Source organism: Streptomyces sp. NPDC048255 (assembly GCF_040652415.1).
Classification (GTDB): Bacteria; Actinomycetota; Actinomycetes; order Streptomycetales; family Streptomycetaceae; genus Streptomyces.
Genome location: NZ_JBEZMA010000028.1, coordinates 1 through 90910 on the forward strand (window position 1 = coordinate 1; position 90910 = coordinate 90910).

The 90910-nt window shown below is 72.5% G+C and carries 76 protein-coding genes and 1 pseudogene; 42 read left to right on the top strand and 35 right to left on the bottom strand.

Annotated features, from left to right (window positions below):
* Positions 1-98: 98 nt before the first annotated feature.
* Together pelF and AB0D94_RS21870 are read right to left on the bottom strand one after the other, a co-directional pair.
* Positions 99-1685, bottom strand: a complete 1587-nt coding sequence (pelF, locus tag AB0D94_RS21865; RefSeq protein WP_362054454.1) for a GT4 family glycosyltransferase PelF — start codon at positions 1683-1685, stop codon at positions 99-101.
* A 186-nt stretch (positions 1686-1871) separates the two neighbouring features.
* Positions 1872-3899, bottom strand: coding sequence for a hypothetical protein (locus tag AB0D94_RS21870; RefSeq protein WP_362054457.1), 2028 nt, complete (start codon positions 3897-3899; stop codon positions 1872-1874).
* 359 nt (positions 3900-4258) lie between these two features.
* Here AB0D94_RS21870 and AB0D94_RS21875 point away from each other — a divergent pair, with 359 nt between their 5' ends.
* The 6 genes from AB0D94_RS21875 to AB0D94_RS21900 all read left to right on the top strand — a co-directional run bounded on the left by AB0D94_RS21875 (position 4259) and on the right by AB0D94_RS21900 (position 13674).
* Entirely contained in the window at positions 4259-5794 is a 1536-nt protein-coding gene (locus tag AB0D94_RS21875) for a leucyl aminopeptidase (protein WP_362054460.1), read from the top strand.
* Positions 5795-6114: 320 nt separating this feature from the next.
* The gene (lpdA, locus tag AB0D94_RS21880) at positions 6115-7503 is read left to right on the top strand and encodes a dihydrolipoyl dehydrogenase (RefSeq protein WP_362054463.1); all 1389 of its coding nucleotides are present in this window, start codon (positions 6115-6117) and stop codon (positions 7501-7503) included.
* A gap of 53 nt (positions 7504-7556) precedes the next feature.
* Complete coding sequence (gene sucB, locus AB0D94_RS21885; RefSeq protein ID WP_362054466.1) at positions 7557-9347, top strand: 2-oxoglutarate dehydrogenase, E2 component, dihydrolipoamide succinyltransferase; 1791 nt, start codon at positions 7557-7559, stop codon at positions 9345-9347.
* A 154-nt stretch (positions 9348-9501) separates the two neighbouring features.
* Complete coding sequence (locus AB0D94_RS21890) at positions 9502-10125, top strand: GntR family transcriptional regulator (protein ID WP_362054665.1); 624 nt, start codon at positions 9502-9504, stop codon at positions 10123-10125.
* Positions 10126-10345: 220 nt separating this feature from the next.
* A complete protein-coding gene (aceE, locus tag AB0D94_RS21895; protein WP_362054469.1) occupies positions 10346-13030 on the top strand; it encodes a pyruvate dehydrogenase (acetyl-transferring), homodimeric type in 2685 nt (894 codons plus the stop codon).
* A gap of 122 nt (positions 13031-13152) precedes the next feature.
* Entirely contained in the window at positions 13153-13674 is a 522-nt protein-coding gene (locus AB0D94_RS21900; RefSeq protein WP_362054472.1) for a DUF4240 domain-containing protein, read from the top strand.
* A 9-nt stretch (positions 13675-13683) separates the two neighbouring features.
* Here AB0D94_RS21900 and AB0D94_RS21905 read toward each other — a convergent pair whose 3' ends face one another.
* Entirely contained in the window at positions 13684-14454 is a 771-nt protein-coding gene (locus AB0D94_RS21905; protein WP_362054475.1) for an SDR family oxidoreductase, read from the bottom strand.
* 87 nt (positions 14455-14541) lie between these two features.
* Between AB0D94_RS21905 and AB0D94_RS21910 the strand changes: the two genes are divergently transcribed.
* Complete coding sequence (locus AB0D94_RS21910) at positions 14542-15195, top strand: TetR family transcriptional regulator (protein WP_362054478.1); 654 nt, start codon at positions 14542-14544, stop codon at positions 15193-15195.
* A 57-nt stretch (positions 15196-15252) separates the two neighbouring features.
* Here AB0D94_RS21910 and AB0D94_RS21915 read toward each other — a convergent pair whose 3' ends face one another.
* Positions 15253-15762 carry a hypothetical protein gene (locus AB0D94_RS21915; RefSeq protein ID WP_362054481.1) on the bottom strand — a complete coding sequence of 170 codons (510 nt, stop codon included), beginning with the start codon at positions 15760-15762 and terminating at the stop codon, positions 15253-15255.
* A 163-nt stretch (positions 15763-15925) separates the two neighbouring features.
* Positions 15926-17335 carry a type I glutamate--ammonia ligase gene (glnA, locus tag AB0D94_RS21920; RefSeq protein ID WP_031148608.1) on the bottom strand — a complete coding sequence of 470 codons (1410 nt, stop codon included), beginning with the start codon at positions 17333-17335 and terminating at the stop codon, positions 15926-15928.
* A gap of 185 nt (positions 17336-17520) precedes the next feature.
* Here glnA and AB0D94_RS21925 point away from each other — a divergent pair, with 185 nt between their 5' ends.
* Complete coding sequence (locus AB0D94_RS21925) at positions 17521-17988, top strand: RDD family protein (RefSeq protein WP_362054486.1); 468 nt, start codon at positions 17521-17523, stop codon at positions 17986-17988.
* A gap of 100 nt (positions 17989-18088) precedes the next feature.
* Here the strand turns inward: AB0D94_RS21925 and AB0D94_RS21930 are convergent, their stop codons facing one another.
* The 5 genes from AB0D94_RS21930 to AB0D94_RS21950 form a co-directional block, all read right to left on the bottom strand.
* Complete coding sequence (locus AB0D94_RS21930) at positions 18089-18787, bottom strand: DUF4191 domain-containing protein (RefSeq protein ID WP_362054489.1); 699 nt, start codon at positions 18785-18787, stop codon at positions 18089-18091.
* A gap of 10 nt (positions 18788-18797) precedes the next feature.
* Positions 18798-18995: a hypothetical protein gene (locus AB0D94_RS21935; protein ID WP_266938884.1), complete on the bottom strand. Its 198-nt coding sequence runs from the start codon at positions 18993-18995 to the stop codon at positions 18798-18800.
* A 445-nt stretch (positions 18996-19440) separates the two neighbouring features.
* Positions 19441-20394, bottom strand: coding sequence for a lipoyl synthase (lipA, locus tag AB0D94_RS21940; RefSeq protein WP_362054492.1), 954 nt, complete (start codon positions 20392-20394; stop codon positions 19441-19443).
* Between the two features lie 111 nt (positions 20395-20505).
* Complete coding sequence (gene lipB, locus AB0D94_RS21945; protein WP_362054495.1) at positions 20506-21303, bottom strand: lipoyl(octanoyl) transferase LipB; 798 nt, start codon at positions 21301-21303, stop codon at positions 20506-20508.
* Between the two features lie 99 nt (positions 21304-21402).
* A complete protein-coding gene (locus AB0D94_RS21950; protein ID WP_362054498.1) occupies positions 21403-21723 on the bottom strand; it encodes a hypothetical protein in 321 nt (106 codons plus the stop codon).
* A 173-nt stretch (positions 21724-21896) separates the two neighbouring features.
* Between AB0D94_RS21950 and AB0D94_RS21955 the strand changes: the two genes are divergently transcribed.
* On the top strand, positions 21897-23336 hold the full coding sequence (locus AB0D94_RS21955; RefSeq protein ID WP_362054501.1) for a regulator: 1440 nt from the start codon (positions 21897-21899) through the stop codon (positions 23334-23336).
* Between the two features lie 98 nt (positions 23337-23434).
* Here the strand turns inward: AB0D94_RS21955 and AB0D94_RS21960 are convergent, their stop codons facing one another.
* The 3 genes from AB0D94_RS21960 to AB0D94_RS21970 form a co-directional block, all read right to left on the bottom strand.
* Entirely contained in the window at positions 23435-24706 is a 1272-nt protein-coding gene (locus tag AB0D94_RS21960) for an FAD-dependent oxidoreductase (RefSeq protein ID WP_362054504.1), read from the bottom strand.
* A 218-nt stretch (positions 24707-24924) separates the two neighbouring features.
* On the bottom strand, positions 24925-25812 hold the full coding sequence (locus AB0D94_RS21965; RefSeq protein ID WP_362054508.1) for a TIGR01777 family oxidoreductase: 888 nt from the start codon (positions 25810-25812) through the stop codon (positions 24925-24927).
* Between the two features lie 165 nt (positions 25813-25977).
* Positions 25978-26688: a VIT family protein gene (locus AB0D94_RS21970; RefSeq protein WP_362054669.1), complete on the bottom strand. Its 711-nt coding sequence runs from the start codon at positions 26686-26688 to the stop codon at positions 25978-25980.
* A gap of 135 nt (positions 26689-26823) precedes the next feature.
* On the opposite strand from AB0D94_RS21970, the gene AB0D94_RS21975 reads away from it, so the two are divergent.
* Positions 26824-27969: a PP2C family protein-serine/threonine phosphatase gene (locus AB0D94_RS21975; protein ID WP_362054511.1), complete on the top strand. Its 1146-nt coding sequence runs from the start codon at positions 26824-26826 to the stop codon at positions 27967-27969.
* Between the two features lie 12 nt (positions 27970-27981).
* Here AB0D94_RS21975 and AB0D94_RS21980 read toward each other — a convergent pair whose 3' ends face one another.
* Complete coding sequence (locus AB0D94_RS21980) at positions 27982-28233, bottom strand: hypothetical protein (protein WP_362054514.1); 252 nt, start codon at positions 28231-28233, stop codon at positions 27982-27984.
* Positions 28234-28363: 130 nt separating this feature from the next.
* Here AB0D94_RS21980 and AB0D94_RS21985 point away from each other — a divergent pair, with 130 nt between their 5' ends.
* Entirely contained in the window at positions 28364-28735 is a 372-nt protein-coding gene (locus AB0D94_RS21985) for an ArsC/Spx/MgsR family protein (RefSeq protein WP_362054517.1), read from the top strand.
* Between the two features lie 3 nt (positions 28736-28738).
* Here AB0D94_RS21985 and AB0D94_RS21990 read toward each other — a convergent pair whose 3' ends face one another.
* Positions 28739-29581, bottom strand: a complete 843-nt coding sequence (locus AB0D94_RS21990) for an alpha/beta hydrolase (protein WP_362054520.1) — start codon at positions 29579-29581, stop codon at positions 28739-28741.
* A gap of 63 nt (positions 29582-29644) precedes the next feature.
* Here AB0D94_RS21990 and AB0D94_RS21995 point away from each other — a divergent pair, with 63 nt between their 5' ends.
* Both AB0D94_RS21995 and AB0D94_RS22000 read left to right on the top strand, forming a co-directional pair.
* Complete coding sequence (locus AB0D94_RS21995) at positions 29645-30121, top strand: MarR family transcriptional regulator (RefSeq protein WP_362054523.1); 477 nt, start codon at positions 29645-29647, stop codon at positions 30119-30121.
* Positions 30122-30245: 124 nt separating this feature from the next.
* The gene (locus tag AB0D94_RS22000; protein ID WP_362054526.1) at positions 30246-30779 is read left to right on the top strand and encodes a hypothetical protein; all 534 of its coding nucleotides are present in this window, start codon (positions 30246-30248) and stop codon (positions 30777-30779) included.
* Between the two features lie 16 nt (positions 30780-30795).
* Here AB0D94_RS22000 and AB0D94_RS22005 read toward each other — a convergent pair whose 3' ends face one another.
* Positions 30796-31668: a Gfo/Idh/MocA family oxidoreductase gene (locus tag AB0D94_RS22005; protein ID WP_362054672.1), complete on the bottom strand. Its 873-nt coding sequence runs from the start codon at positions 31666-31668 to the stop codon at positions 30796-30798.
* Positions 31669-31953: 285 nt separating this feature from the next.
* Between AB0D94_RS22005 and glnII the strand changes: the two genes are divergently transcribed.
* Positions 31954-32973 (top strand): glutamine synthetase, encoded by a 1020-nt coding sequence (gene glnII, locus AB0D94_RS22010; protein WP_362054529.1) that lies wholly within the window; start codon positions 31954-31956, stop codon positions 32971-32973.
* Between the two features lie 510 nt (positions 32974-33483).
* Positions 33484-34086, top strand: coding sequence for a winged helix-turn-helix domain-containing protein (locus tag AB0D94_RS22015; protein WP_362054532.1), 603 nt, complete (start codon positions 33484-33486; stop codon positions 34084-34086).
* A gap of 69 nt (positions 34087-34155) precedes the next feature.
* Here the strand turns inward: AB0D94_RS22015 and AB0D94_RS22020 are convergent, their stop codons facing one another.
* Positions 34156-35706 carry a PepSY domain-containing protein gene (locus tag AB0D94_RS22020; RefSeq protein WP_362054535.1) on the bottom strand — a complete coding sequence of 517 codons (1551 nt, stop codon included), beginning with the start codon at positions 35704-35706 and terminating at the stop codon, positions 34156-34158.
* A gap of 60 nt (positions 35707-35766) precedes the next feature.
* Complete coding sequence (locus AB0D94_RS22025; protein WP_362054538.1) at positions 35767-36567, bottom strand: hypothetical protein; 801 nt, start codon at positions 36565-36567, stop codon at positions 35767-35769.
* 65 nt (positions 36568-36632) lie between these two features.
* On the opposite strand from AB0D94_RS22025, the gene AB0D94_RS22030 reads away from it, so the two are divergent.
* The 9 genes from AB0D94_RS22030 (at position 36633) to AB0D94_RS22070 (ending at position 44282) form a co-directional block, all read left to right on the top strand.
* Positions 36633-37232 carry a rhomboid-like protein gene (locus AB0D94_RS22030; protein ID WP_362054541.1) on the top strand — a complete coding sequence of 200 codons (600 nt, stop codon included), beginning with the start codon at positions 36633-36635 and terminating at the stop codon, positions 37230-37232.
* 34 nt (positions 37233-37266) lie between these two features.
* On the top strand, positions 37267-38061 hold the full coding sequence (locus AB0D94_RS22035; protein WP_362054544.1) for a tyrosine-protein phosphatase: 795 nt from the start codon (positions 37267-37269) through the stop codon (positions 38059-38061).
* A 77-nt stretch (positions 38062-38138) separates the two neighbouring features.
* The gene (locus AB0D94_RS22040) at positions 38139-40067 is read left to right on the top strand and encodes a hypothetical protein (RefSeq protein WP_362054675.1); all 1929 of its coding nucleotides are present in this window, start codon (positions 38139-38141) and stop codon (positions 40065-40067) included.
* A 160-nt stretch (positions 40068-40227) separates the two neighbouring features.
* Positions 40228-41124, top strand: coding sequence for a metal-dependent hydrolase (locus AB0D94_RS22045; RefSeq protein ID WP_362054547.1), 897 nt, complete (start codon positions 40228-40230; stop codon positions 41122-41124).
* A complete protein-coding gene (locus AB0D94_RS22050) occupies positions 41121-42164 on the top strand; it encodes a PDR/VanB family oxidoreductase (protein ID WP_362054550.1) in 1044 nt (347 codons plus the stop codon). The genes AB0D94_RS22045 and AB0D94_RS22050 overlap by 4 nt, the downstream gene beginning before the upstream one ends.
* A 69-nt stretch (positions 42165-42233) precedes the next feature.
* Positions 42234-42944, top strand: coding sequence for a TetR/AcrR family transcriptional regulator (locus AB0D94_RS22055; RefSeq protein WP_362054553.1), 711 nt, complete (start codon positions 42234-42236; stop codon positions 42942-42944).
* A gap of 25 nt (positions 42945-42969) precedes the next feature.
* Positions 42970-43494 (top strand): GNAT family N-acetyltransferase, encoded by a 525-nt coding sequence (locus AB0D94_RS22060; protein ID WP_362054556.1) that lies wholly within the window; start codon positions 42970-42972, stop codon positions 43492-43494.
* A gap of 174 nt (positions 43495-43668) precedes the next feature.
* Positions 43669-44001, top strand: coding sequence for a hypothetical protein (locus AB0D94_RS22065; protein ID WP_362054559.1), 333 nt, complete (start codon positions 43669-43671; stop codon positions 43999-44001).
* Positions 43998-44282 carry a hypothetical protein gene (locus tag AB0D94_RS22070; RefSeq protein WP_362054562.1) on the top strand — a complete coding sequence of 95 codons (285 nt, stop codon included), beginning with the start codon at positions 43998-44000 and terminating at the stop codon, positions 44280-44282. The genes AB0D94_RS22065 and AB0D94_RS22070 overlap by 4 nt, the downstream gene beginning before the upstream one ends.
* A 157-nt stretch (positions 44283-44439) precedes the next feature.
* Here AB0D94_RS22070 and pulA read toward each other — a convergent pair whose 3' ends face one another.
* Complete coding sequence (gene pulA / locus AB0D94_RS22075) at positions 44440-49800, bottom strand: pullulanase-type alpha-1,6-glucosidase (protein ID WP_362054565.1); 5361 nt, start codon at positions 49798-49800, stop codon at positions 44440-44442.
* Positions 49801-49894: 94 nt separating this feature from the next.
* The gene (locus tag AB0D94_RS22080; protein WP_362054568.1) at positions 49895-51634 is read right to left on the bottom strand and encodes a carbohydrate-binding module family 20 domain-containing protein; all 1740 of its coding nucleotides are present in this window, start codon (positions 51632-51634) and stop codon (positions 49895-49897) included.
* 223 nt (positions 51635-51857) lie between these two features.
* Here AB0D94_RS22080 and AB0D94_RS22085 point away from each other — a divergent pair, with 223 nt between their 5' ends.
* The gene (locus AB0D94_RS22085) at positions 51858-52154 is read left to right on the top strand and encodes a hypothetical protein (RefSeq protein ID WP_362054571.1); all 297 of its coding nucleotides are present in this window, start codon (positions 51858-51860) and stop codon (positions 52152-52154) included.
* A gap of 88 nt (positions 52155-52242) precedes the next feature.
* On the opposite strand, the gene AB0D94_RS22090 is transcribed toward AB0D94_RS22085, so the two are convergent.
* From AB0D94_RS22090 to AB0D94_RS22110, 5 genes are read right to left on the bottom strand one after another with little or no spacing between them, the layout of a single operon-like run.
* Positions 52243-53259, bottom strand: a complete 1017-nt coding sequence (locus AB0D94_RS22090; protein ID WP_362054574.1) for a LacI family DNA-binding transcriptional regulator — start codon at positions 53257-53259, stop codon at positions 52243-52245.
* A complete protein-coding gene (locus tag AB0D94_RS22095; protein ID WP_362054577.1) occupies positions 53247-54836 on the bottom strand; it encodes a glycoside hydrolase family 13 protein in 1590 nt (529 codons plus the stop codon). Before AB0D94_RS22095 ends, AB0D94_RS22090 begins: the two co-directional genes overlap by 13 nt.
* 53 nt (positions 54837-54889) lie before the next feature.
* Positions 54890-55729, bottom strand: coding sequence for a carbohydrate ABC transporter permease (locus AB0D94_RS22100; RefSeq protein WP_362054580.1), 840 nt, complete (start codon positions 55727-55729; stop codon positions 54890-54892).
* Between the two features lie 2 nt (positions 55730-55731).
* On the bottom strand, positions 55732-56760 hold the full coding sequence (locus AB0D94_RS22105) for a sugar ABC transporter permease (protein ID WP_362054583.1): 1029 nt from the start codon (positions 56758-56760) through the stop codon (positions 55732-55734).
* Between the two features lie 7 nt (positions 56761-56767).
* On the bottom strand, positions 56768-58042 hold the full coding sequence (locus tag AB0D94_RS22110) for an extracellular solute-binding protein (RefSeq protein WP_362054586.1): 1275 nt from the start codon (positions 58040-58042) through the stop codon (positions 56768-56770).
* Positions 58043-58264: 222 nt separating this feature from the next.
* Between AB0D94_RS22110 and AB0D94_RS22115 the strand changes: the two genes are divergently transcribed.
* The 3 genes from AB0D94_RS22115 (at position 58265) to AB0D94_RS22125 (ending at position 61997) form a co-directional block, all read left to right on the top strand.
* A complete protein-coding gene (locus tag AB0D94_RS22115) occupies positions 58265-59941 on the top strand; it encodes a glycoside hydrolase family 13 protein (RefSeq protein WP_362054589.1) in 1677 nt (558 codons plus the stop codon).
* Positions 59942-59967: 26 nt separating this feature from the next.
* Entirely contained in the window at positions 59968-60999 is a 1032-nt protein-coding gene (locus AB0D94_RS22120; protein ID WP_362054592.1) for a LacI family DNA-binding transcriptional regulator, read from the top strand.
* 107 nt (positions 61000-61106) lie between these two features.
* Entirely contained in the window at positions 61107-61997 is an 891-nt protein-coding gene (locus AB0D94_RS22125; RefSeq protein ID WP_362054595.1) for a phosphatase PAP2 family protein, read from the top strand.
* Between the two features lie 36 nt (positions 61998-62033).
* Here the strand turns inward: AB0D94_RS22125 and AB0D94_RS22130 are convergent, their stop codons facing one another.
* A complete protein-coding gene (locus tag AB0D94_RS22130) occupies positions 62034-63233 on the bottom strand; it encodes a hypothetical protein (RefSeq protein ID WP_362054598.1) in 1200 nt (399 codons plus the stop codon).
* An 84-nt stretch (positions 63234-63317) separates the two neighbouring features.
* On the opposite strand from AB0D94_RS22130, the gene AB0D94_RS22135 reads away from it, so the two are divergent.
* Together AB0D94_RS22135 and AB0D94_RS22140 are read left to right on the top strand one after the other, a co-directional pair.
* Complete coding sequence (locus tag AB0D94_RS22135) at positions 63318-63701, top strand: hypothetical protein (RefSeq protein ID WP_362054601.1); 384 nt, start codon at positions 63318-63320, stop codon at positions 63699-63701.
* The gene (locus tag AB0D94_RS22140; protein WP_362054604.1) at positions 63698-64201 is read left to right on the top strand and encodes a hypothetical protein; all 504 of its coding nucleotides are present in this window, start codon (positions 63698-63700) and stop codon (positions 64199-64201) included. Before AB0D94_RS22135 ends, AB0D94_RS22140 begins: the two co-directional genes overlap by 4 nt.
* A gap of 128 nt (positions 64202-64329) precedes the next feature.
* On the opposite strand, the pseudogene AB0D94_RS22145 reads toward AB0D94_RS22140, so the two are convergent.
* From AB0D94_RS22145 to AB0D94_RS22155, 3 genes and pseudogenes are all read right to left on the bottom strand, one after another.
* Positions 64330-64491: pseudogene (locus tag AB0D94_RS22145) on the bottom strand (CorA family divalent cation transporter); the annotation flags it as partial.
* Positions 64492-64559: 68 nt separating this feature from the next.
* The gene (locus tag AB0D94_RS22150) at positions 64560-66146 is read right to left on the bottom strand and encodes an amidohydrolase (protein ID WP_362054607.1); all 1587 of its coding nucleotides are present in this window, start codon (positions 66144-66146) and stop codon (positions 64560-64562) included.
* A complete protein-coding gene (locus AB0D94_RS22155) occupies positions 66068-67729 on the bottom strand; it encodes an amino acid permease (RefSeq protein WP_362054610.1) in 1662 nt (553 codons plus the stop codon). The genes AB0D94_RS22150 and AB0D94_RS22155 overlap by 79 nt, the downstream gene beginning before the upstream one ends.
* 121 nt (positions 67730-67850) lie before the next feature.
* Between AB0D94_RS22155 and AB0D94_RS22160 the strand changes: the two genes are divergently transcribed.
* Positions 67851-68474, top strand: coding sequence for a TetR/AcrR family transcriptional regulator C-terminal domain-containing protein (locus tag AB0D94_RS22160; protein WP_362054613.1), 624 nt, complete (start codon positions 67851-67853; stop codon positions 68472-68474).
* On the opposite strand, the gene AB0D94_RS22165 is transcribed toward AB0D94_RS22160, so the two are convergent.
* Positions 68462-71449: a bifunctional [glutamine synthetase] adenylyltransferase/[glutamine synthetase]-adenylyl-L-tyrosine phosphorylase gene (locus AB0D94_RS22165; protein WP_362054616.1), complete on the bottom strand. Its 2988-nt coding sequence runs from the start codon at positions 71447-71449 to the stop codon at positions 68462-68464. The genes AB0D94_RS22160 and AB0D94_RS22165 overlap by 13 nt on opposite strands.
* 322 nt (positions 71450-71771) lie before the next feature.
* On the opposite strand from AB0D94_RS22165, the gene AB0D94_RS22170 reads away from it, so the two are divergent.
* Both AB0D94_RS22170 and AB0D94_RS22175 read left to right on the top strand, forming a co-directional pair.
* Positions 71772-73829, top strand: coding sequence for a PIG-L family deacetylase (locus AB0D94_RS22170; protein ID WP_362054619.1), 2058 nt, complete (start codon positions 71772-71774; stop codon positions 73827-73829).
* A 354-nt stretch (positions 73830-74183) separates the two neighbouring features.
* On the top strand, positions 74184-74528 hold the full coding sequence (locus tag AB0D94_RS22175) for a hypothetical protein (RefSeq protein WP_362054622.1): 345 nt from the start codon (positions 74184-74186) through the stop codon (positions 74526-74528).
* A gap of 309 nt (positions 74529-74837) precedes the next feature.
* On the opposite strand, the gene AB0D94_RS22180 is transcribed toward AB0D94_RS22175, so the two are convergent.
* Positions 74838-76199 (bottom strand): glutamine synthetase family protein, encoded by a 1362-nt coding sequence (locus AB0D94_RS22180; protein ID WP_030717411.1) that lies wholly within the window; start codon positions 76197-76199, stop codon positions 74838-74840.
* 172 nt (positions 76200-76371) lie between these two features.
* On the opposite strand from AB0D94_RS22180, the gene AB0D94_RS22185 reads away from it, so the two are divergent.
* The 3 genes from AB0D94_RS22185 (at position 76372) to AB0D94_RS22195 (ending at position 78165) form a co-directional block, all read left to right on the top strand.
* Positions 76372-76764 (top strand): hypothetical protein, encoded by a 393-nt coding sequence (locus AB0D94_RS22185; RefSeq protein ID WP_362054626.1) that lies wholly within the window; start codon positions 76372-76374, stop codon positions 76762-76764.
* 70 nt (positions 76765-76834) lie between these two features.
* Positions 76835-77515, top strand: a complete 681-nt coding sequence (locus AB0D94_RS22190) for a DUF3105 domain-containing protein (RefSeq protein WP_362054629.1) — start codon at positions 76835-76837, stop codon at positions 77513-77515.
* On the top strand, positions 77512-78165 hold the full coding sequence (locus AB0D94_RS22195) for a DUF305 domain-containing protein (protein WP_362054632.1): 654 nt from the start codon (positions 77512-77514) through the stop codon (positions 78163-78165). The genes AB0D94_RS22190 and AB0D94_RS22195 overlap by 4 nt, the downstream gene beginning before the upstream one ends.
* A gap of 48 nt (positions 78166-78213) precedes the next feature.
* Here AB0D94_RS22195 and AB0D94_RS22200 read toward each other — a convergent pair whose 3' ends face one another.
* Both AB0D94_RS22200 and AB0D94_RS22205 read right to left on the bottom strand, forming a co-directional pair.
* Positions 78214-79131 (bottom strand): alpha/beta hydrolase, encoded by a 918-nt coding sequence (locus AB0D94_RS22200; protein ID WP_362054635.1) that lies wholly within the window; start codon positions 79129-79131, stop codon positions 78214-78216.
* Positions 79128-79829, bottom strand: coding sequence for a DUF998 domain-containing protein (locus tag AB0D94_RS22205; protein WP_362054638.1), 702 nt, complete (start codon positions 79827-79829; stop codon positions 79128-79130). Before AB0D94_RS22205 ends, AB0D94_RS22200 begins: the two co-directional genes overlap by 4 nt.
* 72 nt (positions 79830-79901) lie before the next feature.
* Here AB0D94_RS22205 and AB0D94_RS22210 point away from each other — a divergent pair, with 72 nt between their 5' ends.
* The 3 genes from AB0D94_RS22210 to AB0D94_RS22220 all read left to right on the top strand — a co-directional run bounded on the left by AB0D94_RS22210 (position 79902) and on the right by AB0D94_RS22220 (position 83682).
* Positions 79902-80096, top strand: coding sequence for a hypothetical protein (locus AB0D94_RS22210; protein ID WP_362054641.1), 195 nt, complete (start codon positions 79902-79904; stop codon positions 80094-80096).
* A 152-nt stretch (positions 80097-80248) separates the two neighbouring features.
* A complete protein-coding gene (locus AB0D94_RS22215; RefSeq protein WP_362054644.1) occupies positions 80249-81655 on the top strand; it encodes a DUF4352 domain-containing protein in 1407 nt (468 codons plus the stop codon).
* Positions 81656-81927: 272 nt separating this feature from the next.
* Positions 81928-83682 (top strand): NAD+ synthase, encoded by a 1755-nt coding sequence (locus AB0D94_RS22220; RefSeq protein ID WP_362054647.1) that lies wholly within the window; start codon positions 81928-81930, stop codon positions 83680-83682.
* Positions 83683-83759: 77 nt separating this feature from the next.
* Here the strand turns inward: AB0D94_RS22220 and AB0D94_RS22225 are convergent, their stop codons facing one another.
* Entirely contained in the window at positions 83760-84788 is a 1029-nt protein-coding gene (locus AB0D94_RS22225) for an endonuclease/exonuclease/phosphatase family protein (protein WP_362054650.1), read from the bottom strand.
* A gap of 276 nt (positions 84789-85064) precedes the next feature.
* Between AB0D94_RS22225 and panB the strand changes: the two genes are divergently transcribed.
* The 3 genes from panB to AB0D94_RS22240 all read left to right on the top strand — a co-directional run bounded on the left by panB (position 85065) and on the right by AB0D94_RS22240 (position 87936).
* The gene (gene panB, locus AB0D94_RS22230) at positions 85065-85934 is read left to right on the top strand and encodes a 3-methyl-2-oxobutanoate hydroxymethyltransferase (RefSeq protein ID WP_362054653.1); all 870 of its coding nucleotides are present in this window, start codon (positions 85065-85067) and stop codon (positions 85932-85934) included.
* A gap of 131 nt (positions 85935-86065) precedes the next feature.
* Positions 86066-87079 carry an ATP-binding cassette domain-containing protein gene (locus AB0D94_RS22235; RefSeq protein ID WP_362054656.1) on the top strand — a complete coding sequence of 338 codons (1014 nt, stop codon included), beginning with the start codon at positions 86066-86068 and terminating at the stop codon, positions 87077-87079.
* The gene (locus AB0D94_RS22240; protein ID WP_362054659.1) at positions 87076-87936 is read left to right on the top strand and encodes an ABC transporter permease; all 861 of its coding nucleotides are present in this window, start codon (positions 87076-87078) and stop codon (positions 87934-87936) included. Before AB0D94_RS22235 ends, AB0D94_RS22240 begins: the two co-directional genes overlap by 4 nt.
* 64 nt (positions 87937-88000) lie before the next feature.
* Here AB0D94_RS22240 and AB0D94_RS22245 read toward each other — a convergent pair.
* Positions 88001-90910 (bottom strand): AAA family ATPase (locus AB0D94_RS22245; RefSeq protein WP_362054662.1); only part of this gene is annotated, 2910 nt, incomplete at its 5' end.

Below are 90910 nucleotides of genomic sequence, written 5' to 3' on the forward strand. Positions count from 1 at the left end.
GCCGCCGTTCTTGGAGCCGTAGCCGAGCGGCTCAAGGGCCTGGAACGTGGCCACCCGGACGCCGTCCGGGCCGGGCGGCTCGAGCCAGAGCGATCCGCTCACCACGTGCCCCCTTCGGCGGCGTCCGCCTGGGGGCGGCCCAGGGCGGCGAGTTCGCGGTACCAGGGGTCACCGAGCCGCTGGGTCCAGGCGTCGCCCTCGTGGACGGGCAGGACGGGCTGGCCGGCGAGTTCCCGGTAGATGTGCCGGAAGCCGTCCACGGACCGGTGGAGGGTGAACTTCTCCACCACCCGCTTGCGGGACATCCGGCCCAGTTCGGCGCGGCGTTCGCCGTCGCGGAGCAGGGCGAGGGTGGCGCGGGCCATGGTCTCGGGTTCGCGGGGCGGGACGACGAGGCCGGTGTCGCCGACGGCCTCTCGCACCCCGCCGACGTCGGTGGAGACGGTGGTGCGGCCGCAGGACATGGCCTCGATGATGCTGAAGGGGAAGCCCTCGCTGATGCTGGAGAGCATCACGACGGTGCCGGCGCCGTAGGCCCGGGCGACCTGCTCGATGCGGCCCTCGTAGGTGATCCCGTCGGCGACCCCGAGTTCGGCGGCGAGCTTCTCCAGGCGGAGCTTGTACTCCTCGCAGCCGGCCGGGACGGGGCCGAAGAGGCGCAGCCGCAGGGCGGGCAGCTCCTCGCGCATGAAGGCGTAGGCGCGGATGAGGGTTTCGAGGTCCTTGATCGGGTCGATGCGGCCGCACCAGCTGAGGGTGGGCACCTCGGGTTCGGGTCCGGCCTCGGGGAAGGCGTGCGGGTCGACGCCGTTGTAGATGGTGCGGATGCGCTCGGAGTCGGCGCCGCCGCGCTCCTCCCAGCGGCGGTTGTACTGGTTGCAGGGGGTGATCAGGTCGGCCCGCCGGTAGCCCTCGGTGTTGAGTTCGCGGTAGAAGCCGAGCATGAGGGCCTTGACGGGCCAGCGCTGCGCGGCGGTGCGGTAGCCGAGGTAGCGCTCGCGCAGGTAGATGCCGTGCTCGGTGAGCAGGAAGGGGACTCCGTCGAGGTACTTGGCGGCGAGGGCCGGGAGGGTGGCGAGGCCGCTGCTGACGGCGTGCGCGACGCTGTCGGGCGGGATGCGTACGGCGAGCGGCCGCAGCGCGTGTTCCAGCAGGTCGGTGGCGGTGAGCGCGTCGTGGATGGTGGGCGCCGCGGCGGCGGTGGCGAGGCCGGGGCGGGTCCAGAGCGTCATCAGCAGGCGCAGGACGGACTCGGAGCGCAGGGCGGGGGCGAGTTTCCCGGCCCGGGCGAGGAGCGCCAGTTCGCGCAGGGCCTCGGAGAAGCCGGGGCGGGCGGGGCCCGCGGGATCGGCCGGCGCGGCGAGCAGGGCGAGCAGGAAGGCCTCGTAGACCTCGGTGAAGCGGCGCTGGGCCTTGCCCCGCAGGGCGGTGCGGCGGCCGCGTCCCAGCGGGAACCGTCCGGCGGTGGCCGGGGTCGGGCCCCAGAGCGGTACGGCGGTGTGGCGGTAGACGTTGCGCGGGAGTTCCCAGGTGACCGGCTCGCGTCCGGAGCCGGTCAGGGCTATGACGTTGAAGTCGACCTCCGGCATTCCGCGGACCAGCTGGTCGCACCAGGTGCTCACTCCCCCGTGGACGTGCGGATAGGTGCCTTCGGTGAGCATCGTGACGTGACGCCCATGGCTCATGCGGTGTGTCCCCCCAGGACTCTTTTGTTTTGGGGCTCGTTCGACTCCGGGGGCGCTCTTGCCGGCTCCAGGAGGGCGTGCGTCCTCGGAAACCGCTCGTACCCCGCGGTTTCTCCGGGCGCTCGCCCTCCTTCGCCGACGCGCCCCCTTCGGCTCGCTCACCCGTGCATGCGGTGCGGCGGCAGGTCAGCTGGGCAGGCGCAGCGTGACGGCGCTCTGGAGCAGCTCGGGCCCGGTCCAGGTGGACCGTGTGCCGGCGTAGGAGGTGCCGAAGTCGGCGGTGCCGAGCAGGAGTTGCTTCTTCGTGCCGGTGGGCGCGGTGACCGGGGCCACGACGCCGGAGGGTGCCTTGACGGTGACGGTCGTGCCGATGCGGTAGGCGGTGACCTTGTTGTCGGCGAGCGCCTTGTTCCAGGCGGCGCGGCGGCTGAGTTCGACGCCGGTGTCCTTCATGCTCTGGTTCACGATCGGCGCGCTGGGCGCGTAGAGGCCGCGGTAGGTGTCGAGGACCCGATCGAGCACCGGGTACAGGGTGCGGTCCTCGGCGAGGTTGGACTGGTGCACGTAGTGCGGCCGCGGGTCGTTGGCCAGCACGTGGCGCAGGGCCGTACGGGCCTCCTGCGGGACGATGTGGTCGAGGTAGCCGGTGGCCGGGTCCACCGGGGCGGGCAGACAGGTCGAGGTCGCCGGGTTGTCCTCGCAGACGCCGCTGCCGCCGTGCGCGCGGCTGGTGTAGATCCAGTTGTACTCGTCGGCCATCTCCGCGTTGGTGCCCGTGTTGTAGTACACGTTCATCGGGTGGCGCGGGACGGTCAGGGCCGCGCCGACGGCGCGCTGGGCAGGTTCGCGGGAGTTGTCGCTGCCCGCCCACTTCACGCCGTTGTCGGCCAGCGCGCCGGCCAGGTTGGGGTTGTCCTGGGCCTGCTGCGGGTCGGTCTTGAGGCCCGAGTGCTCACCGGTGACCAGCTCGGTGCGGTCGATGGCGATGCCCTTGGAGGCGGCCCAGTTGTTGTTGTCGCGGATCTGCGCGGAGATCTCCGCGCGGCTCATGTACTGGATCGCGCCCTGGGCGTTCTTGACGCAGCTCCACGGCACGGTGGTGGTGTCCTGGACGCAGCCGAGGAAGGGGTGCGTGTAGGTGTGGTTCATCCAGCGGAACTTGGCCCGGTCGGCCACCAGCTGGGCGGTCAGGGCGTCGACGCCGCCGTTCTCCGCCTTCCACTCCTCGCCGGCGCCGCCGTTGAAGAGCATGTCGAGCTTGAAGTTCTTGGACGTCTGCCACTGCGCCGCGTACTGGGCGTCGGCGGCGGTCATCCGGATGGTGCTCTCCTTGCCCTCCCCGCCGGGGCAGGCGTAGTCACCGGGCGTGCAGTTGAGCTCCTTGTTCCAGCGGGCGTCGGGGGCGAAGACGTCGTCGACGTGGACGGCGAAGTAGTTGCGGCTCTGGCCGAGGTGGACCCCCTGGGTGAGCCACTCGACGATGCCCCGGGCCAGCAGCCGGAACTGCTGCTGGTGCTGGTTGTAGCCGAAGGTGACGACGAGTTCGCTGCGCCCGTCGTGGGTGTACTCGCCGACGAGCGAGGCCCGTCCGGAGCCGACGGGGGCGTCGAGGTAGCTGGTGTAGCCGGGCCGCGGCCTGCCCATGAAGCCGAAGCTCTCGGGGACGAGCACGGAGTTGTCCTCGAAGGCGACCTGACCGCCGAGGTAGCCGAAGGGGCCCGCCTTGCCGGCCGCGGTGACCGCGGCCTGGGTGCCGTCGAGCTGGCCGCCGTAACCGCCGTTGTCGGTGTACTCCAGACCGACGCCCGGGTGGGCCCAGGTGTAGGCGTCGACCTGGCGGATCCCGTACGTCGTCTCGTACGCGGCCAGGGCGGCCATCTCGGGCGAGCCCTCGCCGAAGGGGTTCTCGTTCGGCAGGACGACGCCCTGGAACTTAGCGCGCGGCCGGCCGTCGACCGTGTCGCTGAGGTACGCCGCGTTGATGACCGGGCGGCTGCCGCTGCCCAGCTGGACGCGGGTGTAGGGGACGCCGGTGTCCCGGAGTTCCGCGGTGATCGCCTCGACGGAGCTGCCGCCGTCGTCGACGACCAGCACCTTCAGGTCGACGCGTGGTGCCGGGGCCGCCTGGGCGGTCGCGGCGGGCAGTGCGACGGACACCAGGGCCGCCGCGGCGCATGCGGCGGCGAGCCTGTTCATCCGGTTCTTGTTGACCATTTCGGCCTTTCCCCCCGCAGGCATCCCTCGACTCCGGCCCTTTGGCGGTCGGCCGGGGCCGGGGAGGCTCTGTGGAAATCATGCAAAGGAACCCCGCGTCCCCTTGCGAGAGTGGACCGAGTCTCTCGGACCTCGTCAGGTCTAAGGGGCAAACCTGGAACAGAGGCCACAGATGGGTGAACCTGTCGGCGTCTTGATCGAACAACTTGCCAAACCTTCGAGTGGCGTACGGGTGAGTACCTACGCGTAGGCTCATTTCCGGCGGCCGACGGGCCGGAATACGATCGCTGCGGAGCGGCCGGCGACCCTGACGCGACCGCAGCCCCCGCACACACAAACGGAAGCGAGACTTCACCACCGTGACTGCTCTGACTCTCAGCACTGCCGGCGCGGCGACGCTGCGCGCCGACGCCCTCGTGGTCGGCGTGGCGAAGGGCCCCAAGGGCCCCGTCGTCGCGCAGGGCGCCGAGGCCGTGGACAACGCGTTCGACGGCAAGCTCGCCGCTGTGCTCGACGCGCTCGGTGCCTCGGGCGCCGAAGGCGAGACCACCAAGCTGGCGGCCCCGGCCGGCCTCAAGGTTCCCGTCGTGCTGGCGGTCGGGCTGGGCTCCGTACCCGAGGCGGACGAGTCCTTCGACGAGGAGGTGCTGCGCCGCGCCGCCGGCGCCGCCGCCCGCGCCCTGCACGGCAGCAAGAAGGCCGCCTTCGCCCTGCCCCTGGACGACGCCTCCGCCGTCACCGCCGTCGCCGAGGGCGCGCTGCTCGGCGCGTACGCCTTCACCGCCTACCAGGGCGGCGAGAAGAAGCGCACGGGCGACAAGCAGGCCGGCCCGAAGCAGCCGCTGGCCGAGGTCGCCCTGCTGGGCGCCAAGCCGCGCGACAAGGAGCACAAGGCCGCGGCCGAGCGCGCCACGGTCGTGGCGACCGAGGTCAACATCGCCCGTGACCTGGTCAACACCCCGCCGAACGACCTCACCCCCGAGGCCTTCGCCGCCGTCGCCTCCGCGACTGCGAAGGAGAACGGCGTCAAGGTCCAGGTCCTGGACGAGAAGGCGCTGATCAAGGGCGGCTTCGGCGGCATCATGGGCGTCGGCAAGGGCTCCGAGAACCTGCCGCGCCTGGTGAAGCTCTCCTACACCCACCCCAAGGCGGAGAAGACCCTGGCCTTCGTCGGCAAGGGCATCACCTACGACTCGGGCGGCATCTCCCTGAAGCCGGCCGGCCACAACGAGACGATGAAGTGCGACATGGCCGGCGCCGCCGCCGTCTTCGCCGCCGTCACCGCGGTCGCCAAGCTGGGCCTCCAGGTCAACGTCACCGGCTGGCTCGCCCTCGCCGAGAACATGCCGTCCGGCTCCGCCACCCGCCCCGGTGACGTGCTGCGCATGTACAGCGGCAAGACCGTCGAGGTGCTCAACACCGACGCCGAGGGCCGTCTGGTCCTCGGTGACGCGCTGACCAGGGCCTCCGAGGACAACCCGGACGCGATCGTCGACGTCGCCACCCTGACCGGCGCCATGGTGCTGGCCCTGGGCAACCGCACCTTCGGCGTCATGGCCAACGACGACGCCTTCCGTACGGCGCTCCACGAGATCGCCGAGGAGGTCGGCGAGTCCTCCTGGCCGATGCCGCTCCCCGAGGACCTGCGCAAGGGCATGGACTCCCCCACCGCCGACATCGCCAATATGGGCGAGCGCATGGGCGGCGGTCTGGTGGCCGGCCTCTTCCTGCGCGAATTCGTCGGCGAGGGCATCACCTGGGCCCACCTCGACATCGCCGGCCCGGCCTTCCACGAGGGCGCGCCGTACGGCTACACCCCCAAGGGCGGCACCGGCTCGGCCGTGCGCACCCTGGTCCGCCTCGCCGAGCGTACGGCCACGGGTGACCTGGGCTGACGTGGCCTGACGTGGGCTGACCTGGCCCCGTACGGCTGGATGTGACATGTCTCAAGCCCTGGTCGTCCACTCGATCAGGGCTTGAGGCGTGTTCACCGACAACGAAATCCGTAGGTTTCTACGCACTGGTAACCCTCGCTTCGGGCAGAACGACCTGCCACATCGTGGGCCCGGCGTCCCGCGTTCCCCCGACAAATGCGAAGATGGGTTCTCGGCAGGACAGGGCCCCCACCACAGGGCCGAAGAACTAGCGGCCGATTACCAGCCGCCGCCCGGTCACAGAGGACCGGTGCCCGGCGCACATGCATGGAGGACGTGACGTGGCGAACGACGCCAGCACCGTTTTCGACCTAGTGATCCTCGGCGGTGGCAGTGGCGGTTACGCCGCGGCTCTGCGCGCATCCCAGCTGGGTCTGGACGTTGCCCTGATCGAGAAGAACAAGCTCGGCGGCACCTGCCTGCACAACGGCTGCATCCCCACGAAGGCTCTGCTGCACGCGGGCGAGATCGCGGACCAGGCTCGCGAGGCCGCCCAGTTCGGTGTCAAGGCCTCCTTCGAGGGCATCGACATCGCGGGTGTGCACAAGTACAAGGACGAGGTCATCTCGGGCCTGTACAAGGGCCTGCAGGGCCTCGTCGCCTCCCGCAAGGTGACGTACATCGAGGGTGAGGGCCGCCTCTCCTCGCCGACTTCCGTCGACGTGAACGGCCAGCGCATCCAGGGCCGCCACATCCTGCTGGCGACCGGCTCCGTGCCGAAGTCGCTGCCGGGCCTGAACATCGACGGCGACCGCATCATCTCCTCGGACCACGCGCTGGTCCTGGACCGCGTGCCGCAGTCCGCGATCGTGCTCGGCGGCGGCGTCATCGGCGTCGAGTTCGCCTCGGCGTGGAAGTCCTTCGGCTCCGACGTCACCGTCATCGAGGGCCTCAAGCACCTCGTGCCGGTCGAGGACGAGAACAGCTCGAAGCTGCTGGAGCGCGCGTTCCGCAAGCGCGGGATCAAGTTCAACCTCGGCACCTTCTTCGACAAGGCCGAGTACACCGAGACCGGCGTCCGCGTGACGCTGGCCGACGGCAAGACCTTCGAGGCCGAGGTGCTGCTGGTCGCCGTCGGCCGCGGCCCGGTCTCGCAGGGCCTGGGCTACGAGGAGCAGGGCGTCGCGATGGACCGCGGCTACGTCCTGGTCGACGAGTACATGCAGACCAACGTGCCGACCATCTCGGCCGTCGGTGACCTCGTCCCCACCCTCCAGCTGGCGCACGTCGGCTTCGCCGAGGGCATCCTGGTCGCGGAGCGGCTGGCCGGCCTCAAGGCCGTGCCGATCGACTACGACGGTGTCCCGCGCGTCACCTACTGCCACCCCGAGGTCGCTTCCGTCGGCATCACCGAGGCCAAGGCCAAGGAGATCTACGGCGCGGACAAGGTCGTGGCCCTCAAGTACAACCTCGCGGGCAACGGCAAGAGCAAGATCCTCAAGACCGCGGGCGAGATCAAGCTCGTCCAGGTCAAGGACGGTGCCGTGGTCGGCGTCCACATGGTCGGTGACCGGATGGGCGAGCAGGTCGGCGAGGCCCAGCTGATCTACAACTGGGAGGCTCTGCCGGCCGAGGTCGCGCAGCTCATCCACGCGCACCCGACCCAGAACGAAGCGATGGGCGAGGCCCACCTGGCCCTCGCCGGCAAGCCGCTTCACTCCCACGACTAATCGTCACGGGCGCGACGACCACTTCCGCACATTCGTTAGGAGCAACTGAAACCATGTCGGTTTCCGTAACCCTTCCGGCGCTCGGAGAGAGCGTGTCCGAGGGCACTGTCACCCGCTGGCTGAAGGCCGAGGGCGAGCGCGTCGAGGCCGACGAGCCGCTTCTCGAAGTGTCGACCGACAAGGTCGACACCGAGATCCCCTCGCCCGTCGCCGGCATCCTGGCCTCCATCAAGGTCGCCGAGGACGAGACCGTCGAGGTCGGCGCCGAGCTGGCCGTCATCGACGACGGCTCCGGCGCCCCGGCCGCGGCCGCCGCTCCGGCTGCCGAGCCGGCCGCCGCCGAGGCCCCGGCCGCTCCGGCTCCCGTCGCGGAGGCCCCCGCGGCCCCCGCCCCGGCTGCCGAGGCTCCCGCCGCCCCCGCCGCCGCGCCTGCCGCGTCCGGCACCGATGTCGTGCTCCCCGCCCTGGGCGAGTCCGTCACCGAGGGCACCGTCACCCGCTGGCTGAAGCAGGTCGGCGAGTCCGTCGAGGCCGACGAGCCGCTGCTCGAGGTCTCCACGGACAAGGTCGACACCGAGATCCCCGCGCCGGTCTCCGGCACGCTGCTGGAGATCCTGGTCGGCGAGGACGAGACCGCCGAGGTCGGCGCCCGGCTGGCCGTCATCGGCGTGGCCGGCGCTGCCCCCGCGGCCGCCCCGGCCCCCGCCGCTGCGGCTCCGGCCGCCGCTCCGGCCCCCGTGGCCGCCCCGGCTCCGGTGGCTGCTCCGGCCGCCCCGGCTCCGGTCGCAGCTCCGGCTCCGGCCGCCGCCCCGGCTCCGGTCCAGGCCGCCGCCCCGGTGGCCGCTCCGGCTCCGGTGACCCCGGCTCCGGCCGCTGCGCCGGCCGCTCCGGCCGCCGCTCCGGCGTTCGCCGGTGACGAGGCCGCGTACGTGACCCCGCTGGTGCGCAAGCTCGCCTCGGAGTCCGGCGTCGACCTGTCGCAGGTCTCGGGCACCGGTGTCGGTGGCCGCATCCGCAAGCAGGACGTCCTGGCCGCCGCCGAGGCCGCCAAGGCCGCCGCTGCCGCCCCGGCGCCGGCTGCTGCCGCTCCGGCCGCCAAGGCTCCGGCCGCCGCGGTCTCCGAGCTGCGCGGTCAGACGGTCAAGATGACCCGCATGCGCAAGGTCATCGGCGACAACATGATGAAGGCCCTGCACTCGCAGGCGCAGCTCAGCTCCGTGGTCGAGGTGGACATCACCAAGATCATGAAGCTGCGCGAGAAGGCCAAGGGCGCGTTCCTGGCCCGCGAGGGCGTCAAGCTCTCGCCGATGCCGTTCTTCGTCAAGGCCGCGGCCCAGGCGCTGAAGGCCCACGCGGTCGTCAACGCCCGGATCAACGAGGACGAGGGCACCATCACCTACTTCGACTCGGAGAACATCGGCATCGCCGTGGACTCCGAGAAGGGCCTGATGACCCCGGTCATCAAGGGTGCCGGTGACCTCAACCTGGCGGGCATCTCCAAGGCGACCGCCGACCTGGCCTCCAAGGTCCGCGGCAACAAGATCACGCCGGACGAGCTGTCGGGCGCGACCTTCACCATCAGCAACACCGGCTCGCGCGGTGCGCTGTTCGACACGGTCATCGTGCCGCCGAACCAGGTCGCCATCCTGGGCATCGGTGCCACGGTCAAGCGCCCGGTGGTCATCGAGACCGCCGAGGGCACCAACATCGGCATCCGCGACATGACGTACCTGACCCTGTCCTACGACCACCGCCTGGTGGACGGCGCGGACGCGGCCCGGTACCTCTCGGCCGTCAAGGCGATCCTCGAGGCCGGCGAGTTCGAGGTCGAGCTCGGTCTCTGAGCGATCGAGGATCGCAACTGAGCTGAACGGCTTGTAACCAGCCTCACTGTCGGCGCCCCCGTCCGGGATACTCCCGGGCGGGGGCGCCGCCGTATTGTCTACGCATCAGGCCCCGCGTGACCCTGCACACCCACCAGGAGATGAAGCCCCGATGATCACCCCACCCGTCGTGCACTCGCTGCGCGAGCAGATCCGCGAGCACATCGTGGAGGGGATCGTCAGCGGGCGCTGGAAGCCCGGCGAGCGCATCGTGGAGCGCCGGATCGCGGTGGAGCTGGAGGTCAGCCAGACGCCCGTACGGGAGGCCCTGCGCGAGCTGGAGACCCTGCGGCTGATCGAGTCGGCGCCGAACAAGGGCGTGCGCGTACGGAACCTCTCCGCGGCGGACCTGGAGGAGATCTACCCGGTCCGGGCCGGCCTGGAGCAGATCGCGGCGGAGCTGGCCGCGCCCCGGCTGGCGGCCGACTGCTCGGCCCTGGAGCCGCACGTGGCGGCCCTGTGGGAGGCCGACCGCAGCGAGGACGGCACGGCGCAGGTGCGGCACACGGTGGGCTTCCACCGGGAGATGGTGCGGGCGGCCGGGAACAGCGTGCTGCTGCACACCTGGGAGAGCCTGGGCATCGAGGTGTTCACGGCCCTGTCCATCCGCTGGCTGGGCACGGTCCAGAAGTCCTACGCCGAGGAGCACGAGGCCCTCGTCGAGGCGTTCCGCAGTCAGGATCCGGACATCGGGCTGCTCGTCAAGCGGCATGTCCTGGGATGCGCTCCGCGCGCCTGACCAAGGAGATTGTCCGGGTTTGACCGGCACTGCGTGCCTGATTTACTGGCACGCGGTGCCGACTTTTGACCTGTAGGACATTTCTTCGCCACATTTATTTGATCGATCATCGATCAGCGATTTACAGTCAACGCGGACCTCAACCAGGTCCACCGACCCTGTCCTGCCCGTCAGGGATTTTTTCACCACCTCTCCTTTGTCCGGAAGGCGGCGCACACCGATGTCCGACCCCGTAGGAAAGCTTCCGAGCGAGCTCGACCAGCTCCCGGACCGCGACACCGAGGAGACCGCCGAATGGGCGGCCTCCCTCGACGCCGTCGCACAGGCCGCCGGTACGCGCCGCGCCGAATACCTGCTCCGCCGCACGCTCCAGCACGCCGAGGCCGCCGGCCTCGCGCTGCCGAAGCTGCTGGAGACGGACTACGTCAACACCATCCCCACCGCCGCGGAGCCCGAGTTCCCCGGTGACATGGAGATGGAAGCCAAGATCACCGCATGGAACCGCTGGAACGCGGCCGCCATGGTGACCCGCGGCTCCAAGTACGGCGTCGGCGGCCACATCGCCACCTTCGCCTCGGCGGCCTGGCTGTACGAGACCGGCTTCCAGCACTTCTTCCGCGGGAAGGAGGCCGACGGATCGGGCGACCAGCTCTACATCCAGGGCCACGCCTCCCCCGGCATCTACGCCCGTGCCTTCCTCGACGGCCGCGTGTCCGAGCAGCAGCTCGACAACTTCCGCCAGGAGTCCGGCGGCAACGGCCTGCCGTCCTACCCGCACCCGCGGCGCCTGCCGTGGCTGTGGGAGTTCCCGACGGTGTCCATGGGCCTCGGCCCGCTCTCCGCGATCTACCAGGCGCGCTTCAACCGCTACCTGCAGAACCGGAGCATCAAGGACACCGCCAACTCGCACGTCTGGGCCTTCCTGGGCGACGGCGAGATGGACGAGCCCGAGTCGACCGCCGCCCTGGCCCTCGCCTCCCGCGAGCAGCTCGACAACCTGACCTTCGTCATCAACTGCAACCTGCAGCGCCTCGACGGCCCGGTCCGCGCCAACTTCCGCGTGGTCCAGGAGCTGGAGGCCCAGTTCCGCGGCGCCGGCTGGAACGTCATCAAGTCGCTGTGGGGCTCCGCCTGGGACGAGCTGTTCCAGCTCGACACCACGGGCGCCCTGGTACGCCGCCTGCGCGAGGTACCGGACGCGCAGTTCCAGACGTACGCGACCCGCGACGTGGCCTACATCCGCCAGCACTTCTTCGGCGCCAACGCCGAGCTCGTGCAGCTGGCGGGCGTGCTGTCCGACGCGAAGATCGCCGAGTGCTTCCACAGCTCCCGCGGCGGCCACGAGCCCCGCAAGGTCTACGCCGCGTACAAGGCCGCCCTGGAGCACAAGGGCGCGCCGACGGTCATCCTCGCGCAGACCGTCAAGGGCTACACGCTGGGTGCCGGGTTCGAGTCGAAGAACGCGAACCACCAGATGAAGAAGCTGACGATCGACGAGTTCAAGGACATGCGTGACCTCCTTGGCCTCCCGATCCCGGACAGCGCCTTCGCCGACGGCCAGGTCCCGTACGGCCACCCGGGCGCGAACAGCCCCGAGGTCCAGTACCTGAACGAGCGCCGCGCGGCCCTCGGCGGCCCGGCCCCGGCCCGCAAGGTCAAGCACGTGGCCCTGCCGGCTCCGGCCGACCGTTCCTTCGCCCCGCTGCTCAAGGGCTCCGGCAAGCAGGAGATGGCCACCACCATGGCCTTCGTCCGGCTCGTCAAGGACCTGATGCGGGACAAGGAGACCGGCAAGCGCTGGGTGCCGATCGTCCCCGACGAGGCCCGCACCTTCGGTATGGAGTCCCTCTTCCCGTCGGCCGGCATCTACTCGCCGCTGGGCCAGACGTACGAGCCGGTCGACCGCGACCAGCTCATGTACTACAAGGAAGCCAAGGACGGCCAGATCCTCAACGAGGGGATCACCGAGGCCGGCGCCATGGCCGACTTCATCGCCGCCTGCACGTCGTACGCGACGCACGGCGAGCCGATGATCCCGTTCTACATCTTCTACTCGATGTTCGGCTGGCAGCGCACCGCCGACCAGATGTGGCAGCTCGCCGACCAGCTCGGCAAGGGCTTCATCGTCGGTGCCACCGCCGGCCGCACCACGCTGACCGGTGAGGGCCTCCAGCACGCGGACGGCCACTCGCACCTGATCGCGTCCACGAACCCGGCGTCGCTCAACTACGACCCGGCCTTCGCGTACGAGATCGCGGTGATCGTCAAGGACGGTCTGCGCCGCATGTACGGCGAGAAGCCGGAAGACGTCTTCTACTACCTGACGGTCTACAACGAGCCGAAGGTGCAGCCGGCCATGCCCGAGGGCGTGGAGGAGGGCATCCTGCGAGGCCTCTACCGCTTCAACACGGCGGCCGACCTCGCGGAGGCGGCCCCGGCCGCCGACGCCCCGAAGATCCAGCTGATGGCCTCCGGTACGGCGATCCACTGGGCGCTGGAGGCGCAGAAGCTCCTCGCCGCCGACTGGAACGTGGCCGCCGACGTCTGGTCCGCCACCTCCTGGGGCGAGCTGCGGCGCGATGCGCTGGAGTGCGACGAGGCGCTGCTGCGCGGCGAGGTGCGCACTCCGTACGTCACCCGCGCGCTGGAGGGCGTCACCAGCCCGGTCCTCGCCGTCTCCGACTGGATGCGTCAGGTCCCGGACCAGATCAGCCAGTGGGTGGAGCAGGACTGGACCTCGCTGGGCACGGACGGCTTCGGTCTGTCCGACACCCGTGAGGGCGCCCGCCGCCACTTCGGTGTCGACGCCCAGTCGATCGTGGTGGCCGCGCTGGCCCAGCTCGCCCGCCGCGGCGAGGTACCGGCGTCCTCCATCAAGGAGGCCCGGGAGCGCTACGGCCTCTGAGCCGCGGAGCCGTACCTGACTGACGTGCCGAAGGCCGGTGTTCGCCCCCCGCGGGGGTCGGACACCGGCCTTTGGCCGTACGAGCGGTGGCGGCGCGGGGGCGGACCCGTGATGCTGGAGCGGTGATGGACGAGACGGAGTTCTGGGAGATCGTCGACCGTACCCGCGAGGCCGCCGAGGGCGACCCCGAGGAGCACGCCGAGCTGCTCGTGGAACGGCTGGCGCAGCTGGACCCGGATTCCGTCCTGGACTTCGCCCGGCACTTCGAGTCCCGGTACAACCGGGCGTACACCTGGGACCTGTGGGGCGCCGCCTGGGTGCTGCTCGACGGCGCGAGCGACGACGCGTTCGACTACTTCCGCTGCTGGCTGATCGGCCAGGGGCGGGAGGTCTTCGAAGGGGGCGTCCACGATCCCGACCAGCTCGCGGAGCTCCTGGCGGACTTCGACGAGGAGATCGACGGGGACGGCGAGGAGCTGGGGTACGCGGCCGACGAGGCCTACGAGCAGCTGACCGGCTCGGTGGCGCCGGACCTCGGCGTTCCCATGCAGCCGGCGGAGCCGGAGGGCACCCCGCTGGACTTCGAGAACGAAGCCGTGCTCGCGGAGCGCTTCCCCCGGCTCTGGGACCGGTTCAGGGACTGAGACCGCCGCTCAGTAGTGCGTACCGCCGTCGATGCGGATCTCGGTGCCGGTGATGAAGGCGCCGTCCTCGGAGCCCAGCATGGCGACGACGCCGGCCACGGTCTCGGGGCCCGCGAAGCCCTGGCCGAGGGCCGGGGCCAGCTTGGCGAACAGCGACCAGTCGGTGTCCTCGGGCAGGCCGGGGCCGTTGCCGGTGGTCATGCCGCTCTCGATGGAGCCGGGCGCGACGGAGACGAAGCGCAGGCCCTGCTTGCTGTACTCGGCGGCCAGCGCGTGGGTCATGGACTGGATGCCGCCCTTGCTGGCCGCGTAGGCGGACATGTAGGGGTGGGCGAAGGACGCCGAGGTGGAGCTGAAGTTCACCACGACCGGCTGGTCGCCCGCGAGCAGCGCCGGGAGCGACTCGCGGATCATCAGGAAGGTGCCGGTCAGGTTGACCCCGATGACCTGGTTCCAGAGGTCGAGCGTGGTCTGGTGGGTGTGCGCGGAGCGCAGGATGCCCGCGGCGTTGACGAGTACGTCGATCCCGCCGAGGGCACCGGCCGCGGCGGCCACTCCCTCCTTGACGGCGCTCTCGTCGGATATGTCGAGGAGCGCGGTGGTCAGCCGGCCGGCGTGCCCGTCGGCGGCGGCCCGGTCCCCGGTCGCCTTCAGCCCGGCCTCGCTGACGTCCACCGTGTGGACCCGGCCGCCCTCGGAGAGGATGCGGTGGACGGTGGCCCGGCCGATGCCGGACCCGCCGCCGGTGATGAGGACGCGACGTCCTTCGTAACGGTTCATGGGGCGAGGGTACCGAGTGGATGACACGTTTTGCCAGAGTGTCAATGCATGCAATCACCCTTGCTTCCGAGAGGTACTCTTCACTGCGTGAGATCCCCTCGTCCGTACTCTCCCCAGGCCGGCCCCGGAGCCCAGTCGCTGACCGAGCGCCGCAAGGCCGCCACCCAGCTCGACATCGCCCGTGCGGCCTGCGAGCTCTTCGCCGAGCACGGCCCCGACGGCACCACCGCCGAGGACATCGCGCACCGGGCGGGCGTGGCACTGCGCACGTTCTACCGGTACTTCCGCAACAAGCAGGAGGCGGTCGCCCCGCTGCTCGCGGGAGGCGGCGACGCCTGGCGCGCCCTGCTCGCCGAGGAGAACCCCGGCACGCCCCTCGCCGAGGCCCTGGAACGGGCCGTCACCCGCTCACTGAGCGGCCCCCAGGCGGTCGAGGAGGGCCTGGAGGTGACCCGCGGGCTGCTGCGCGCGGCGACGGCCGACGAGGCCCTGCGCGCGGTCTGGTACCGGGTGAACCAGGACTCCGAGGAGCGCCTGGTCCCGGTGGTGGCCCGGCTGGCCGGCCCGGACGCCGACCCGCTGGGCGTCCGGCTGCTCGCCGCGGCGGCCACGGACGCGATCCGCGTCTCGCTGGAGATCTGGTCGGCGACGGACGCCCCGGTGTCGGGCCCCGGCTCCCCCGCCGAACTCGCGGTGCGCTGCCTGCGCGACCTCACCGGCGCGATGCCCCTGCTGCGCTGAGTTCAGCGCGACAGGGGCATCGGCTCGGGCCCGCGGCCCTTCGTGTCCCGTTCGGGCTCAGTGGCCACCACCCCAGCCTCCGTTGCCACCGCCGCCCCAGTCACCGTTGCCACCGCGGCCGCCGCCCCAGTCACCGTTGCCCCAGTCGCCGTTGCCACCGCGGCCGCCGTCGTTCCAGTTCCAGTCGCCGTTGCCACCGCGACCGCCGTCGTTCCAGTTCCAGTCGCCGTTGCCACCGCGGCCGCCGTCGTTCCAGTTCCAGTCGCCGTTGCCGCCGCGACCGCCGTCGTTCCAGTTCGCGTCACGCCAGTGCGAGTCGTGCCAGTTGTTCCAGTCGTAACGCCCGTTGCCGCCGTTGCCGCCGACTCCACCGTCGTCCCAGCACCAGTTGGCCCGGTCACGCCAGTCCCGGTTGCAGCATTCGTCCCAGCGCCAGTCGTTCCGGTTGTCCGAGCACCTCCAGGTGCCGTTGCCCGTGCTGGTGGCCGAGGCGGTGCCGACCGGCAGGAGGCCGATGGCGACTCCGGCGGAGCCCGCCAGGACTGCCGCGAGGATCCTACGGCGCATCTTCATGCACCTCCGCACATATCTCGCTTATGTGGCCTTTAGGTCATTTCCACCCTCGCCCGGCCTCGCTGCCCTGTCAAAGCGAAAGGCCCCCCGCCGCTCTCCGTGGAGAGTGACGGGGGGCCTCCCATCAGGCATGACGCTCGATCCGAGCGGTCGCGGCCTAGAGGTCGAAGTACAGCTCGAACTCGTGCGGGTGCGGACGCTGCGCGATCGGGGCGATCTCGTGCGTGCGCTTGTAGTCGATCCAGGTCTCGATCAGGTCGGGGGTGAAGACACCGCCGGCCAGGAGGTACTCGTGGTCCTCCTCCAGGGCCTTGAGGACGTCCTCGAGGCTGGTCGGGACCTGCGGGACGCTGGCGTGCTCGTCGGGCGAGAGCTCGTACAGGTCCTTGTCGATCGGCTCCATCGGCTCGATCTTGTTCTTCACACCGTCGAGGCCCGCGAGCAGCAGCGCCGCGAAGGCGAGGTACGGGTTCGAGGACGGGTCCGGCGCGCGGAACTCGACGCGCTTGGCCTTCGGGTTCGAGCCCGTGATCGGGATGCGCATGGCGGCGGAGCGGTTGCGCTGCGAGTACACCATGTTGACCGGCGCCTCGAAGCCCGGCACCAGGCGGTGGTAGGAGTTCACCGTCGGGTTGGTGAACGCCAGCAGCGACGGCGCGTGCTTGAGGATGCCGCCGATGTAGTAGCGGGCGGTGTCCGACAGGCCCGCGTAGCCGGCCTCGTCGTAGAACAGCGGGTCGCCGTTGGCCCACAGCGACTGGTGCACGTGCATGCCCGAGCCGTTGTCACCGAAGATCGGCTTCGGCATGAAGGTCGCGGTCTTGCCGTTGCGCCAGGCGACGTTCTTCACGATGTACTTGAAGAGCATCAGGTCGTCGGCCGCGGCGAGCAGCGTGTTGAACTTGTAGTTGATCTCCGCCTGGCCGCCGGTGCCGACCTCGTGGTGCTGGCGCTCGACCTGGAGGCCCTGCGCGTCCAGCTCCAGGGAGATCTCGGCACGCAGGTCGGCGAAGTGGTCGACCGGGGCGACCGGGAAGTAACCGCCCTTGTAGCGGACCTTGTACCCGCGGTTGTTCTCCTCGGAGCCGGTGTTCCAGGCGCCGGCCTCGGAGTCGATGTGGTAGAAGCTCTCGTTCGCCGTGGTCGCGAAGCGCACGCTGTCGAACACGTAGAACTCGGCCTCGGGGCCGAAGTACGCGGTGTCGGCGATGCCGGTCGAGGCCAGGTACGCCTCGGCCTTCTTCGCGATGTTGCGCGGGTCACGGCTGTAGGCCTCGCCCGTGATCGGGTCGTGGATGAAGAAGTTGATGTTGAGCGTCTTGTCCTTGCGGAACGGGTCCAGACGCGCGGTGCTGATGTCGGCACGCAGCGCCATGTCGGACTCGTGGATCGCCTGGAAGCCGCGGATCGAGGAGCCGTCGAAGGCCAGCTCCTCGTTCGGGTCGAACGCGCGCCCCGGGATGGTGAAGTGCTGCATCACACCAGGCAGGTCGCAGAAGCGGACGTCGACGAACTTGACGTCGTTCTCCTCGATGTACTGCTTCACTTCGTCGGCGTTCTGGAACATCCAACTCCTCCTACTCCCGACCCCGGGGCAGGGGCGGGCTTTATAGCTCGTGGTGCGTCAGTGCGGTGCCGCACGCTGACCCGACCATAAGCAGACGGGATTTCCCAAGCATGACCCATTTGTTTCGCACAAGTTAACCAGGGTCCCGCCGGAGTCCTGTGGAGCGCCACCGGTACCGTGGTCGGGTGGACAAGAGGCAAGCAATCGGATCATGGCTCTCCGGCCCCCGCGCGGCCGCCGAGGACATGGGCATCGACTTCGGCTACCGGGGCGAACGGCTCGGCCTGCCGCAGTACGGCCCCGGCTCCGTCGCACGGTTCGGGCGCCGGCTCGGCGGTGTCGCCATCGACTGGGTCGGCTGCCAGGTGATTGCGTACGGGCTGATCACGGGCGGCGACCTGGCCGGCACGGGCAACTGGACCCTGGGCCTCTTCGTACTCCTGAGCCTCCTCACCGTGGGCACCGTCGGCTTCACGCCCGGCAAGCGGATCGTCGGGCTCCGGGTGCTCGCGGAGGACGGCGGCCGTCTGGGCTTCGGCCGGGTGGTGCTGCGCACCCTCCTGCTGGCCCTGCTCGTCCCGGCGCTGGTCTGGGACCGGGACGGCCGCGGCCTGCACGACCGGCTCTCCCGCGCCGTACAGGTCCGCATCTGACGGCCCGCGGCCGCACACGCAGCAGACGCACGCACAGAGGCGCCCCCGGGCTTCGGCCCGGGGGCGCCTCTGTGTCGTATACGAAAATCAGGTCAGCGGGTCAGCGCATCTTCCCGCCGCGCGGCATCTTCATGCCCTTGGGCATCGGGCCCTTCGGCAGCGGCATGTTGCTCATGAGGTCACCCATGGCGCGCAGCTTGTCGTTCACCTGGGTGATCTGGGGGCCGGCCAGCACGCGCGGCAGCTTGAGCAGGGTGGTGCGCACCTTCTTGAGCGGCACCTCGCCCTCGCCCGTACCCACGATGAAGTCGTGGACCGGCACGTCCGGCATGATCCGGGCCAGCTTCTTCTTCTCGTTCGCGAGCAGGAGCTTCACGCGGTTCGGGTTGCCCTCGCCGATCAGCACGACACCGGCCTTGCCGACGGCCCGGTGGACGATGTCCTGGTTCCTGTTCATCGCGACGGCCGGGGTGGTGGTCCAGCCCCGTCCCACGTTGTCCAGTACGGCCGCGGCCGCGCCCGGCTGTCCCTCCATCTGCCCGAAGGCAGCCCGCTCGGCCCGTCGTCCGAAGACGATCGCCATCGCGAGGAACGCCACCAGGAAGCCCAGGATGCCCAGGTAGACCGGGTGGTCGATCAGGAAGCCGATCGCAAGAAAGACACCGAAGGTGACGATTCCCACGCCCGCGACGATCAGACCGACCTTCGGGTCGGCCTTGCGCGTCATCTTGTACGTGAGGGCGATCTGCTTCAGTCGCCCGGGGTTCGCAGCAGTCTCTGCGTTTGACTTCCTCGCCATAGAGCGAAGTTTACGTGGCCTGCGGGGTCCGGGTCGCCGCGGCCTCAAGTACGTGTTCGGTTTCGACCCGGTCCTTGGCCCGGCGGCGGTCTTCGAGGACCGCCGTCCAGGCGTTGCGGCGGGCCCCGCTCATCAGCAGCGACTCGATGCCGCGGAAGGCGTCGGTGACGGACGGGATGGCAATGGCGCGTACGGGCGCGGCCTGCATGATGTCGGTCCCTTTCACGGTGCTCACGTCTGCATGGTGTTCGGGGTACGTGCGGTGTGTGCGGTGCGTGGACCCATCGTCACTGATTGGTGTTACCAGTGCATGACCAGCCGGTCAAACGTTTCCGAAACATTGGCGCGGCCCGCCGGGCTCTCATGAGAAGAGCCTAGGGGCCGCGCCGATGCGGTGTTACTGCTTAGTAAGTTTTTGTGCGTGAGTTCACACAGTCCGTGCTGTAGCCCGCGTCACACGCTCGCGCGCTTCTCTGTTCCGCCGGTCGAGCTCCGCCTCGCTACCGCTCCGGCCGCGTGCCGGCCCTCGTTCCTCGGACCGACCCGCAACCTACGCTCCAGCTCGGCTGCGCTTCTCTGTTCCGCCGGTCGAGCTCCGCCTCGCTACCGCTCCGGCCGCGTGCCGGCCCTCGTTCCTCGGACCGACCCGCAACCTACGCTTCAGCTCGGCTGCGCTTCTCCATCGCCTGCTGGTAGAGGCGCCCGGCCCGGTAGGACGACCGGACCAGCGGGCCCGACATCACACCGGAGAAGCCGATCTCCTCGGCCTCCTTCGCCAGCTCCACGAACTCGGCCGGCTTCACCCAGCGCTCGACGGGGTGGTGCCGCGGCGAGGGACGCAGGTACTGGGTGATGGTGATGAGCTCGCAGCCGGCCTCGTGCAGGTCCTTCAGCGCCTGCGAGACCTCCTCACGCTCCTCGCCCATGCCCAGGATCAGGTTCGACTTGGTCACCAGGCCGTACGCGCGGGCCTTGGTGATCACGTCCAGCGAGCGCTCGTAGCGGAAGCCGGGGCGGATGCGCTTGAAGATCCGCGGCACCGTCTCGACGTTGTGCGCGAAGACCTCGGGGCGGGAGGCGAAGACCTCCTCCAGCAGCTCCGGGACCGCGTTGAAGTCGGGGGCCAGCAGCTCGACCTTGGTGTGGCCGCTCTCGCGGCCCGCGGTCTGCTGGTGGATCTGGCGCACGGTCTCCGCGTACAGCCAGGCACCGCCGTCGGCCAGGTCGTCGCGGGCGACGCCGGTGATGGTGGCGTAGTTCAGGTCCATGGTGACCACGGACTCGCCGACGCGGCGCGGCTCGTCGCGGTCGAGGGCCTCGGGCTTGCCCGTGTCGATCTGGCAGAAGTCACAGCGCCGGGTGCACTGGTCGCCACCGATGAGGAAGGTGGCCTCGCGGTCCTCCCAGCATTCGTAGATGTTCGGACAGCCGGCCTCCTGGCACACCGTGTGCAGTCCTTCGCCCTTCACCAGGGCCTGCATCTTGGTGTACTCGGGACCCATCTTCGCCCGGGTCTTGATCCACTCGGGCTTGCGCTCGATGGGGGTCTGACTGTTCCGGACCTCGAGGCGCAGCATCTTGCGTCCGTCGGGTGCGACTGCGGACACGACCGGCTCCCTGTGACTTCGATTCTTCGGCGCCCACCAGGGTACGCCCGTAATTTCGTACGCTCTTACGTCCGCCAACCTGGGGCCGGCCGGACGCATTCCCCGGGGCCGCTAGCCCACGGCCGGCTCTATGTCGCGAGGCCGCAGTTCCGCCTGCTCCAGTACGTCCTTCAGGTGGCGCTCGACGACCGGCAGCACCTCGGCGATGCCGATCTCGCGGCCCAGTTCGTACGAGAGCGAGGTCACACCGGCGTCCCGGATGCCGCAGGGGATGATCCGGTCGAACCAGGTGCTGTCGGGGTTCACGTTGATCGCGAAGCCGTGCATCGTGACGCCCTTGGCGACCCGGATGCCGATGGCGGCGAGCTTGCGGTCCTCGCGGCGCTGGCCGGCGTTGGACGGGGCGTACTCGGGGCCGTTCAGCCGGGCGTCGAACTCGTCGTCGCCGATCCGCGGATCGAAGTCCAGGGAGAGGCCGCCGATCTTCGGGCGCTCCTCGACGGGGTCGCCGAGCACCCAGACCCCGGAGCGGCCCTCGACCCGGGTGGTCTCCAGGCCGAACTCGGCCGCCGTACGGATGAGGGCCTCCTCCAGGCGCCGTACGTGGGCGACCACGTCGACCGGACGGGGCAGCTTCATGATCGGGTAGCCCACCAGCTGGCCGGGGCCGTGCCAGGTGATCTTGCCGCCGCGGTCCACGTCGACGACGGGGGTGCCGTCGAGCGGGCGCTCGCTGGGGTCGGTGCGCCGGCCCGCCGTGTACACCGGCAGGTGCTCCAGCAGGAGGCAGGTGTCGCCCGTCTCGTCCGCGAACCGCGCGGCGTGGACGCGCCGCTGCTCTTCCCAGGCCGCGGTGTACTCGACGGCATCCGGCCCGAAGCCCAGATGGACAAATCCAAGCTCAGCCACCGCAGCGCCTCCTCATTGAACCTGCTGTGTGCACGTATCGCACTCAGCAAGGGTACGGCGGCCCGTACGGGACCCGTCAGGGCCCCGCCCCCGGCGCTGTCAGGGCCCCGCCCCCGGCCCGGTCCCCGGCTCGGCCGGGGCCGCTGACGGCGCTTCCGGAAACGGCCCGGGCAGCTGCTTGGGCCGCCGCCTGCCCTTGGCCGGCCGGTCCGGGTCCTCGTCGGCCCGCGGCAGCCGCCGGTGCCCCTCCGAGTGGTCGTTGACCCAGCCGCACACCCCGCACGCGTACCGCCCGTCGAGCCCCGCGATGTAGGTGCCGCACCGCCGGCACTCGGCCTCGGTCAGCTCGGGAGGAGGCAGCGGGGCGGTGGAATCGGGGCGTGCCTCGGGGAGGGGTGCCCCGCTGGGCCGGCGGGTCATGGGCCGCAGCGTACGCGGACGGAGGGGGTCGGTCCGTAAAGAGCCCTACCGATTCTGCACACGATCGGATGAATGTGGGACAGACAGGGCGGTCCAGGCGGAGTTCGCCGCTACATTCACGCCGTTCACAGGGCCGGGACTCCGGTCCGTCACGTCAGGAAACCGTGGAGCCGATGACGGAACGACCTGCCCAGCGCGTCCCCAACCGGCAGCTCGCGGCGCTGATCGCGGAAGCCGGGTTCTCCAACGCCGGGCTCGCCCGCCGCGTCGACCAGCTCGGCCTGGAACACGGTCTCGATCTGCGCTACGACAAGACCTCCGTGACGCGGTGGCTGCGCGGGCAGCAGCCGCGCGGGACCACCCCCGCGCTGATCGCGGAGGTCTTCACCCGGCGCCTCGGGCGGCGGCTCTCCGCCCAGGACCTCGGCCTGGACGCCTGCGCGCCCGTGTACGCCGGGCTGGAATTCGCGGCCACCCCCGAGGAGGCCGTGGACATCGCGAGCGGGTTGTGGCGCAAGGACTCCGGCTCCCACGCCGAGCTGCGGAAGATCGCCTTCACCCCGGCCGGGCTGGTCGTGCCCAGCCGGGACTGGCTGATCGGGCGGGCCGACGAGCGGGTGGGGCGGGGCGCCGACCCGGCGGCGGCCCGGGTCCCGGTGCAGGGACGGGCCTCGGTGCCCCGGCAGCGGCAGATCGACCGCAGCCCCGGGCAGCGCGTGACGGGCGGGGACATCGCGGCGCTGCGCTCGGTGAGCGAGCTGTTCCGCGCGCTGGACCAGGCCTACGGCGGCGGCCACGCCCGGCAGGCGCTGGTGCGGTACCTGGAGCACGAGGCGGAGCCGATGCTCCGCGGGACCTACGGGGAGACCACCGGGCGGCGGCTGTTCGCCGCCGCCGCGGACCTGACCCGGCTCGCGGGCTGGACCTCGTACGACATCGCCGCGCACGGACTCGCCCAGCGCTACTTCGTGCAGGCGCTGCGCCTCGCGCAGGCCGCCGGGGACCGGCCGTACGGCAGCTACGTGCTGGTCACCATGAGCCGGCAGGCGGTCTACCTGGGGCACGGCCGGGAGGCGGTGCAGCTGGCCCGGGTCGCCCAGCAGGGCGTGGGCTCCGGCCCGCCGCCGGTGGTGCAGGCGCTGCTGCACTCGGCGGAGGCCCGGGGGCACGCGGTGATGGGCGAGGTCCGGGCGGCGACGGCTTCGCTGGTGCGGGCCGAGCGGGCGCTGGGCGCGGCGCGGCCCGGGGACGACGTACCGCACTGGGGCCGGTTCTTCGACGAGGCGCAGCTGGCGGACGAGTTCGGGCACTGCCACCGGGACCTCCAGCAGTACCGGGCCTCGGCGCAGCACGCGGAACGGTCCCTGCAGCTGCGGGCGCCGGCCTACGCACGGTCCCGGCTGTTCTGCCGGGTGGTGCTGGCCACGGCCCGGCTGGGGCTGGGCGAGCTGGACCAGGCGTGCGCGCTGGGCGCGGAGGCGGCGCAGCAGGCCATGGAGATGCGCTCGGTGCGGGCGGTGGAGTACGTACGGGACTTCGAGCGCCGGCTGGAGCCGTTCCGGGACGCGTCTGCCGTGCGGACGTATCGGGACCGGGTGGCGGCGTTGTCGTGACCCTGCGGGTGGGCTGCCGGGGGCTCTGCCCCCGGCAGCCCACCCGCCTCGAACGCCGGCGAGGCCGGACATGCCTCGCCGGCTTCATCGGGTGGTTCTCAGGCCGCCACCGGGAGCGCCGGTTCCGGGGTGGCCGGTAGCGGGATGCCGAAGTCGCGCAGCACGGCGGTGGTGGCGCGGCGGGCCGAGCGCAGTGCCCCCTGCACGGTGTTGGTGTCGCGGTGGTCCCCGCACACGTACAGCCCGGCCAGGACGCGTACCGGTCGGCGCAGGTCGTGCGACGGGGGCATGGCGGGGACGGCCTCCCGGGTGTGGTGGACGGCGAGCAGCTCCCATTCGCGGGTCGCGGTCTCGTACAGCCGCGCCAGGCGGGAGGCGACCGTACGCAGGGGCGGCGGCGGGCCGAGCACGGTCGTGGTGACCAGGCTCCGGCCGGCCGGGGCCCGCGCCGGGTCGACCGCGCTCATCACGGCGGTGTGGGCCACGGGCCACTTGGGGTCGCCGTCCAGGAGCAGCGAGCCGTCCCAGGGCAGGGGTGTGGCGGTGGCGTGGTGCAGGACGGTGACCTCGTGGAACTCGGGCACGCGCAGGCCGGGCAGGAGTCCGGCGGCGGCGCGGGCCCCGGTGGCCAGCAGGACCGAGCGGCAGCTGAAGTCGCCGTGCTCCTCGGTGGTGACGAGGTTGGTCGCCACCGAGCGGACCCGGATGCCGGTGCGGACGGTTCCGGGCGGCAGGCCCTCGGCGAGCAGGGCGGGCAGGGCCGCTGCGCCTCCTTCGGGCACGGCGAGGCGGCCGCGGGCGAAGGTGCGCAGGGCGAGGTCGGCGACGCGGCTGGAGGTGGTGAGCTCCGGATCGCGCAGCAGGGTGGCGAGCAGCGGGCGCAGCACCGCGTTGACGGTGCGGGGCGGCAGGCCGCGCGAGCGCAGGGCGGCGGAGGTGGTGCGTTCGGGGCGGGCGAGCAGCCGCTCCTCCGGCAGGGCGGCGAGCCGGCCGAGGGCGGCGCTGAGCCGGGCCTGGTCGAGGGAGCCGCTGGCCAGGGCGCGGGCCGGGGTGAGCGCCCCGGCCCGGAGCTGTTTGCCGTCGGTGTGGACCAGGACCCCGGGCGCGAAGGGGCGCAGGGTCAGGCCCTCCAGGCCGGGGGTGCGGGTCAGTTCGGTGTACGAGGTGTTGAGCAACTGGCCGATCCGGTCCAGCCGGAACCCGTCGGCCGACTCGGTGGCCATCCGGCCGCCGGGATCGTCCGCGGCCTCCAGGACGGTGACGGTGACCCCCGCCGCGATCAGGTGGTGCGCGGCCGCGAGTCCCGAGACTCCGGCTCCTACGATGACGACGTCCGCATGGTGCGCGGCATGGTGTGCGCTGCTGAGCACGTGCCCCTCCCCGAGGTCGGCGCGGCTGTGTGGGGATCCTCCTTCCCCCAACCGGCTCCAGGGGAACCCGAGTTCGGTCGGCTATTCCGGTCAACTCCGGTCGCACAACGGTCGCATCCGGGTCACGAACGGTCGCACGCCGGTCGCACACGACCTAGTGCTGTGACCGGAAAGGTTTGCCGGGTCACACCGCCCGGCAAACCTTTCCGGCCACAGCACTAGAGCGCGGCGCGGATGGCCTCCTCGATGCCGGGGTCGCGGAAGACGAAGCCCGACTCCAGCAGCCGGGCGGGCAGGACCCGCTGACTGCCCAGAACGTCCTCGGAGAACTCGCCGGGCACGATCCGCAGGGCCAGGGCCGGTACGGGCAGCAGCGCGGGCCGCCGCAGCACCCGGCCCATGGCGGCGCTGACCTGGCGGTTGGTCAGCGGCTCGGGGCCGGTGAGGTTGACCGGGCCTTCGATGCCGGGGGTGTCGATGATGTGCCGCAGGGCGGCGATCTCGTCCCGGAGGGAGATGTACGACCAGTACTGGCGGCCGTTGCCGAGCGGGCCGCCGATGCCCGCGCGGAAGATCGGGAACAGCCGTCCCCAGGCCCCGCCCTCGCCCGCCACGACCAGGCCGGTACGGGCGAAGGCGGTACGGATCCCGGCCGCGCGGGCCGGCTCCGCGGCCGCCTCCCACTCCACGCAGACCGAGGGCAGGAAGCCCTGCCCGGCGGGGGCGTCCTCGTCCACGGGCCGGTCGCCGGTGTCTCCGTAGTAGCCGATGGCGGAGCCGCAGACGAACACGGCGGGCGGCTCGTCGAGCGCGGCCAGCGCGGTGGCGAGCGCGGCGGTGCCCAGGACCCGGCTGTCGCGGATCTCCTTCTTGTACGCGGTGGTCCAGCGGTGCTCCCCCACCCCGGCCCCGGCCAGGTGCACGACCGCCGCGCAGCCGGTCAGCCCGGCCGGGTCGACGTATCCGCCCGCGGGGTCCCACCGGGCCTCGTCCGCGGCGGCGGGCGCCCGGCGCACGAAGCGGACCACCTCGTGGCCGTCCGCCCGGAGGGACCGTACGAGGGCATTGCCGATGAGCCCGGTGGAACCGGTGACCGCTATACGCATGGGCCCATCCTGCCGGATCGCTGCGCTGGCTTCAGTGGATCCGGGCGGGCCTCATCGCCTACGGGGCCGCCCGCCGTGGCCCGGCTCCGCCGGGACCTGGGGCTCCGCCCCAGACCCCGCGCCTCAAACGCCGGCGGGGCTGGATTTGCCGGACGGGTCCGGGTGTCAGGTGGCGGTGCCCAGCCAGGTGCCCACCGCGTAGGTGACCGCCATGGCCAGGGCGCCGCCCAGGACGTTGCGCAGGACCGCGCGCGCGACCGGGGCTCCGCCCAGGCGCGCGCTGAGCACTCCGCACAGCGTGAGGGCGGCGAGCACGGACACCACGGTGACGGGGACGCGGACGGACGGGCCGGGCAGGATGATCGCCAGCAGCGGGAGCAGCGCGCCCACGGTGAAGGCGATGAGGCTGGCGAAGGCCGCGTGCCAGGGGTTGGCCAGTTCGTCGGGGTCGATGCCGAGTTCGACGCGGGCGTGGGCCCGCAGCGCGTCCCGTTCCGTCAGCTGTTCGGCCGCCTCCCGGGCCACCTCGCGGCTCAGGCCCCGCTCGGACAGCAGCTCGGTCAGTTCGTCCAGCTCGGCCTCCGGCTCCGCGGCCAGCTCGCGCCGCTCGGTCTCCAGCGCGGCCCGTTCGGAGTCCCGCTGGGAGCTGACGGAGACGTACTCCCCCGCCGCCATCGACAGCGCCCCCGCCAGCAGCCCGGCGACGCCCGCGGCCAGGATCGCGGGGCGGGAGGTGGTGGCGCCGGCCACGCCGACCACCAGTCCCGCCGTGGAGATGATCCCGTCGTTGGCGCCGAGGACACCCGCGCGCAGCCAGTTGAGCCGGGTGCTGATCCCCGCGCTGATCCCGCCGTCACCGGCGCCGTGGGCTTCGATGTGCGCCGGGCTCGGCGTCCTGCCGGAGGTTTCTTCGTCCGTCACGCCCCCACTGTCGTGGCCCCGGCGGCGCCCTGCCACCCGTGGGGCGGGTCCGGGGTCGCGCGGGCACGGCCCCGGTACGAGGGTGGAGGGGTGAGACGCGGACGCGAGGAGCCGGGCTGGCTGCGCGGGGAGCCACCACCGCGCTGGGCGCGGCTCGCGCCCGCCGTGGCGCTGCTGGTGCTGGTGCTCGCGCAGCGGGCCACCCCGGGTGACGTGGAGCTGGGCTACTTCCTGGCCGGTCTGCCGCCGGTGGCCGCCTTCGCGTACGGGGCCGCCGGTACGGCGTTCTTCGCCGGGGTGGTGCTGCTCCTGCTCGGCGTACCGGCCCTCGGCGTGGCCCACGCCCGCGGCTCCGACCTGGCCACGGTCGCCGCGGTGGGGCTGCTGAGCGTGGTGATCGCCTGGGTGCGGCGGCGCCGGGACGCCCAGCTGGTCAGCGTACGGACGGTGGCCGAGGCGGCCCAGCTGGCGGTGCTCCCGCCGGTGCCGCCGCAGGTCGGCCAGGTGCGCTGCTCCGGGCTGTACCGGGCGGCGCAGCGCGGCACGCTGGTCGGCGGCGACCTGTACGACGTACGGGCGGGGCCGTACGGGGTACGGGCGCTGGTCGCCGACGTGCAGGGGCACGGGCTGGCCGCGGTCGCCACGGTGGCGGGGCTGCTCGGGTCCTTCCGCGAGGCGGTGCTGGACGACGCGGAACTGGTGGCGGTGGCGGCCCGGCTGGACCGGCGGCTGCTGGCGGACGCGGGGCAGTCGGCGGACGGGTCCGCCGGGCAGCCGGAGCTGTTCGTGACGGCGGTGCTGCTGGAGTTCCCGCCCGGGCGGGAACTCGTACGGATCGTCTCGTGCGGGCATCCGCCGGCCCTGCTGCTGCGCGGGACCAAGGTCGAGGAAGTGGCGGTGGAACCGGGTCCGCCGCTGGGCCTGGGACTCGCGGGACCTGCCCCGCCCACCGTGGCCGAAGTACGGCTGGCATCCGGGGACCGGCTGCTGCTGTACACCGACGGGGTGACGGAGGCCCGGGACGCGGCGGGGCACTTCTACCCGCTGGCGGCCCGGGTGCCGGTGCTGTCGAGGGACCCGTCGGGCCTGGTCCGGGCGGTGTGGCGGGACCTGGTGGCCTTCTCCGGCGGGGGGCCGCGCGACGACGTGGCCCTGCTGCTGCTGTCGATGGACGGGATCGCGGGCGCGGCCGGCCTCCGGGAAGCCGCGGCGGGCTTCCCGGAGGTTCCGCGCTGACGGGCCGGGCCGCTACGCCTCGCGGATGAAGGCGCGCACCATCTTGCAGGTGACGTTGGACGGGCGGCGGATGCCCGTCCGGACGGCCATGGTCCGGATCTTCCGGTTGGTGGCGCGCTGAGCGTCGTACGTCCCCGAGTCGAGCAGGGATATGGCCAGCCGCATCGCCTTGAGGCGGCGGTTGTGGCTCTCGTACCACTCGCGGGGCAGACCCGCCGGCAGTGGCTTCTTCTTGACCTGCTGGACGATGGTGGCAGTGGCCATCTACAGCCTCCCAAACGGTAGTTGGCGTCCTGTCGTTCTCCCTCGATTTTACCGGGGGCCACTGACAGAAGCCCCTGGCCAGACCGGCCTTCGACGTCAGGGATCCGAGGGGACGGCCTAGGCTGGGGGCATGGAGATCTGGATCAATCCCGCCTGTTCCAAGTGCCGCAGCGCGCTGACCCTGCTGGACGCCGAGGGCGCCGAGTACACCGTGCGCCGCTACCTGGAGGACGTGCCCTCCGAGGACGAGATCCGCGAGGTGCTCGGGCGGCTCGGGCTGGAGCCCTGGGACATCACCCGCACCTCGGACCCGCTGGCCCGGGAGACCGGAGTACGGGAACTGCCACGCGAGGAGACCGAGGCGGCGCGGGGACGCTGGATCGCCCACCTGGCCGCGCACCCGAAGCTCATCCAGCGCCCGATCATCACCGCCGAGGACGGCACGGCCGTGGTCGCCCGCTCCGAGGAGGCCGTCCGCGAGGCGCTGTCCCGCAACGGTTAGGCCCTACTCCGCGAGCCGGCGGGCGATCTCAGCGGCCGCCGTCAGCGGCAGCGCGTGGTGCGCGACGCCGGGCAGTACGTCGACGCGCGCGCCCGGCAGCGCCTCGCGGGCGGCCCGGGCCGCGCGCCCGGCGTCGTGGCAGCGGGCGTGCTCCGCGAACAGCACGTCGACCCGCGCGCCCGGCAGTCCGGCGAACGCCCCCAGGTCCGGGCGCGGCCCGGTGACCGGGCGTACGGCGGGAAAGCCGGCGGTCTCGTCCTGCAGCCGCAGCCAGGCCGGGTCGAGCGCGGCCCCGCCGGTCTCCCAGCCGAGGAAGGAGCGGATCCGCTCCGGGGTGGGCCGCACCAGCACGGGCAGCGCGCGCAGGACGTACCCGGGCCGGAGCCCGGCGAAGACCTGGGTCGGGTCGAGCAGCACGAGGCGGCCGAGCCGGGCCGCGCGCGCGGCGGCGTAGTGGGCGGCGATCCACGCCCCGTACGAGTGCCCGCCGAGCGTGACCGGCCCGTGCGGGCCGAGCCCGTCGAGGACCGCGTCGAGCCAGCCGACCAGGTCCGCGACGGACCGGAGCGTCCGCCCCGGTGCCGGGACGCTGAGCCCGGGATCGCCGACCAGGTCCACGGCGTGCATCCGGTGCGTGCGGGCCGCCCCGGCGGCGGCGCAGGCGCCCCACACGGTGGAGGTGGACCCGCCGCCGGGCAGCAGCACCAGCGGCGGGGCGCCGGAGGGGCCGCAGCTGTTGACGCGGGTGACCCCGTACGGGGTGGGCAGCTCGACGGTCTCGACGGGCCCGGGCCACTGGCCGAGCACCTCGTCGTAGGCGGCGCGGAAGGAGGAGGTCCGGGACATGACGGCTCCAATGCCTCGCTGGGCGATAATCTCGCTGAGCGAGAGATCCTAGACGGAGGCGATGTGGACGACAACCAGGAAACCGCTGCCCGGGAACCCGGCAACCTGCAGCTGGTGCACCTCCTGCGGGCGGTGACCGTCGAGTTCGGCCTGCGCCAGGCGGAGTTCGCCGCCCGCAACGGCATGCACGCCACCGACGTGCGGGCCCTGATCTGCCTGCTCGACGCGGCCCGCGCGGACGAGCCGGCCACGGCCGGCCTGCTCGGCGCCCGGCTCGGTCTCAACTCGGCGGGCACCACCTCCGTGATCGACCGGCTGGAGCGGCTCGGCCACGTGGCCCGGATCCGTGACGAGCGCGACCGGCGGCGGATCCTGCTGCGCGTGGAGCCTGCGGCGATCCGCCTGGGCCGGGAGTTCTTCGGCCCCCTGATCGACGGGGTGCTCCAGGTGCTCGACTCCTTCGATCCCGCCGAACGGGACACCGTGCGCCGCTTCCTGACGGCCACCCACGCCGTCTTCGCGGCGGAGCCGCGCGCCTGACCGCCCGGCGCGCGGCCGGCCGGGCGGAGGGGCGGGTGCGGCGGCCTTCATCTCGTCCCGACCTCGACACCTCGTAGGGTGACATCCGGACCAAAGAGGGATGAAGTACACCAAAGGATCCATCGTGAACGAGCAGCAGCAGCCGCAGACCAGCCCCGGCACACCTCGGGGCGCGCCGGGGCGGCGCGGGGCCGACTGGATGTTCGGCGGGGTCTACGGGACGGTCCTGGCCAGCGGGCTGCTCGCCGCGCTGGACCAGAAGGGCGGGGACTTCACCCCGTTCTACGACGCCAGCTGGGTGCTCGTCACGGCGGCCACCGCCGCGCTCGCGCACGGCTACGCGCACCACATGGCCTCCCACCAGCAGGACTCCGCCTCGCACCGGTGGCGGCTGCTGGTCCTGGCGCTGTGGCACGAGTGGCCGATGATCGCGGCCACCCTCCCCACCGTCCTGCTGCTGGTCGTCTCGGGGATCGTCGACTGGGACTCGTACGGGGTGACCGCCGTCGGCCTCGGCCTGAACACCGCGCTGCTGTTCGCGTTGGGCTCGGTGGTCGCGCTCCGGGTGGGCTACCGGCTGCGCTCCGCCCTGCTGATCGGCCTGGCGGACGCCACGATCGGCCTGGCCATCATCGTGGCGAACGCCGTCATCAAGTAGCGGCCGACGAGGGCGGTCAGCCGGCCGGGACCTGCTCCTGCGCCTCGGCGAGGATCTCCGTCAGCCGCGCCCCGAACTCCGCCCCGCGCGGGTCCGGCACCCCGGTCCGGGCCGAGTCGAGCAGCGCGTCCAGGGCCCGCCCGTAGGCGCCCGGTACGTCGCTCCAGCCGGGCAGCGAGAAGACGCCCTCGGCCCCGCGCAGCTCCAGGCCCACCCCGGCGGCGGCGCGCGGCGCGCCCAGGCTGAGCACGGCGGTGCTGGCCGCGCCGGAGGAGTGCCGCAGGGCCAGCTGGACCACGTCGGAGGGGCCCCGGGTGGCGCTGACCTCGGTGACCTCGCCGAGGACCGGGATCAGGACGGACAGCGCGTGCGGGCCGACGTCCCACAGCCCGCCCTTGGCCTTGCGCCAGGGCGAGTCCGCGTAGGCGCTGGGCGCGCCGTCGGGCGGGAAGACGGCGCCGAGCCAGTGGGCCGCGGCGGTGAACCAGCCCGAGCGGGCGGCCTGTTCCGCGACCCAGCCGGAGGTCGGCTCGGCGAAGCGGAGGGTGAGGAATACGACGGAGGCGACGCCGTGCCGCTTCACGGCGTCGGCGACGGCCCGGGCGTCCTCCACCTCGGTGGCGACGGGCTTGTCGAGCAGGAGGTGGCAGCCCGCGGCGGCGGCGCGGACGGCGAGCGGGGCCTGTACGTCCGGCGGCAGGGCGAAGGCCACGACGTCACAGTCGGCGAACAGCGCGTCGGGGTCTTCGTACACCTTCACGCCGTACGCCTGCGCCAGCTCGGCGGCGGCTTCGGGCCGGCGGCCCCACACTCCGGCGAACTCGGAACCGGTGTGCGCGGCGAGGGCGGGGGCGTGGGTCCGGTGGGCCCAGGGACCGGTGCCCAGCAGCCCGACCCGGGGGCGGCGGTCCGAGGGGGGCCGGCCGGCGGCGCTCCCGGAGTTGTCTCCAGCGGGGCTCAAATCAGACGAAATGCTCACCTGCCCAGTCTGCCCCACCCTGAAGGGTGCTCCCCCACCAACCCGCACAACCCGCCCGACCTGCGGTGCAAACCTCGGTAACACGGGGTTCACACACGGGCAACGGAAGGGAAATCGCGGCCGGGCACGCTGCGGTCATCACCGCAGCGATGAAGCAGCGACCAGCAGCACCCGCAGAGTCTGAGGATGGGGCCCGTGAGCTACAAGGCTGAGTACATCTGGATCGACGGCACCGAGCCGACGGCGAAGCTTCGCTCGAAGACGAAGATCCTTGCCGACGGCGACGCGCTGCCGATCTGGGGCTTCGACGGTTCGAGCACCAACCAGGCCGAGGGCCACGCCTCCGACCGCGTGCTCAACCCGGTGTTCTCCTGCCCGGACCCGATCCGCGGCGGGGACGACGTCCTCGTGCTGTGCGAGGTCCTGAACATCGACATGACCCCGCACGCCTCGAACACCCGCGCACTGCTGCGCCCGGTCGCCGAGAAGTTCGCGGGCCAGGAGCCGATCTTCGGCATCGAGCAGGAGTACACCTTCTTCGACGGCACCCGGCCGCTCGGCTTCCCGGTCAACGGCTTCCCGGCCGCGCAGGGCGGCTACTACTGCGGTGTCGGCTCGGACGAGATCTTCGGCCGCGAGATCGTCGAGAAGCACCTGGACCACTGCCTCGCGGCGGGCCTGAGCATCTCCGGCATCAACGCCGAGGTCATGCCCGGCCAGTGGGAGTTCCAGGTCGGCCCCGTCGGTCCGCTGGAGGTCTCCGACCAGCTGTGGATCGCCCGCTGGCTGCTCTACCGCACCGCCGAGGACTTCAACGTGTCGGCGACGCTCAACCCGAAGCCGGTGAAGGGCGACTGGAACGGCGCGGGCGCGCACACCAACTTCTCCACCAAGGCGATGCGCGAGGACTACCGCGCGATCATCTCCGCGTGCGAGGCCCTGGGCGAGGGCAGCAAGCCGCTCGACCACGTCAAGAACTACGGCGCCGGCATCGACGAGCGCCTGACGGGCCTGCACGAGACGGCCCCGTGGAACGAGTTCAGCTACGGCGTCTCGGACCGCGGCGCCTCGGTCCGCATCCCGTGGCAGGTGGAGAAGGACGGCAAGGGCTACATCGAGGACCGCCGTCCGAACGCGAACGTGGACCCGTACGTGGTGACCCGCCTCATCACGGACACCTGCTGCGCCGGCCTGGAGAAGGACGGCCTGGTCTGAGGACCGGCGGCCGCCGCACCTCCCCGCGGCGCCCGGCTCCATCCGCTCCATCCGCTCTACCTGCTCCACCCGCTTCACCCGCGGTACGCGGTACCCCGCTTGTCCGACGACGCCCGCCGAGCCCCCGTGGCCCGGCGGGCGTCGCCCGTTCGCGGTATGTCCCGATTGGCCGGGGATCTACCGGCGTCCCGTGGAGACCCTCTCGCGGAATTTGAGATTCCGCTCCACGAGTTGAGACGGGGTCTGCCCCGGGCACCGCACATCTGCTTGAATGAGCGCATGGCCAGCTACTCGCACACCTCGACCGGTCGCAGCGACCTCGAGCCGTTCTGGCCTTCCCGTCAGGATCACGATTTCGACCGGGTGTGTTGCCGCGCGAAGAACGCGCCGGCCCTCTAAAGCCTCCGGAACCTCCCACCAGACCTTCCCGGGGCCTTCGGTCTGCGCGGTACGACGACGTCCTTCCGTACGTCTCCTGCCGACCACTCCGCGTGAAAGAGCTGACCACTCATGGCCAACACCCGTACCCTGACCTCCGCTTCCTCCGCTGCGACCGCCGCCCTGCCCCCCTTCCCTCCCAGTGCCCGCCACCGGCTGCGCGCCGTGGACCGGGACGAGGTGGCCCGCGTGGTGGAACTCCTCCCGCCCGGGGCCACCTGGCTGCCCGCCCCCCAGCACACCCTGCCGGCGCTGCCGGGCCGCCCGCCGATGGTCGGCTACCTGGTCCTCGTACCGGCCGACCAGCAGCCGCCGATCGCCTTCGCCCCGCAGGCCGTTGCCGCCCCGCAGACCCCCCAGGCGCCCGCCTCGGACGCCGCCGGCACCGTGGGCGACAGCACGGTCCGCATCGACCCGGCGCAGCGCACGGCCGAGGTCGACGGGCAGGTGCTCGACCTGACGTACCTGGAGTTCGAGCTGCTGGCCCACCTGGTGGCGCACCCGCACCGGGTGCACAGCCGCGACCAGCTGGTGACCACGGTCTGGGGCTACGGGCACGTCGGCGACGGCCGGACGGTGGACGTCCACATCGCCCGCCTGCGCCGCAAGCTGGGCGCCGCCCACCGCGGCTCGATCCAGACGGTGCGCCGCGTGGGCTACAAGTACACGCCCTGACGGGCGCGCTGACATGACGGTGGGCCCGTGCTCCGCGAAGGAGTACGGGCCCACCTTTGCCTTGCGGAGCTAGACGGCCGCCGCCCCGCGGCGGCGGGAGGCGACGAAGCCGAGCAGGACGTCGACCGCCAGGAACACGAGCAGGCTGATCCCCAGCAGCGGGATGAACCAGCCGACCAGGGCGGTCACCGCGGCCAGCGGCAGCAGGGCCGTCACCGGCAGCTTCCGCCAGGCGCCGCGCGGCTGCGCACGGCCCGCCGACAGCTTGCGGTCCTTCGTCGGACGGCGCAGCCACCACATCCGGTAGCCCCAGAACACCAGGAACATCACCGCGACGGCGAGCGCGGCCAGCGCGAGCTGGTTGGCGAGGCCGAAGGTCAGGCCCATGTGCAGGTCGATGCCGAAGCGCGTCAGCTGGGCGAGCACGGGGTAGTCGGCGAAGCGCAGTTCGTCCAGGACCCGGCCGTCGGCGGGGTCGAGGGCGACGGCGTCCAGGTGCACCGGCACCTGCTTGTCCTTCTCCTTGACCACGTACCCCTTGCCCTTGGCCGGCAGGGTCACCTGGAGGGACTCGGTGACCCCGGCGGCCCGCGCGGCCTCGACGGCGCGGTCGATGCCGATGTCGGCGGTGGGCGCGGCGGGCGGCATCTCCATGCCCTCGGTCCTGGGGGTCCCCCCGGACGGAGTCTGGGGGATGTGCCCGGCGTGCTCGTCGGCGCCGCCCGCGGCCGCGCCGGGGGCCAGGGCCGCCGAGACGGCGGGCGTGGCGCCGCCGAGGCCGTCCTGGAGCTGCCCGATGTTCTCCCCGGCGTACTTGGACCAGGTCAGGCCGGTCGCGGAGAGGAGGACGAGGCCGGCGACGGCCCAGAGGCCGACGGTCCCGTGCCAGGACAGGGTGCGGCGCCGGCCGGTGGCCTTGCGGTCCGGGAGGACGAGTTCCGCCTTGCGCTTGCGGCGGCGGCCGATCCACAGACCGAGGCCGCCCAGGGCGACCACCCACAGCCAGCTCGCGGCGAGCTCGCTGTAGATGCGGCCGGACTCCCCGAGCTGGAGGCTGGAGTGGAACTCGCTCAGCCAGGCCCGCAGCGGCAGGGCGTCGCCGACGGTGGCGAGCTGACCGCGCACCTCGGCCGTATACGGGTCGACGAACACGGTGAGGGTCTCGCCCTCGGGGAGGCCGGGGCTCTCCATGATCACCCGGGTGGTGGCCTCGGCGTCGGGCGCGGGCCACACGGACAGGACCTCGCCCCGCGGCGCGGCGCCCCGGGCCGCCTCGACCTGGGCGCTGAGCGGCCGGACGGCGTCGCCGACCCGGGCGACGGTCAGCTCGTCGGCGTAGAGGATCTTCTCGGCCTGCCACGAGCCGGCGTACAGCAGCCCGGTGGCCGCGGCGAGGAACAGCAGCGGGGCGATCAGCAGGCCCGCGTAGAAGTGCAGGCGCAGGAACAGCGGCCGCAGGGCCGCCCAGCCGCCGCGCCGGGGTATCGCGGCGCCCGGAGCGGTGCCGTCGGGCGCGGAGGAGTCCGGCGCGGAGGGGTCCGGCGCGGGGCCGTCCGTGGCGGAGTCGTCCGGAGCGGATGCTTCCGGCGTGCGGACATGGTGGATCTCGTCAAGAGACATGGTGGTCCTAGGGGGTGGCGAGAACAGGGGAAATCGACCCCCGGTCCCGCCGTTCGCCACTCAGGCGCAGGCAGGACGGCCGGGGGCCGTGGCTCGGTACCGCGAACCCCGGACGGGCGGCCCCCGCCGCACGACGGAGTGGGCGTGCACGGCTCCCCGCAGCCGCCGCGGCCGTCTCCTCGCGGGCCGGCCCGGCGGCAGGGCGGGCGCCGTCGGCGCGGCGGTCCGGACCGCCGCCAGGGCGAGCGCGCGGGAGAGCGGCCGGGCCGCGAGCAGCGCGGCGGAGCCCAGGATCCCGGTCAGCCGGAAGACGGCGGCCTCGCCCCAGGCCAGCCACAGGGCGCAGAACAGCCCCGCGAGCACGTGCGCGGCGATCATCCCGGCGCCCCCGTGCCCGGCCATTCCCGCCATGTCGGCCATCCCGGCCATGTCGGCCGTCCCCGCCATGTCAGCCGTCCCCGCCAGGTCGGCCGTCCCCGACGGGTCCGGCGGCGGGGCGGGCAGGGCGCCCATGTCCATGCCCGGCACGTGGTGGTGCGCGTGCCCGTGCGCCGGTTCCGGCGCGGAGGCGGGCGGCGCGGCCGGGGCCGCGTGCGGGGAACGGGACGCCTGGCTGCCCGAGAAGACGAGGTGCAGCACCCCTTGTACGGAGAGCAGCGCGAGGGCGATCCCCACGGGTCCCCGGCGCCGCCCGGCGCCGAGCCAGGCGAGCCCGCCGGTCACCCCGAAGGCAAGCAGAAGCCCCAGGAAGGGAACATCCGCTCCGGACATGAATGAATGCCCCACCGCACCCAAAGCGACGCACACCGCCGCAAACATCGCGGCCCGCAGGACGCGCATCGGCGCGGAACTCTCAGACATGGCCGGATCATGCTCCCACGAGGCCCGGTGACGCCCGCCGGAGGGTGGTGTCCGATCATGGGCGGGTGAATCCTTTGCCACTGGGGGCGGTGTACGCGGGCGCGGTGCAGCTCGGCGCGTACGCGCTGGAGCGGATCGGGGCGCCGGAGCGGGAGCACGTGCTCCGGACCTGCTCGACGAATGTCGACAATCTCGCCGCCGGGCGCTGGGAGACGCTGGTCAGCAGCGCCTTCGTCGTCGAGGAGCCGATGCCCCTGCCGTACGCGCTGCTGCTCGTCGCGGTCCTCGGGTACGCCGAGTACGCGTACGGCGCCTGGTGGACGGCCGCGGTGTTCCTCTTCGGGCACACGACCGCGACCCTCCTGGTCTACGGGGCCCTGCGCCGGACGCCCGATCCGGGCGTCCGGCGGGCCCTGGACGTGGGGACCAGCTACGGGTTCAACGCCGTGCTCGGCGCCCTGACCTCGGCCCTGCCGCGCGGGCCGGTCCGCACTGCCGCCCGGATCGGGTTGCTCGCGCTGGCCGCGGCGCCGGTCCTGCGGCGCGACCGGACCTTCACCGACGCCGGACACCTGGCGGCCCTGGGGCTCGGCATCGGGGTCTCGCTGGCCGCCGATTTTCGCTCCGGGGCAAACCATCAGAAAATTGCACAGATCGCTATATGACACGAATAACGCGCACCACGCTGGAGCTGCCAAGATGACCGCCACGCCCTCCACCACCGTCGCCAATTTCCGCGACCTCGGCGGCACCCCGCTCTCCGGCGGCCGCACCGTCCGCACCGGCCTGGTGCTGCGTTCGGGCCAGCTCGACCGGCTCGACCTCGACGCCGACCCGGCCGTGGCCGCGCTGGGCCTGCGTACGGTCATCGACTTCCGCACCGAGGCGGAGCGCGTGGCCCACCCCGACCAGGTACCGGAAGGCATACGCGTCCTGGTGGAGGACGTACTGGCGGACAAGGTGAGCGCGGGCCGGATGCCCGCCGCCGCGCAGCTCAAGGACCTGCTCGCCGACCCGGCGGTGGCCCAGGAGCACCTGGGCGGCGGCAAGGTGCAGGCGCTGTTCGCCGACATCTACCGGTCGTTCGTGACCTCCGGCTCCGGCCAGGCCGCGTACCGGACCCTGCTCACCGAGCTCGCCGACCCCGACGCCGGGCCGCTGCTCTTCCACTGCACGGCCGGCAAGGACCGTACGGGCTGGGGCGCGACCGTCGTCCTGGCGCTGCTCGGCGCCGACGACGAGACGATCGTCGCCGAGTACCTCTCCGTGAATCCGGCGGTCAGGCAGGCCTTCGCCCCGATGATCGAGGGCTTCACGGCGGCCGGCGGCGACCCGGACCTGGCGCTCGCGCTGATCGGCGTCTTCCCCTCGTACCTGCGGGCCGCGATGGACGAGGTCGAGACGCGCTACGGCTCCATGGAGAAGTACGTGCGCGAGGGGCTCGGGGTCTCCGACGAGACGGTCGAGGCGCTGCGCGCCCGTCTGGTGGGCTGAGCCCGGACACCTCCTGGGGACGCACGGGTCCGAACGTCTGCGCTGGCGACGGGTGACCATCGGACGATTCGCTCGTTCTGCTGAACGTGACTGCGCCGGATACCGCCACCCGCCCCCTGTCTCCCGACGTCGAACAGGCCGAGGCCGCCATCGTCGAGCACTACGCGCGGCTGGTGCGGCTCGCCTACCTGGTGCTGCCGCCCGCCCTCGGCCGCAACCGGAGGGTGCTCACCGCCCATTCGCTCGTCCAGCGGGCCCTGCCGCGCGGGCGGCGGGCCGCCGACTCCGACGCGGCCGCCGTACGGGGCGGGGTCCCGGGCCAGCGCGGGGCGGACGACTCCGGGTATCCGTACGTGCGGCTGCGCGTGCTGCGCGCCGCCCTGGAGGCCGGGATCCCGCTGACGTTCCGGGCCCTGCCGCGGCGCGCGCAGCTCCCGCCGGTGCTCCCCCAGGTGTGGGGGCTGCGGCTGTTCCCGCGCTCCGGCGGGGCCGAGGAGCTGGCCCTGGACCAGTGGCTGGCCACCCTCGACGGCCCCGGGCGGGCCGCCTGCGTGCTGCGGGCCCTGGAGCGGCTGCCCGAGGCGGAGGTGCTCCGGGTGCTCACCGAGGCCGGGGTGGCGGACCCCGCCGCCGCGGTCGCCGGGTCCGGGGACCCGGTGCACGATGCGCTGTTCGCCTCCCCCGAGTTCGACCCGTGCGTGCTCCAGGCCCGGCCCACCGACCTGCTGCGCCGGCGCAGGCTGACCCGGGCCGCCCTCGCCGCCGGAGCGGCCCTCGCGGTGTGCGGGGCGCTGCTCGCGCTGCCCGGCGGGGGCTGGGGCGCGGACGGGGCCGCCGCCCCGCCGTACGCGCGCAACGCCGCCGCCGAGCAGGCCCTTGATCCGGCGAAGCTGGTCCGGGCGGCGCCCGCGCTCTGGCGCACGTCCTCCCGTACGGACTTCTCCGCATGGCCCGCGCGCGGCGAACGCGCCGACGACGCGGAGCTGCTGCGCCGGGCGCTGGCCGTCTGGGCGCGCCCCGGCTCCTCCGTGGTCGTCTCGGCGACGCCCGGCACCCCCGCCGGGCCGCCGATGGGCCCCCCGCAGCTGTTGTTCGCGGGCGCCGTCGACCAGGCCGTGGTGGTCCTGCTGTACGACGGGCTGCGCGTGGTGCGGTACGCCGAACCGCGCACCGGGACCGCGGGCGCCGCCCTCGACTTCGCCCGGACCGACGGGGCCTCGGCGGACACCGCGACCGCGCTGGTGCTCAGCCGGGTCGACGGGAACGTCCGCTACCTCGCCGCGCCCTGGGTCACCGGCGCGGCCCTGCGCGACCTGCTCAAGCCCGGCGACGCCCCGGCCGCGCTGAAGCTGACCCCGGAGGGGGTCACCCCGCCGGTGGCGGGCCCCGCCCCGTCGGGCAGCTGTACCGGCTGGAACGCCCTGGCCCTCACCGGTGACGGCGCCACCCGGCTGATCACCGACCTCGGTGAACTGACCCCGGCCCGGCTGACCTCGGGCGCGCCGGGCGCCGAGCGCGATGTGGCGGAGGCCGCGGAACTCGGCGACTGGTCGAGGATCGCCTGTCTGCTGCCCTCGGTCCGCTCGCACGGGGTCCGCACGGTCAACGCCTGGACCTACGCGAAGCAGCCGCTGCCCGAGGGCGACGGCACGGCGGCCTGGCTGTGCACGCGGGCCGAGACCTGGCAGGGCACGGCCGACCGGGTGCAGGCCCAGTTCCTTGCCCCGGGCGCCGCGCTGGCGGCGCAGGCGGCCAGGTCGGAGGGGTCCCCGGCGTGCGGGCCGCGGGAGCCGCGGGTGCTGGCGGGCGTGCTGTGGAAATCGCGGGCGGGCCAGTGGTACGTGCTCGCGGCGGGCAGTGCGCAGTTCGCCTCGCTGGCGGTGTCCGGCGGCGGGGTCAACGGGTCCGCCAACGGAAACCGACTGGCCGTCAAGGCTCCGGCGGGCGCCCAGGTCGACCTGTCGGGCAAACTCACTGACGGCACCAAGGCGGGCGTGCTGCGCTGAGCGGTCGCCGGGCGGCCGCTCAGCCCGCGGGACTGGCGGTCGCGCGGGCGGAGCGGTCGCGCGGGACTGGCGGTCCGGTCCCCGGAGCCGATCGGCCCGGGGTCCAGGAAATGGGCGCAGAGGGGTTCTCCTCCCTTCTACCCATCAGTACATTGACGCCATGTCTAATACGCCGCTCGCGCCCGCCCCCGTGGCGTCGGAACACATAGACCTCGCCCCGCGGAAGGTGTCCTTCGGCTGGGAGGACACCCCCCTCCACTGGCTGCCGAACGACCCGTTCGCCGGGCACATGATCAACGTGCTGCACCTGCTGCTCCCCGCGGGTGAGCGGTGGTTCGTGCACGTCTACAAGCAGGTGCTCCCGTACATCGAGGACGAGCAACTGCGCGCGGACGTGGTCGGCTTCATCGGCCAGGAGGCCATGCACGCCGCCGCGCACGACGACGTACTGCCCCACCTCAAGCGGCTCGGCCTGGACCCGACCCCCTACACCGCGCAGGTGGACTGGCTCTTCGAGAAGCTGCTCGGTGACCGGACCCTGCCGCCGGGCCGGGCGCGCCACTGGTGGCTGATGGAGCGCGTCGCGATGATCGCGGCGATCGAGCACTACACGGCGTTCCTCGGCGACTGGATCCTGAACGCCGAGGAGCTGGACCGGCGGGGCGCCGACCCCACCATGCTGGACCTGCTGCGCTGGCACGGGGCGGAGGAGGTCGAGCACCGGTCGGTTGCCTTCGACCTCTTCATGCACGTGGACGGCAACTACCGCCGCCGGGCCCGGACCTGGGCGACCGGCTTCTCGGCCCTGGTCTTCCTGTGGCAGCGGGGCGTGCGGTTCTTCATGGAGAACGACCCGCACCTGGTGGACGGAAAGGCCTCCTTCGGCCAGTTCTTCCGGGCAGGGCAGCAGGGGGTGCTGCCCTCCACGGGCTCCATGCTGAAGTCCGTCCCGAAGTACCTCTCCCGTACGTACCACCCCTCGCAGGAGGGCTCGACCGCCCAGGCGGCGGCCTACCTCGCCACCTCTCCCGGCGCGAACGGCGGTGCGAAGGCATGAGGCGCGCCCTGACGGTCACGGCTGTGGCGGGAGCGGCCTGGGTGGCGAGGCGGGCCCTGCGCCACCGCATAGCGCGGTCCCCCCTCTGGCCCCTGCCGGCCCTGGAGAACCCCGTCTCGGGCTACTCCCCGCGCCGCCCGCTGCGGGCGCTGATCACCTCCCGTACGCAGCCGGCGGACGGCGTGCTGCGGCTGACCCTGCGCTCCCCCGAGCTGCCGGCGTGGACCCCGGGCGCACACGTGGACATCACCCTGCCCTCGGGGCTGGTCCGCCAGTACTCCCTGTGCGGGGACCCGGCGGAGGCCGGGGCGTACACGATCGCGATCCGCCTGGTCGAGGACGGCCGCGGCGGCTCCCGCGAGGCGCACGAGCGGCTGGTGGAGGGCGCCGAGCTCGAACTGCGGCCCCCGCGCAACCGCTTCGAGCTGGTCCCGGCGCCCTCGTACGTCTTCGTCGCGGGCGGCATCGGCATCACCCCGATCCTCCCGATGCTCCGGGCGGCCACGGCCGCGGGCGCCGACTGGACCCTCCTCTACGGCGGCCGCAGCCGGGCGAGCATGCCCTTCCTCCCCGAACTCGCGCGCTACGGCGACCGGGTCACGATCGCCCCGCAGGACGAGGCCGGCCTGCCCGACCTGAGCCCGCTCGCGGCGACCGGACCGGGCACCCTGATCTACTGCTGCGGCCCGGACCCCCTGATGCGGGCCGTCACCGAGGCCGCCCCCGATCCGGCGGCGGTCCACCTGGAACGCTTCGCCCCGGCGGCGCCCGGCACGGCCGAGCCCTTCACGGTCGAACTCCACCGCTCGGGCCGCACGATCGAGGTCGCGGCGGACGAATCCACCCTCACCGCGGTCCGCCGGGCCCTGCCCGGCACCCCGTACTCCTGCGAACAGGGCTTCTGCGGCACCTGCCAGCACCGGGTCCTGTCGGGCGAGGTGGCCCACCACGACGAACTCCTCACCGACCAGGAGCGCGAGGACTCGATGCTCCTGTGCGTCTCCCGCGCGAAGACCGACCGCCTCGTCCTGGACCTTTGACGGCCTGACGCCCCCTCAGCCCGCTCCGGCCCTGGCCAGGGGTGGGGAGGGGAGAAGTAGGGTGTCCGCATGACAACCGGGGTGCGGCGCAGGATGGGTGTCGAGGAGCGGCGGCAGCAGTTGATAGGGGTTGCCCTGGAGCTGTTCAGCCACCGGTCGCCCGACGATGTGTCGATCGACGAGATCGCGGCGGCCGCCGGGATATCGCGGCCGCTCGTCTACCACTACTTTCCCGGCAAGCTGAGCCTGTACGAGGCCGCGCTGCGGCGGGCCGCCGATGAGTTGGCGCTGCGGTTCGTGGAACCCCAGGAGGGGCCGCTCGGGGCGCGGTTGCTGCGGGTCATGGGGCGGTTCTTCGCCTTCGTCGACGACCACGGGCCCGGTTTCTCGGCGTTGATGCGCGGAGGTCCGGCGGCCGGGAGCAGCCGGGCCAACGCCATGATCGACGAGGTCCGGCAGGCCGCGTACGAGCAGATCATCGCGCACATCGGGGTCGAGCAGCCGCCCGCGCGCCTGGATCTCGTGGTGCGGTCGTGGGTGTCCCTCGCCGAGTCCACCGCGCTGATCTGGCTGGACGGGCGGAAGATCCCCCGGGCCGAGCTGGAGCTCCAGCTGGTGCACGACTTCGCCGCGCTGGCCGCCGTGAGCGCCGCGTACGACGCGGAGATGGCGGGGATCCTGGTGCGGATCCTGGCCGGGGAGCCGGCGGACGGGCCCTTCGGGGAGCTGGTCGGCCGGCTCGGCGGGCTCGTTCCGGGCGGGGTCCCCGACCCGCGATGATCAAGCGCGCGGCGATAATGCCCGCGTGATCATTGACGACGGGATGTTGTTCCGGCCGGCCGAGGAGAAGGACGCCGGCATTCTGGTGTCGCTGTACGACCAGGCCGCCCGGTGGATGCGCAAACACGGGATCGACCAGTGGAAGCCGGGCGAGAAGAACGCCGCCCACTTCCGCGCGAAGATGCGCGAGGGCGAGGTGTGGCTCGCCGAGGACGCCGACGGGCGGGTCGTGGGCGCGTACGAGCTGTGGTGGTCCGACGAGGAGGCCTGGGGGATCCAGCCGCCCGTCGCGGGCTACGTGCACCGCCTGATGGTGGAACGCGACGCCGCGCCCGCCGGGGCCGGGCGGCGGATCCTGGAGCACGCGGAGTGGCGGATCGCCCGGACCGGGCGGGAGCGGGCCCGCCTGGACTGCGTGTCCACGAACCCGCGGCTGCTCGCGTACTACCGCTCCGCGGGCTACCGGGTCGTGGGCGAGTTCCCCTCGAAGCAGGCCAAGGACGGGCGGGTGTACGGGGTGATCCTGCTGGAGCGCCGCCTCGACACCTGACGGTCGCGCACGCACAGCGGACGGCCGCGCACGCACAGCGGACGGCCGGGCGCAAGCGTCCGGCGTACGCCATGCCCGGTCCGCTCTCGGCCTCGGCACGGACTTTCGCTTGCCGCCCCTTCCGGCGCGACGGTACTGATGGGCGCGACCAGTCGGTACCAGGAGGGGAACACAGTGAAGCATTCCAGGAGCAGGACCGCGGGAGCCGTCTTAGGCATGGCGCTGGCGTGCGTGCTGGGGGCCGCGGGGGCGGCCGGGGCCCAGCAGCAGCCGTCGGCGCCGGCCCCGGCCGGTGGCACGGCGGCCACGGGCACCGCGTCCGTACAGGCGCCCGCCGCGGTGGTCGACGAGGTGCGGGCGGCGACGGCCAGGCAGCGTGCGCTCGCCCCGAACGCCCGGGTCGTCTGTTACGCGGCCCATGTCCAGGACGTGGGCTGGCAGTCGACGGTGTGCGACGGCGGGGTGCGGGGACCATCGGGCAGAGCCGCCGGATGGAGGCCGCGGTGATCGCGACCAGCGGGACCGGCGGCATCTGCGCCAACGCGCACCTCGCCGACGTCGGCTGGCAGGGCTGGCGGTGCGCCGGGGACGGCGCCGCCGTGACGGTCGGCACCACCGGCCAGTCGCGGCGGATGGAGGCACTGGGCCTCCAGGTCGGATCCGGCAGCGTGGCGGCGCAGGCGCACGTGCAGGACCACGCCTGGCTGAACGCGGTCGGCGGGAACCCGGTCTACGTGGGCACCACCGGGCAGTCCCGGCGGATGGAGGCCCTGCGCATCTGGGTCTGAGCCCCGCCTGACCCCGCGTGGGGTCGCTTGAGGTGACATGACGGGGCGGTGCCGGTTCGTGGCCGGCACCGCCCCGTTGTTGCTGTCGTCCGTCAGGTGCTCGGACGGTTCAGAGGGTCAGAGGGTCAGAGGGTCAGAGGGTCAGGCAGTCGGACGGTCAGGAGCGCTTGAAGACCGCCACCGTGCGGGCCGGCGTCGTGAACTCCCCCGTCGCCGCCCGGTACGCCGCCTGCTTGACCGTGGGGTCGGAGCCCGCGGCCTGGACCGGGTGCAGGGCGTACGCACCGCCCGCGAGGGCGGGAAGGCGCTGGGCCTGCGCGGTGGGCGTGGCGTTGAAGACCACCACCAGGTCCCCGAGGGTCATGGTGATCACGCCGGGGGTCTCCTCCTTGCCCGAGAGGGGGAAGGCCAGCTGCGCCTGGACGGCCTGCGGGGTGGTGAGGGCGAACGCCGGTTCCGTCGTACGGATCCTCAGCAGGTCCCGGTAGGCCCCCGCGGTGGCGCCGATCTCGGCGCAGCCCGGGGCCGGACCCGTCAGCAGGGGCTTCGCGTAGGGCCACTTCGGGCGGTTGTCGGCCGCCGGGGGCAGCCCCCGGCCGAAGCCGTTGCCGTCGCGGCAGTCCCAGTGGACGGCGTTGAACCAGTCGCCGCTGTCGTAGGAGTTGCGGTCCAGGGACTTCGAGCGGAGCAGGTCCGTGCCCGCCTGGGAGAGGGCCGGGCCCTGCGAGAGGGTGGCCGTGGCCATCGCCACGGTCTGCATGCGGGCCCGGTCGGCGGTGGAGGTGGCGGCGGGCAGCTTGAACACCAGGGCGTCGTAGAGCGACTCGTTGTCGTGGGCGTCCGCGTAGGCGAGGGCGTCGCCCGGCGCCGCCGCGTAGCCCGCCGGGGCTCCGTTGTAGTCCAGCTCGGAGCCCTTGATCCGGCGGCCGGCGGTGTCGGTGAAGGTGTACGAGGCGAGGTTCCCGGACAGGCCGACCTTGATGAGGTCCTGGGCGTGCAGGAGGCGGGCCTTCTGCTCGGCCGGGGTGCCGTTGGCCGGGGACCCGTTCGGCTCGGTGAACAGACCGGAGGCGAAGCCCTGCACGCGCGGGTCCTCGTCGAAGGGGCCGCCGCCGCGGACCGCGTCGCGCGCCCGGTCGGAGAAGGTGGCGATGCCGGTACCGGCCATGTTCTTCTGCGTGGCCTGCACGAAGCGGGCGTCGTCGGCGATCTCGCCGAAGTTCCAGCCCTCCCCGTAGAGGACGATCTTCTTGCCGTCCACCCCGTCCTTCTCGACGGTCAGGGCGTCCAGGGCGGAGCGCACGGCCAGGATGTTGGCCTTCGGGTGGTGCCCCATGAGGTCGAAGCGGAAGCCGTCGACCTTGTACTCCTTCGCCCAGGTGACGACCGAGTCCACGACGAGACGGCCCATCATCGCGTTCTCGGGGGCGGTGTTGGAGCAGCAGGTGGAGGTGGCCACGGAGCCGTCGGCGAGCAACCGCTGGTAGTAGCCGGGGACGATGCGGTCCAGGACGGACTTGTCCGACTGCCCGGCCGCGACGGTGTGGTTGTAGACCACGTCCATCACGGTGCGCAGCCCGGCCCCGTTGAGGGACTGGACCATCCTGCGGAACTCGACGGTACGGGCGGTGCCGTTCGGATCGCTCGCGTAGCTGCCCTCCGGCACGGTGTAGTGCAGCGGGTCGTAACCCCAGTTGTAGGCGTCCTTCGCCGCGGCCGCGGCCACGCACGCCTGCTGCTCCTCGGAGTCGGGGGCGTACACCTTGAGGTCGCAGGAGGGCTCGGTGCGGTCCGCGGGCTTCTCCGGGATCGTGCCGATGTCGAAGGCCGGCAGGAGGTGGACGTACGAGGTGCCGGCCTGGGCCAGGGACTTCAGGTGCTTCATGCCGGCGGAGCCGGTGTCGGTGAAGGCCAGGTATTGCCCGGGGTGGCCGCTGGTGCGGTCCGCGACCGAGAAGTCGCGGACGTGCAGCTCTTGGATCTGCGCGGAGGTGAAGGGGACGGGCGCGGGCTTGCGCAGGTCCCGCCAGCCGGGCGGGGCGAGCTTCGGGTCGGCCAGGTCCACGGCGAGGCTGTGCGTGGAGTCCGTGGTCAGGGCCGTGGAGTACGGATCGGTGACCAGGTTGCGGACCACCTGGCGGGTGCTCGGGGCCCAGACGGTGACGGCGTAGCGGTACGGCTTGCCGGTCCAGCTCCGCTCACCGCGCACCGACCAGACGCCGGTGGCGTCGTCGCGGCGCATGGCGACGGTGCGGCCGTCCAGTTCGAGGGCGACCTGCTGGGCGGTGGGGGCCCAGACGGAGAGGGTGGGGCGGCCGTCCTTGAAAACGGGGCCGAGCGGGGCGTTCGTCGCGTACAGGTCGTCCAGGACCCCGGCGAGCTGGACTCCGGTGGCGGCGAGGACGGCGCCGTTCGCGGCGCGGGCGCTCGCGACGAGCTGGCCGCGCAGGGCCTCGCGGACCCGGTCCCGGTCGCGCGGGTCCACGGTGTGGGCGGCGTACTCGGCCAGGTGCGGGAACTTCTGCTTCTGGGCGGCTGTGAGCTCGGAGCGGGTCAGGCGCAGCCATTGCGCGCCGCCCTCGCTGAGGACGCCGTTCGCGGCGGTGACGGCCCCTTCGCGGGAGGCGAGGAGCTGTACGGAGGCGGCCGCCGCGGGGGCGTCCCAGGCGAGGGTGTCGCGGTCGATCCAGACGGCCTTGGAGGTGGTGAGGTCCAGGGCGGCGGCGGAACCGGCGGGCTGCGGGAGCAGGTACTCCTGGCGGCCGCCCAGCATCCAGACCTCGTGGCCGGTGGCCTTCAGGTCGAGGGACTGGTCGGAGGGGAGGTCCTTCTCGTCGCCCTTGTGCAGGATGTAGCTGAGCGAGGTGGCCCCGGCGGCGAGCGGAACCTCGTACACCGCGCCGTAGGAGTCGGTGCGGGCCGGGAGGAGCGGCTTGGACCAGTCGGTCGGGACGGCCGCGCCGGTCCAGACGTGCAGGCCCCAGCCGTCGTAGGCGCCGTCGGGGCGCTGGTAGTGCAGGACGGCCTTCGTGGTGTCCTGCGGCGGGTGGGCAGGGCGTTCGGTGCGGGCGGGCTCCTTGCCCTGCTCCAGCCAGATCTCTCCCGTCCTGGTCACGTCGATGGTGCGGTCGGCGGCGACGTCCTTGGTGCCGTCCTTGTCGATGACGAGGTAGCCGACGGAGGTGGCGCCGGGCTTGAGCTTGACGTGGGCGAAGGCCCCGTAGGCGTCGCGGCCGGTGAAGGCGTGGCCCTCGGGCCAGGGCGTGGCCTCGCCCTCGGCGATGTCGCCCCAGGCGTAGAGGCGCCAGTTCGTGTAGTCCCCGTCGGGCCGGTTGTAGTGCACGACGGCGTAGTCGCGCTGGGTGGCGGTGGGGGTCTCCTTCGGCGGGACCTGGCCGGCGAGGGACTCGGCGAGTGCGCTCGCGGTGCGGCCCGCGGAGTCCACGACCACGGCCTTGTAGCGCAGGGCGGTGCCCGCGGGGGCGGTGACGTGCTGGGTGACCTTGTAGGGGGCGTGGTCGGCGGAACCGAGCACCTGCCACTTCCCGTTGCCGGTCTGCGCGGCGAAGACGACCCGGTTCAGGCCGCCTCCGGTGACCTCGGCGGAGAGCTCGACGGTGCCGGCGGCGCCGGGGGCCGGGGCCTTGAGGGTCACGGCGGGCTCGGCGGCGGGCTCGGCCAGGGGGGTGGTGGCCTGGAGGACCACCGTGCCGAGGGCGGGTACGGCGACGCGGAGCTTGCCCGCCGAGGAGGCGCGCGGCAGTGCGAAGCCGCCGTACAGGCTGCGGTACTGGGCGCCGGCCGGGGCGTCGATCTCCACCGTCCGGGGCTCGGCCGCGTTGTTGGCGGCGACCAGGTACTCGGTGCGGGTGCGGGCGTCGGTCCGGGCGAAGGCGTAGACGGACCCGTCGGCGAGGCGCTCGCTCTGGACGCCGTCACGCAGCGCCGGGTGCGCCTTGGTCAGCTTCGAGAGAGCACTGATCTGCTGGTAGAGCGGGTGTCCCGCATCGTAAGCATCGCTCGCGTGGGTACGCGCCGTGCCGAGCTGGTCGTCATCGAGGTAGTCGGCGACCTGCGAGGCGAAGAGCGGCTGGCGGGAGTCCTTGTCACCGCCCGCGCCCGTGAAGCCCTGCTCGTCGCCGGAGTAGATCACCGGGTTGCCGCGGGAGAGGAACATCAGCTCGTTGGCGAGCCGGTAGCGGTCCAGCAGCTCCTGCTCCCCCGCGCCCGGCCGGTCCTGCTTCAGGAAGCTCCCGAAGCGGCCCATGTCGTGGTTCCCCAGGAACGTGACCTGCTCGTAGGCGTTGGCCCTGTCGCTGGTGTACCGGTAGTCCTCGGCCAGTACGGAGGCCAGCCGGCCGGCTCCCGCGCCCTGGGAGGCGTACGCGCGGACCGCGTCCTGGAGCGGGAAGTCGAGGGTGGCGTCGAGGCGGCCGCGCGTCACGTACGGGGAGGTGACGGCGGTGTCGGCGGAGTAGACCTCGCCGAACATGAAGAAGTCGTCCCGGCCGCGCTGGGCCGCGTACTTGTCGAGGGCCGTGGCCCACTGGGTCCAGAAGCCGGTGTCGACGTGCTTGACCGTGTCGATGCGGAAGCCGTCGATGTCGAAGTCCTTGACCCACTTCTCGTAGATCTTCTGCATCCCGCTCACGACCTCGGGGCGCTCGGTCCACAGGTCGTCGAGGCCGAAGAAGTCACCCTGCCCGGAGGACTCCCCGGCGAAGGTGGAGTCGCCGCGGTTGTGGTACATCGAGGGGTCGTTGAGCCAGGCGGGGACCTTGAGGTCCTTCTTCGCCTCGGGCACGAACGGCGTACGCGGGAAGGTGCCGGGCCCGGTCTTCGGGAACTTCCGCTTCCCGTCCCCGCCTGCTGCGTCGGCGGCGTAGTCGGCGTCGTCGAACGGCACCCCGTCCTTCGTCAGGTACGGGAAGGCCCCCTTGGACAGGTAGTCGTAGGAGCCCTCGCGGTAGTCGACCACGTCGGCGGTGTGGTTGGTGATGACGTCGAAGAAGACCTTCATCCCCTTCCCGTGCGCCTTGTCGATCAGCCGCTCCAGATCGGCGTTGGTGCCGAAGTGCGGGTCGACCTGCGTGAAGTCGGTGATCCAGTAGCCGTGGTAGCCGGCCGAGACGTCGTCGCCCTTGCCCTGCACCGGCTGGTTCTTGAAGATCGGCGCCATCCAGATCGCCGTGGTCCCCAGGCCCTTGATGTAGTCGAGCCGGTCGGTCAGGCCCTTGAGGTCACCGCCCTGGTAGAAGCCCTTGTCCGTCGGGTCCAGGCCCGTCTGCGTCCGGGAGCCGGTCAGGCCGCCCCGGTCGTTGCGCGGGTCGCCGTTCGCGAACCGGTCCGGGAGCACGAAGTAGAACTGCTCGCGGGTCAGGTCGTGCCGGGCCGGTTCGGCGGCCAGCTTCGCGTCCGACGGCGGGGCCGGGGGCCGGGCCGCGGCCGCCGCGGGGAGGGAGGGCAGGAGCGTCACGGCCAGGGCAGCGGCGAGGACTCCTGCGGCAGGGCGTATCAAGGCGGGTCTCCTTGTTCACGTGTCGCGTGGATGAGGGCCGCCCGGCACCCGTGGCGGGGTGGTGCGGTGCCGGGCGGCCCTGGTCTGTGGGCGGTCAGCTGCGCCAGGTGTCGGTCAGCGTGACCTTGCCGTTCGCCGGGACGGTCGCGGTGCGGTTGGCCCCGCTCTCCCAGGTGACGGTGCCGGAGGCGTCCTTGCGGACGTACTTGTAGGCGAAGGAGGTGCCGGGCGGGAGGGTGACGTCCAGCTTCCAGACGGGGTACGAGGCCGGGTCGAGCCTGAGGGCGGCGGCGGTGTTCCAGCCGCCGAGTTCGGCGCGGTCCCCGGTGACGAGGACGTCCTGGCCGGGCACGGTGGTGGCGTTGACCGCGAAGGAGGCGCCGGTCGTCACCGCGGGCGGCGGCGTGCTCCCGCCGGAGCAGGTACGGGCGCCCGTGTGCAGGGCGACGGCGGTTCCGGCGCCGACGGTGGCGGTGAACCGGCCGGCGGAGTCCACGGTGACGGTGCGGCCGCTCTGCACGTCGCAGTAGTCGCCGCCCGCCAGGGAGGTCTGGAAGGTCCGGGTCAGGGCCGAGCCCTCGTGGTTGATCGCGACGTAGGCCTTGGTGCCGCGGCCGAAGGCGATCTGGTCGCCGCCGTTGTCCCACCAGTCGGTGACGGACTGGCCGCGGGCGGCGTTGCGCAGGGCCACCATGGAGGAGATCTCCCGCCAGGCGTGCTGGCACTTCCAGCCGTCGCTGTAACAGGCGTTCACCGCGCCGCCGTTCGGCGGGCCGGCGTCCTTGTCGGTCCACTCGTAGCCGGAGTGCACGTCCGGGGCGCCGTAGGGCCAGGCCAGCATGAACACGTTGGCGAGGGTGTAGGCGGAGCCGTTCTTGTAGCTGAGGGTGTCGCCGCCGCGCTCGGTGTCGTGGTTGTCGACGAAGACGCCGGCCTGCCCGCTCGGCATGTGGCCCCAGGCCTCGCCGAAGTTCTTCAGGTAGGCCAGGTTCTCGTTCTGGAAGACCCGCTTCAGGTCCCGGGCGTAGCGGAACTCCTGCACGTCGCCGTTGCCGAGGTACTCGCTCGGCGAGACGGCCTCGCCGGCCCCGTGGATGGCCTCCTGCTTCCAGTAGACGCCGGGATTGCTCAGCCTGGACTTGATGTTGGCGAGGTCGGCGGCGGGCATGTGCTTGGCGGCGTCGATCCGGAAGCCGTCGACGCCCAGCGACAGCAGGTCGTTCAGGTACCCGGCGATCCGGCCGCGCACGTAGTCCTCGCCGGTGTCGAGGTCGGCGAGCTGCACCAGCTCGCAGTTCTGGACGTTGCCCCGGTCCTGGTAGTTCGAGATCGCCGCCCGGCAGTCGTCCATGTCGGAGCCGGAGTAGATGCCCGGATACCCGTACTTCGTGTACGAACTCCCCCCGGTCCCCGTCCCGTCACCGGCGGCCATGTGGTTGATGACGGAGTCGGCGACGACCTTCACCCCGGCGGCGTGACAGGTGTCGACCATGGCCTTGAACGCGGCCCGGTCCCCGAGCCGCCCGGCGATCTTGTAACTGACGGGCTGGTACGAGGTCCACCACTGGGCCCCCTGGATGTGCTCCTGGGGCGGCGACACCTGCACGTACCCGTAACCGGCGGGCCCAAGACTCTCGCCGCAGGCCTTGGCCACGGCATCGAACCGCCACTCGAACAGCACGGCGGTGACGTCCTTCGCCCCGGGCGGCGCGGCCTGCGCCTGCGGCGCCTGGGCGGTGAGGGCCGTGGCGGCCAGGGCGGCGGCGGCCAGCAGGGTGGTGGTGGCGCGGGTGGTTCCGGTCGTTCTTGCAGCTCTGACGGCTCTGGCAGGCATGCGGGGGCCTCCTGGCGGAAGAGGTGGGGATTGCAGCGACCGTAGGGGCCCGGCAGAAGCACTGCAAGAGCTTGCGCAAGAGATTGCAGAATTGTTTCTTGGGCGTATCCTGCCGAAGGGGCAGGCCAGCCGCGACGTTTCTCCGGTGAAGCGACCCGGCCGATCGGGTGACCCCCGCACCGAAGACCCCTCCGGCCCGTCGCCCGGCCCCTATCAACAGGGCATGATCAAGCACCTGTTGCGCGGCACGGCCGCGCTCGCCCTCACCCTGGCCGCCACGGCGGCCCCCGCGACCGCGTACGCCGCCGACGCACCCACGTTCACCTGCCGGAAGCTCACGTTCAGCGGCCGGGCCATCGACGCCGGCCCCTGCGGAGTCACCGGCTCACCGGGCCCGCTCCAACCCGCCTACATCGTCCAGGCCGACACCGGCTACAAGTGGTACTGCCCCCAGACCATCTCCCACCTGTACATGGGGGTCTGGGTCGTCAAGGCCCGCGACTGCAAGACCTCCGGCTGAACCGGGCACGAGGCCGGGCGGGCCGGGCGGCGTCGGCCCGCCCGGCCGGCCCGGCGCCGCTCCCGGCGAGCGGGAGCGCCCCGTGTCCTCAGTTCCCCGGCGCCTGCGCCGTTGAGCCGCGGACCACCAGCTCCGGCTGGAAGACGTACTCCGTGCGCTGGACCGGTGTGCCGGACACCGCCTCCAGCAGGGCGCCCACCGCTGCCGTGGCCATCGCCCGTACCGGCTGGCGCACCGTCGTCAGCGGCGGGTCCGTGAACGCGATCAGCGGGGAGTCGTCGAAGCCGACCACCGACACGTCCTCCGGCACGCGCAGCCCCCGCTCGCGGACCGCCCGGATGACGCCCAGCGCCATCGGGTCGCTGCCGCACACGATGCCCGTGCAGCCGCGCTCCAGCAGGGCGATGCCCGCCGCGTGGCCGCCCTCCACCGTGAACAGCGTGCGCTGGATGAGCCCTTCGGAGGCGGCCCCGGGCACGGCGGCGAGGAAGCCCTGCTCCTTGCGCGCCGACGGCACGTACCGCGTGGGCCCGATGGCCAGGCCGATCCTGCGGTGCCCGAGGTCCTCCAGGTGCCGTACCGCCATGTCCGCCGCCGCCCGGTCGTCCGGGGAGACGAAGGGGGCGCTGATCCGCTCGTTGAAGCCGTTGATCAGCACGAACGGGACCCCGCGCGCCGCCAGCCGCTGGTAGCGCGCCGGGTCCGCCGCCGAGTCCGCGTGCAGGCCCGACAGGAAGACGATCCCGGTGACACCCCGCTCCTCCAGCTGCTCGACCAGCTCGTCCTCGGTGGCCCCGCCCGGGGTCTGCGTGCACAGCACCGGGGTGTAGCCGTGCCCGGCCAGCGCCTGCTCGATGACCTGCGCGAACGCCGGGAAGATCGGGTTGGTGAGCTCCGGTATCAGCAGCCCGACCAGGCCGTTGCTGCGGCGCTTGAGCCGTACGGGCCGCTCGTAGCCCAGCAGGTCCAGCGCGGCCAGCACCTTGTGCCGGGTGCCGACCGCCACGCCCGACTTGCCGTTGAGCACACGGCTGACGGTCGCCTCGCTGACCTGGGCCTGCGCGGCGATGTCCGTCAGCCGCAGCGGGGAGGTCACACCTGCCACCACACCGTGGAGTCGGCGGGCAGCACATCGGTGTCGGCGAGTTCACCGCTGGCCAGCAGGACCGTGCCCGGCGCGGGCAGCCGTACCGGCGCGTCCGTGGTGTTCGCCGTGCAGACGAAGTCGCCGCGCCGGAAGGCCAGTACGCCCTGCGGAGCCGGCAGCCACTCGACGGCGTCGCCCGCGCCCAGCGCCGGGTGCGCGCGCCGGATCTGCAGCGCCGCCCGGTACAGCTCCAGCGTGGACGCCGGTTCACCGGTCTGCGCCTCGACGCTCAGCCCGGCCCACTCGGCGGGCTGCGGAAGCCAGCTGCCGCCCGTCCCGAAGCCGTACGGGGCCTGCTCGCCGGACCACGGGATCGGGACGCGGCAGCCGTCGCGCAGCCCTTCCTGGCCGTTCGCCTTGAAGAAGGAGGGGTCCTGGCGCACCTCGTCCGGCAGGTCAACGACCTCGGGCAGGCCCAGTTCCTCGCCCTGGTAGACGTACGCCGACCCGGGCAGGGCCAGCATCAGCAGCGCGGCGGCCCGCGCCCGCTCCAGGCTGCCGAACCGGGTCCGGTGCCGGACGACGTCGTGGTTGGACAGCACCCACGTCGTCGGCGCGCCGACCGGCCGCATCGAGTCGAGCGAGTCGTCGATGGCCCCGCGCAGCGCCTCGGCGTCCCAGCCGGTGCTCAGGTAGTGGAAGTTGAAGGCCTGGTGCAGCTCGTCGGGGCGCAGGTAGAGCGCGGTGCGCTCGGCGCTGGGGGTCCAGGCCTCGGCGACGCCGATGCGGTCGCCGGCGTACTCGTCGAGGACCAGGCGCCAGGAGCGGTAGATCTCGTGGACGCCGTCCTGGTCGAAGAAGGGGAGCACCTGGTTGCCGAGCAGCTTGAGCTGCTCGTCGCGGCCGAGGTCGGGCAGGCCGGGAGCCTTGACGAGGCCGTGGGCGACGTCGATGCGGAAGCCGTCGGCGCCGAGGTCGAGCCAGAACCGCAGGATGGAGCGGAACTCGTCCTGGACGGCCGGGTGTTCCCAGTTGAAGTCGGGCTGCTCGGGCGCGAAGAGGTGCAGGTACCACTCGCCGTCCGCGACGCGGGTCCAGGCGGGCCCGCCGAAGATGGACTCCCAGTCGTTCGGCGGCTCGGCGCCGTCGGCCCCGCGGCCCGGGCGGAAGTGGAACCGCTCGCGCAGCGGGGTGCCGGGGCCTTCGCGCAGCGCCTGCTTGAACCATTCGTGCTGGTCGGAGCAGTGGTTGGGGACGAGGTCGACGATGATCCGCAGGTCCAGGGCGTGGGCCTCGCGGATCACGGCGTCGGCGTCGTGCAGGGTGCCGAACATAGGGTCGATGGCCCGGTAGTCGGCGACGTCGTAGCCCGCGTCGGCCTGTGGGGAGGCGTAGAACGGGCTCAGCCAGACGGCGTCGACGCCCAGTTCCTTGAGGTAGGGCAGGCGGCTGCGGATGCCTTCGAGGTCCCCCATGCCGTCCCCGTTGGAGTCGGCGAAGCTGCGCGGATAGACCTGGTAGATCACCGCGTCTCTCCACCAGCCGGGCGTGGTGCCGGTGGAGGTGGGAAGTGCGTCGGCGAGGTGCTGGGTCATGTCGTCCTTGAAGAGGTCGGGCCGGGGGTGAGAGGGGGCAGGCGTGGGGGTGGTCAGCCCTTGGTTGCGCCTGCCGTCATCCCGGCGACGAGGTGACGCTGGGCGAAGACGAAGAAGATCGCTGCCGGGATGGCGATGAGGACGGAGGCCGCGCTCATCGCCCCCCAGTTGGAGGTGTACTGCGTGACGAAGGTCTGCAGGCCGCCGGCCAGGGTGAGGTTCTCCTCGCCGACCATGAAGGCGGAGGCGTACGCGACCTCGCCCCAGGCGGTGATGAAGGCGTAGAAGCCGGTGACGGCGAGGCCGGGCTTGGCGAGCGGCAGGATCAGCCGCCAGAAGGTGCCGAAGGGGTTGAGCCCGTCGACGCGGCCGGATTCGTCGATCTCCACCGGGATGGTGTCGAAGAAGCCCTTCATCATCCAGGCGCAGAACGGCACGGCGATGGTGAGGTAGGTGATGATCAGCCCGAGGGGCTGGTTGAGCAGCCCGAGGTCGCCCATCAGGTTGTAGAGCGGGACGATCAGGATGGCCATCGGGAACATCTGCGTGATGAGCAGGGTCCACATCAGGGGCCGCATGCCGGGGAACTTGAAGCGGCTGACCGCGTACCCGGTGGTGGCGGCGATGAAGACGCCGAGGACCGTGGTGACGCCGGCGACCAGGACGGAGTTCGCGAACCAGCTGAAGAAGTGGCTCGACTCCAGCAGGTACGTGTAGTTGCCGAGGGTCGGCTGCTTCACGAAGTCCGTGGTGATCGCGTGCTCGGCGGGCTTGAGCGAGGTCAGCAGGATCCACAGGACCGGGAAGACGGCGACCACGGACGCGACGAGCAGCGTGACGTGCAGGCCCACGGAGGCGAGGGGGGCGCGGCGGCCCCGCGTGCGGGTGGTCATGGTCACCACACCTCTCCCTGCTTGCGCAGCGAGCGCCGGTAGACCAGCGCGAAGATCATGAGCAGGGCGAGGATCAGTACGCCCCACGTCGCGGAGCCGGCGAAGTCGCGCGGGCTGGCGATGAACGCCTCGCGGAAGGCCTGGGTCACCAGGATCTCGGTGGAGTCGCCGGGACCGCCCCGGGTGAGCAGGAAGATCACCGGGAACATGTTGAAGGTCCAGATGGTGGAGAGCAGGATCACCGTCATGCTGACGGCGCGCAGGCCGGGCAGGGTGATGTGCCGGAACCGCTGCCAGGCGCTCGCGCCGTCCATCTCGGCGGCCTCGTAGAGCTCGCCGGGGATGGACTGCAGACCGCCGAGCAGGGCGACCATCATGAAGGGGACGCCGAGCCAGACGTTGACGGTGACGACCGAGAGCTTGGCCCAGGTCGGGTCGTCGAGCCACGGGATGGCGGAGATGCCGCCGCCTTCGAGGACCTTGTTGAGGATGCCGTTGTCGCGGTTGAAGAGGAACCGCCAGGCGAAGACGGACACGAAGCCGGGGACGGCCCAGGGCAGGATGAGCGCCATCCGGTAGGCGGCGCGGCCCCGGAAGTCCCGGTTGAGCATGTTGGCCAGGACCAGGCCGAGGGTGAAGGTGATGGACACGCAGGCGACGGTCCACACCACCGTCCACACCAGCCGCTGCAGGAAGACCGGGTCACCGAGCACGGCCACGTAGTTGTCGAGCCCGACGAACTCGTACGTGGCCTCGATGTGGTTCGCGCCGATCGTCCGGGCGACGTTGCGCTCGTTGGCGTCCGTCAGCGACAGGTAGACGCCGCGGACGAGCGGCCAGCCGATGATCACGCCGAGGACGAGCACCACCGGGGCGACCATGGCCCAGGCGTACCAGTGGGTGGCCAGGGCACGCCCCAGTCCACCGCGCTTCCCGCTGTCAGTCCTGCGGCCCCGGCCGCGGGCGTCGTCGGTCTTGCCGACTCCGTCGCCCGCGGCCGTGGCCACCGACTGGCTGGTGTGAGCAGCCATGGTTTCTTTACTTCCAGCCCTTGAGGATCTTGCGGAACTCGGCACCGGCCGCCTTGGCCGCGTCCTCCGGGGTGGAGGCCCCGGTGATGGCCTTGGTGTACTCGACCTTCAGCGGCTCGAAGAGGGAGCCGTTCTCCGGGATCCAGGCGCGCTCGACGGCCTTGTCCACGGCGGGCTTGAAGAACTGGACCATCTCGCTGCTCTTGACGTCCGGCGCCTCGTAGGCGGCGGTACGGGTCGGGAGCAGGCTCAGGTCCTTGGCGGACTGGACCTGGACCTCCTGGGAGGTCATGTAGTCCACGAAGGCGTGGGCCGCGGCGCGGTTCTTGGAGCCCGCGTAGACGCCGAGGTCGTGGCCGCCCTGCGGGGCGCCCGCCTTGACCGAGCCGGCCGGGACGGCGGCGACGCCGAGGTTGGCCTTGTCCTTGAACTGGTCGCCGGCGTAGGTGTCGGCGACGGCCCACGGGCCGTTGATCATCATGGCGGCCTCGCCAGACTTGAAGGCCGTCTGCATGTTGGTCCAGCCGTCTGTGGCGTTGGTGACCGCCGCGCCGGAGGTGACCAGCTCACGAGCGGTCTTGAAGGCCTTGACGCCCGCCTCGTTGTCGACGGTGACCTTCTTGTTCTTGGCGTCGACCAGGTCGCCGCCCTCGCCGTAGATCAGCGGGAGGAACCAGTAGGAGTCGTCGCCGCGCAGGTAGAGCCCGGCCTTGCCGCTCTTCGCCTTGATCGCGGCGGCGGCCGTCTTCAGCTCCTCCAGGGTGGTGGGGGGCTGGACGCCGGCGTCGGCGAGCATCTTCTTGTTGTAGAAGAGGCCGAGGGTGTCGATGACCTGCGGCACCGCGTAGGTCTTGCCCTCGTACTTGCCGCTGGCCGCGGCCTGCGGCAGGAACTCGGCGTCGACCTTCTTCGCCGTCTCGGCCGGCACCTCGTCGAGGTAGCCCAGCGAGGCGAAGTCGGCCACCCAGCCGACGTCGGCGCGGATCACGTCGGGAGCGTCGGAACCGCTGCTGAAGGCGTTCTTGACCTTGTTCTGCGCGTCGCCGTACGGAACGTTGACGTACTTGACGGTCACCTTCGGGTGCTTCGCGGTGAACGCCTCGGCGATCTTCTGGAAGCTGGCCTTCTCGGCGTCGTTCGACGTGTCCCACCAGGTGACGGTGCCGGAGAGCTCGCCGCCGGCCTTCGTCTCGCCGGCCGCGTCCTTGTCGTCCCCACCGCAAGCCGTCGCCGCGAGCGCCAGGGCCGCGACCAGCGCGGTGGCCGCTATGCCACGCCGCATATGAACTCCTTCGATGATCCCGGCCGCGCCCTCGCGGTCCCGAGTTGCCGAGAACGTAACAAGACTGAAAGCCGACCGAAAGAGCTTGCGGCAATTTTCTGCAAGACCTGCTGATCGTTACATCCGTGTGTCCGTACGGTTGCCGCAGCTTGCTGTTAGTTCGAGTCGTCTTCGACTGTCCGGGCCCGCAACCAGGGGGCGTGTACTCGCGTTGACCCCGATATGACCCATGAGCTGACCGCTTCCCGGCTTGCAAGCGCTTCCAGCAACATGACAGCGAGCGGTGACTGGTGGCGCGATGCCGTCATTTACCAGGTGTACGTGAGGTCCTTCGCGGACAGCGACGGCGACGGCGTCGGCGACCTGCGCGGGGTGCGCGAGCGCCTCCCGCACCTGGCCCGGCTCGGGGTCGACGCCGTGTGGCTCACCCCCTTCTACGTCTCCCCGCAGGCGGACGGCGGCTACGACGTCGCCGACTACCGCGCGGTGGACCCGCTCTTCGGCGACCTCGCCGACGCCGACGACCTCGTCCGGGCGGCCCACGCCCTCGGCCTGCGGGTCATCGTCGACGTGGTGCCGAACCACACCTCCGACCAGCACCCCTGGTTCCGCGCCGCCCTCGCCGGGGAGCCGGGGGCCCGGGAGCGCTACCACTTCCACCCGGGGCGCGGCGCCGCCGGAGCGCAGCCGCCGAACGACTGGGAGTCCGTCTTCGGCGGGCCCGCCTGGACCCGCACCCCGGACGGGCAGTGGTACCTGCACCTCTTCGCCCCCGAGCAGCCCGACCTGAACTGGGAGCACCCCGAGGTCGCCGAGGAGTTCGCCTCGGTCCTGCGGTTCTGGCTCGACCTGGGCATCGACGGCTTCCGCGTCGACGTCGCCCACGGCATGGTCAAGGCCCCCGGCCTCCCGGATCTCGGGCACGGGGCCCAGGCCACCCTCATCGGCACCCAGCCGCTCCCCTTCTTCGACCAGGACGGGGTCCATGAGATCCACCGCTCCTGGCGGCGGCTCCTGGACTCCTACGAGGGCCCGCGCATCGGCGTCGCCGAGGCCTGGGCCCCGAGCTCCGAGCGGCTCGCGCTGTACGTGCGCCCCGACGAGCTGCACCAGGCCTTCAACTTCCGCTTCCTGAAGTGCCCCTGGGACGCCGAGGGGATGCGCACCGTCATCGACGAGTCCCTGGCCGCCACCACCTCCGTCGGGGCGCCGACCACCTGGGTGCTCTCCAACCACGACGTCGTACGGCACGTGACGCGGTACGGGGGCGGGGCCCGCGGCCTGGCCCGGGCGCGGGCGGCCGCGCTGCTGATGCTGGCCCTGCCCGGGTCTGCGTACGTCTACCAGGGCGAGGAGCTGGGCCTTCCCGAGGTGCTGGACCTCCCCGACGCGGCCCGCAAGGACCCGGCCTTCCTGCGGAGCGCCGGCCAGGACGGGCTGCGCGACGGGTGCCGGGTGCCGATCCCCTGGTCCGGGGCGCAGCCGCCGTACGGGTTCGGGCCGGGCGGCAGCTGGCTGCCGCAGCCCGCGGGGTGGGACGGGCTGAGCGTCGCCGCCCAGACCGGCGACCCGCACTCCACGCTGGAGCTGTACCGCGCGGCCCTGGAACTGCGCCGGGCCCTGCCGGGTCTGGGCGCCCCGGAGGCCGGCTGGGCGCAGACCGCTGGTGAGGCCGGTTCCGAGGACGGGGCCCCGGGCCCCACCGGGATGCGGTGGCTGCCCGCGCCGGAGGGGGTGCTCCTGTTCACCCGGCCCGGCTTCGCCTGCACCTTCAACACCCGCCCCACCCCGGTCGAACTGCCCGCGCCCGGACGTCCCGTACTCTCCAGTGCCCCCGTGGAGACCGACGGCCGCACGGTCCTGCTTCCCCCCGATTCGTGCACGTGGTGGGCAATCTGAACGTGCGACCGGTACAGTCCAATCCCGTGACCGCACGGCTTGCCGACATCGCAACCCAGGCGGGGGTCAGCGAAGCCACAGTCAGCCGCGTGCTCAACGGCAAGCCCGGTGTGGCCGCCGGCACCCGTGAGTCCGTACTGGCCGCGCTCGACGTGCTCGGCTACGAGCGGCCCGTCCGGCTGCGCCAGCGCAGCGCGGGCCTCGTCGGTCTGATAACCCCCGAGTTGGACAACCCCATCTTCCCGGCGCTCGCCCAGGTCATCGGCCAGGCGCTGACCCGCCAGGGGTACACGCCGGTGCTGGCCACGCAGACGCCCGGCGGGTCCACCGAGGACGAGCTGACCGAGATGCTGGTCGACCGCGGGGTCTCCGGGATCATCTTCGTCTCCGGCCTGCACGCCGACACGACGGCCGACATGGGCCGCTACGACCAGCTCCGCGGGCAGGGCGTCCCGTACGTCCTCATCAACGGGTTCTCCGACAAGGTGCAGGCCCCCTTCGTCTCCCCCGACGACCGTGCCGCGATGCAGCTGGCCGTGACCCACCTGACCGCGCTCGGGCACACGAGGATCGGGCTCGCGGTCGGGCCGAAGCGGTTCGTGCCCGTGCTGCGCAAGATCGAGGGCTTCCGGCTCGGCATGAAGGAGCGCCTCGGGCTCTCCGAGGCCGAGGCGGAAGAGCTGATCCAGCATTCCCTGTACACGCTGGAGGGCGGCCAGGCCGCAGCGACCGCGCTGATCGCCCGCGGGTGCACGGCGGTGGTGTGCGCGAGCGACATGATGGCGCTCGGCGCGATCCGGGCCGCCCGGCAGCAGGGGCTGCGGGTGCCGCAGGACGTCTCGGTCGTCGGCTTCGACGACTCCCCACTGATAGCTTTCACCGATCCGCCGCTGACCACCATCCGGCAGCCGGTGCAAGCCATGGGGCAGGCGGCCGTACGGACCCTGCTGGAGGAGATCGGCGGTACGCCGGCCCCGCACAGCGAGTTCGTCTTCCTGCCCGAGCTGGTGGTCCGCGGCTCCACGGCGTCGGGCCCGGGGCAGAGCCGCAGGCCGTAGGGCGTGAGGCGGAGGGGCCGGAGTCCTCCCCAGGGCGGAGCGGAGGCGCCGAAGACCGTCCCGAGGGATGATCGGAGGCGAGATCGTATCTGGCAGACTCTCTCCCCATGGGTGAAGCGAGCGTGAAGACACTGGAAACCCGGACGGACGTCTCGTCACCCCAAGTGACCGAGAGCGAGACCCGGCCGGGGTCCGAGCGCGCGTTGCTCACCCGGCTGCGGAGCCCGCGCCGGCCGACGATCTGGTTCGAGATCCTGCTCATCGCGGTCAGCTACTGGACGTACTCGCTGATCCGCAACGCGGTGCCCGAGCAGAAGGCGGCCGCCCTCGCGAACGCCGACTGGATCTGGAACGCCGAGCGCGCCCTGGGCATCGCCGTCGAGGAGTCCGTCAACCACGCCGTGAACTCGGTGACGTGGCTGATCGTGGGCATGAACTACTACTACGCCACGCTCCACTTCGTCGTGACCATCGGCGTGCTGGTGTGGATCTACCGTTTTCATCCCGGGCGTTACGCGGCCACCCGGCTCGTGCTCTTCGCCACGACGGGCGTGGCCCTGGTCGGCTACTACCTCTACCCGCTCGCGCCGCCCCGGCTGATGAACGGCCAGAACTTCGTCGACACCGTGCTGGTGCACCACACCTGGGGCTCCATGGCCTCCGGGAACCTCAAACACATGTCGAACCAGTACGCCGCCATGCCCTCGATGCACATAGGGTGGTCGCTCTGGTGCGGGCTGACGATCTTCGCGGTCGCCTCGGCCCCGTGGGCCCGGATCCTGGGCCTGCTCTACCCGACGGTGACCCTCGTCGTCATCGTGGCCACCGCCAACCACTTCTGGCTCGACGCCGTGGGCGGCATGCTCTGCCTCGCCTTCGGGTACACGGTGTCGCGGAGCTGGTTCGGCTCCCTCCCCCACCGCCTGCCGCGCCACCCCCTGCACACGGGTCCCCACCCGGCGGCGGACCTGCTGAACCGCTTCCGCACCCGGGCTTGAGGACAGGGGGCACCGGGAGCGTGACTCCCGCCGGCCCTACCCTCGTCCTTGTCCTCGCCACCTCCGCAGCAGTCCTCCCCGCCCGGCAGCGGGCTCGGGCGTCCACGCCACGACCTCGGCAGCGGGGCCGTCCGCGCCCGGGCCGATCCGCTCCAGGGCCCCGGTGAGGGTGCGTACGTAGGCCTCGTCGGCCAGGATCCGCCCACTCTCGAAGGGCTGGCTGAGCCGCTCCTCGGTGGCCAGGATCCCGCGGAGCAGAGGCACCGCCTCGGAGGCCGGCGCGCCGATCTCCCCGAGGCGGAGCACGGCCTCCTGGACCGGCAGGTCCGGCCGTCCCGTCCAGGCCGGGTCCACGGCCGCCAGCAGCACCGGCACGGCGGGCTCCGGGTCTCCGGTGATCCGCCAGTACGCGTGCGCGGCGGCGACCCGAGTCCACGCGCCCGGCGATTCCATCAGGCCCCGCACGGTGTCCGCGTGCGCGGCGGCCGCCGGGCCAAGGTCGGCGAGGAAGGGCAGGCCGTGGCTGCTGCTCCCCGATTTCACGGCCGAGCCGCACACGTCGAGGGCGAGGGTGGCGTCCCCGGTGACCCTCCAGTGCGCCCAGGCGGCCAGCCTCGGGTGATGGCGTCCCGTGAGCTCGGCGCGGCCGGTGGCGAAGTCGGCCAGCCGGTTCGCGGTGCCGACGGCTGCGGGGCCGATCCGGCCGAGGACGCGCAGGGCGTCGTAGGCGTGCGGCGTCTCCAGGTACCGGACCACCTCGGGCACGGCGGGCGCGGCGGCCGGACCCCAGAGCGCGAGGAGTTCGAGTGTGAACATGCTCGCGTGGTATTTCGCCGGGTCCTGTCGCAGGACGGTCCGCATCGTCGGGAGCAGGTCCGCGGCGGGCAGCGCGGCCAGGATGCGGGCGTGCGAGCGCTGGGACGGAAGGTGGCCCTCTCCCGCGAGGCGCCGCAGGGCGGGCAGCGCCCGGACGTCGCCCATACCGGCGAGGGCGAACGCGTGCAGTTGGATGGCACGGCCGGAGGTACGGGCGAAGCCGCGGAGCAGCCGGTCGAGGGCATGGGCGATCCGGTCGGCATGCCCGGAGACGGCCGGGCCGGCCTGGAGCATCGCGGAATCGGCGTGCCGGCTGGACGCCGAGCCGGTGCAGACCGCTTCGACGACTGCCTCCCAGCACCACGGATCCGGCCGCCGGTACCGGAACACGGCCTCGACGGCGGAATCCAGCCGTCTCACGGGGTGGCGGCGTACCCCGAGACGGCGCGGTACCTCAGCAGTGATCCCCTCGGGCTCGACCCCGCGCCCAATCCGACGACCTACGTGCACAACCCACACACCTGGTCCGACCCCCTGGGGCTCAAGCCCTGCAAGATCCGGGTCTCTCCGGTCGCCTCCGACTGGGCCACCAAGGGCGCGCACATCCACATCCCCCTGAAGAAGGGGAAGGAACACGAAGTAAGCATCACCGTGGACAAGGATGGCAACATCAAGGGTGCTCCCATCAGGCTCGAGGACGGCTGGGCATCGGACAAGAGCGTCCAGCAAGCCGTGGACGCCGTGAACAACGATCCGAAGCTGCGCGCGGACCTTCTGGCCAAGGCCAAGTCGGCGAAGGAGCACATGGACGACCACAACTGGGGCAACACGCAGAACCGCTCCTCCGAAATGCAAGCCCTGATCGACAAATTGGAGAACTGGCCGTGACCGGCATCGAATTCCTCGCTTCCTTCATCGCGGCCGGACGCATGCACGGGATCGGCATCGGCTCCACCCTCGACGATGTCGACCGCGCCGTCTCCCACCGCTTCGTCGATGTCGTCGACGAGGGAGGAGCATCGCTTCGCCGCGATTACGGATTCGTCGAGTTCTACTTCAACCCCGGCGAGAAGTGGGTGATGTCCGGCGGGTCGATCGAGTTGCACCGGCTCGCATCCGGCTACGACATGGCGGAGGAATGGGCCCGCACCATGGGTGTCGAGTTCCCCCGCTACGTCGCCTGGGAGGATGTGCGGGACGCGCTCGCCTGCGTCCCCGAGGCCCCGGAATTCAAGGTTACCGACCAGGGCGGCTTCCTCGAATACCGGGCGGCCGCGTCCAACGTCTCCGTCCTCGTCGTGGACGACGACGAGGAGGAGCGGGGCTACCACGCAGGGAACGGGGACGTATGGAGCGTCAGCCTGTGGGCGCCGGTACGTGCGAGGTGACTATTTGAGGGGCCGCCGCAGGGTGGCGGCCCCACTGTGCCCGCATCGCCATGCGCCCAACCGTCTTGAACCATACGGCTGATGGCGCCAAGGGCGCTGCCCGCCCGTCCAGGCTGGCCGGCCCTGGTCATCAGAAGGATTGCGAAGGGGGTGCCGCCTGCCCATTTGAGTTCCGGCATGTCCTCGAAGGTCATGCCGTAGAAGGTGCCGATCAGGGTGGGGGCGAAGAGGATGGCGGCCCAGGAGGAGATCTTCTTGATCTCCTCGTTCTGTTCGAAGCCGGCTTCGGCGCGGTCCGACAACGCGGCGAAGTGCCGTACCAGGCGGCGCGGGCCCGCGAAGATCGCCCGGACAGGGCCTAGCCTTCGCCTCCCCGGTGGGTGATCCGCCCGCCCGACACCGTGAGGCGCACCGGGGCCCCGGCCAGTTCGTCCACCCCGGCCGTGACCGGGTCGAGGGCGAAGGCCGTGAGGTCCGCCCGGAAGCCGGGCGCGATCCGGCCCGCCACCCGCTCCTCCCCCGCCGCCAGCGCCGCGTGCGAGGTCATGCCCTCCAGCGCCATCAGCCCGGTCAGGGCGGGCCCGGCGGCGGCCGCGCCGAGCGGGCTGCGGGCGGTGACCAGGACGTGGCGGGCGTCGTAGTGCGCGATGGGCCAGTCCGAGCCCAGCGCGAGCACGGCCCCCGCGTCCCGCAGGTCGCGGCAGCGCCAGGCCCGGCGGGCCCGGTCCCCACCCAGCCGGGTGGACCACTCGTCGCTGTGGTCGGCCCGGGTGTACGCGGTGTGCGGGGGCTGCATGGAGGCGATCACCCCGAGCTCCGCGAACCGCTTCAGCTGGTCGTCGGGGACGGTCTCGATGTGCTCGATCCGGTGCCTCATCCGGGCCTGCCCGCCCAGTGCGGCCACGGTGTCCAGGACGTACCGGACGGCCGCGTCGCCGATGGCGTGGGTCGCGGTACGGACCCCGGCGGCGTCCAGGGCGCGGACCGCGCCGGTGTAGGCCCGCGGGTCGGGCCAGAAGGCCTCGGTGCCCCGGCCGTGGCAGTCGGCGTGCTCCAGCCAGGCGGTGCCGCCCTCGACCGTGCCGTCCATGAAGAACTTGACGCCGCCGACCTGCCAGTGGCGGCCGGCCAGCCGCTGGAGCGCGATCAGCTCCGCGAGCTCCTCCTCGTCCGCTCCGGGCATGCACCAGGGAGCCAGGCGCAGCCGCAGCGGCAGGTGGCCCTCGTACTCGACGGTGGACAGGAGCGCGGGCACGTCCCCGTCGCCGAGGTCCATCACGTGGGCGCCGGTCAGGCCGGTGGCGGCCATGTCGCCGAGCAGCTCGACGAGCCGGCTGCGGCGCTCGGCGCGCGAGGGCTTGGGGACCAGGGCGCCGACCAGGTTCATCGCCGCGTGCTCGACGAGGTGGCCGGTGGGGCGGCCGGAGCCGTCGCAGGCGATCTCGGAGCGCTGGGCGAAGGCGCGGGGTCCGTTGATCCCCGCGGCGGCCAGGGCCGCGCCGCTGGCCAGGGCGGAGTGGCCGTCGTAGAGGCGCAGGAAGGCGGGGGCGCCGTCCAGTGCCTCCTCGATGAGGTCCCGGTGCACGGGGCGGCCGCCGAAGACGTTGTGGTCGAGGCCGTGGCCGGTGATCCAGCCGTGCCGGCGTTCGGCGGCGCGCAGGGCGGCCGAGAGCTGGCCGAGGTCCCGGACGGCGGAGAGGTCGGTGCCGGTGCCCATCTCGATGCCCCAGACGGGGTGGCTGTGGGCGTCGGTGAGGCCGGGGGTGAGGGTGGCGCCGCCGAGGTCGATCACCTCGGTGCCGGGGCCGCGCCAGTCGCGTACGTCGGCCTCGTCGCCTACGGCCGCGATCCCGCCGTCCCGCAGGGCTACCGCGCGGGCTTCGGGACGGGCCGGGTCGAGGGTGCGGACGCGGGCTCCGGTGAGGACGGTGTCGGCAGCGGGCACGGCGGTTCTTCTCCTACGGGGGCGGGGTCTTGGGCAGCGGGGTCTTCGGCGGCGGGCCCTTCAGCGGCGGGCTCTTCGGCGAAGCGGGCGTACACCTCGGGGCGGCGGATCCTGAGCCGCCGGGCGAGGACGAGGCCGGCGAGGAAGACGGCGGGGACGAGGGACACGAGGACGGTGTTGACGGTGGTCGAGGCCATCGTGAAGAGGCCGACCTTGGCGATGACCAGGAGGATCGCCGCGGCCAGCAGCACGGCGGCGGTGACGGGCGCGACCACGGTGCGCCAGGGGCCTTCGGTGTGGGCGGTGCGCCGGAAGTAGACGGGTACGGCGACGGCGGCGAGCAGCATCAGCGCCATGAGGCCGATCATGCCAGGGGTGTTCACCCAGAGCAGGAGCTGTTGGTAGGGGTCGGCTCCGGCGAGGGCGAAGCCGAGGACGATGACGGCGCCGAGGACGGTCTGGGCGAGGCCGGCCAGGTACGGGGAGCGGTGGCGGGGATGGATCCGGCCGAGGGCGGCGGGCAGGACGCCTTCCTCGGAGAGGGCGAGCACGTACCGGTTGATGGCGTTGTGGAAGGCGAGGAGGGAGGCGATGACGCTGGTGACGATGAACAGGTGCATCAGGTCCGCCGCCCAGGGGCCGACGTAGGTGGTGATGGCGGCGAAGAAGAGGCCGCCCGGGTCCGCGGCGGCGGCCGCCATGACCTCCTCGGCGCCGAAGGCCTGGATGACGGTCCAGACGATGAAGGCGTAGAAGAGTCCGAGGAAGGCGACGGCGATGTAAGTGGCGCGCGGGATGGTGCGGTCGGGGTCGCGGGCCTCGCGGCGGTAGATGACGGTGGACTCGAAGCCGGTGAACGCGGCGAAGGCGAAGGCCAGGACGGCGGCGGTGCCGGGGACGAGCACGGCGCCGGGCGCGAAGCCCGCGGCGGACAGCCCGTGGGCGCCGCCCTCGGCCAGTACTCCGGCGGCGAGCAGGACGAGTATCCCGGTCTCGGCGACGAGCAGCACACCGAGGAGCTTGGCGCCGAAGTCGATGGAGCGGAAGCCGCCGTACCAGACGAGCAGGAGCCCGGCGAGGGAGACGGGCAGCCAGGGGACGTCCAGGCCCCACAGGGCGTGGGCGGTGTCGGCGGTGGTGGTGCCCAGGAGTCCGTAGACGCCGATCTCCATGCCGTTGTACCCGACGAGGGCCAGGAGGGCGGCGCCGATGCCGGCGTGCTTGCCGAGGCCGCGGGCGATGTACGCGTAGAAGGCGCCGCCGCTGCGGACGTGGCGGCTCATGGTGGTGAAGCCGACGGCGAAGACGGCGAGGGTGAGACCGGCGAGGAGGTAGCCGGCGGGAGCGCCGATGCCGCCGAGGAGGATCGCGACGGGGGCGACGCCGGCCATGACGGTGAGGGGGGCGGCGGCGGAGACGACGAAGAAGGAGATGTCGGCGGTGCCGAGCGCTGCGCGGCGGAGGGCGGGGGGCGGGTTTCCGGCGGGGGCCGGGTCTCCGGCGGGGGCCGGGGCTCCGGCCGGTGGTGGGCTTCCGGCCGGTGGTGGGCTTCCGGCGGGTGGCGGCGTCGGCGTGTCGGGCATGCGGGGGCACCCTTCTGCGAACGGCAGGCGGCGGGGAACCGAAAACCTAAAGGCTTTCGGTTCGCGGCAATGTAGCCTCCGGTTCTGGCGTACGGGAAGACCTGACGGCGAGAGGAAACCGATGGCACGGCCGCGCACCCCCCTGCTCAACCGGGAGCGGATCGCCGCGACCGCCCTGCAACTGGTGGCGGAACAGGGGGACTTCAGCGTTCCGCAGATCGCCCGGGCCCTCGGTGTGCAGACCGGGTCGGTGTACCACCATGTGGACGGCCGGGCGGGGGTGGTCGAGCTGGTCCGCGAGCGGGTGTGCGAGAGGATCGCCGGCGGGACCCTGGACCTGGACCCCTGGGACCGGGCCCTCGAACAGTGGGCCCGCTCCTACCGCGCCGCCTTCGCCGCCTACCCCCGGGCCGTCCCCCTGCTGATGACCACCCCGGTCCGGGCCCCGAAGGTGCTCGCCCACTACGAGCGCGCCGTAGCCCTGCTGCTGGCCGCGGGCTTCGCCACGGAGCAGGTGATGCCGCTGCTGACCGGCCTGGAGAACCTGGTCCTGGGCTCGGCCCTCGACCTGGCCGCCCCCGAGGCCATGTGGGAACCGACCCCGCGGACCCCGCTGTTGGCCCGCGCCCTGGCCGCGACCGGCGAGGGCCGCGCGGACGCGGCCTTCGACCTGGGCCTGGCGGCGTTCCTGGCCTACGCGCGGGGGCTGCTGGGCGCGGCGGGCGCGCCCCCTCAGGCTCCGTAGAACAGCTCGTCCACCACCGCGCGGGCGCGGCGGGTGATGCGGCGGTAGTCGTCCAGCATCTCGCCGACCGTGCCCTCCGCGTAGCCCAGGTAGCGGCCCACCGCGGCCAGTTCGCGGGTCTCGGACGGGAAGGTGTCCCCGGCCCGGCCGCGGACCAGCATCACCGCGTTGCGGACCCGGGTGGCCAGCACCCAGGCCTCGTCGAGGATCTGCGCGTCCTCGGTCCGGATCAGCCCGGCCGCGTGGGCGGCGGCCAGGGCCTCGCGGGTACGGGTGGTGCGCAGCCCCGGTTCGGCCCAGGCGTGGCGCATCTGGATCAGCTGGACGGTCCACTCGACGTCGCTGAGGCCGCCGCGGCCGAGTTTCGTGTGCAGGGTGGGGTCGGCGCCGCGCGGCATCCGCTCCGACTCCATGCGGGCCTTGAGGCGGCGGATCTCACGTACGGCGTCGTCGCCGAGGCCCTCCATCGGGTAGCGCAGCGGGTCGACCAGGTCGATGAACCGGCGGCCCAGCTCGGCGTCCCCGGCGACGGGTTCGGCGCGCAGCAGGGCCTGGCTCTCCCAGGTGAGGGACCAGCGCCGGTAGTACGCGGCGTACGAGGCCAGGGTGCGCACGAGCGGGCCGGAGCGGCCTTCGGGGCGCAGGTCGGCGTCGATGAGCAGCGGCGGGTCGGTGGTGGGCAGCTGGAGCAGGCGGCGCATCTCGGCGATGACGGTCTGGGCGGCCTTGGCGGCCTCCTGTTCGTCGACGCCCTCGCGGGGCTCGTGGACGAACAGGACGTCGGCGTCGGAGCCGTAGCTCAGCTCGTGCCCGCCGAAGCGGCCGACGCCGATGACGGCGAAGCGGGTGGGCAGGGTGTCGCCGAAGTGGCTCTGGACGGCGGCGCGCAGGGCTCCGGCGACGGTGGCGGCGGTGAGGTCGGAGACGGCTCCGCCGACCCGGTCGACCAGGGCTCCGTGGTCCTCCTCGGCGGGGTTCTCCTCCGTACCGTAGGAGCCGATGATGTCGGCGGCGGTGGTGCGGAAGAGCTCGCGGCGGCGCACCCCGCGGGCGACGGCGACGGCGGCCTCGGGGTTCTCGGCGCGCCCGACGGCGGCGAGGACCTCCTGCTCCAGGGCCTCGTGCGTACGCGGTTGCAGGCCCTCGGGGTCGCCGAGCAGGGCGACGGCCTCGGGGGCGCGCAGCAGCAGGTCGGGGGCGAGGCGTCCGGCGGACAGCACGCGGGCGAGGTTCTCGGCGGCGGCGCCCTCGTCGCGCAGCAGCCGCAGGTACCAGGGCGTCTTGCCGAGGGCGTCGGAGACCTTCCGGAAGTTCAGCAGGCCGGCGTCCGGGTCGGCGGAGTCCGCGAACCAGCCGAGCATGACGGGCAGCAGGGTGCGCTGGATGGCGGCCTTGCGGGTGACGCCGGAGGCGAGGGCTTCGAGGTGGCGCAGGGCCGCGGCCGGGTCGGCGTACCCGAGGGCTTCGAGGCGCTGGCCCGCGGCCCGGGGCGAGAGCCGGGTCTCGCCGGGGGTGAGCTGGGCGACGGCGTCGAGGAGGGGCCGGTAGAACAGCTTCTCGTGCAGGCGGCGGACCACGGAGGCGTGCCGGCGCCAGGCCTTGTTGAGCTCGGCGACGGGTTCGGTGCGCAGCCCCATGGATCGGCCCAGGCGCCGCAGGTCGTTCTCGTCCTCGGGGACGAGGTGGGTGCGGCGCAGCCGGTAGAGCTGGATGCGGTGTTCCATGGCGCGCAGGAAGCGGTACGCGTCGTGCAGCTGGGCGGCGTCGGCGCGGCCGACGTAGCCGCCGGCGGCGAGGGCGTGGAGGGCGTCGAGGGTGCTGCCGGAGTGCAGGGTGGCGTCGCTGCGGCCGTGCACGAGCTGGAGCAGCTGGACGGCGAACTCTACGTCGCGCAGACCGCCGGGGCCGAGCTTGAGCTCGCGGTCGACCTGGGCGGCGGGGATGTTGTCGACGACGCGGCGGCGCATCTTCTGGACGTCGGGGACGAAGTTCTCGCGTTCGGCCGCCTGCCAGACCAGGGGGTTCGTGGCGTCGATGTACTCGGCGCCGAGGGCGGCGTCCCCGGCGACGGCGCGGGCCTTGAGGAGGGCCTGGAACTCCCAGGTCTTGGCCCAGCGCTGGTAGTAGGCGAGGTGGGAGGAGAGGGTCCGCACGAGGGGACCGTTCCTGCCCTCGGGGCGGAGGTTGGCGTCGACGGGCCAGATGGTGCCCTCGACGGTGGTCTCGGAGCAGATCCGCATGAGGTGGGAGGCGAGGCGGGTGGCGGCCTGGATGCCCTTGGCCTCGTCGTGCCCGTGGGCGGCCTCGCCGACGAAGATCACGTCGACGTCGGACACGTAGTTCAGCTCGTTGCCCCCGCACTTGCCCATCGCGATGACGGCGAGGCGGCAGGCGGCCGCGTCCTCGGGGGCGGCGGCCGAGGCGATGCGCAGGGCGGCGCGGAGGGTGGCGGTGGCGAGGTCGGCGAGTTCTGCGGCGGTCTCGGCGACGTCTATGGTGCCGCAGACGTCGCGGGCGGCGATGGAGAGCAGGCAGCGGCGGTAGGCGACGCGCAGCGCGACGGGGTCGTGCGCGTCGGCCAGCCCGCGCTCGAACTCGCGCAGGCCCGGGTGGAGGTCGGCGGCCTCGTAGGTGACGAGGGCCTGCCAGTCGCGGGGGTGGCGGGCGAGGTGGTCGCCGAGCGCTTCGGACGCGCCGAGCACGCCGAGGAGCCGGTCGCGCAGCGGCTTGGCGCTGACCAGGGTGTCGAGGAGGCCGGGCAGCTCGTCGGGCGGCTGTGCCTCGGCGAGCCGTACGAGCCCGCGCAGGGCCAGGTCGGGATCGGCGGTCGCGCCGAGCGCGTCGAGGAGCACCGGATCGGCCCGTACGGCGGCCAGCGCATCGGCGTCGAGCAGCCGGGCGGCGGCGGAGGGGTCGGTGAATCCGCTGCGCAGCAGCCGGATGAAGGTGCTGCTCCTGCGTCCCGGGACTGTCATCCCGCCGCCTCCCGGGGTCGTCGCTGCCACTGCCCTGGCCTGCCTGGGTCCGAGCCTATCCGGAGCAGGCGTTCGACTCACCGGGGCGGCGCCCCCGCCCGCCGCGGCGACGGGACCCCACGGAAGACACTCGTGTCTGGTCCTTTCTGATCCTTTTCTGGTCCTTGCTGGTCCTTGCTGGTCCTTCAGCAGGATCAGAAGGGACCAGTACATGAAAGGAAAGGACACGTCATCGGCGAAACGGGCGAACCAACTTCCCGGTATCGGCCTCTCTCTGACTACTGAGGGGTTTCCCCGCCCGGAACGACCCAAGGCGTGACCGATGGCCGTTACCCGACGCCGCTTCGCGGCGCTGCTCGCCGTACTGACCGCCGGCACGACCGGGACGCTCGCCGTCGCCGTCGGACAGCAGACCCCGGCCGGGGCCGCCCAGGACGCGAACCCGGCGGCCGCCCTCCCGGCGAGCACCACGGCCGGATCGGTCGTCCAGATCGTCGCCCACCCCGACGACGACCTGTTCTTCATGAACCCGGACCTCAGCCGGTCCCTCACGACCGGCCTCCCGGTCACCACCCTCTACCTCACCTCCGGCGAGGCGGACGGGCGCAACGAGGCGCGCGGCGCCCGCCTCAAGGACCCCGAACAGCCCGCCGACCACGCCCACTACGCGGAGGCCCGGCAGAACGGCATACGTTCCGCCTACGCCCAGATGGCCACCGGGAACCGGACCGGCCTGTGGCGGCGTACGGTCATCCCCACCGCCGGCGGCGGCCAGGCCGAACTCGACGTCCTCGTCGCGAAGCCCGAGGTCAACCTGGTGTGGCTGCAACTGCGCGAGGCCCGCACCATCGGCGGGGACGTCCCCGACAGCCTGCGCGGCCTCTGGAACGGGCGAATACCCGCGCTGGGCGCCCAACTGGCCTCGGGCAGCCCGGTCAAGAACCCTTACGCGTACACCAGGGACCAGGCGATACGCGCGATAGCCGGGATCCTGGAGCGCTACCGGCCGACGACGATACGGATGCAGGACCCGACGCCGGGCCGGTACGAGCAGAGCGGCAAGTTCACCGACCACCAGGACCACATGTACGGCGCCCGCTTCGCGCAGGCCGCCGCCGCCGCGTACGCCGAGCAGGTCACGGACCGCCCGCACTTCTCGGTCCAGAACTACCTCGGCTACCACAACGGCGCCCTCCCCCACGCGCTGGACCCGCAGACCGCCGAGACGAAGACCGGCTACCTGCGCACCTACGCCTGGCAGGACCACCAGAACCACTGCGGCAGCCCGTCCGGCTGCGGCGACCGCAAGGTCGCGGGCAACCCGACCGGGCGCAACTGGGCCCAGTCGCTGCGCTACACCCGCGCCGACAGCACCTCCTGGCTGATCGAGGGCACGCCCGGCCGCCTCTGGGCCTTCGCCACGCTGGACGGCCGGACCGCGTACTGGACCCGGAGCCCCGGCGGCGACTGGGCCGGGCCTTCCCTCCTCCCGGGCACCGGCACCGACCCCGGCGCGAGCACGGTCCGCCTCCCCGACGGCCGCGTCGGCGTCCTCGCCACCCGCACCACCCTCGGCGAGCGCCCCGAGCACTACCGGCGCGAGGTCGTCTACGCCGTCCAGTCCGCGCCCGACGGCCCGTTCGGCCCGTGGCAGTCCCTGGACACCCCCGAGGCCTCCGACGAGGACGGCACCTCCTCGATCAGCTCCCCCTCGGCCGGCGTCGACCCGGACGGCCGCGTCACCGTCTACCTGCGCGACTCCCGCCGCACCCTGCGCGCCAGCACCCAGCGGCCGGACGGCACCTTCTCCGCCTGGCAGCGCCTGGGCGGCGAGGACCTCCAGGGCGATCCGGTGGCCGTGACGGACGCCGCCGGGCGGCGCCATGTGTACGCCACCACCACGAAATCCGTCCTGGCCTGGATCCAGCCCGCCCGGGGCGCGGCCCTGAGCGGGCCCGCGAAGACGGGCCTGCCCGCCACGACGGTCCCCCTCTCGGCGGTCGCGGACGGCGCGGGCATCCGCCTGTACTTCCGCCGCCCGGACTCGGGGGTCGTCCGCACCGCCCTCGTCACGGCGGGCCCCGCCAGGCCCCGGGTCTCCAGCATCACGGAGGCCGGCGGCCGGGCCGGCTACGGCGCGGTCGGCGTCGCGGGCCGCCTGATCTCGGGCCGCACGACCAGCGGCACCGTCGGCACGACGACCCTGGGCGGCCCGCCCGCCTGGTCGGAGTCCCAGCTGCTCTACGCGGGCGCCCCGGCAGCCGCCCTCGAAGCCACGCACACCACCACGGCAGCCCTCGGCCTGGACGCACGCCTCCACACCACGACAACCCCCCTCACCCCGACCCACCACCCCACCTGGCACCCGGCAACTCCGTGACCCACGACGCCCCGGCTCGTGAGACGACTTCGGGCCGACGGTCAGTGACCGTCGGCCCGGGAGGCCTTGCGCGCCTCGACAGCGCCGTGACCTGTGGCTAGAGCACCGGGAGGTTCTTGCGGAGTTCGAAGGCCGTGACCTCCGAGCGGTACTCCTCCCACTCCTGCTTCTTGTTGCGGAGGAATTCATTCGGCCCGATGCCGACCTTGGGAGACCCTCCGCAAGCCCCGTATGGCCAGGGTTCGAGCGGTCACCATGGTTGCGCGTGGCGTACAAGCCACTCAGCAGTGTGACTGCCACCATGGCGACGGCAGCCGTATCGGCCCTCTTCCGGTGCGGTAGCAGCCACTGTCCATGGAATTCATTCGTCTCCCGCAACGGAAAGGCGATCGCGTCGTGTACATGATGCGCGAGGTGTACAGAGCCGAACGAGGGAAAGCGCCGGAGATCGTGGCGGCGTTCAAGACCCTCACCGCGATGTTTGAAGAAGCCGGGTATACGAACCGGCGCATCTACGTCGACTACGCTGGCCCCATGGACACGGTCGTCTGCCAATGGGAATTCGACAGCCTCGACCAGTACTTCACCATGGAGCGAGGGTCCTTCGTGAATCCGGATGAGAACGCGCAGTCGCTGATCAACACGTTGAACAGCTACGCGACATCCGGCTACAAGGAGATCTACGAGGTCATCCAGTAGCGGATCATCGAGGCAGGTCCCCGACACTTTCAGCCGGGGCCACCCACCCGTGAATGGACACATCGGAAGGCCGCCGGACAAGCAAGAGGAGCACGCCGGGCGTGGCCCCGAAGCCCGGGCAGCGGCACGAGGCCGCGCGCGAGCACGGGAGGGGCGGACCCGGAAGGCCGTGGACGGGGTGTACAAGGCCTCGGGTTCTGTGTCAGACGGCCCACAGACGGCCCAGGGGGAATGAGACGGCTCCGGGCCGGTGGTCGATGACCACCGGCCCGGAGTGTCGTGCGCGGTCCGCAGGGCTGTGAGCTGCCGTTACAGGACCGGGAGGTTCTTGCGGAGTTCGAAGGCCGTGACCTCCGAGCGGTACTCCTCCCACTCCTGCTTCTTGTTGCGCAGGAAGAAGTCGAAGACGTGCTCGCCGAGGGTTTCCGCTACCAGTTCGCTGCGCTCCATCAGGGAGATGGCCTCGCCGAGGTTCTGCGGGAGGGGTTCGATGCCCATCGCGCGGCGTTCGGCGTCGGAGAGGGCCCAGACGTCGTCGTCGGCGCCCGCCGGGAGTTCGTAGCCCTCCTCGATGCCCTTCAGGCCGGCGGCCAGGAGGACGGCGTACGTGAGGTAGGGGTTGGCGCCCGAGTCGATCGAGCGGACCTCGACGCGGGAGGAGCCGGTCTTGCCCGGCTTGTACATCGGGACGCGGATCAGGGCCGAGCGGTTGTTGTGGCCCCAGCAGATGTACGAGGGGGCCTCGCCGCCCGCGCCGGCGCTGCGGGAGGAGCCGCCCCAGATGCGCTTGTAGGAGTTGACCCACTGGTTGGTGACCGCCGCGGTCTCCGCCGCGTGCTTGAGGAGGCCCGCGATGAAGGAGCGGCCGACCTTGGAGAGCTGGTACTCGGCGCCCGACTCGTAGAAGGCGTTCCGGTCGCCCTCGAAGAGGGAGAGGTGGGTGTGCATGCCCGAGCCCGGGTACTCCGAGAAGGGCTTCGGCATGAAGGTGGCCTGCACGCCCTGCTCCAGCGCGACCTGCTTCATCACCAGGCGGAAGGTCATGATGTTGTCGGCCGTGGAGAGCGCGTCGGCGTAGCGGAGGTCGATCTCCTGCTGGCCGGGGGCGCCCTCGTGGTGGCTGAACTCGACCGAGATGCCCATGGATTCGAGCATGGTGATCGCCTGGCGGCGGAAGTCCATGCCCACATTCTGCGGAGTGTGGTCGAAGTACCCGGAGTTGTCCGCCGGGACCGGACGGGTCCCGTCCAGCGGCTTGTCCTTCAGCAGGAAGAACTCGATCTCCGGGTGGGTGTAGAAGGTGAAGCCCAGGTCGGAGGTCTTGGCGAGGATGCGCTTGAGGACGTAGCGCGGGTCCGCGAAGGACGGGGAGCCGTCCGGCATCAGGATGTCGCAGAACATCCGGGCGGTCCCGGGGGCCTCGGCGCGCCACGGCAGTATCTGGAAGGTGCTCGGGTCCGGCTTGGCGATCATGTCGGACTCGTAGACCCGGGCGAAGCCCTCGATCGCTGAGCCGTCGAAGCCGATGCCCTCGTCGAAGGCCTGCTCCAGCTCCGCGGGGGCGACCGCGACGGACTTGAGGAAGCCCAGTACGTCGGTGAACCACAGGCGCACGAAGCGGATGTCGCGCTCCTCAAGCGTCCGGAGGACGAATTCCTGCTGCTTGTCCATGCCTTCATCCTCGCAGTTCAGACGGCCTGTGCACCACCACCGCGAGGGCTTGGGCACAGTCGGGCAGGCCCAGTATCTCCAGCGGTGGTTTCCGCCACATTACGCACCCGCAGAAGGTCGCGGCACCCCCGCACTGACCTCGGGCCCGTCATGAGCATTACCATCTGCGCCCATGGGGGGCTGGGAGCACACGCAGGGCGGGGGCCGAGGGGGTACCTCGGCGCGCCTCGGCGTCCTCCTGATGGCCTTCGGGGTGCTGGCCGGGGCCCTGTTCCTCTGCGCCCGGCCCGGCGGGGTCCATGCCACCGCCGGTGAGCCGGGGCACGTCGTCACGCACGGCGCGCACGGCACGCACGTCGTCTGCCTGTCCCCGTACGACCGCCCGGGCTGCTCCGGGCTCTCGCACGTCACCCCCGGCGTCCTGCCCGTCCCGCCGCCCGCCGTGGCCGTGGGCCGGACGGGGCCCGTTCCCGACGTTCGTCCCGCCCGCGCCGGGTGCCCCCTGCCCACAGGGACGCTCGCGCGCGCTCCCGACCTCCACGCCCTTCAAGTGCTGCGGACCTGACGGGTCCGGCGCCGCACCGCGCACCACCGGATCCACCTTCCACCCCCCTCAGCAGAAGGAACCACGGCACATGGCAAGCAGGACCGGCAAGAGCAACAGCGACCGCAACCACCAGAACGACCCGCACTCCCGCCAGGCCCGGATAGCCGAGATGCGCCGCGCCGACAAGGCGCGCGACCGGCGCAACAAGGCCATCGCGATCACCACCTCGGCGCTCATCGTCGCCGGGCTCGTCGGCTTCGGCGCGTGGGTGATGATCGACCAGCAGGAGAAGGAGGACGCCAGGAAGGCGGCCCTCAAGGCCCCCGTCAGCGGCGAGCAGACCTGGGACGCCAAGACGCTGGGCCGCAATCACGTCGAGACCCCGGTGAAGTACGAGATGACCCCGCCGGTCGGCGGGGACCACCACCCGCGCTGGATGAACTGCAACGGCGACGTGTACGCGAACCCGCTGCCCGAGGTGAACGCCGTCCACTCGCTGGAGCACGGCGCGGTGTGGGTGACGTACAGCGAGAAGGCCGGCAAGGCCGACGTGGACAAGCTCGCCGAGACGGTCCGCAAGACCCCGTACACGCTGATGAGCCCGGTCAAGGAGCAGGCCGGCACGATCATGCTCAGCGCCTGGGGCAAGCAGCTGACGGTGGAGGACGCGGCCGACCCGCGGGTGGCGCAGTTCTTCACCAAGTACGTGCAGGGCCCGCAGACCCCCGAGCCGGGCGCGGCCTGCACGAACGGGGTGGCCGACAAGTGAGCCGCACGTACTGGGCGGCGGGCGCGGCGGTCCTGCTCGCGCTGCTGTTCGCGACGGCGGCCACCGTCTCCGCGGCGAGCGGCGGCGACGCGGACGCGCCGTCCCGCACGCCCGGGCTGCACTCCCCGGACGCGGGCTTCGCCCGGGACATGGCCGTCCACCACCAGCAGGCGGTGGAGATGTCCTTCGTCGTACGGGACCGCACGCAGGACGAGGCCGTACGCAGCCTCGCCTACGACATCGCCAACACCCAGGCCAACCAGCGGGGCATGCTGCTGGGCTGGCTGGACCTGTGGGGGCTGCCGAAGGTGGTGGCCGGCGAGCCGCCGATGTCCTGGATGGGCACCGGCGGCGAGCATTCCGGGCACACGGCGCAGGACACCGCGCCCGGCGCGCTGATGCCCGGCATGGCCACCAAGGAGGAGCTCGCGCAGCTGGGCGCCGCCGGGGGCCGGGACGCGGAGGTGCTCTACCTCCAGCTGATGACCGACCACCACGTGGGCGGCGTCGCGATGGCCGAGGGCTGTGCGCGGCAGTGCGAGACCCCGGCCGAACGGGCCCTGGCCCAGGGCATGGTCGAGGCGCAGCAGTCGGAGCTCACCCTGATGGCGGACATGCTCCGCCAGCGGGGGGCGGCGCCGCGCGGCTAGGGCGTGGCCTCTGCCGTCGGCGGGCCGGGCATCACCGCCCGCCGGGCATCACGGCCCGCCGGGCACCGGCCCCGCCGGCCGGCCGGGCTCGGCTGCCGCCGTGCGGATCGCCCGGGCCACCTGGTCCGGGCGATCCAGCATGACGAGGTGTCCGGCGGGCTCGGCGACCTCGAAGCGGGCGCCGAGCAGGTCGGCGAGGTCCGCCTGGCGGACCAGCCAGGTCAGGGCGCCCCGGCCGCCGCTCCCGTCGTGGCCGGTGAGGACGGTGGCGGGGGCGGCCATCGGGTGCGTCCCGCGCAGGACGAGCAGTTCGGCGGCCGTGTCCGGGTAGCGGGAGTTCTCCAGCAGGGCCCCGCGCCAGACCCGGCCGGTGCGGTAGCAGCGGCGTACGAGGTCCCGTGCGGCCGGGTCGGCGCCGCCGGTCCGGGAGGCCCGTACGGTGGCCCGCCGGGCCAGGGGGCCCAGAGCGGCCGGCAGCCCGGCGGCGGTCACCGCCCGGCCGAGCGCGCGGGCGGCGCCGGTGCGCAGGGCGCCGGGCAGCACCGTACGCGGGTCCTCCTCCACGCTGGAGTCGACGAGGACAAGGGCGGCGGTGCGCCCCGGGTACAGGCGGGCGAAGGCCTCGGCGTGGAACCCGGCGATCGAGTGCCCGGCCACGGTGACCGGGCCGGTCAGGCCCAGTGCGTCCAGCAGCCCGGCGATCCGGCGGGCCTCGCCGGCGGCGCTCGGCGGCGTACGGGCCGGGCCGCTGAGGCCGTGGCCGGGGCGGTCGAAGCGGACGACGGTGCGGCCTCCGGCGGCGAGCAGCGCGGCGACCGGGTCCCAGTCGAACCAGGCCATGGCGAGGCCCGCGCTCAGCACGCACACCGGCCCGCTGCCCTCGACGACCACGTGCAGCGGGACCCCGTCGTCACCCGCGCCGTGGACGATGCGGCCGGGGACGGCCCGCTGGGTCCGCGTGGTCACGTACGGCGCTCCTTGTGGACGGAGTAGGCGAGCAGGCCGAGCCAGAGCGCCACGAGCAGTACCTGGAGCCGCTGGCCGGCGCCGAGGGCCCAGGTGCCGCGCCCGGCGGTGAACAGGGCGATGGAGGTCAGGGTCCAGGCGGTGGCGAGCAGTTCGAGGGCGACGAGGGCGGGGCCGTAGCGGGCCAGCGGGGCGAACCAGCCGTAGCGGCGCGCGGCGACCGTGAGGGCCACCAGGCCGACGAGGGCGCCGGTCATGGCGAGGCTGCTGCTGACGGCGTGGGCCTGGTGGGTGGCGGGGACCAGCCCGGCGGTCTCGCGGGCGGCGCACTCGGGGTCGGCGGTGGGCGTGCAGCTCAGCGGCAGCCAGGCGTCGGCGGCGGTGGCCGCGCCGAAGAGGGTGACACCGGACCAGCCGACGACCGCCCAGGGGCGGCGGGACTCGGCGTGGCGCACCAGCCGGACGAGGGACAGGAGTCCGCCGATGAGGACGAGCAGGCCGGCGGCGAAGTCGGTGGCCCGGAACAGGCCGCCGAGCGGCTGGTCCTGGGCGGCGAGTTCGCTGACGTAGGTCTCGATGGGGTTGAGGCCCGTCGAGAAGACGACTTCGAGCACCCAGGCGGTGTACGCGGCCGCGCCGAGGCCTATGAGGAGGGCGACGGGCCAGGCGGCGCACCGAGATGGGTCATCTCTGGACATATTGCGACTTATCCTAAGCGCGCCCGGGGTCGGTCCTATGATCGGATACCCACCCCGGGTAGGGTTCCGATCATGACGCGCGGAGCACGGCGAGCCGCCCCGCCGCCGCCGGCGGGCTGCTTCGCCCCGCACACCCTGGTTCGTCCGACTGAGTCCCACGCCCTGGAAGACGCCTCCTCGACGCCCGGCGTTGCCTCGGCGGCCACCTCGGACACCGCCGGGCAGGGTGAGACGCACCACGCCCCGCACGTCCCGCGCTCCGCCTGACCGGCCGGATCCGCGGTACCGCGCTGCTCGGGGGCGCGGGCCCGCGCACCGGCCGGCCCGGCGGGGGCGGAAATCCCGGCCGGGGAAGGGCATCGGCGTGGCACTCTGTCCGGTGATCACCACAGCCGCGACATAAGGATGCGCCCGCCGGTATGAGCACCCCGCCGAACCCGCCCAGCAGCACCCCCGGCCCGTCGGCCGAGCCGACCGAGCCGGCCGGTACGCCCGTACCCGAGACGGCCGCGATACCGGCGCCCGCGCAGCCCCTGTCGCTGGACAAGACCCCGTCGCCGGACGAGGCCCCGGCCCCGGCAGCCCCGGCAGCCCCGGCCGACGCTCCGGCCGAGACCGCAGCTCCCGAGTCCCCGGCGGAGATCCCGGCGGACGCTCCCGCCGCGGCCCCGGCTCCCGCGACGTCGCTGGAGAAGGCCCCGTCACTGCAGAAGGCCCCGGCCGAGGGCCCGGCCCCGGCTCAGACCCCGTCGGACGCTGCCCAGGCCCCGGCCGAAACTCCGGCTCCGGCGGCCCAGACCCCGGCTCCGGCCCCGACGGCCCAGACCGCCCAGACCGCCCAGACCCCGGCTCCGGCCCCGGCCGACGTCCCCGCCGCGGCCCCGGCTCCACAGGCCCCCGCGCCCGCCCCCGCCCCCTCGCCCTTCGCGCCGCCCGGCCCGGCCCCCGCCCCGGCCCCGCCGGCCGGCGGGGCCGGGTACGGCGTCCCCGCCAACCCCTGGGCCCAGCCCGGCGCGGGCTACGGCGGCGCCCCGTTCCCGGGCTATCCGCAGACCGCCCCGGCCACCAACGGGCTGGCGATCGCCGCCCTGGTCCTGGGCGTCCTCGGCGTCCTCGGCGGCGTCACGCCGTTCCTCTTCTGGGTCGGCGCCCTCCTCGGCCTGACCGGCCTCGGCCTGGGCGTCGGGGGTTTCGTCAAGGCCCGCAAGGGCGCGCCCCGCAAGGCCATGGCCGTCACGGGCATCGTCCTCGGCTTCCTCAGCCTCGCCGCGACCACGGGCGGCTACTACATCACCGCGGCCCTCGTGAAGGAGGTGGACAAGAATCTCGACAAGGAGTTCTCGGAGCTGGACCTCGACCCGTCCTACTCCCCGGCCTACCCGACGACCCCGAAGCCGAAGTCCTCCCCTTCCGACATCCCCGGCAAGACCTCCCCGCTGCCCTGGGGCGGTGCGTTCACCTACCCGGACGGTGTCGAGGTCACCGTTCAGGAGCCGGCCGCGTACACGGTGGGGAAGAACGCCTACCCCACGGAGCGCACCGGCCGCGGGATCAAGGTGACCGTGAAGATCACCAACAACTCCGATGCCCCGATCGACGTGACCACCGCGCTGCCGAACGTCCGTGACGACCAGGGCACCGAGGCCGAGATGGTCTTCGACGGCCAGCAGCCGAAGCTGTTCAAGGGCTCGGTCATGCCCGGCCAGTCGGCCACCGGCTCGTTCGTCTTCGACGTCGCCAAGGACTCCAAGAGCCTGCACTTCGAGATCTCCCCCGGCATTACGAACGACTACGACGACGCGATCTGGAACGGCCCGATCAGCTGACCGGACCGTCCGCGGCCGCTCCCGCGACGGCAGGCACGCCGGCCGACGCGGCAGCCGACGCGAGGACCGGCGCGGCAGCCGACGCAAGGACCGGAGCGGCAGCCGACGCAAGGACCTGGGCGACGGCCTGCACGACAGCCGCCGCGCCGGTCCTCGCGACAGGCCCCGAGGCGCCCCCCAGTGGGGCGCCTCACCCCGTTCCGGCCCCTTCCCGGCCCGTCCACCGCACCGACTCCAGGACATCGCGTCAGAAAGACGATTAGACTGGGCCCGTGCCTCAACTTCGTCTCGCTCTGAATCAGATCGACTCGCACGTCGGCAACATCGCCGCCAACGCCGACTCGGTCGTCCACTGGACCCGGCACTCCGCCGAGCAGGGCGCCCACCTGGTGGCGTTCCCGGAGATGATGCTGACCGGGTACCCCGTCGAGGACCTCGCCCTGCGCGAGTCCTTCGTGGAAGCCTCCCGTACGGCGCTGCGCGCACTCGCGCAGCGGCTGGCGGCCGAGGGCTTCGGCGAACTGCCGGTCGTCGTCGGTTACCTCGACCGCTCCGAGAGGGCCACGCCCCGGCTCGGCCGCCCGGCCGGCTCCCCGGAGAACGCGGCCGCCGTGCTGCACCGCGGGCAGGTCGTCCTGCGCTTCGCCAAGCACCACCTCCCCAACTACGGCGTGTTCGACGAGTTCCGGTACTTCGTGCCGGGCGACACCCAGCCGGTGATCCGGGTGCGCGGCGTCGACGTGGCCCTGGCGATCTGCGAGGACCTCTGGCAGGACGGCGGCCGGGTGCCGGCCACCCGCTCCGCCGGGGCCGGGCTGCTGATCTCCGTCAACGCCTCCCCGTACGAGCGCAACAAGGACGACCTGCGCCTCGAACTGGTCCGGAAGCGGGCCCAGGAGGCCGGCTGCACCCTCGCCTACCTGGCGATGATGGGCGGCCAGGACGAGCTGGTCTTCGACGGGGACTCGATCGTCGTCGACCGCGACGGCGAGGTCATCGCGCGCGCCCCGCAGTTCTCCGAGGGCTGCGTGCTCGTCGACCTCGACCTGCCCGCCGCGCCCGCCGACGCCCCCGAGGGCGTGGTGGACGACGGACTGCGCATCGACCGCGTGATCCTCTCCGAGGACCCCGTGGAACCCTACGATCCGGTCGTCACCGGCGGGTACGCGGACCGCCTCGACGACGACGAGGAGATCTACGACGCGCTGGTCGTGGGCCTGCGCGCGTACGTCAAGAAGAACGGGTTCCGCTCCGTCCTGATCGGGCTCTCCGGCGGCATCGACTCGGCCCTGGTCGCCGCGATCGCCTGCGACGCGATCGGCGCGCAGAACGTCCACGGCATCTCGATGCCCTCGAAGTACTCCTCGGACCACTCCAGGGGTGACGCGGCGGAGCTGGCCAGGCGGACCGGCCTGAACTTCCGCACCGTGCCCATCGAGCCGATGTTCGACGCGTACATGGGCTCACTGGGCCTCACCGGCCTCGCCGAGGAGAACCTCCAGTCCCGCCTCCGCGGCACCATGCTCATGGCGGTCTCCAACCAGGAGGGCCACATCGTGCTGGCCCCGGGCAACAAGTCGGAGCTGGCCGTCGGCTACTCCACCCTGTACGGGGACTCCGTGGGCGCGTACGGCCCGATCAAGGACGTGTACAAGACGGACGTCTTCCGGCTCGCGCAGTACCGCAACCGGGCCGCGGCCGAACGCGGCGAGACCCCGCCGATCCCGGAGAACTCGATCGTGAAGCCGCCGAGCGCCGAGCTTCGCCCGGGCCAGGTGGACACCGACTCGCTGCCGGACTACCCGGTGCTCGACGCGATCCTGGCCCTGTACGTGGACCGCGACCAGGGCATCGAGGCGATCGTGGCGGCCGGTTTCGACCGGGAGCTGGTCGCCAGGACCCTGCGGATGGTGGACACGGCGGAGTACAAGCGCCGCCAGTACCCGCCGGGCACCAAGATCTCCGCGAAGGGCTTCGGCAAGGACCGCCGGCTGCCCATCACGAACGGCTGGCGCGAGCACGCGTGAGCCCGCCCGAGGCGGATGTGCCAGGGCCCCGGCCGCGCCGACGGTGACGTCGGGGCGGCCGGGGCCCTGGCACATGACTACAGCAGGGCGGTGACCCGCGCCGCGACCGGAAGGTGGTCGCTGCCCGTGCGCGGCAGCGTCCAGGAGGCCTCCGGCTTGATCCCGCGGACCATGATCTGGTCGATCCGGGCCATCGGGAACTGGGCCGGCCAGCTGAAGCCGAAGCCGTCGCCCGCCGCGCCCTGCGTGGAGCGCATCTGCGAGGTGACCTCGGACAGGGCGCGGTCGTTCATGGTGCCGTTGAGGTCGCCGAGCAGGATGACCTTCTTGAGGGGTTCGGCGGCGAGCGCGGCGCCCAGCGCGTCGGCGCTGTTGTCGCGCTGGTTGGCGGTGAAGCCCGCGTTGAGCTTGACCCGGACGGACGGCAGGTGGGCGACGTAGACGCCGATGTCGCCGTAGGGGGTCGCGACGGTGGTGCGCATGGCCCGGGTCCAGCCCATCTTGATGTCCACGGGCTGGCTGGAGGTCAGCGGGTACTTGCTCCACACGCCGACCGTGCCCTCGACCGCGTGGTACTTGTACGTGCCGGCGAGGGACTTCTCGTACACGGGGACGGCACCCGACTTGAGCTCGGTCAGGGCCAGCACGTCGGCTCCGGACTTCGCGACCGATTCGGCGGTGCCCTTCGGGTCGGGGTTGTCGGCGTCGACGTTGTGGGTGGCGACCACGAGGTTGCCGCCCGGTCCGGACTTGTCGGTGACCAGTCCGCCGAACAGGTTCACCCAGACCACCGCCGGCAGCAGGACCGCGATCAGCGCGGTCGCGGACCGGCGGAAGAGGGCGCCGGCCAGCAGCAGCGGGACGGCCAGGCCCAGCCAGGGCAGGAAGGTCTCGGTGAGGCTGCCGAGGTTGCCCACGTCGTTGGGCAGCTTCGCCCGGAAGATCATGACCAGGGCGAGCAGCAGGGAACACGCGGCGAGCAGGATCCCGCGCCGCCAGATGCCCCGGTCACCGCGCAGGGCGGCCAGTCGGCGCCGGAGGCGGGACCGGGAGGGCTCGGGCTCCGAGCCGCCGTTCCCCGTCTCCATCATGTACGCCTGTGCCATGCCACTGCCCTCGCTGCCGTACTCGCGCTCCGTCCCCGCCCCTTGACCCTAGGCGATGTACGGAGCCTTCCGTGCCCTACCTCACGACCGCCTGTCGCGGTCGTACGTCCGGGAGGACGAACGGCCGTGCGCCAGGGGTTCCGCTTGTCACGAAACGCGCACATTGGAGGACCGCGGCCCGTCCCACTTCCGCCCCGGGCCGCACGGATGCCACCATGGGGGGTGAGTCCGGGGACGCCGTAAGGGCGCCTCGAGATGACACAAGGAGCAGTTGCAATGACGCATGCCGTTTCGCCTGCCCGCGAACCCGCCCAGGCGGCCTCGCCCACCCTCTACGGAGGCAAGGGCACCCGGCGCATCACCGTCCGCGACCTCACCCTCGCCAAGGAACGCGGCGAGAAGTGGCCCATGCTCACCGCTTACGACGCGATGACCGCGTCCGTGTTCGACGAGGCCGGCATCCCGGTCATGCTCGTCGGCGACTCGATGGGCAACTGTCACCTCGGCTACGAGACCACCGTCCCCGTGACGATGGACGAGATGACCCTGCTGTCGGCGGCCGTCGTACGGGGCACCAGCCGGGCCCTGATCATCGGCGACCTGCCGTTCGGCTCGTACCAGGAAGGCGCCGTGCAGGCGCTGCGCAGTGCCACCCGCCTCGTCAAGGAGGCCGGCGTGGGAGCGGTGAAGCTGGAAGGCGGCGAGCGTTCGCTGCACCAGACCGAGCTCATCGTGCAGTCCGGCATCCCCGTCATGTCCCACCTGGGCCTGACCCCGCAGTCCGTCAACGCCATGGGCTACCGGGTGCAGGGCCGCGGCGACGAGGCCGCCCACCAGCTGCTGCGCGACGCGAAGGCCGCGCAGGACGCGGGCGCCTTCGCGGTGGTCCTGGAGCTGGTCCCGGCCGAGCTGGCCGCCGAGGTCACCCGGTCCCTGCACATCCCGACGGTCGGCATCGGCGCGGGCTCGGAGTGCGACGCGCAGGTGCTGGTGTGGACGGACATGATGGGCCTGACCGGCGGGAAGATGCCGAAGTTCGTCAAGCAGTACGCGAACCTCCGCAAGACCATGGGCGACGCGGCGAAGGCCTTCGCCGAGGACGTGGTCGGCGGAACGTTCCCGCAGGAGGAGCACGCCTTCCACTGATGAGGTGAGCAGGTCACAGCGGCCCGCCGGCCGGAATGCCGGCGGGCCGCCGTCTGCACGCCGCCCCGATGTCGGACGGATGTCGGTCGGCTGTCGGTGCTTTGTCAGTGGCGGATGTTCCTATTGCGGACATGACGCGAAACGACAAGAACCCCCACGCCGTAGAGGTACGGGGGCTGGTCAAGCACTACGGCGAGACCAAAGCCCTCGACGGTGTCGACCTGGACGTCCGCGAGGGCACCGTCCTCGGGGTCCTCGGGCCCAACGGCGCCGGCAAGACCACCCTGGTGCGCTGCCTTTCCACCCTGATCGTCCCGGACGCCGGCACCGCCCGGGTCGCGGGCTACGACGTGGTCCGCCAGCCCCGGCAGCTGCGCCGGACCATCGGCCTCACGGGCCAGTACGCCTCGGTCGACGAGAAGCTCTCCGGCTGGGAGAACCTCTACATGATCGGCCGGCTGCTCGACCTGTCCCGCAAGGACGCCCGCCGCCGCGCGGACGAGATGCTGGAACGGTTCTCCCTGACGGAGGCGGCCAAGAAGGCCGTCATGAACTACTCCGGCGGCATGCGGCGCCGGCTCGACCTCGCCGCCTCGCTGGTCGGCAACCCGGCCGTCCTCTACCTGGACGAGCCGACCACCGGCCTGGACCCCCGTACCCGCAACGAGGTCTGGGACGAGGTGCAGCGGCTGGTCGCCGAGGGGGCCACCGTGCTGCTCACCACCCAGTACATGGAGGAGGCCGAGCAGCTCGCCAGCGAGCTGACGGTCATCGACCGCGGCAAGGTCATCGCCAACGGCAAGGTCGACGAGCTGAAGGCCCGGGTCGGCGGCCGCACCCTGAAGATCCGCCCGGTGTCCCCGGCGGACCTGCCGGGCATGGCCCGCTCGCTGGCCGAGGCCGGACTGGACGGCGTGGCCGGTTCCCAGGCGGTGCCGGACGAGGGCGTGCTGCTGGTCCCGATCCTGAGCGACGAGCAGCTGACCGCCGTGGTCGGCCTGCTCGCCGCCCGCGGGTACGCGATCGCCGACCTCGGCACCTACCTGCCCAGCCTCGACGAGGTGTTCCTGTCCATCACCGGACAGAAGCCCGCCTCCGTCGAGGACTCCGTTCCCACCGAGCAGACCGAGGAGGTCGCGGCATGAGCACCGGAACCACGACGAAGCCCAGCAACACCACCGTCACCGCGGCCTCCCCGGCCGCCCCGGCCGCGGCCGCCGGCGAGGGCCGGATCGGCCTGCGCGCCAACCTGCGGCACATCGGCGCCCTGGTGCGCCGCAACGCCCTGCAGATCAAGCAGGACCCCGAGTCGATGTTCGACGTCCTGTTCATGCCGATCATCTTCACGCTGCTGTTCGTGTTCGTCTTCGGCGGCGCGATCTCCGGCAAGGGCAACCAGGCGGACTACGTCAACTACGTCGTCCCGGGCCTGATGGCCATGATGGGCATGAACATCGCCATGGCGGTCGGCACCGGAGTCAACGACGACTTCAAGAAGGGCGTGATGGACCGCTTCCGGTCCATGCCGATCGCCCGTTCGTCCGTACTCCTCGCCAAGATCGTCGTCGAGATCGGCCGCATGATGGTCGCCATCACGATCCTGCTCTGCGTGGGCTTCATCCTCGGCCTGTCGATCAAGGGCTCGGTCCTGGACCTGCTCTTCTCCATCGGCCTGTCCGCCGTCTTCGGCGCCTCGCTGATGTGGATCTTCATCCTGCTCGGTCTCACCATGAAGACCGCGCAGGCCGTCCAGGGCATGGCGATGCTGGTCCTGATGCCGCTTCAGTTCGGCAGCTCGATCTTCGCCCCGCCGGCCACCATGCCGGGCTGGCTGCAGAGCTTCACGGACTACAACCCGCTGTCCAACCTGGCCGACGCCGCCCGCGCCCTGATCAACGGGGCGCCGGTCGGCAACTCGGTGTGGATGACGCTGGGCTGGTCGCTCGCCATCACGGCGGTCACCATGCCGCTCGCGGTCCGCAAGTTCCGCCAGAAGACCTGATCCGGCCGGGGTCGGTTCGGTCCGTTCGGATCGCGTCCCGGACGGGCCCCTGACCGGGCCCGGATCAGAAGAGGGCGGTGGCCTCCTCCAGGGTGAGGCCGCCGCCTTCGGCGTACGCCGCCTCGTACGCGGCGTCGCCCAGCGCCGCCCGTGCCAGCTCCTCGGCGCGGGCGCTGTCCTCGCGTTCCGTCTTCACCTGGAAGTGCCGGGGCGGCAGCAGGGCGCGGTAGGCGCCCAGCAGCCGGGCGGCGTCGTACGCCCGCCGCCGGCCGCCGAGCGAGGCCAGGGACACGGCGGCGGTCATCAGGTAGACCGCCGGCATCTGCGGGGCCACCAGCCGCGCCATCGGGTCCGAGGCGAACCCCATGGCCTGGTGCAGCCGTTCGAGGGCCTCCTCGTAGCAGCCCTCCCGGTTGTCCAGCCAGGCCATCGTGCCGAGCAGGAAGCCGTCGAAGACGGCGAACGCGCCGAAGGCGAACTCGTCGCGCAAGAGCTGGAGCTGCGCGCGGGCCTCGGGGATGCGGCCGGTGCGGCCGAGGATGCCCGCGAGGAACATCCGGGCCGCGGGCAGCGCCTCGTTGCTGTACCGCTCGACCGTCGCGGTCACCTCGCCGAGGATCCGCTCGGCCTCCTCGAAGAGGCCGCTCTCGGTGAGCGTCCCGGCCATCCGTACGCGCAGCACCGCCACCTGTGCCCGGGCACCGAGGCGTTCGGCGTAGGCGATGGCCTCGCGGTAGTCGCGGGTGGCCGGGCCGTACTCGCCGCGCTTCTCCCGGGACTCGGCGCGCGCCGACAGCGCCTCGGCGCAGCCCCAGGCGTCGCCGAGCTCACGGAACAGGGCCAGGCTCTCGTCGGCGTCGCGGGAGGCGTCGCCCGCCCAGTCGGCCCGGTTGGCGAGCACGTTGGCGCGGAGCTGCAGCGCGGAGGCCAGTTCCCAGCGGTAACCCAGCGCGCGGGCGGTGGCGACGGTCTCGTCGAGGACCCGTTTGAGCAGCTGGGGATCGCCCCAGATCATGACGGCGTAGATCCACAGGGAGCCGGTGGTCCGGCAGGTCTGCGGAAGTCCGGGCCGGTAGGCGGCGAGCACCCCCTCGACCTGGGCCCGGGCCTCCGGGCTGCTCCAGGAGTCGCTGTTCTGGTCCCGGGAGGCCAGCTGGACCAGGTGGACGGTGCGCCAGGCCTCGGTGAGCAGTTCGCCGGAGTAGGGCGGCGGCGAGTCCACGAGCTGCTCGTACACGGGCTCGGCGGGGACCACGGGCGGCACGAAGGGGTCGGGGCCCAGCGTCGCGGCCGCCTCGGTCCAGTGCCGGGACTCGGTGCGCAGGTCGTGCGTGTGCCAGTACCAGCCCAGGGAGTGGATCAGGCACAGCACTTCGTCGGCGTCGCGCGCGGCGACGGCCCGGCGCAGGGCGGTACGGAGGTTCTCGTACTCGGTGGCGAAGCGGTCGGCGGCGGCCCGCTGGCCGTGGCCGCGGAGCAGGGGTTCGGTGGTGCGGGCGAGTTCGCGGTAGTGGACGAGGTGGCGGCGTTCGGTGGCCGCGCGGTCGCCTTCGGCCTCGGCGAGCCGCTCGGCGGCGTACTCGCCGACCGTCTCCAGGAGGCGGTAGCGCATCCCGGCGCCGTCGGAGTCGGGGGCGGCCACGACGAGGGATTTGTCGACGAGGGAGCCGAGGATGTCGGCTACGTCGTACGAGGGGTCGGCGCAGACCGCTTCGGCGGCGGCGAGGTCACAGCCGCCGGCGAAGACGGACAGCCGGCGCAGCACGGTGCGTTCGGCCTCGTCGAGCAGGTCCCAGGACCAGTCGACGACGGCCCGCAAGGTCTGCTGGCGCGGCAGGACCGTACGCGCGCCGCTGGTCAGCAGGCGGAAGCGGTCGTCGAGCCGGTCGGCGATCTGGCGCGGCGTGAGCAGCCTCAACCGCGCTGCCGCGAGCTCGATGGCGAGCGGCAGCCCGTCCAGGCGGCGGCAGATCTCGGCGGCGGCGGCCGGGTCGTCCGCCGTGCGGAAACCGGGCCGGGCGGCGGCGCCGCGCTCCCCGAGGAGCCGGAGCGCGACCGGGTCGGGCAGCGGTTCCACCGGGCGCAGGGTCTCCCCCGGCACGCCGAGGGGTTCGCGGCTGGTGGCGAGGATCTGGACGCCCGGGCAGTGCGTGAGGAGGCGTTCGGCGAGCTCGGCGGCGGCGCCGATCACGTGCTCGCAGTTGTCCAGGAGCAGCAGGAGCCGCCTGCGCGCGCAGTGCTCGGTGAGGCGGTCGAGGGGGTCGGACCCGCCGCGGTCGGTCAGGGCCCGCAGTTCCTCGGCGGAGGCGCCGCGCAGTTTGGTCTCGCGTGCGCCGAGCGCCGCGAGCGCGGCCTCGGCGACGTCGTCGGGGTCGTCGACGGGGGCGAGCTCGACGAGCCACACCCCGTCCGGCCAGCCCGCTCCGGCGTGGGCCTCGGCGGCCTCCTGGGACAGCCGGGTCTTGCCGGCCCCGCCGGGGCCGAGCAGCGTGACGAGCCGCGCCTGTGCCAGGTCGTCCCCGATGACCCGGATGTCCTCCTCGCGGCCGACGAAGGTGGTCAGCCGCGCCCGCAGGTTCCCCGGACCGGGCGGTACGGGGCGGGGCGCGTGCACGACGCCGGTCGCCGACGCGGCGGGGGCGGCGGCCGGGGCAGCGGCCGGGGCCGGGGTCGCCTGCACGCGGCCGTCACCCGGGCCGGGCTCGGCCGCGGGCGCGGAGCCCGGCCCGTGGGCGGAACCGGACCCCGGCGCGGTCCTGGGCACGGACGCGGACGCGGAGCCCGGCTCGGGCGCGGTCCCGGCCCCCAGCGCTGGCCCGGGCCCGGGCGCGGGTGTGGTCCCGGACGCCGGCGCGGGCGCATGCCCGGATGCGGGTGCGGGGGCCTGGACCTCGTCGCGGAACCAGCCGTCCGGAGCCGCGACGCCCTGCTGCTGTCCCGGACCCGGGTACGGCGGCAAGTAGGCGGTCTCCTC

Bases quoted from the DNA above. Each gene is read 5' to 3' on its own strand.
- pelF (WP_362054454.1), bottom strand. From the start codon at position 1,685: ATGAGCCATGGGCGTCACGTCACGATGCTCACCGAAGGCACCTATCCG.
- AB0D94_RS21870 (WP_362054457.1), bottom strand. From the start codon at position 3,899: ATGGTCAACAAGAACCGGATGAACAGGCTCGCCGCCGCATGCGCCGCG.
- sucB (WP_362054466.1), top strand. From the start codon at position 7,557: ATGTCGGTTTCCGTAACCCTTCCGGCGCTCGGAGAGAGCGTGTCCGAG.
- aceE (WP_362054469.1), top strand. From the start codon at position 10,346: ATGTCCGACCCCGTAGGAAAGCTTCCGAGCGAGCTCGACCAGCTCCCG.
- AB0D94_RS21905 (WP_362054475.1), bottom strand. From the start codon at position 14,454: ATGAACCGTTACGAAGGACGTCGCGTCCTCATCACCGGCGGCGGGTCC.
- AB0D94_RS21915 (WP_362054481.1), bottom strand. From the start codon at position 15,762: ATGCGCCGTAGGATCCTCGCGGCAGTCCTGGCGGGCTCCGCCGGAGTC.
- glnA (WP_031148608.1), bottom strand. From the start codon at position 17,335: ATGTTCCAGAACGCCGACGAAGTGAAGCAGTACATCGAGGAGAACGAC.
- AB0D94_RS21930 (WP_362054489.1), bottom strand. From the start codon at position 18,787: ATGGCGAGGAAGTCAAACGCAGAGACTGCTGCGAACCCCGGGCGACTG.
- AB0D94_RS21935 (WP_266938884.1), bottom strand. From the start codon at position 18,995: ATGCAGGCCGCGCCCGTACGCGCCATTGCCATCCCGTCCGTCACCGAC.
- AB0D94_RS21950 (WP_362054498.1), bottom strand. From the start codon at position 21,723: ATGACCCGCCGGCCCAGCGGGGCACCCCTCCCCGAGGCACGCCCCGAT.
- AB0D94_RS21955 (WP_362054501.1), top strand. From the start codon at position 21,897: ATGACGGAACGACCTGCCCAGCGCGTCCCCAACCGGCAGCTCGCGGCG.
- AB0D94_RS21965 (WP_362054508.1), bottom strand. From the start codon at position 25,812: ATGCGTATAGCGGTCACCGGTTCCACCGGGCTCATCGGCAATGCCCTC.
- AB0D94_RS21980 (WP_362054514.1), bottom strand. From the start codon at position 28,233: ATGGCCACTGCCACCATCGTCCAGCAGGTCAAGAAGAAGCCACTGCCG.
- AB0D94_RS21985 (WP_362054517.1), top strand. From the start codon at position 28,364: ATGGAGATCTGGATCAATCCCGCCTGTTCCAAGTGCCGCAGCGCGCTG.
- AB0D94_RS21990 (WP_362054520.1), bottom strand. From the start codon at position 29,581: ATGTCCCGGACCTCCTCCTTCCGCGCCGCCTACGACGAGGTGCTCGGC.
- AB0D94_RS22015 (WP_362054532.1), top strand. From the start codon at position 33,484: ATGGCCAACACCCGTACCCTGACCTCCGCTTCCTCCGCTGCGACCGCC.
- AB0D94_RS22020 (WP_362054535.1), bottom strand. From the start codon at position 35,706: ATGTCTCTTGACGAGATCCACCATGTCCGCACGCCGGAAGCATCCGCT.
- AB0D94_RS22025 (WP_362054538.1), bottom strand. From the start codon at position 36,567: ATGTCTGAGAGTTCCGCGCCGATGCGCGTCCTGCGGGCCGCGATGTTT.
- AB0D94_RS22035 (WP_362054544.1), top strand. From the start codon at position 37,267: ATGACCGCCACGCCCTCCACCACCGTCGCCAATTTCCGCGACCTCGGC.
- AB0D94_RS22045 (WP_362054547.1), top strand. From the start codon at position 40,228: ATGTCTAATACGCCGCTCGCGCCCGCCCCCGTGGCGTCGGAACACATA.
- AB0D94_RS22050 (WP_362054550.1), top strand. From the start codon at position 41,121: ATGAGGCGCGCCCTGACGGTCACGGCTGTGGCGGGAGCGGCCTGGGTG.
- AB0D94_RS22055 (WP_362054553.1), top strand. From the start codon at position 42,234: ATGACAACCGGGGTGCGGCGCAGGATGGGTGTCGAGGAGCGGCGGCAG.
- AB0D94_RS22080 (WP_362054568.1), bottom strand. From the start codon at position 51,634: ATGCCTGCCAGAGCCGTCAGAGCTGCAAGAACGACCGGAACCACCCGC.
- AB0D94_RS22085 (WP_362054571.1), top strand. From the start codon at position 51,858: ATGATCAAGCACCTGTTGCGCGGCACGGCCGCGCTCGCCCTCACCCTG.
- AB0D94_RS22095 (WP_362054577.1), bottom strand. From the start codon at position 54,836: ATGACCCAGCACCTCGCCGACGCACTTCCCACCTCCACCGGCACCACG.
- AB0D94_RS22100 (WP_362054580.1), bottom strand. From the start codon at position 55,729: ATGACCACCCGCACGCGGGGCCGCCGCGCCCCCCTCGCCTCCGTGGGC.
- AB0D94_RS22105 (WP_362054583.1), bottom strand. From the start codon at position 56,760: ATGGCTGCTCACACCAGCCAGTCGGTGGCCACGGCCGCGGGCGACGGA.
- AB0D94_RS22110 (WP_362054586.1), bottom strand. From the start codon at position 58,042: ATGCGGCGTGGCATAGCGGCCACCGCGCTGGTCGCGGCCCTGGCGCTC.
- AB0D94_RS22115 (WP_362054589.1), top strand. From the start codon at position 58,265: ATGACCCATGAGCTGACCGCTTCCCGGCTTGCAAGCGCTTCCAGCAAC.
- AB0D94_RS22125 (WP_362054595.1), top strand. From the start codon at position 61,107: ATGGGTGAAGCGAGCGTGAAGACACTGGAAACCCGGACGGACGTCTCG.
- AB0D94_RS22155 (WP_362054610.1), bottom strand. From the start codon at position 67,729: ATGCCCGACACGCCGACGCCGCCACCCGCCGGAAGCCCACCACCGGCC.
- AB0D94_RS22160 (WP_362054613.1), top strand. From the start codon at position 67,851: ATGGCACGGCCGCGCACCCCCCTGCTCAACCGGGAGCGGATCGCCGCG.
- AB0D94_RS22165 (WP_362054616.1), bottom strand. From the start codon at position 71,449: ATGACAGTCCCGGGACGCAGGAGCAGCACCTTCATCCGGCTGCTGCGC.
- AB0D94_RS22170 (WP_362054619.1), top strand. From the start codon at position 71,772: ATGGCCGTTACCCGACGCCGCTTCGCGGCGCTGCTCGCCGTACTGACC.
- AB0D94_RS22175 (WP_362054622.1), top strand. From the start codon at position 74,184: ATGGAATTCATTCGTCTCCCGCAACGGAAAGGCGATCGCGTCGTGTAC.
- AB0D94_RS22180 (WP_030717411.1), bottom strand. From the start codon at position 76,199: ATGGACAAGCAGCAGGAATTCGTCCTCCGGACGCTTGAGGAGCGCGAC.
- AB0D94_RS22185 (WP_362054626.1), top strand. From the start codon at position 76,372: ATGGGGGGCTGGGAGCACACGCAGGGCGGGGGCCGAGGGGGTACCTCG.
- AB0D94_RS22190 (WP_362054629.1), top strand. From the start codon at position 76,835: ATGGCAAGCAGGACCGGCAAGAGCAACAGCGACCGCAACCACCAGAAC.
- AB0D94_RS22205 (WP_362054638.1), bottom strand. From the start codon at position 79,829: ATGTCCAGAGATGACCCATCTCGGTGCGCCGCCTGGCCCGTCGCCCTC.
- AB0D94_RS22210 (WP_362054641.1), top strand. From the start codon at position 79,902: ATGACGCGCGGAGCACGGCGAGCCGCCCCGCCGCCGCCGGCGGGCTGC.
- AB0D94_RS22215 (WP_362054644.1), top strand. From the start codon at position 80,249: ATGAGCACCCCGCCGAACCCGCCCAGCAGCACCCCCGGCCCGTCGGCC.
- AB0D94_RS22225 (WP_362054650.1), bottom strand. From the start codon at position 84,788: ATGGCACAGGCGTACATGATGGAGACGGGGAACGGCGGCTCGGAGCCC.
- panB (WP_362054653.1), top strand. From the start codon at position 85,065: ATGACGCATGCCGTTTCGCCTGCCCGCGAACCCGCCCAGGCGGCCTCG.
- AB0D94_RS22235 (WP_362054656.1), top strand. From the start codon at position 86,066: ATGACGCGAAACGACAAGAACCCCCACGCCGTAGAGGTACGGGGGCTG.
- AB0D94_RS22240 (WP_362054659.1), top strand. From the start codon at position 87,076: ATGAGCACCGGAACCACGACGAAGCCCAGCAACACCACCGTCACCGCG.